128 protein-coding genes and 3 tRNA genes (2 of these 131 running past the window's edge) are annotated in these 110,980 nt (G+C 45.7%); 85 read left to right on the top strand and 46 right to left on the bottom strand.

From position 1 onward, the window contains the following. The 10 genes from THAL_RS03885 to THAL_RS08300 form a co-directional block, all read left to right on the top strand. Window positions 1–376, top strand: the final stretch of a protein-coding gene (locus THAL_RS03885; RefSeq protein WP_012991810.1) for a cation:proton antiporter. 815 nt of this gene lie to the left of the window's left edge; only the last 376 of its 1,191 coding nucleotides appear in the window; its start codon lies beyond the left edge, outside the window; its stop codon occupies window positions 374–376. Window positions 377–471: 95 nt separating this feature from the next. After that, the gene (gene tnpA, locus THAL_RS03880) at window positions 472–894 is read left to right on the top strand and encodes an IS200/IS605 family transposase (protein WP_012991809.1); all 423 of its coding nucleotides are present in this window, start codon (window positions 472–474) and stop codon (window positions 892–894) included. Beyond that, entirely contained in the window at window positions 879–2,258 is a 1,380-nt protein-coding gene (locus tag THAL_RS03875; RefSeq protein ID WP_012991808.1) for an RNA-guided endonuclease InsQ/TnpB family protein, read from the top strand. Before tnpA ends, THAL_RS03875 begins: the two co-directional genes overlap by 16 nt. A gap of 102 nt (window positions 2,259–2,360) precedes the next feature. Further along, window positions 2,361–2,780, top strand: a complete 420-nt coding sequence (locus THAL_RS03870; RefSeq protein WP_012991807.1) for a thioredoxin family protein — start codon at window positions 2,361–2,363, stop codon at window positions 2,778–2,780. Between the two features lie 12 nt (window positions 2,781–2,792). Next, window positions 2,793–3,236: a thiosulfate oxidation carrier protein SoxY gene (gene soxY, locus THAL_RS03865; protein ID WP_012991806.1), complete on the top strand. Its 444-nt coding sequence runs from the start codon at window positions 2,793–2,795 to the stop codon at window positions 3,234–3,236. Window positions 3,237–3,278: 42 nt separating this feature from the next. Beyond that, entirely contained in the window at window positions 3,279–3,605 is a 327-nt protein-coding gene (gene soxZ / locus THAL_RS03860; protein ID WP_012991805.1) for a thiosulfate oxidation carrier complex protein SoxZ, read from the top strand. A gap of 12 nt (window positions 3,606–3,617) precedes the next feature. After that, window positions 3,618–4,430 (top strand): sulfur oxidation c-type cytochrome SoxA, encoded by an 813-nt coding sequence (gene soxA, locus THAL_RS03855; protein ID WP_012991804.1) that lies wholly within the window; start codon window positions 3,618–3,620, stop codon window positions 4,428–4,430. A gap of 4 nt (window positions 4,431–4,434) precedes the next feature. After that, a complete protein-coding gene (soxX, locus tag THAL_RS03850) occupies window positions 4,435–5,082 on the top strand; it encodes a sulfur oxidation c-type cytochrome SoxX (RefSeq protein ID WP_012991803.1) in 648 nt (215 codons plus the stop codon). A 12-nt stretch (window positions 5,083–5,094) separates the two neighbouring features. After that, on the top strand, window positions 5,095–6,840 hold the full coding sequence (gene soxB / locus THAL_RS03845; RefSeq protein ID WP_012991802.1) for a thiosulfohydrolase SoxB: 1,746 nt from the start codon (window positions 5,095–5,097) through the stop codon (window positions 6,838–6,840). Next, entirely contained in the window at window positions 6,837–7,718 is an 882-nt protein-coding gene (locus THAL_RS08300; protein ID WP_012991801.1) for a DUF302 domain-containing protein, read from the top strand. The genes soxB and THAL_RS08300 overlap by 4 nt, the downstream gene beginning before the upstream one ends. Here the strand turns inward: THAL_RS08300 and mqnE are convergent. Then, complete coding sequence (gene mqnE / locus THAL_RS03835; protein WP_012991800.1) at window positions 7,711–8,820, bottom strand: aminofutalosine synthase MqnE; 1,110 nt, start codon at window positions 8,818–8,820, stop codon at window positions 7,711–7,713. The genes THAL_RS08300 and mqnE overlap by 8 nt on opposite strands. 78 nt (window positions 8,821–8,898) lie before the next feature. Between mqnE and rplN the strand changes: the two genes are divergently transcribed. The 25 genes from rplN (at window position 8,899) to THAL_RS03710 (ending at window position 22,255) form a co-directional block, all read left to right on the top strand. Next, entirely contained in the window at window positions 8,899–9,264 is a 366-nt protein-coding gene (rplN, locus tag THAL_RS03830; protein WP_012991799.1) for a 50S ribosomal protein L14, read from the top strand. Further along, window positions 9,264–9,629 (top strand): 50S ribosomal protein L24, encoded by a 366-nt coding sequence (gene rplX / locus THAL_RS03825; RefSeq protein WP_012991798.1) that lies wholly within the window; start codon window positions 9,264–9,266, stop codon window positions 9,627–9,629. Before rplN ends, rplX begins: the two co-directional genes overlap by 1 nt. Then, entirely contained in the window at window positions 9,626–10,189 is a 564-nt protein-coding gene (rplE, locus tag THAL_RS03820) for a 50S ribosomal protein L5 (protein ID WP_012991797.1), read from the top strand. The genes rplX and rplE overlap by 4 nt, the downstream gene beginning before the upstream one ends. A gap of 10 nt (window positions 10,190–10,199) precedes the next feature. Beyond that, window positions 10,200–10,388 (top strand): type Z 30S ribosomal protein S14, encoded by a 189-nt coding sequence (locus THAL_RS03815; RefSeq protein WP_012991796.1) that lies wholly within the window; start codon window positions 10,200–10,202, stop codon window positions 10,386–10,388. Between the two features lie 6 nt (window positions 10,389–10,394). Beyond that, complete coding sequence (gene rpsH, locus THAL_RS03810) at window positions 10,395–10,811, top strand: 30S ribosomal protein S8 (protein ID WP_174248488.1); 417 nt, start codon at window positions 10,395–10,397, stop codon at window positions 10,809–10,811. A 9-nt stretch (window positions 10,812–10,820) separates the two neighbouring features. Continuing rightward, window positions 10,821–11,366 carry a 50S ribosomal protein L6 gene (rplF, locus tag THAL_RS03805; RefSeq protein ID WP_012991794.1) on the top strand — a complete coding sequence of 182 codons (546 nt, stop codon included), beginning with the start codon at window positions 10,821–10,823 and terminating at the stop codon, window positions 11,364–11,366. 11 nt (window positions 11,367–11,377) lie between these two features. After that, window positions 11,378–11,749: a 50S ribosomal protein L18 gene (gene rplR, locus THAL_RS03800; protein ID WP_012991793.1), complete on the top strand. Its 372-nt coding sequence runs from the start codon at window positions 11,378–11,380 to the stop codon at window positions 11,747–11,749. Window positions 11,750–11,760: 11 nt separating this feature from the next. After that, window positions 11,761–12,351: a 30S ribosomal protein S5 gene (rpsE, locus tag THAL_RS03795; RefSeq protein ID WP_012991792.1), complete on the top strand. Its 591-nt coding sequence runs from the start codon at window positions 11,761–11,763 to the stop codon at window positions 12,349–12,351. After that, window positions 12,339–12,533, top strand: coding sequence for a 50S ribosomal protein L30 (gene rpmD / locus THAL_RS03790; protein ID WP_012991791.1), 195 nt, complete (start codon window positions 12,339–12,341; stop codon window positions 12,531–12,533). The genes rpsE and rpmD overlap by 13 nt, the downstream gene beginning before the upstream one ends. Beyond that, window positions 12,520–12,969, top strand: coding sequence for a 50S ribosomal protein L15 (gene rplO / locus THAL_RS03785; RefSeq protein WP_012991790.1), 450 nt, complete (start codon window positions 12,520–12,522; stop codon window positions 12,967–12,969). The genes rpmD and rplO overlap by 14 nt, the downstream gene beginning before the upstream one ends. Further along, entirely contained in the window at window positions 12,963–14,258 is a 1,296-nt protein-coding gene (gene secY, locus THAL_RS03780) for a preprotein translocase subunit SecY (protein ID WP_012991789.1), read from the top strand. The genes rplO and secY overlap by 7 nt, the downstream gene beginning before the upstream one ends. After that, window positions 14,255–14,896, top strand: coding sequence for an adenylate kinase (locus THAL_RS03775; RefSeq protein ID WP_012991788.1), 642 nt, complete (start codon window positions 14,255–14,257; stop codon window positions 14,894–14,896). Before secY ends, THAL_RS03775 begins: the two co-directional genes overlap by 4 nt. Continuing rightward, a complete protein-coding gene (map, locus tag THAL_RS03770; RefSeq protein ID WP_012991787.1) occupies window positions 14,886–15,722 on the top strand; it encodes a type I methionyl aminopeptidase in 837 nt (278 codons plus the stop codon). Before THAL_RS03775 ends, map begins: the two co-directional genes overlap by 11 nt. Beyond that, on the top strand, window positions 15,691–15,933 hold the full coding sequence (infA, locus tag THAL_RS03765; protein WP_012991786.1) for a translation initiation factor IF-1: 243 nt from the start codon (window positions 15,691–15,693) through the stop codon (window positions 15,931–15,933). Before map ends, infA begins: the two co-directional genes overlap by 32 nt. 37 nt (window positions 15,934–15,970) lie before the next feature. Continuing rightward, window positions 15,971–16,087 carry a 50S ribosomal protein L36 gene (gene rpmJ / locus THAL_RS03760; protein ID WP_012991785.1) on the top strand — a complete coding sequence of 39 codons (117 nt, stop codon included), beginning with the start codon at window positions 15,971–15,973 and terminating at the stop codon, window positions 16,085–16,087. A gap of 12 nt (window positions 16,088–16,099) precedes the next feature. Then, window positions 16,100–16,480: a 30S ribosomal protein S13 gene (rpsM, locus tag THAL_RS03755; protein WP_012991784.1), complete on the top strand. Its 381-nt coding sequence runs from the start codon at window positions 16,100–16,102 to the stop codon at window positions 16,478–16,480. 105 nt (window positions 16,481–16,585) lie between these two features. Beyond that, the gene (rpsK, locus tag THAL_RS03750) at window positions 16,586–16,957 is read left to right on the top strand and encodes a 30S ribosomal protein S11 (protein ID WP_012991783.1); all 372 of its coding nucleotides are present in this window, start codon (window positions 16,586–16,588) and stop codon (window positions 16,955–16,957) included. Window positions 16,958–16,960: 3 nt separating this feature from the next. After that, window positions 16,961–17,590: a 30S ribosomal protein S4 gene (rpsD, locus tag THAL_RS03745; protein WP_012991782.1), complete on the top strand. Its 630-nt coding sequence runs from the start codon at window positions 16,961–16,963 to the stop codon at window positions 17,588–17,590. Window positions 17,591–17,709: 119 nt separating this feature from the next. Beyond that, window positions 17,710–18,663 carry a DNA-directed RNA polymerase subunit alpha gene (locus THAL_RS03740; protein ID WP_012991781.1) on the top strand — a complete coding sequence of 318 codons (954 nt, stop codon included), beginning with the start codon at window positions 17,710–17,712 and terminating at the stop codon, window positions 18,661–18,663. Window positions 18,664–18,667: 4 nt separating this feature from the next. After that, on the top strand, window positions 18,668–19,027 hold the full coding sequence (gene rplQ, locus THAL_RS03735) for a 50S ribosomal protein L17 (protein WP_012991780.1): 360 nt from the start codon (window positions 18,668–18,670) through the stop codon (window positions 19,025–19,027). Beyond that, window positions 19,024–19,260: a YggT family protein gene (locus tag THAL_RS03730; RefSeq protein ID WP_012991779.1), complete on the top strand. Its 237-nt coding sequence runs from the start codon at window positions 19,024–19,026 to the stop codon at window positions 19,258–19,260. The genes rplQ and THAL_RS03730 overlap by 4 nt, the downstream gene beginning before the upstream one ends. Beyond that, window positions 19,257–20,033, top strand: a complete 777-nt coding sequence (locus THAL_RS03725) for a TlyA family RNA methyltransferase (protein WP_012991778.1) — start codon at window positions 19,257–19,259, stop codon at window positions 20,031–20,033. The genes THAL_RS03730 and THAL_RS03725 overlap by 4 nt, the downstream gene beginning before the upstream one ends. After that, entirely contained in the window at window positions 20,011–20,409 is a 399-nt protein-coding gene (locus THAL_RS03720; protein ID WP_012991777.1) for a hypothetical protein, read from the top strand. Before THAL_RS03725 ends, THAL_RS03720 begins: the two co-directional genes overlap by 23 nt. Next, window positions 20,385–20,633, top strand: a complete 249-nt coding sequence (locus THAL_RS03715) for a hypothetical protein (protein WP_012991776.1) — start codon at window positions 20,385–20,387, stop codon at window positions 20,631–20,633. The genes THAL_RS03720 and THAL_RS03715 overlap by 25 nt, the downstream gene beginning before the upstream one ends. Further along, entirely contained in the window at window positions 20,633–22,255 is a 1,623-nt protein-coding gene (locus tag THAL_RS03710) for an oxygen-binding di-iron domain-containing protein (RefSeq protein ID WP_012991775.1), read from the top strand. The genes THAL_RS03715 and THAL_RS03710 overlap by 1 nt, the downstream gene beginning before the upstream one ends. On the opposite strand, the gene lepB is transcribed toward THAL_RS03710, so the two are convergent. Genes lepB through THAL_RS03690 form a run of 4 tightly spaced genes read right to left on the bottom strand, consistent with a single transcriptional unit; the run spans window position 22,245 to window position 27,186 of the window. Further along, entirely contained in the window at window positions 22,245–22,925 is a 681-nt protein-coding gene (gene lepB / locus THAL_RS03705) for a signal peptidase I (RefSeq protein ID WP_012991774.1), read from the bottom strand. The two genes, THAL_RS03710 and lepB, sit on opposite strands and share 11 nt — an antisense overlap. Window positions 22,926–22,929: 4 nt before the next feature. Continuing rightward, complete coding sequence (gene rlmN, locus THAL_RS03700; protein WP_012991773.1) at window positions 22,930–23,973, bottom strand: dual-specificity RNA methyltransferase RlmN; 1,044 nt, start codon at window positions 23,971–23,973, stop codon at window positions 22,930–22,932. 10 nt (window positions 23,974–23,983) lie between these two features. Next, on the bottom strand, window positions 23,984–24,721 hold the full coding sequence (locus tag THAL_RS03695) for a nitrilase-related carbon-nitrogen hydrolase (RefSeq protein WP_012991772.1): 738 nt from the start codon (window positions 24,719–24,721) through the stop codon (window positions 23,984–23,986). After that, the gene (locus THAL_RS03690) at window positions 24,718–27,186 is read right to left on the bottom strand and encodes a diguanylate cyclase (protein ID WP_012991771.1); all 2,469 of its coding nucleotides are present in this window, start codon (window positions 27,184–27,186) and stop codon (window positions 24,718–24,720) included. The genes THAL_RS03695 and THAL_RS03690 overlap by 4 nt, the downstream gene beginning before the upstream one ends. Window positions 27,187–27,208: 22 nt before the next feature. Here THAL_RS03690 and selB point away from each other — a divergent pair, with 22 nt between their 5' ends. From selB to THAL_RS03655, 7 genes are all read left to right on the top strand, one after another. After that, on the top strand, window positions 27,209–28,936 hold the full coding sequence (gene selB / locus THAL_RS03685) for a selenocysteine-specific translation elongation factor (protein ID WP_012991770.1): 1,728 nt from the start codon (window positions 27,209–27,211) through the stop codon (window positions 28,934–28,936). Beyond that, on the top strand, window positions 28,933–30,279 hold the full coding sequence (gene selA / locus THAL_RS03680) for an L-seryl-tRNA(Sec) selenium transferase (RefSeq protein WP_012991769.1): 1,347 nt from the start codon (window positions 28,933–28,935) through the stop codon (window positions 30,277–30,279). The genes selB and selA overlap by 4 nt, the downstream gene beginning before the upstream one ends. Before the next feature lie 6 nt (window positions 30,280–30,285). Then, window positions 30,286–30,375, top strand: a tRNA-Ser gene (locus THAL_RS03675). 12 nt (window positions 30,376–30,387) lie between these two features. After that, window positions 30,388–30,963, top strand: a complete 576-nt coding sequence (locus THAL_RS03670; RefSeq protein WP_012991768.1) for a CDP-alcohol phosphatidyltransferase family protein — start codon at window positions 30,388–30,390, stop codon at window positions 30,961–30,963. Window positions 30,964–31,192: 229 nt separating this feature from the next. Continuing rightward, a complete protein-coding gene (locus tag THAL_RS03665) occupies window positions 31,193–32,245 on the top strand; it encodes an outer membrane beta-barrel protein (protein WP_041434083.1) in 1,053 nt (350 codons plus the stop codon). A gap of 11 nt (window positions 32,246–32,256) precedes the next feature. Beyond that, the gene (ureG, locus tag THAL_RS03660; RefSeq protein ID WP_012991766.1) at window positions 32,257–32,865 is read left to right on the top strand and encodes an urease accessory protein UreG; all 609 of its coding nucleotides are present in this window, start codon (window positions 32,257–32,259) and stop codon (window positions 32,863–32,865) included. 8 nt (window positions 32,866–32,873) lie between these two features. Beyond that, complete coding sequence (locus THAL_RS03655; protein WP_041434082.1) at window positions 32,874–33,668, top strand: urease accessory protein UreD; 795 nt, start codon at window positions 32,874–32,876, stop codon at window positions 33,666–33,668. Window positions 33,669–33,675: 7 nt separating this feature from the next. Here THAL_RS03655 and THAL_RS08190 read toward each other — a convergent pair whose 3' ends face one another. Genes THAL_RS08190 through THAL_RS03630 form a run of 5 tightly spaced genes read right to left on the bottom strand, consistent with a single transcriptional unit; the run spans window position 33,676 to window position 38,451 of the window. Further along, complete coding sequence (locus THAL_RS08190) at window positions 33,676–35,214, bottom strand: sigma-54-dependent Fis family transcriptional regulator (protein WP_012991764.1); 1,539 nt, start codon at window positions 35,212–35,214, stop codon at window positions 33,676–33,678. Between the two features lie 41 nt (window positions 35,215–35,255). Continuing rightward, window positions 35,256–35,924: an urease accessory protein UreF gene (locus THAL_RS03645; protein ID WP_012991763.1), complete on the bottom strand. Its 669-nt coding sequence runs from the start codon at window positions 35,922–35,924 to the stop codon at window positions 35,256–35,258. Then, window positions 35,917–36,381, bottom strand: coding sequence for an urease accessory protein UreE (locus tag THAL_RS03640; RefSeq protein WP_012991762.1), 465 nt, complete (start codon window positions 36,379–36,381; stop codon window positions 35,917–35,919). The genes THAL_RS03645 and THAL_RS03640 overlap by 8 nt, the downstream gene beginning before the upstream one ends. A gap of 10 nt (window positions 36,382–36,391) precedes the next feature. Further along, window positions 36,392–38,095, bottom strand: a complete 1,704-nt coding sequence (ureC, locus tag THAL_RS03635; protein WP_012991761.1) for an urease subunit alpha — start codon at window positions 38,093–38,095, stop codon at window positions 36,392–36,394. Next, entirely contained in the window at window positions 38,092–38,451 is a 360-nt protein-coding gene (locus THAL_RS03630; protein ID WP_012991760.1) for an urease subunit beta, read from the bottom strand. Before THAL_RS03630 ends, ureC begins: the two co-directional genes overlap by 4 nt. A 260-nt stretch (window positions 38,452–38,711) precedes the next feature. Here THAL_RS03630 and urtA point away from each other — a divergent pair, with 260 nt between their 5' ends. From urtA to THAL_RS03560, 15 genes are all read left to right on the top strand, one after another. Continuing rightward, window positions 38,712–39,926 carry an urea ABC transporter substrate-binding protein gene (gene urtA / locus THAL_RS03625; protein ID WP_012991759.1) on the top strand — a complete coding sequence of 405 codons (1,215 nt, stop codon included), beginning with the start codon at window positions 38,712–38,714 and terminating at the stop codon, window positions 39,924–39,926. Between the two features lie 16 nt (window positions 39,927–39,942). Beyond that, complete coding sequence (urtB, locus tag THAL_RS03620; RefSeq protein WP_012991758.1) at window positions 39,943–40,827, top strand: urea ABC transporter permease subunit UrtB; 885 nt, start codon at window positions 39,943–39,945, stop codon at window positions 40,825–40,827. A gap of 5 nt (window positions 40,828–40,832) precedes the next feature. After that, window positions 40,833–41,900, top strand: a complete 1,068-nt coding sequence (gene urtC / locus THAL_RS03615) for an urea ABC transporter permease subunit UrtC (protein ID WP_012991757.1) — start codon at window positions 40,833–40,835, stop codon at window positions 41,898–41,900. Further along, window positions 41,866–42,621 carry an ATP-binding cassette domain-containing protein gene (locus tag THAL_RS03610; RefSeq protein WP_041434081.1) on the top strand — a complete coding sequence of 252 codons (756 nt, stop codon included), beginning with the start codon at window positions 41,866–41,868 and terminating at the stop codon, window positions 42,619–42,621. The genes urtC and THAL_RS03610 overlap by 35 nt, the downstream gene beginning before the upstream one ends. Next, window positions 42,615–43,331, top strand: coding sequence for an ABC transporter ATP-binding protein (locus THAL_RS03605; protein ID WP_012991755.1), 717 nt, complete (start codon window positions 42,615–42,617; stop codon window positions 43,329–43,331). The genes THAL_RS03610 and THAL_RS03605 overlap by 7 nt, the downstream gene beginning before the upstream one ends. Before the next feature lie 11 nt (window positions 43,332–43,342). Next, window positions 43,343–43,648: an urease subunit gamma gene (gene ureA, locus THAL_RS03600; RefSeq protein WP_012991749.1), complete on the top strand. Its 306-nt coding sequence runs from the start codon at window positions 43,343–43,345 to the stop codon at window positions 43,646–43,648. Window positions 43,649–43,984: 336 nt separating this feature from the next. After that, complete coding sequence (locus THAL_RS03595) at window positions 43,985–45,079, top strand: agmatinase family protein (protein WP_012991754.1); 1,095 nt, start codon at window positions 43,985–43,987, stop codon at window positions 45,077–45,079. Window positions 45,080–45,110: 31 nt separating this feature from the next. Further along, the gene (locus THAL_RS03590) at window positions 45,111–46,085 is read left to right on the top strand and encodes an ABC transporter substrate-binding protein (RefSeq protein WP_012991753.1); all 975 of its coding nucleotides are present in this window, start codon (window positions 45,111–45,113) and stop codon (window positions 46,083–46,085) included. Further along, entirely contained in the window at window positions 46,069–46,833 is a 765-nt protein-coding gene (locus THAL_RS03585; RefSeq protein ID WP_012991752.1) for an ABC transporter permease, read from the top strand. Before THAL_RS03590 ends, THAL_RS03585 begins: the two co-directional genes overlap by 17 nt. Then, window positions 46,830–47,666, top strand: coding sequence for an ABC transporter ATP-binding protein (locus THAL_RS03580; RefSeq protein ID WP_012991751.1), 837 nt, complete (start codon window positions 46,830–46,832; stop codon window positions 47,664–47,666). The genes THAL_RS03585 and THAL_RS03580 overlap by 4 nt, the downstream gene beginning before the upstream one ends. A gap of 18 nt (window positions 47,667–47,684) precedes the next feature. Next, on the top strand, window positions 47,685–47,843 hold the full coding sequence (locus tag THAL_RS08295; protein ID WP_012991750.1) for a ribulose-phosphate 3-epimerase: 159 nt from the start codon (window positions 47,685–47,687) through the stop codon (window positions 47,841–47,843). A gap of 53 nt (window positions 47,844–47,896) precedes the next feature. Beyond that, the gene (gene ureA / locus THAL_RS03575) at window positions 47,897–48,202 is read left to right on the top strand and encodes an urease subunit gamma (RefSeq protein ID WP_012991749.1); all 306 of its coding nucleotides are present in this window, start codon (window positions 47,897–47,899) and stop codon (window positions 48,200–48,202) included. A gap of 31 nt (window positions 48,203–48,233) precedes the next feature. Continuing rightward, complete coding sequence (locus tag THAL_RS03570; RefSeq protein WP_012991748.1) at window positions 48,234–48,812, top strand: CDP-alcohol phosphatidyltransferase family protein; 579 nt, start codon at window positions 48,234–48,236, stop codon at window positions 48,810–48,812. A gap of 3 nt (window positions 48,813–48,815) precedes the next feature. Further along, window positions 48,816–49,253 (top strand): pyridoxamine 5'-phosphate oxidase family protein, encoded by a 438-nt coding sequence (locus tag THAL_RS03565; RefSeq protein ID WP_012991747.1) that lies wholly within the window; start codon window positions 48,816–48,818, stop codon window positions 49,251–49,253. Then, on the top strand, window positions 49,250–50,017 hold the full coding sequence (locus tag THAL_RS03560) for an ABC transporter ATP-binding protein (protein WP_012991746.1): 768 nt from the start codon (window positions 49,250–49,252) through the stop codon (window positions 50,015–50,017). The genes THAL_RS03565 and THAL_RS03560 overlap by 4 nt, the downstream gene beginning before the upstream one ends. Here the strand turns inward: THAL_RS03560 and THAL_RS03555 are convergent. The 15 genes from THAL_RS03555 to THAL_RS03485 all read right to left on the bottom strand — a co-directional run bounded on the left by THAL_RS03555 (window position 49,968) and on the right by THAL_RS03485 (window position 65,270). Next, the gene (locus tag THAL_RS03555; protein WP_012991745.1) at window positions 49,968–51,170 is read right to left on the bottom strand and encodes a class I SAM-dependent methyltransferase; all 1,203 of its coding nucleotides are present in this window, start codon (window positions 51,168–51,170) and stop codon (window positions 49,968–49,970) included. The genes THAL_RS03560 and THAL_RS03555 overlap by 50 nt on opposite strands. 23 nt (window positions 51,171–51,193) lie before the next feature. Then, on the bottom strand, window positions 51,194–53,089 hold the full coding sequence (locus tag THAL_RS03550; protein ID WP_012991744.1) for a transglutaminase TgpA family protein: 1,896 nt from the start codon (window positions 53,087–53,089) through the stop codon (window positions 51,194–51,196). Further along, entirely contained in the window at window positions 53,058–54,152 is a 1,095-nt protein-coding gene (locus THAL_RS03545) for an HD domain-containing protein (RefSeq protein WP_012991743.1), read from the bottom strand. Before THAL_RS03545 ends, THAL_RS03550 begins: the two co-directional genes overlap by 32 nt. Beyond that, a complete protein-coding gene (locus THAL_RS03540) occupies window positions 54,133–54,996 on the bottom strand; it encodes a hypothetical protein (RefSeq protein WP_012991742.1) in 864 nt (287 codons plus the stop codon). Before THAL_RS03540 ends, THAL_RS03545 begins: the two co-directional genes overlap by 20 nt. Before the next feature lie 25 nt (window positions 54,997–55,021). Next, a complete protein-coding gene (locus THAL_RS03535; protein WP_012991741.1) occupies window positions 55,022–58,354 on the bottom strand; it encodes a translocation/assembly module TamB domain-containing protein in 3,333 nt (1,110 codons plus the stop codon). Window position 58,355: 1 nt separating this feature from the next. Next, window positions 58,356–58,994 (bottom strand): hypothetical protein, encoded by a 639-nt coding sequence (locus THAL_RS03530; protein WP_012991740.1) that lies wholly within the window; start codon window positions 58,992–58,994, stop codon window positions 58,356–58,358. 20 nt (window positions 58,995–59,014) lie between these two features. Continuing rightward, window positions 59,015–59,087, bottom strand: a tRNA-Pro gene (locus tag THAL_RS03525). Continuing rightward, on the bottom strand, window positions 59,088–59,375 hold the full coding sequence (locus THAL_RS03520) for an HU family DNA-binding protein (protein ID WP_012991739.1): 288 nt from the start codon (window positions 59,373–59,375) through the stop codon (window positions 59,088–59,090). Window positions 59,376–59,377: 2 nt separating this feature from the next. Then, a complete protein-coding gene (locus THAL_RS03515) occupies window positions 59,378–60,949 on the bottom strand; it encodes a S1 RNA-binding domain-containing protein (protein WP_012991738.1) in 1,572 nt (523 codons plus the stop codon). Continuing rightward, window positions 60,942–61,493: a 4Fe-4S dicluster domain-containing protein gene (locus tag THAL_RS03510; RefSeq protein ID WP_012991737.1), complete on the bottom strand. Its 552-nt coding sequence runs from the start codon at window positions 61,491–61,493 to the stop codon at window positions 60,942–60,944. The genes THAL_RS03515 and THAL_RS03510 overlap by 8 nt, the downstream gene beginning before the upstream one ends. Window positions 61,494–61,502: 9 nt before the next feature. Further along, entirely contained in the window at window positions 61,503–62,303 is an 801-nt protein-coding gene (gene lpxC, locus THAL_RS03505) for a UDP-3-O-acyl-N-acetylglucosamine deacetylase (RefSeq protein ID WP_012991736.1), read from the bottom strand. A 22-nt stretch (window positions 62,304–62,325) separates the two neighbouring features. Further along, window positions 62,326–63,021, bottom strand: coding sequence for a uroporphyrinogen-III synthase (locus tag THAL_RS03500; RefSeq protein WP_012991735.1), 696 nt, complete (start codon window positions 63,019–63,021; stop codon window positions 62,326–62,328). 1 nt (window position 63,022) lies between these two features. After that, window positions 63,023–63,487, bottom strand: coding sequence for a hypothetical protein (locus THAL_RS03495; protein ID WP_012991734.1), 465 nt, complete (start codon window positions 63,485–63,487; stop codon window positions 63,023–63,025). Then, the gene (hslU, locus tag THAL_RS03490) at window positions 63,487–64,833 is read right to left on the bottom strand and encodes an ATP-dependent protease ATPase subunit HslU (RefSeq protein WP_012991733.1); all 1,347 of its coding nucleotides are present in this window, start codon (window positions 64,831–64,833) and stop codon (window positions 63,487–63,489) included. The genes THAL_RS03495 and hslU overlap by 1 nt, the downstream gene beginning before the upstream one ends. Continuing rightward, window positions 64,830–65,270, bottom strand: a complete 441-nt coding sequence (locus THAL_RS03485) for a hypothetical protein (RefSeq protein ID WP_012991732.1) — start codon at window positions 65,268–65,270, stop codon at window positions 64,830–64,832. Before THAL_RS03485 ends, hslU begins: the two co-directional genes overlap by 4 nt. Before the next feature lie 36 nt (window positions 65,271–65,306). On the opposite strand from THAL_RS03485, the gene smc reads away from it, so the two are divergent. Then, on the top strand, window positions 65,307–68,804 hold the full coding sequence (smc, locus tag THAL_RS03480; protein ID WP_012991731.1) for a chromosome segregation protein SMC: 3,498 nt from the start codon (window positions 65,307–65,309) through the stop codon (window positions 68,802–68,804). Here the strand turns inward: smc and THAL_RS03475 are convergent. Continuing rightward, entirely contained in the window at window positions 68,755–71,199 is a 2,445-nt protein-coding gene (locus THAL_RS03475) for an ATP-dependent Clp protease ATP-binding subunit (RefSeq protein ID WP_012991730.1), read from the bottom strand. The genes smc and THAL_RS03475 overlap by 50 nt on opposite strands. A gap of 179 nt (window positions 71,200–71,378) precedes the next feature. Between THAL_RS03475 and THAL_RS03470 the strand changes: the two genes are divergently transcribed. The 10 genes from THAL_RS03470 to infC all read left to right on the top strand — a co-directional run bounded on the left by THAL_RS03470 (window position 71,379) and on the right by infC (window position 81,887). Further along, entirely contained in the window at window positions 71,379–73,679 is a 2,301-nt protein-coding gene (locus THAL_RS03470; protein WP_012991729.1) for a ribonucleoside-diphosphate reductase subunit alpha, read from the top strand. Window positions 73,680–73,692: 13 nt separating this feature from the next. Next, entirely contained in the window at window positions 73,693–74,721 is a 1,029-nt protein-coding gene (locus THAL_RS03465) for a ribonucleotide-diphosphate reductase subunit beta (RefSeq protein ID WP_012991728.1), read from the top strand. A gap of 22 nt (window positions 74,722–74,743) precedes the next feature. Next, on the top strand, window positions 74,744–75,160 hold the full coding sequence (panD, locus tag THAL_RS03460) for an aspartate 1-decarboxylase (RefSeq protein WP_012991727.1): 417 nt from the start codon (window positions 74,744–74,746) through the stop codon (window positions 75,158–75,160). Beyond that, complete coding sequence (locus tag THAL_RS03455) at window positions 75,118–75,723, top strand: hypothetical protein (protein WP_012991726.1); 606 nt, start codon at window positions 75,118–75,120, stop codon at window positions 75,721–75,723. The genes panD and THAL_RS03455 overlap by 43 nt, the downstream gene beginning before the upstream one ends. Window positions 75,724–75,763: 40 nt before the next feature. After that, window positions 75,764–77,740, top strand: a complete 1,977-nt coding sequence (locus THAL_RS03450) for an aconitate hydratase (RefSeq protein ID WP_012991725.1) — start codon at window positions 75,764–75,766, stop codon at window positions 77,738–77,740. Continuing rightward, window positions 77,737–78,741 (top strand): malate dehydrogenase, encoded by a 1,005-nt coding sequence (gene mdh, locus THAL_RS03445; protein ID WP_012991724.1) that lies wholly within the window; start codon window positions 77,737–77,739, stop codon window positions 78,739–78,741. Before THAL_RS03450 ends, mdh begins: the two co-directional genes overlap by 4 nt. Further along, a complete protein-coding gene (locus tag THAL_RS03440; RefSeq protein ID WP_012991723.1) occupies window positions 78,722–79,567 on the top strand; it encodes a fumarate hydratase in 846 nt (281 codons plus the stop codon). Before mdh ends, THAL_RS03440 begins: the two co-directional genes overlap by 20 nt. 97 nt (window positions 79,568–79,664) lie before the next feature. Continuing rightward, window positions 79,665–80,870, top strand: a complete 1,206-nt coding sequence (locus THAL_RS08185; protein WP_012991722.1) for a GGDEF domain-containing protein — start codon at window positions 79,665–79,667, stop codon at window positions 80,868–80,870. Next, window positions 80,863–81,390 (top strand): hypothetical protein, encoded by a 528-nt coding sequence (locus tag THAL_RS03430; RefSeq protein WP_012991721.1) that lies wholly within the window; start codon window positions 80,863–80,865, stop codon window positions 81,388–81,390. Before THAL_RS08185 ends, THAL_RS03430 begins: the two co-directional genes overlap by 8 nt. Further along, window positions 81,372–81,887 (top strand): translation initiation factor IF-3, encoded by a 516-nt coding sequence (infC, locus tag THAL_RS03425; RefSeq protein ID WP_012991720.1) that lies wholly within the window; start codon window positions 81,372–81,374, stop codon window positions 81,885–81,887. The genes THAL_RS03430 and infC overlap by 19 nt, the downstream gene beginning before the upstream one ends. A gap of 1 nt (window position 81,888) precedes the next feature. Here the strand turns inward: infC and THAL_RS03420 are convergent. Continuing rightward, window positions 81,889–81,963 (bottom strand) — tRNA-Ala (locus THAL_RS03420). A 16-nt stretch (window positions 81,964–81,979) separates the two neighbouring features. Continuing rightward, window positions 81,980–82,375, bottom strand: a complete 396-nt coding sequence (speD, locus tag THAL_RS03415; RefSeq protein WP_012991719.1) for an adenosylmethionine decarboxylase — start codon at window positions 82,373–82,375, stop codon at window positions 81,980–81,982. 48 nt (window positions 82,376–82,423) lie between these two features. Between speD and THAL_RS03410 the strand changes: the two genes are divergently transcribed. Both THAL_RS03410 and coaD read left to right on the top strand, forming a co-directional pair. Beyond that, window positions 82,424–82,954, top strand: a complete 531-nt coding sequence (locus THAL_RS03410) for an RsmD family RNA methyltransferase (protein WP_245522247.1) — start codon at window positions 82,424–82,426, stop codon at window positions 82,952–82,954. Further along, window positions 82,923–83,402 carry a pantetheine-phosphate adenylyltransferase gene (gene coaD, locus THAL_RS03405; protein WP_012991717.1) on the top strand — a complete coding sequence of 160 codons (480 nt, stop codon included), beginning with the start codon at window positions 82,923–82,925 and terminating at the stop codon, window positions 83,400–83,402. The genes THAL_RS03410 and coaD overlap by 32 nt, the downstream gene beginning before the upstream one ends. Here the strand turns inward: coaD and gcvH are convergent. Further along, window positions 83,399–83,836, bottom strand: coding sequence for a glycine cleavage system protein H (gene gcvH / locus THAL_RS03400; protein WP_012991716.1), 438 nt, complete (start codon window positions 83,834–83,836; stop codon window positions 83,399–83,401). The genes coaD and gcvH overlap by 4 nt on opposite strands. Window positions 83,837–83,865: 29 nt before the next feature. Between gcvH and obgE the strand changes: the two genes are divergently transcribed. Continuing rightward, on the top strand, window positions 83,866–84,879 hold the full coding sequence (obgE, locus tag THAL_RS03395) for a GTPase ObgE (RefSeq protein ID WP_012991715.1): 1,014 nt from the start codon (window positions 83,866–83,868) through the stop codon (window positions 84,877–84,879). Between the two features lie 477 nt (window positions 84,880–85,356). Further along, window positions 85,357–86,289, top strand: a complete 933-nt coding sequence (argB, locus tag THAL_RS03390) for an acetylglutamate kinase (protein WP_012991714.1) — start codon at window positions 85,357–85,359, stop codon at window positions 86,287–86,289. Here the strand turns inward: argB and THAL_RS03385 are convergent. Then, window positions 86,246–87,490: a nicotinate phosphoribosyltransferase gene (locus tag THAL_RS03385; RefSeq protein WP_012991713.1), complete on the bottom strand. Its 1,245-nt coding sequence runs from the start codon at window positions 87,488–87,490 to the stop codon at window positions 86,246–86,248. The genes argB and THAL_RS03385 overlap by 44 nt on opposite strands. 18 nt (window positions 87,491–87,508) lie before the next feature. After that, a complete protein-coding gene (locus THAL_RS03380; RefSeq protein ID WP_012991712.1) occupies window positions 87,509–88,861 on the bottom strand; it encodes an RNA-guided endonuclease InsQ/TnpB family protein in 1,353 nt (450 codons plus the stop codon). Between the two features lie 173 nt (window positions 88,862–89,034). Between THAL_RS03380 and THAL_RS03375 the strand changes: the two genes are divergently transcribed. Beyond that, window positions 89,035–89,694: an endonuclease III domain-containing protein gene (locus THAL_RS03375; protein ID WP_012991711.1), complete on the top strand. Its 660-nt coding sequence runs from the start codon at window positions 89,035–89,037 to the stop codon at window positions 89,692–89,694. On the opposite strand, the gene THAL_RS03370 is transcribed toward THAL_RS03375, so the two are convergent. After that, window positions 89,669–90,394: an aminotransferase class IV gene (locus THAL_RS03370; RefSeq protein WP_012991710.1), complete on the bottom strand. Its 726-nt coding sequence runs from the start codon at window positions 90,392–90,394 to the stop codon at window positions 89,669–89,671. The genes THAL_RS03375 and THAL_RS03370 overlap by 26 nt on opposite strands. Before the next feature lie 21 nt (window positions 90,395–90,415). Between THAL_RS03370 and THAL_RS03365 the strand changes: the two genes are divergently transcribed. Together THAL_RS03365 and THAL_RS08515 are read left to right on the top strand one after the other, a co-directional pair. Next, complete coding sequence (locus THAL_RS03365; RefSeq protein WP_012991709.1) at window positions 90,416–91,273, top strand: class I tRNA ligase family protein; 858 nt, start codon at window positions 90,416–90,418, stop codon at window positions 91,271–91,273. 1 nt (window position 91,274) lies between these two features. After that, window positions 91,275–91,406 (top strand): hypothetical protein, encoded by a 132-nt coding sequence (locus THAL_RS08515; protein ID WP_012991708.1) that lies wholly within the window; start codon window positions 91,275–91,277, stop codon window positions 91,404–91,406. On the opposite strand, the gene THAL_RS03360 is transcribed toward THAL_RS08515, so the two are convergent. The 3 genes from THAL_RS03360 to THAL_RS03350 all read right to left on the bottom strand — a co-directional run bounded on the left by THAL_RS03360 (window position 91,396) and on the right by THAL_RS03350 (window position 94,710). Continuing rightward, window positions 91,396–91,893, bottom strand: a complete 498-nt coding sequence (locus tag THAL_RS03360) for a pentapeptide repeat-containing protein (RefSeq protein ID WP_169301983.1) — start codon at window positions 91,891–91,893, stop codon at window positions 91,396–91,398. The genes THAL_RS08515 and THAL_RS03360 overlap by 11 nt on opposite strands. A gap of 4 nt (window positions 91,894–91,897) precedes the next feature. Then, complete coding sequence (locus THAL_RS03355) at window positions 91,898–92,773, bottom strand: 2-oxoacid:ferredoxin oxidoreductase subunit beta (RefSeq protein ID WP_012991706.1); 876 nt, start codon at window positions 92,771–92,773, stop codon at window positions 91,898–91,900. Between the two features lie 116 nt (window positions 92,774–92,889). Continuing rightward, window positions 92,890–94,710, bottom strand: coding sequence for a 2-oxoacid:acceptor oxidoreductase subunit alpha (locus THAL_RS03350; RefSeq protein WP_012991705.1), 1,821 nt, complete (start codon window positions 94,708–94,710; stop codon window positions 92,890–92,892). A gap of 151 nt (window positions 94,711–94,861) precedes the next feature. Here THAL_RS03350 and THAL_RS03345 point away from each other — a divergent pair, with 151 nt between their 5' ends. From THAL_RS03345 to THAL_RS03305, 9 genes are all read left to right on the top strand, one after another. Beyond that, window positions 94,862–95,569: a carbon monoxide dehydrogenase beta subunit family protein gene (locus THAL_RS03345; RefSeq protein WP_425598187.1), complete on the top strand. Its 708-nt coding sequence runs from the start codon at window positions 94,862–94,864 to the stop codon at window positions 95,567–95,569. A 111-nt stretch (window positions 95,570–95,680) separates the two neighbouring features. Further along, window positions 95,681–96,850, top strand: coding sequence for a transketolase C-terminal domain-containing protein (locus tag THAL_RS03340; RefSeq protein WP_041434079.1), 1,170 nt, complete (start codon window positions 95,681–95,683; stop codon window positions 96,848–96,850). 21 nt (window positions 96,851–96,871) lie between these two features. Then, window positions 96,872–97,738: a thiamine pyrophosphate-dependent enzyme gene (locus tag THAL_RS03335; protein ID WP_012991702.1), complete on the top strand. Its 867-nt coding sequence runs from the start codon at window positions 96,872–96,874 to the stop codon at window positions 97,736–97,738. Next, a complete protein-coding gene (locus THAL_RS03330) occupies window positions 97,735–98,418 on the top strand; it encodes a 2-oxoacid:ferredoxin oxidoreductase subunit gamma family protein (RefSeq protein WP_012991701.1) in 684 nt (227 codons plus the stop codon). The genes THAL_RS03335 and THAL_RS03330 overlap by 4 nt, the downstream gene beginning before the upstream one ends. 117 nt (window positions 98,419–98,535) lie before the next feature. After that, entirely contained in the window at window positions 98,536–98,760 is a 225-nt protein-coding gene (locus THAL_RS03325) for a hypothetical protein (RefSeq protein ID WP_012991700.1), read from the top strand. Window positions 98,761–98,770: 10 nt separating this feature from the next. Further along, on the top strand, window positions 98,771–99,064 hold the full coding sequence (locus THAL_RS03320; protein WP_012991699.1) for a hypothetical protein: 294 nt from the start codon (window positions 98,771–98,773) through the stop codon (window positions 99,062–99,064). 7 nt (window positions 99,065–99,071) lie between these two features. Further along, entirely contained in the window at window positions 99,072–99,980 is a 909-nt protein-coding gene (locus THAL_RS03315; protein ID WP_012991698.1) for a CobW family GTP-binding protein, read from the top strand. Next, a complete protein-coding gene (locus tag THAL_RS03310) occupies window positions 99,977–100,948 on the top strand; it encodes a sodium-dependent bicarbonate transport family permease (protein ID WP_012991697.1) in 972 nt (323 codons plus the stop codon). Before THAL_RS03315 ends, THAL_RS03310 begins: the two co-directional genes overlap by 4 nt. 3 nt (window positions 100,949–100,951) lie before the next feature. Beyond that, complete coding sequence (locus THAL_RS03305; RefSeq protein WP_012991696.1) at window positions 100,952–101,251, top strand: DUF190 domain-containing protein; 300 nt, start codon at window positions 100,952–100,954, stop codon at window positions 101,249–101,251. Here the strand turns inward: THAL_RS03305 and fliM are convergent. The 10 genes from fliM to THAL_RS03255 all read right to left on the bottom strand — a co-directional run bounded on the left by fliM (window position 101,237) and on the right by THAL_RS03255 (window position 110,535). Next, entirely contained in the window at window positions 101,237–102,184 is a 948-nt protein-coding gene (fliM, locus tag THAL_RS03300) for a flagellar motor switch protein FliM (RefSeq protein ID WP_012991695.1), read from the bottom strand. The genes THAL_RS03305 and fliM overlap by 15 nt on opposite strands. Beyond that, on the bottom strand, window positions 102,184–103,674 hold the full coding sequence (gene fliF, locus THAL_RS03295; protein WP_012991694.1) for a flagellar basal-body MS-ring/collar protein FliF: 1,491 nt from the start codon (window positions 103,672–103,674) through the stop codon (window positions 102,184–102,186). The genes fliM and fliF overlap by 1 nt, the downstream gene beginning before the upstream one ends. A gap of 4 nt (window positions 103,675–103,678) precedes the next feature. Further along, window positions 103,679–103,957 (bottom strand): flagellar hook-basal body complex protein FliE, encoded by a 279-nt coding sequence (gene fliE, locus THAL_RS03290; protein WP_012991693.1) that lies wholly within the window; start codon window positions 103,955–103,957, stop codon window positions 103,679–103,681. Then, the gene (gene flgC, locus THAL_RS03285; protein WP_012991692.1) at window positions 103,948–104,361 is read right to left on the bottom strand and encodes a flagellar basal body rod protein FlgC; all 414 of its coding nucleotides are present in this window, start codon (window positions 104,359–104,361) and stop codon (window positions 103,948–103,950) included. The genes fliE and flgC overlap by 10 nt, the downstream gene beginning before the upstream one ends. Beyond that, window positions 104,358–104,729 carry a flagellar basal body rod protein FlgB gene (locus THAL_RS03280; RefSeq protein ID WP_012991691.1) on the bottom strand — a complete coding sequence of 124 codons (372 nt, stop codon included), beginning with the start codon at window positions 104,727–104,729 and terminating at the stop codon, window positions 104,358–104,360. The genes flgC and THAL_RS03280 overlap by 4 nt, the downstream gene beginning before the upstream one ends. Continuing rightward, window positions 104,726–106,408: a tetratricopeptide repeat protein gene (locus tag THAL_RS03275; RefSeq protein ID WP_041434077.1), complete on the bottom strand. Its 1,683-nt coding sequence runs from the start codon at window positions 106,406–106,408 to the stop codon at window positions 104,726–104,728. The genes THAL_RS03280 and THAL_RS03275 overlap by 4 nt, the downstream gene beginning before the upstream one ends. Window positions 106,409–106,481: 73 nt before the next feature. Beyond that, entirely contained in the window at window positions 106,482–107,609 is a 1,128-nt protein-coding gene (gene tgt, locus THAL_RS03270) for a tRNA guanosine(34) transglycosylase Tgt (RefSeq protein ID WP_012991689.1), read from the bottom strand. Window positions 107,610–107,615: 6 nt separating this feature from the next. After that, a complete protein-coding gene (fabG, locus tag THAL_RS03265) occupies window positions 107,616–108,353 on the bottom strand; it encodes a 3-oxoacyl-[acyl-carrier-protein] reductase (protein WP_012991688.1) in 738 nt (245 codons plus the stop codon). 17 nt (window positions 108,354–108,370) lie between these two features. Next, window positions 108,371–109,279, bottom strand: coding sequence for a GTPase Era (gene era / locus THAL_RS03260; protein ID WP_012991687.1), 909 nt, complete (start codon window positions 109,277–109,279; stop codon window positions 108,371–108,373). Next, window positions 109,276–110,535: an NADP-dependent isocitrate dehydrogenase gene (locus THAL_RS03255; protein ID WP_012991686.1), complete on the bottom strand. Its 1,260-nt coding sequence runs from the start codon at window positions 110,533–110,535 to the stop codon at window positions 109,276–109,278. The genes era and THAL_RS03255 overlap by 4 nt, the downstream gene beginning before the upstream one ends. Before the next feature lie 104 nt (window positions 110,536–110,639). Here THAL_RS03255 and THAL_RS03250 point away from each other — a divergent pair, with 104 nt between their 5' ends. Then, window positions 110,640–110,936 carry a hypothetical protein gene (locus tag THAL_RS03250; protein WP_012991685.1) on the top strand — a complete coding sequence of 99 codons (297 nt, stop codon included), beginning with the start codon at window positions 110,640–110,642 and terminating at the stop codon, window positions 110,934–110,936. On the opposite strand, the gene THAL_RS03245 is transcribed toward THAL_RS03250, so the two are convergent. After that, a protein-coding gene (locus THAL_RS03245) for a bifunctional riboflavin kinase/FAD synthetase (RefSeq protein ID WP_012991684.1) crosses the window boundary here: on the bottom strand, window positions 110,907–110,980 show its final stretch. It continues 871 nt past the right edge of the window; 74 of the gene's 945 nt are visible here — the last part of the coding sequence; the start codon falls outside the window, past its right edge; its stop codon occupies window positions 110,907–110,909. The two genes, THAL_RS03250 and THAL_RS03245, sit on opposite strands and share 30 nt — an antisense overlap.

Genomic DNA, 110,980 nt, shown 5'->3' with positions numbered 1-110,980 from the left:
TAAGATAGAAGAGTCCATAATTCCCCTTGTGTGGGTTTTCTCTCCCATCTTCTTTGTCTACGTGGGATTAGAGCTGAATCTGAAGGCTGTAGATATACTATCTGGCCAGTTTTGGAAGTATGCTGTTCCCATCGCGGTGGTGGCTCTCGTGAGTAAACTGGTGGCTGGTGCCTTATCTGGAAGGAATATGAGGGAGAGATTTCTCATAGGTTTGGCCATGCTTCCAAGAGGAGAGGTGGGTCTTATCTTTGCAGAACTAGGAAGAAGGGGAGGTATCTACGACGATCTTATGTACGCTGTCATCGTTTTTGTGGTGGCGCTGACAACCCTTATCTCTCCTTTAGCATTAAGATATATAGAAAAACTTGCGGGCTAAAACCCCGTATCTATGATGCGGGGATACAGCCAGCATGCCAAAGGCAGTTCTTGGTCTTGACACTTGCATATGGTTGACCATATAATTAATATTAAATGGTTGCGGAAAGCGAAAAGTTGGTTAAAGTAAAGTCAACACCACACGCAAAATATCAGATAGCCTACCACTTCGTTTGGATACCTAAATACAGAAAAGAAATCCTGAGAGGAGAAATCAAGGAGTTCTTAGAAAACCTTTTTAAGGGGATAGCTCAGGAATACCGCTTTGAGATTTTAGCCATGGAGATAATGCCTGACCATATACACCTTTTTGTTTCAGCTCCCCCTAAATACAGTCCATCCAACATAGCTAAAATTTTCAAGGGAGTTTCCGCTAAGAAGCTCTTTCAGAGATTCCCACAGCTACGTAAAGAGTACTGGAAAAACCATCTCTGGGCACCTTCCTACTATGTAGGCACCGTCGGACAGGTTTCAGCGGAAACTATCAGGAGGTATATTGAAGAATGTCAAAATCTCTAAGATGTATCACCATATCCTTAAACGACCTTCCCGAAGAGTACAGGATTGTCCTCGGGTATCTTACCTACCACTCGGGCAAGCTCTACAACCAGGCTCTCTACTTTCTAAAAAACAAACTCGCCAAGGTTAATATGTTTGACCTCTACAGCAAGCTAAACTCCTCAATCCACCTCAAAGCCCTCCAGTCAAGAACGGCCCAGATAGTCTTAGATGAGCTTGTAAGAGCCTACAAAAACTGGTTTGAGTTCCTCAAAAACCCTCAGAAGTTCAAAGGAAAAAAGATAAAAACTCCCAAATTCAGGCCCAAGAGAAAACCCCACAGAACCTTAACTTACGACAGGACAGGCTTTAAGGTGATAGGCACTAAAGTGAGGCTGAGTCTCTCTAAGGAGCTAAGAAGGTGGCTCAGAGAAAAGCACAACATACACGTCAAATACCTCTGGATAGAAACAGGGCTTGAACTGAGAGAGGAGCTCGTGAAGAATATTCAGATTGTTCCGAAAGGGACTGGATATGAGCTTCACATAATCTACGAGCATAAAATAGAAAACAGGGAGTATTCAGGAAACAAGGTAATGGTAATAGACCCAAACTCAGGAAACTTCATGGTGATAGCAATAGAAGGGATAAAGACTCCTTACATAATAGACGGAAAAGGACTGAAGAGCCTGCTCAGGAAGTATTTAAAGAAGATAGCAAAGCTTCAGAGCTTAAAAGACAATCTCAAGAACAAGGGACTTCCCTACCACAGGGTGGAAGAGAGGATAAGCAAGCTCTGGGTGAAGATAAAGAGGCTTTTAAGATACTACGCTCATACGGTATCAAATCTGATACTTGAGCTTGCAATCAAGCACGGAGTGAAAGAAATCTACATAGGAGATGCGGTGAAGAATAAGAACAAAGAAAGCAAACTGAACTCGGTGGCGGACCAGATATGGAGCCTGCTTCCACACGGTAAAGTGAAAAAGTATCTGGAGTATAAAGCTCTGGAATACGGTATAAGTGTGGATTACATAGATGAGAGCTACACTTCAGGGGTGGACTCCACGCTCTTTTGTGGAGTTAGCAAAGAAAACTACACCCCTGAAGGAAGGATAAAGAGAGGACTTTTCAGAACCTCTCTTGGACTTTTGAATGCTGATGTTAATGCTGTGAGGAACTATCTTAAGAAGCTCGGAAAGTTTGACCTTGAAACCGCTTTGGGAAGACCTGTGAGGCTGAGGGTATTTTACAAGCTAAAGGGAAGTAGCTCCGCTATACCGCTGTATTGTGGTATGGGCAGGAGTAGGGGCGGTGTGAACCCGCCCGTGGTGGTAAGGAACGCGTTAAGCGTTCAAACCTACCACGAAGCTCCGCATCTTTGATGTGGGGTAGTTCACGAATATAGCAAAACTTTAATAACTTATAGCGTTATAAAAAAGTCTTATACCTTCATTTGTTGATAAGGATTATCATTTATAGTCAGCATGAGACAAATAGTCCACTTAGTTATCTATCTACTGTTGATATCAGGTGTTGGGTTCCCTCGGTGGTGGTTTAGTAAGGCAGACGAAGGCTTGAGGCAGGCAAAGGAACAAGGAAAGCTGGTGGTCTTTTACTTTCACAGCCAGTACTGTGTGTACTGCAGGCAGGTAGAGGATTTTGTGTTACCTGACGAAGAAGTCACCAAAAAGCTGAAGAACTTCGTGGTGGTCTCCTTAGACATAAATTCGGAGGAAGGTAGGTTCTGGGCCAACCGTCTTGGTGTGTTTGGAACACCCACCTTTGTGGTGTATGATCCCTCGAAAGGCTCCAGAGTGGACCTGCTTTTCGGAAGCAGACCCAAGGAGGATTTTCTCAGGTTTTTCAACAAGGTATGTACAGCCTATCGCATAAAAAACTGTTAGGAGGTTTAAGCCATGGACAGGAGAAGGTTCCTTCTACTTGGTGCGGTCCTGACGGTAGGTATGCTGGTGGGTCCCACCCTGAAACCCAGTTTCGGGGCCTCCAAACTAGAAGAAGAGGTGAAAAAGAGGGTGGGTGTGGACCTGGCCACCATAAAGGAAAGTGGTGATGTAAAACTCACGGTGCCTACCATTGCAGAAAGTGGTGCCAACGTACCGGTCACTGTGGAAACGGATATACCTGCCGACAAGATACAGCATCTTTGGATATTTGTGGACAACAATCCGTTGCCTTGGATCCTGGACGTGAAGGTGACACCTCAAAATGGTAAGTTCTGGTTCTCCACCAGGATAAAGATGGGACAGACATCCAACGTGAGAGCCATCTTTAAACTGGCAGATGGTTCTTACGTTATGGCCACCAAAGAGGTTAAGGTGACCGCAGGCGGTTGCGGTTGACAGGATAAACATACCAATAAATCCCGTTTAGGAGGTTTTATCATGAGTGTAGGGACTGCCATACTGCGTGTGCCAAAAGAGGCCAAGAAAGGCGAAACAGTAAAGGTACAGATGGTCATCACTCACCCTATGACGGTGCCCAGAAGGGATCCTCAAACAGGTAAGGAGGAACCTGGTCATTATCTCACCAAAATGGTACTTTACTACAACGACAAAGAGGTGTCTGTGGTCAACATGGCGCAAGGTGTGGCCGCAAACCCCTACTTTGGTATCAGCCTTAGGGTGGATGAGTCAGGTGTGGTAAAGGTAGTGTATGAGGACAACATGGGAGGAAAGTGGGAAAAGACCGCCGAGATAAAGGTGGTCTGAGGAGGCAAAAACATGAGGGGTAAAGTACTGACGGGGTTGGTGGGGCTTATGCTGGCAGGTTCTATGATGGCATCGAGCCAGGACCTTTCTCCAGAGGAGGAAATCAAGCAGGTACAGGAGTTCAACAAGCTGATGGCGGAAGGTATAAATCCAGGAGAGATATGGGCGGAGATGGGAAAGGAAGCCTTCAAGAAGTACAATCTAGACAAATGTGACTTTGGTCTGGGACCGGGCAAGATAGAGGGTGCTTTGGCACAGCTCCCCAGATACTTTCCCGACGCAGGAAAGGTGATGGATCTAGAGACACGGATAGGTTGGTGTCTTCAGAAGTACGCCAACATGAAGCCAGAAGAGGTTAAAAAGTTCGTCATGCAGTGCTGGGGTAAGAGCCAGTGTATGGGAGAATACGACGCCATAGTCATGTACATATCCATGGCCTCCAACGGACAACCCATAAAGGTTAACCTCAAGGATCCACATGTCAAAAGAATGTACGAAATAGGCAAGAGGATCTTTTACGCCAGAGTGGGACCTTGGGACTTTAACTGTGCTACTTGTCATGCGGGAACTAAGGTGAGCACCATAAGGGCTACCGTCCTGTGGAGTATGGACAGGGGAGAGGTAGGTAAGGCTGTTTCCATATTTCCCAAATACCTTGTCAGATGGTACCAGCCTATGACCATGCATTACAGGTACGCTGAGTGCATGAGACAGATGAGGTGGCCTACCTTTGAGCCTCACTCAGACCTTGGGGTGGCTCTCTCCACATTCCTCTACGGTAGCGCCAACGGTACACCTATAAAGGTACCCGGAATAGGGAGGTGAAACCATGAAAAGGGCTGGTTTTATCCTAACGGTTCTTTTGGTGGGAATGGGCTTAGGGCAGGCACAGACTGACAAACTGGAACAGGAGGCTATGAAGATCCTTAAGGAAGGCTTGGACAAGAATCCCCAGTTTGCATGGAAACTTCAACAGGACGAATCCCAGAGGATATGCTCCCGTTATCCTTCAAGGGAGAAGATGCCTGCGAAGGAGATACAGAAGGTCATGGAGCTTAACGCCAAGGCTATCCAGTACCCTCAGTGGGGAATATACTGGGGTGATTGGAAAGAGGGTCAGAAGATAGTGGATTCACCAAGGGGAGGAAGGTACGCCACTTACGGTTTTTCTGACAAACCTACCGACAAAGGTGGCAACTGTTATGCTTGTCATCTTATAGAGAAAGGAAAACCTGGAGGCACTATGGGCCCATCTCTGACAGGTTACGGAAAACGTTACGGTATAACAAAGGAGAACATGAACACACCTGAGACTATAGAGAAGCAGAAGACGGTCTACAACATAGTCTACAACTCTTGGTCTGTTTTCCCCTGTTCTGCTATGCCACGGTTTGGATACCACGGTGTTCTTTCGCCTGAGGATGTTATGAATGTGGTGACCTTCCTTCTGCATCCTGATTCACCCGTCAACAAGTAAGGGGGTTAAGATATGCATCTCACGAGGCGTGATTTCCTTGAACTGGCTATAGTGACAGGAGCTTTTCTTACAGCAGATCCGGTAACCACTTTGGCCAAGATGACAGAAAAGGACCTTCTGTCTTTCAAATCTGTGGGAAATGTGACACTTCTCTTCACCACCGACCTGCACGCTCACCTGAAGCCTCTATACTTTGCAGAACCTGCCAACTTAGTACCACCTAAACCTCTGGAAGGTATACCCGGATACGTTACGGGAAAGGACTTTCTCAGGATGTACAGGATAGCCCCCAACAGTCTGGAGGCTTATTTCGGTAGCTGTGTTAACTTTGTGGAACTGGCCCACAAGTTCGGTAAGATGGGTGGAGCAGCTCACATAACCACCATCATCAAACAGGTTATAGCGGAGCGTGGAAGGGACAAAGTGTTGATTTTGGACGGAGGAGACACGTGGGTCACAACAGCCATTGGGCTCTTCACAGAAGGCAAGGCGGTGGTGGACTGGATGAACTACACAGGGTACGACCTCATGGTGGGCCACTGGGACTTTACCTTAGGTAAGGAAAAGTTTCTCCAGAGGGTTAAGGAGTTTAAAGGAGAGTTCATATCTCAGAACGTGGTGGATGCGGACTTTGGTGACCTCATCTTCAAACCCTACTCCATCAGAGAAGTGGGCGGTGTTAAGGTGGGTGTAATAGGGAACTCCTTCCCCTTCACGCCCATAGCCAATCCCAGGGAGTTTGTGGAAGGCTGGAGCTTCGGTGTTCGTGAGGAGCAACTTCAGAAGTTTGTAAACGAACTGAGAGAAAAACATAAGGTGGATCTGGTAGTACTTCTCTCCCACGACGGCCTACCTCTGGACATAGCCTTGGCCAAGAAGGTGAAAGGTATAGACATCATCATCTCCGGACATACTCACGACGTGACACCCCTACCTTACTTTGTGGGTAACACTATGATCGTCATTGCGGGTTCCCATGGGAAGTATGTAGGAAGACTGGATCTGGATGTGAAGGACGGAAAGATACGCCAGTACCGTTTCAAACTTTATCCAGTGGCCTCTAACCTCATACCTGCTGACAGAGGAGCAGAAGAACTGGTTAGGAAGGCTTACGCACCTTACGAAAAGAAACTTTCGGAAGTTATAGGAGTGGCCCACACACTCCTCTACAAGAGAGATACTTTCTTCAGCACATGGGACAGGCTGGTGGGTGAGGCTATCGCTGACCACTACCACGGTGTAGATATAGTTACATCACCCGGCTACAGGTGGGGTACCACCATACTACCTGGACAGAAAATCACGGTGGAGCATGTCTATGACTTTACAGCCATAACTTATCCCAACGTATATATACTAAAGAGGACGGGAGAACAGCTTCTGGCCCTCTGGGAAGACGTAGCGGACAACGTCTTCAATCCCGATCCTTTCTACCAACAAGGTGGAGACATGTCCAGACTCTATAACGTAGAGTATGAGATAGAAATAAACGCACCTCAGGGTAAACGCATCAAGCGTGTTTGGGTCAAAGGAAAAGAGTTGGATCCTAAGAGGGAGTATTTGGTGGCGGTCTACGGTGGTCCTACCCCACCACCTGAGATACGGGTGCCGGATGCAAAACCTGTACCTGTTTATCAAATACTCATAGATTACATACGTAAGAAGAGGGACATACACGTGGATCCAAGACCCAACGTGAGGGTACTGGATGCCAAGTACGTACCTCCTTATCAGTGCTATGGAGGAAAAAGGGCATGAGTTGGCTCCTTCTCCTGTTGGTGTGGATCGGTCTATCCTTCTCCTTGGATCCTGTGAAGGTAATGTACCTGGACCACAGGCTAAGAGAGAAGGATTTTGAGAAAGCTGTGAAGCTGGTAAAGAACCGTATGGAAGAAGAAGGTCTGAAGGTAGCGAGGGTCCTCAAAGTTTCCGATGCTATAAGATCTAGAGGTGTTAAGGACTTCCCCCATTACTACATCCTCTTCGGTTGCACATCACCACAGGTAAGTGATCTACTGGTAAAAGCTCCAGCCCTCAGCAACCTCCTACCTTGCAGTGTGGCCCTCTACCAAGGACAGAGTGGTGCTCTTCATGCCACCATCCTCAACCCATACCCCTTTCTGATAAAGTACGCAGATAGGCTCTCAAAGGAAGAAAGGGCGTGGGTTCTGTCCACCTACAGTAAGCTCAATGGACTCCTCAACTCCCTCAGTGTGAGACCTGTGAGGATGACAAAGATAAAGCCTCTCAAAGAGGATCTGGTGAAGGAGACAGTTGTGAACTTGGGATACGATGATGTGAAGATGTTGTTGAAATCTTCCTTAGACGGTGTGAACATGAATGTGCTGGACGTTATGGACATGAGGGAGAAAACCCCGAGATTCTCCATATTTCTCACATGTAATCTCAGCTACGGAGAGGTCATATTGAAAAGGGTACCCCAGTTTGGTACGCTGGCACCGTGCAGGGTGTACACCTACGAAAAGGATAACGGTAGCACCGTTATAGGTTACGTAAATATCCCCCTTCTTATCAAAATCTACAGGAAGCATCTCATGGAGGATCAGGCTAAGATCTTTGAAAAGGCAGATGAGGACATAGAAAAGGCTATAAGGGAAGTGGCCGGTTCTAACTGAATATCCTCACCACTCTGTAGAAGGTGTCCCTCTCCACGGGCACCTTCCCCGCCTCCTTTATGAGCCTCACCAGTTTATCACGAGAATGACCATAGGCAGATGTCGTTCCTGCCGAGTGTACTATCTTCTCCTCTTCTATAGTTCCGTCTATGTCGTCCGCACCCATGTTGAGGGCCACCTGAGCCACGCGTTCTCCTAACGTGACCCAGTAAGCTTTTATGTGGGGGAAGTTGTCGAGAAACAATCTGGAGACAGCGATAGTCATAAGATCATCCACAGAAGAGGTTCTACTACCACCCAACCGTGTTCCTTCGGGCCAGTAAGCCAGAGGGATGAAAACCTGGAACCCTCCTGTCTCATCCTGTAGCTCTCGGAGTTTCAGCATATGCTCTACCCTCTCCTCGTATGTCTCCACGTGACCGTAAAGCATGGTGGCGTTGGTGGGTATACCCAGTTTGTGAGCTACCCTGTGCACCTGAAGATACTCCTCGCCAGAAGCTTTGTAAGGAGCTATTATCCTTCTAACCCTCTCAGAGAAGATCTCTGCACCACCGCCGGGCAAAGCGTCCAACCCGGCATCTTTCAACATCCTAAGTATCTCTTCATAGCTCTTTTTAGAGATCTTGGCCATGTGGTGTATCTCCACAGCTGTCCAGGCCTTCACCACCATGTCAGGAAACCTTTTCTTTATCTCCTTCACAATGCCTACATAATGATCCAAAGTCCAGTGGGGTGGTATGCCACCCACTACGTGCACCTCTCTCCCACCCTGAAGGTATGTCTCTTCTACCTTCCTCAGGATTTCCTCAAGGGTCAGTTCATAAGCCCTGGGGTCAGACTTGGTCACACCAAAGGCGCAGAAACTACACTGATAGAGACACACGTTGGTGGGATTTATCTGGCGATTCACCACAAAATAAGCGTACTGGCCATTACGTTGACGGTTGACCCACTCGGCCAGCATACCCACGTAGGTCAGCTGACCGGATCGAAACAGATAAAGCCCGTCCTCAGCAGACAGCCTCTCTCCTTTGAGTACTTTCTCTCCTATCTGCCTCAGGCGAGTGTCCCTTTGACGTTCTATGACTCTGTAAACATCCATGACCATATATTTTAAACCTCACCCTTGATGAAGCAGAAGTTTTTGTGTATAATAGTAGGTCTTGTGAGGTGAGAGGCCATGATACCCAGACAGGCTTACTGCAACGTAGCTGATAACTCGGGAGCCAAGAAAGTTCAGGTCATAGGTATACCTTACGCACCTAGGAAGTATGCCACCTTAGGTGACGTGGTGACGGTTACCGTAAAGGAGGCCACACCCCACAGCCCTGCCAAGAAGGGTAACATATACAGGGCGGTGGTGGTGAGAACTAAAAAGGAAGTGAGGAGACCAGACGGTAGTTATATAAAGTTCGATGACAACGCTGTGGTTCTCCTCAACCAGTACGGTGAACCTCTAGGTACACGTATACTAGGTCCCATAGCCCGTGAGGTTAGAAACAGAGGTTTTACCAAACTGGCTTCTCTCGCTCCGGAGGTGGTGTGATGGCGTGGAAGTTGAGGAAGGGTGACACTGTAGTGGTTCTGAGAGGCAGAGAGAGGGGAAAGGTAGGTAAGATAATAAGGGTTCTTCGTGAGGAAGGGAGAGTGATTGTGGAGGGTGTGAACCTGGTCAAAAAGCACGTGAAGGCTATACCCAACGTGAGAGAGGGAGGTATCTTTGAAGTGGAAGCCCCCCTTCACATCAGCAACGTGATGCTGGTATGTCCTAAATGTAATAAACCTACACGAGTGGGTTTCAGAATAGTACAGGAAGGCGGTACCCTACGCAAGTATAGGTACTGCAAAAAGTGTAACGAGAACATAGATGTAGTAAGGGAAAAGGCTGTAAAGGAGAGGGTTGAAGCATGAGTGTAGAGACCAAGTACGTCCCCAGACTATACATCAAGTACAGGGAAGAGGTGGTTCCCAGGCTCATTCAGAGGTTTGGCTACAAGAACCCCATGGAAGTGCCTAAACTGGTCAAGATAGTGGTTAACATGGGTGTGGGTGAAGCTGTTAAGGACATAAAGTTTCTGGAAAGGGCTATGGAAGATCTCAGAGCCATAACAGGTCAGCAACCCGCCGTAAGAAGAGCCAGAAAGTCGGAAGCAGGATTCAAGCTGAGAAAAGGCATGCCCGTGGGTCTCAAGGTTACACTGAGAAAGGCGAGGATGTGGGACTTCTTAGATAAGTTGATATCGGTGGCTCTCCCGAGGGTTAAAGACTTTAAGGGACTCAATCCCAGATCCTTTGATGGAAGAGGTAACTACGCTTTTGGTATAAGCGAACAGATAGTGTTTCCGGAAATAGATTACGATAAGGTAGATGCCATAAGGGGTATGGACATCATCATCCATACCACCGCTAAGACGGACGAGGAGGCTCTTTGGCTCCTCTCTCTTTTAGGACTACCTATAAGATCTGTGTGAGGAGGATGATATGGCCAGAAAGGCTAAGGTAGCGAAGGATATCAAGCACTTCCCTAAGTACAAGGTGAGACAGAAAAACAGGTGTCCTCTCTGTGGAAGACCGAGGGGTTTTATAAGGTACTTCGGTATGTGTAGGTTGTGTTTTAGAGAGCTCGCCCTGAAGGGTGAGCTTCCCGGTGTCAGAAAGGCAAGCTGGTAAGGAGGTGTGAAAATGGATCCAGTGGCAGATATGTTCTCCGCCATAAAGAACGCCATACTGAGAAAGAAGGATTACGTGGATGTTCCCTCCTCCAAACTGAAGGAAGCTATACTGGATGTGCTTAAGAGAGAAGGTTACATAAGAGACTGGGAACGCTTGCAGGATCCACAACACACCAAAGGTACTCAGTACACTCTCCGTATATACCTCAAGTACGCAGATCCCAGAAAGCAAAAACCCGTGATACAGGAGATCAAGAAGATCTCCAAACCTGGCAGAAGGATATACGTACCTAAACATCGTATACCTTACGTGAGGAAAGGTCTCGGGATAGCCATACTCTCCACCGATGCCGGTGTTTTGACCGATCACGAAGCCCGCAAACTGGGCAAGGGTGGAGAGCTTATAGCTTACGTGTGGTGAGGTGCTACCATGTCCAGGATAGGAAAGAAACCCATAGAGATACCTCAGAACGTTAAGGTAAATTTAGAAGGTAACAAACTAACTGTGGAAGGCCCAAAGGGGAAACTCTCTTTAGACGTCCACCCTGATATAACGGTAAAGTTGGAGGATGGCCACATAAAACTGGAAAGACCTTCCGATGCACCCTTCCACAGGGCTATACACGGTACCATGGGTGCCCTTATCAGGAACATGATAAAGGGGGTCACAGAGGGATACACGGTGGTTCTGGAGGTGGTAGGTCTGGGTTACAGGGCTGCTGTGAAGGGCAACACGTTGGAGCTGAACTTAGGATACTCCCATCCGGTGCTGTATCAGATACCACCCGATGTAAAGATAGAGGTGAAGGAAAACAAGATATACGTGAGCGGTATAGACAAACAAAGGGTTGGGCAGGTGGCTGCTGAGATAAGGAGCTTCAGAAAACCTGATCCTTACAAAGGCAAAGGTATAAGGTACGAAGGTGAAGTACTCAAACTCAAACCGGGTAAAGCGGCTGGTAAAGGTAAGAAGTGAGGAGGTAAAGCATGGCTAAGTTGACGAGACATGAAAGGAGAGAAAGAAGACACAAGAGGATAAGGAAGAAGGTTTTTGGTACTCCGGAAAGGCCTCGCCTATGTGTTTACAGAAGTCTCAACGCCTTTTATGCACAGATAATAGACGATACTACCGGTCACGTGCTGGTGAGTGCATCCTCCATAGACGGAGAGTTTGTGGAGATGTTCGGTAAGAGAGGAGGGAAGTCTATAGAGGATGCCAAAAAGGTGGCAGAACTTCTGGTGAAGAGGGCCAAAGAGAAGGGTATAACAAAGGTGGTTTTTGACAGAGGAGGCTTCCTGTATCACGGTAAGATAAAGGCCTTTGCCGATAGGTGTAGAGAGTTGGGTCTTCAATTCTAAGGAGGTGTGAGATGGGTGGTGTGTCTATTGAGAAACTGATAGACGAGAAGAGGAAGGAACAGAACATAGCAGAGCTGGAAGATCAACTCCAGCTGGAGGAGAGGTTGATATACGCCAAGAGAACCACGAGGGTGACCAAGGGAGGAAAGCGCTTTTCCTTCAGTGCTCTTGTTATAGTAGGTGACAGGAGAGGCTTTGTGGGCTTCGGCCTAGGTAAAGCCAGAGAAGTTCCCATAGCCATAGCCAAAGCTATAGAGGATGGTAAAAAGCACATCATAAGGGTTCCTATAGTGGATGGTACTGTACCCCACGACGTGATAGGGCATTACGGTCCTACCATGGTTAAGGTGCTTCCCGCAAGGCGTGGAACAGGTATAGTAGCAGGTGGTGCTGCAAAGCCCATTTTTGAGCTGGCAGGATACACAGATGTTCTCACCAAGATCTTGGGAAGCACCAACCCCAACAACGTGGTGAGGGCCGTCTTTGACGCTCTTCTCAAGCTGAGGTCATTGGAGGAAGTAGCCGCTATAAGGGGTATAGATCCTGATGAGCTGAGAAAAAGATATCGTCTGTACGCGAGGGTAGCGCCATGGGCAGGTTGAAGATAACTCTCATAAGAGGTCTTGCCGGTAAACCCGAGAAGCACATAAAGGCTGTAAGAAGCTTAGGGTTAAAGAAGGTGGGGCAGTGGGTTGTTCTTCCCGACAACCCTATGGTGAGAGGTAACATAAAGGTGGCCCATTACATGCTTAAAGTGGAGGAGGTAAAAGATGAAACTGCATGAACTTTCTCCCCATCCAGGTGCTACCAAGGAGAGAAAGAGGGTAGGCAGAGGTATAGGTTCTGGTCACGGGAAAACCTGCGGAAGGGGTCACAAAGGTCAGAAAAGTAGATCCGGAGACAGGAAGATGCCATCTTGGTTCGAAGGTGGCCAAACACCTCTCCACAAGAGAATCCCTAAGAGGGGCTTCAACAGTCCCAACAGGGTAGAGTACGCTGTGGTGAACGTATCCACTCTTGACAGGTACTTTAAGGATGGTGACAAGGTTACACCTGACGTGCTCCGTGAGAGGGGCATAGTGAAGGGGAAAAAACCCGTGAAGATACTAGGTGAAGGAAGCATAACCAAGAAACTTACGGTGGTAGCCCACGCTTTCTCTAACTCCGCCAAAGAGAAAATCGAAGCCGCAGGTGGAACCTGCGAGGTAATAAAGTGCTAGATTACCTGAAACAGGCCCTCAGTCTGGAGGATTTTAGAAAGAGGCTTGTATACACTCTCTTTATGTTAGCCATTTACAGACTCGGCAGTCACATTCCTCTGCCGGGTGTAGATACCTCTGCTCTTGAGGAATTCTTTAAAAGCTTTCAGGGAACCATATTCTACCTCTACGACATATTCTCAGGTGGTAACTTGGCTCGCATGACCTTGTTCGCCTTGGGGGTTATGCCCTACATCTCCGCATCTATAATGATGCAGTTGTTGACGGTGTCTATACCGGAACTGCAACGCCTTGCTAAAGAAGAGGGTGATTACGGAAGGTATAAGATAAACCAATACACACGGTATCTTACCATACTGGTAGCTTTCGTACAGTCAATGGGTGTTGCCCTCTGGCTGCAGGGGCAAGCGTCTCCCAAAGGGACGCCTATAGTACCTGAGGGAGGACCTCTCTTTGTGGTCACCACTGTGGTTACCCTCGTGGCCTCCACCATGTTCTTAGTATGGGTGGGGGATAGGATAACGGAGAAGGGAATAGGAAACGGCATGTCTATCCTCATCTTCGCCGGTATAGTAGCTGGCTTTCCCAACGCCGTCATCAGAATGTATCAGATGCTGAGCTCGGGAGACATAACACCCTTTAAGGTACTGGGAGCCATCATCTTTGTCATAGGTGTTGTAGTTTTTACCGTCTTCATACAGGAGGCAGAGAGGAGGATACCTATACAGTATCCCCGTAGACAGGTGGGTAGACAGGAAGTGGTGGGAGGATCCACGTACTTACCCATAAAGATAAACCCTGCAGGTGTTATACCCATCATCTTTGCTCAATCTCTTCTCATAATCCCCTCTACGGTACTGGGTTTCATAAAACATCCCATAGCACAGGCCCTTCACGACGCTTTCAATCCTGCCAGCTTCCTGTATAACTTTCTGTATGTTCTCTTTATAATCTTCTTCACCTACTTCTACACCGCTGTTCTCATAAACCCGGCAGAGGTAGCTGACAACCTGCGCCGCGCCGGTGCCTTTGTACCAGGTATCAGACCGGGTCAAGACACCCAAAGGCTACTGGAAGGTATCATCAACAGACTGGCCTTTGTAGGATCTATCTTTTTGAGTGTGGTAGCTACAGTTCCTGTATTTGTAAGCATATGGCTGAAGGTACCCTTCTACTTTGGTGGAACAACAGCCCTGATAGTAGTAGGCGTAGCTCTGGACACCATCAACAAGATAGAGGCTAGTCTCCTTCAGAGGAAGTACACTCATTACAGGAGGCGTGTAAGATGATACTGGTGTTCCTTGGTCCCCCAGGTGCGGGTAAAGGTACACAGGCCAAAAGATTGGTGGAGGAGAGACGGTTCGTGCATCTCGCAACAGGTGATCTCCTTAGATCTGCTGTCAGAAACATGACACCTCTGGGCATGAAAGCTAAAGAGTACATGGACAGGGGTGATCTTGTACCCGACCAACTGGTTATCCAGATGATAGAGGAGGCCCTTCCCCAAGAAGGTGATGTTATACTGGACGGCTTTCCTAGAACCATACCACAAGCCCAGGCGCTGGAAAACATGCTCTCCTCTCATGGGAAAAAAGTAGATAAGGTCATATTCTTTGATGTGGAAGACAGTGTGCTGATAGAGAGGTTAACAGGAAGGCGAGTGTGTCCTAACTGTGGAGCGGTGTACCACATAAAGTACAACCCACCCAAAGAAGATGAGATATGTGACAGATGTGGTACCAAATTGATACAGAGGGAAGATGACAGAGAAGATACAGTACGCAGAAGGTTGGAGGTGTACAGAACCCAAACAGCTCCCCTCGTTGACTTCTACCAAAAGAGGAATAAACTTATTATCTTGGATGCATCAAAACCACAGGATGAGGTTTACGCCTCTATCTTAAAGGCTATAGAGGATGAAAGTTGAGCTGTACTCTTTCAAAGAAATAGAGAAGATAAAGCGTGCCTGTGATGTAGTGGTGGACGTTTTGGAAGAAGTTGCTTCTCACGTAAAGCCCGGTATATCTACGGAGGAACTGGACAGAATAGCTCTAGATACTGTAAGAAGGTTGGGGGCAAAACCTGCCTTCCTTCACTATAAGCCACCCTTCAGTAAAGTGGCCTATCCTGCATCCCTCTGTGTATCTGTGAACCAAGCGGTTGTACACGGTCTTCCCAAGAAGGAGATAGTGCTGAAGGAAGGTGACATAGTCAGTCTAGATTTTGGTGCTGTGCTGGATGGTTACGCCGGGGACTCAGCTATCACTGTCCCGGTAGGTCATATAGAAGAAGATAAAAGAAGGTTGCTGATGGCCACGTTAGAAGCTTTGGAGGAAGCTGTTAAAGCTTGCTGGCCGGGTAACTGGGTGTCAGACATAACCCAAGCTATCTACAGAACTGCCCAGAAATGGGGAGTATATCCGTGCAAAGGCTTAGGAGGGCACGGTATAGGAAGGCGTGTGCACGAGGCACCCTTTGTGCCTAATCATCCTGAGGATGCTCGTTACGAGAAAGATACAAAACTGAGACGTGGGATGGTGTTGGCCATAGAACCTATGCTAGCTCTCGGGACAGCTGACACCATCCACGACGGTGACGGTTGGACCGTCGTCACCGCCGATGGCAGTCCATCCGCCCACTTTGAGTATGTGGTGGCTATCACGGGAGAAGGTCCATTAGTTTTAACCCAATTTAAAAGATACAACCTAAAGGAGGTATTTGATGGGAAAGAAGAAAGACCAAGAACAGTTTAAGGAGAAGGGGATAGTCTTAGAGGGGACGGTAGAAGAGGCACTTCCTAACGCCATGTTCCGTGTGAGGCTAGACACGGGGCATCAGGTGCTGGCCCACGTGTCTGGTAAGATGAGAGTGAACTTCATAAGAATACTTCCCGGTGATAGGGTAAAGGTGGAACTCTCACCCTATGACCTTACGAGGGGAAGGATCATATACAGAGAGTCGTGAACCTGTGATATAATACTAATTTCTTAGGAGGAGTGGTATGAAGGTGAAACCTTCCGTGAAACCTATATGTGCTAAATGTAGGGTCATAAGGAGAAAGGGCAGAGTGATGGTGATCTGCGAGAATCCCAAGCATAAGCAGAGACAAGGAAACTGAGGAGGTAGTGTGATGGCCAGGATAGCGGGTGTAGATCTTCCGGATCATAAGAAGTTGGAGGTTGCCCTCACTTATCTCTACGGTATAGGTTGGTCCAGGGCAAGGGAGATATGCGAAAAAACAGGTATACCTTGTACCAAGAGACTGGGAGAACTAACACCCGATGAGCTTAACACCATACGTAAGTTCATAGAGCAAAACTACAAGGTGGAAGGTGATCTCAGAAGAGAGGTGCAGCTCAACATAAAGAGACTTATGGATATGGGATGTTACAGAGGCTTGAGACACGCCAGAGGGCTGCCTGTCAGAGGTCAACAGACGAGAACCAACGCCAGGACGAGGAAAGGTAAGAGAAAAACCGTCGGTGGTACTAAGAAGAAGGTGGTGAAGTGATGGGTGTCCAAATGGCGCCTGCCGGGTCTCTGGACACCCATAAAGGGCGCGTTACAAATAGCCCGGCACCGGGTCCTAGGGTGGGCTCGGATACACAAGGACGATATGGCTAAAAAGCAAAAGAGAACGGTAACACAAGGTATAGTACATATACTGAGCACCTTCAACAATACCATAGTGACTATAACGGACATGCAGGGTAACACCCTTGTATGGGAAAGCGGGGGAACCGTCGGCTTCAAGGGAACAAGGAAGAGCACTCCTTACGCGGCTCAGCTAGCAGCTCAGAAGGCCGCCAAAAGAGCTATGCAAGAGTACGGACTTCAGGAGGTGGAGGTTAGAGTAAAGGGAGCAGGAGCAGGTAGAGAATCGGCCCTGCGGGCCATATTCGCCTCCGGGTTAAAGGTAAAGGTTATAAGAGACGTTACCCCTATACCCCACAACGGGTGTAGACCACCTGCCAAAAGGAGGGTTTGACGTATGGGTAGGTACATAGGTCCCTGGTCCAGAATAGACAGAAGGTTCGGAGTGGTAGTGTCTGGAAGAAAAAGTGCAGCCCGTATACTGGCTAAAAGGAACTTTCCACCAGGTCAACACGGAAGAGTCAAAGGTAGGAGAAGGAAGCTAACAGAGTACGGCATACGTCTTATGGAAAAGCAGAAACTCAAGTTCCTCTACGGTGGTATAAGGGAGAAGCAGTTCAAGAAATACTTTGACATGGCATCCAAATCTAAGGGCAACACAGGACAGGTGTTGTTACAGCTCCTTGAAAGGAGATTGGACAACGTGGTGTACAGGCTGGGGATTGCTTGTACCAGGAGACAGGCCAGGCAGTTTGTGGCTCACGGTCATATACTGGTTAACGGGAAAAAAGTAAACATACCTTCCTACCTGGTGGAGCCGGGAGATGTGATAGAGGTGAAACCCTCCTCCAGAGACATACCTCAGATAATAGAGAACTTGGAGAATATGGATCCTCGCAGTGTTCCACCGTGGTTGGAGCTGGATAAGGAGAACTTCAGAGGAAAGGTGCTGGACTATCCTAAGGACATACAGCTGGAGATACCCATAAACCTCCAGTACGTTATAGAGTTCTACTCAAGAGTATGACGGAGGTTTTGGCTGGGGAAATAGCGCCTGCCGGGTATCTCCCCAGCCTAGAGGGCGCTATACAAATAGCCCGGCACCCAAGCTGTCACTTAACAGCTTGGGTAGATAGGTGAATCTTTATGCTGAGGGAGTTTGTGTATCCGTCGAAGGTTTACTGGGAAGAGAAGACTAAAACCTACGGAAGGTTCGTGGTAGAGCCTCTGGAGAGAGGGTTTGGTATCACGGTAGGTAACGCCTTAAGGAGAACGTTACTCTCATCTATAGAGGGAACGGCCATAACGGGGGTTAAGGTATACGGAGCCTATCACGAATTTTCCACCGTGGAGGGTGTTCTGGAAGACGTGCTGGAAATAATAGCCAACCTTAAGAGGGTTAGGTTCAGACTGAGAGAATCCCATGTGGAGATCCTTTACCTGAAGAAACGTGGTGAGGGTGAAGTTTATGCGAGGGACATAATTCTACCACCCTCCGTAGACCTCATAACTCCCGATGTCAAGATAGCCACCATAACTTCTCCCGATACGGAACTGCACATAGAGATAAGGGTGGAGAGAGGTTTTGGATATGTACCTACAGAGGAGATGGAATCCTTTGGGGAAGTGGGATGGATACTGGTGGACGCCGACTTTTCTCCCGTCAGACACGTCTCTTATAGGGTAGAAAAGACAAGGGTGGAGAGGCGGAGCGATTACGATAGGCTCATCATGGAGATAAGGACAGATGGCAGCAAAACTCCAGAAGAAGTAGTGAAAGAAGCTGTGCAGATATTACTGAGAAACTTCTCTTCTCTTGAGAACATAGCCCAAGAAATTCCCTTTGTGGCAGAGGAGCCGGTAGTGGTGGACGAACTTATGGAGAAGTTGTCTCTTCCTATAGAAGAGCTGGATATCTCCCAAAGGTCCCTTAACTCTCTCAAGAGAATAGGTATCAACACTTTAGGTGAATTGGTGAGACTTACGGAAGAAGATCTCAAGAGCACCAAGAACGTGGGTAGGAAGGCTATAAACGAGATAAAGGAGGCTCTTAAACAGATGGGACTTTACCTTGGTATGGATATAGAGAGCAGGAGGTGATAGTATGAGGCACAGAGTTAAGAAAAAACACTTTGATAGGAAGAAAGAACAAAGATTGGCTCTTTACAGATCACTGGCGAGGGCTCTGATACTGGAGGAGAGAATAGAAACCTCCCTTCAGAGAGCTAAGGCGGTAAGATCCTTTGTGGAGAAATTGGTGACTCTTGCCAAAAAGGGTGATCTGGCCTCACGGAGGAGAGCTCTGGCACTTCTTCCTGATAAACAGGCTGTTAGAAAACTCTTTGAGGAGATAGCACCCAGATATGAGGGAAGAAACGGAGGATACACACGTATTATCAAGCTTCCCCACAGAAGGATAGGAGACGGCTGTGAACTGGCTATTCTGGAATTGGTGGAGGCATGAGGGGTATCTTATCTCTTTTGCTGAACGCTCTGATTCTTATCACCCTCTTTCACGCGGTAGGATCCTGGATACCTACAGTAAGGGAGAGTAACATCTACAGAAAGGTGGACGGGATCCTCTCACCTCTTTTGAATCCCATAAGATCTGTGATTAAACCAGTAGGTGGCTTGGACTTTTCCCCCGCTGTGCTTATCTTGATTTTGTATCTTATAAAGCAGCTCCTCAAAGTTTGAGGCTGGATGTATACCTTGTAGAGAAAGGGTTAGCCCCCACCAGAGAGAAGGCCCAGGCCCTTATAATGGCGGGTATGGTGACGGTGGACGGAAGGGTTGTGGATAAACCTGGATTCCGTCTTAAGGGTACCGAAAAAGTGGAGCTCAAAGAAGGTCTCAGGTACGTATCTAGGGGAGGTTACAAACTGGAGTATGCTTTGGAAAGGTTTCAGCTGGATGTAAAGGGTATGGTAGCCCTTGATGTGGGTTCTTCTACAGGCGGTTTCACCCACTGCTTATTACAGAGAGGGGTAGAAAGAGTCTATGCCGTGGACGTGGGAAGAGGACAGATGGATTACCTTCTGAGACAGGACCCAAGGGTTATTCTTTACGAAGAGACAGATGCCAGAGAACTTACAGAGGAACATATTCCCGAAAAAGTGGATCTAATAACGGTGGATGTTTCCTTCATATCTGCCACAAAGGTTCTACCTCACGTGGTGAGGTTTCTCAAAGAGGATGGCTTTCTTCTCCTTTTGGTAAAACCTCAGTTTGAGCTTGATCCCTCCAGACTGAGGAAGGGTATTGTGAAGAAGGAGGAGGATAAGGTGGAGGCCATCCTGAAAGTGTCCCAGACCCTTAAGGATCTGGGTTTTTATCCGCTAGGTATCATCAAGGCGAAGCCCAAGGGAGCCAAAGGAAACGAAGAGTTCTTTCTTTTAGCCAAAAGAACAGAAGGTACATGGGATGGCTGGGAGGAAAAGGTAAAGCATGCTGTCAAGGAGATTGTTTGAAGGGACTACCGTGAGAGGCATACCAGGACTGTATCCTCTCACTATGGAGAACCTAATGCGTCTCGGGTTAGCCCTCTGCGCTCTGTTACGTATAGAGGAGCTAGAGCCGGTCTTGGTGTTAGAAGATCTGAACTTTCTCACTATGAGTGTGGCCGTAGGTTTCATGGGTGGTGGAGGGGACGTCAAGGTGGGTGAAGGGGAAGGTAGGCTGTTTCTACGACATAGGAAAGAGGGAGAAGAAGACATACTCATCTTTGAAGGTTTAAAGGAGGAGGACACAAGAAAACTGGAGATGATCCTCTTCGGTAGATATAATATTCCACGTAAAGAGGGTAAGGAGATAGGAAGGTTATGGATACGAGGGAGGATGCTCTGAAGCTGGCTCAGGAAACCATAAAGCTCCTTTTGGAGTGTGGAACCAACATTGACGAGCTGTATCGTAGATTCAGAGAGCTGAGGCTTCTTGAGGACACCTTATCTTTTCAGACAGCCCTTCTACATGTAGAACACGCCTTTTTCATGCTGGTGCAGTCCACCAACATCCTGAAGGAGCAGTTGAAACTTCTGGAAGTAGCTGCCAAAAAAGGAGAGATTCAGTAATGGCGGTAAAAGTACTACTTCTCGACAAGGAGAGAAGGATCTTTCAGGTGTTGGCGGATATGTTCAACGTCACCACCCACCAGCTGCTGATAGCCTTAGACGAGGGCAAGGCTAAGGAACTTATAGAGATAGCTCAGCCAGATATACTGCTGCTGAGAGACAAGGACCTTCCCTTCTGGTTAACATTGGTGAAGGAAGGCATACTTACATTGCCCATCTTCTTGGTAGAGAGTTACGACGATGCCGATAAGATAAAGGAACTGGGCTTTAGAGACATAAATGTTGTGGTTTTACCCTTTAACCCTCTGGAGTTTTTAAGCCAGATAGGTATACTGGGTAAATATACAATAGAGCCGCACCATTTATCTCTTTTTGGGCCTCTTAACCTCCTTCTGAAGTTCATCACCAAGAAACGTTCGGGGTGTATACTCCTGGAAGGTGCGGAAAGATGTACGGTGGAGGTAAAGGAAGGCGTGTTGAGAGGAACATCTTGCGGTGTTGAAACTTTAAAGAAACTCCTAAGAGAGGAAAATGTAGAGGTAAGGATAGAGTCTTACACAGGAACAGAGTTAAGCCACTACTTTAAAGGTAACAGGGATCTGATCCTTCTCTTGACGGAGGAGACACCAGAGGTAACCCCAGCGGTGGTAAAGTTACAGGTGGAGGAAGAAGATCTAGCCCAGCCGGTGGAGTTGGAGGAGAACCTTCTGTGGGTAGGTACTGTGGACACGTACGGTCTCCTTCATAGGAACGTGTATCTCAGAATTTACGAAGGGAATGGTGTGAGACTCCCCATCTTGATAGGTTCCTGTTCACCGCAGGAGTATCCTCATGTAAGATCAAAGGTGGAACAGGTGGTGGGTACCTTGGGTGCGTTGAAGGCTTTCGTGGTTTTGGGAGCTTCTATGGAAGAACTCTCCGGTGTTGTGAACTTTCTGCAAAGCAGCACAAGGCTCAGCATCATCACCAGCAGCCATTTGGCCAGGGTCCTTAACTCCATGGGAGTCCCCTATGCCCGTGTGAGAACTGTTGAGAGTTTCCATAAGGGCAAGCTTAGACTGGCTACGGGACACACTGTAACTTTCATTCCTGCGCCTTTCATGCCCCTTAAGGGAAGTTTAGCCCTTTACGAAGAGGACACAAAGATCCTTTTCTCACCAGCTTTCCTTTCCTCCTTAACACTGCCCAAAGAGTTCTCGCCTAAGGGTGATGCTAAATACGAAGACCTTTACCTCTTCTACAGTCTTTACATATGCAGTCACCACACCTTTGAAAACTTTATACAGAGACTGTACTCTCTCGATCCTGTAAAGGTCCTTCCTGCCTTTGGCAACCCCGTACAGAAAGATCCTATCCAGATGGCGGAGGACCTTCTGCACCACCGACTGCCTACCAACGTGTATCAGGAAGATGTGGTGGAGTTTCTTCAGAGTCTGACGGAGCTATTGAAGGAGAGGATGGCTCCTGAGGAGTATCAGGTTTTTGTAGATGAACTGTCTCAGTACCCTCTTAGTCCTGAAGGTTTACTGTACTCCCTTATAAAAGTGAGAGCAAATCCATCTCATCTAAAGTACGTTCTGGAGGAGATGCTGAAGCTGGGCATACTACCCTCTACCATATGAGGGGTTTGCCTATTCTGTCCCACCTTGGGTTTAAAAGCGCCAGAAGTATCTGGCGTATGCCGGTGAGGGCATTGACATCGGTGGAGTTAAGAGGTGGTACTTCACCGGAGAAATAAATGACAAAAACTTTACCTACTATGTTCTCTCTGGGAAGAAGACCCCAGTATCTGCTGTCCTCACTGTTATCTCTGTTGTCACCCATTACAAAGTAGAAACCGTCAGGTATAGTGATGGGGCCAAAGTCCATGCGGGGAAAAGGTGGATCTTCATAGAACTGCACTATGTGTGTCACTCCGTTGGGCAAGGTTTCTTCATACTTAAGGACTGGGGAACCCATATCGTTTCCCCTACCTACAAAACGCATGGGTACCGGCTTACCGTTTATGTACAGCTGAGTACCCCTTATCTCCACCGTGTCTCCCGGAACACCTACTATGCGTTTTACAAAATCTATGCTGGGATCTTTGGGCCAGTGAAAAACCACTATATCGCCCCTTCTTGGCTCTGAGAACCTGTAAACTAGCTTGTTGACCAGTATGAAATCTCCCACAAGGAGGGTGGGCTGCATAGATCCCGAAGGTATGTTGTAGGCTTGCGCCACGAAAGTCCTTATAAAGAGGACTACCAGAAGGATAATCACAAGTTCCTTTAACCAACCGGGTGGCTTCATAGATCTACCATTTTACCACAGAAGTTCTTCTGCTTCTCAGCTGTCCACACGCTCCAAAGACTTGGACACCTTTGCTGAATCTCACGAAGGTGGATATACCGTTATCCCACAGGATCTTCTGAAAACGATACACCCTCTCCAAGGGTGGTCTACGGTAGGGCAGCTCGGGATCTGGGTTATAAGGTATGAGGTTTACCTTAAACTTTTTGGGGTTTCCCTTAAGAAGTTGGGCGAGTTGCAGGGCATGCTCAGGTTCGTCGTTGACCTTCTCTATCAGGACATACTCCAGCATAATCCTTCTGTCGGGGGGGTATGGGTACTGGTAGAGTACCTCCATAAGCTCGTGGAGAGGGTTGGTCTTGGATATGGGCATTATCCTCTCTCTTAGCTCCTGAGAAGGTGCGTTTATAGAAACCGCCAAGTTCAGTTCTCTCATGACGGGATCTTGGGCCATTTTCTTGAGCTGACTTATTATACCGCTGGTGGACACACTAACCCTCCTCTTGGAGAGATCTAATCCCCACGGACTTATCATTACCTTTACCGCCTTACGTACGTTCTCATAGTTGGCTAAGGGCTCACCCATTCCCATGAAGACCACGTTCCTTATGCGCTGAGGAGAGTCCTTCTGTACTTGTATAAACTGGTCTATTATCTCTTCGGTCCTCAGGTTTCTCAAGAGACCATCCCTAGCTGTGGCACAGAAGCTACAACCTACCGCACACCCCACCTGAGAGGACACGCATAGGGTGAGATGATCCCTCTCTTTTATGAGCACTGTCTCCACGGTATGGCCGTCTTCCGTTTTGAAAAGGTACTTTACCGAATCTGGAGCTTCCACCTTATCTATCATCTGCAAGGTGTGAAAGGAGAAACGTTCTGCCAGAACCTGTCTGTCCCTCTTAGAGATGTTGGTCATGAGGCTAAAGTCTGTCACCCCCTTCTTATAAACCCAGTTGAGGATCTGATCGGCTCTGTAACGCTCCAGTCCCAGAGAGACTACCTCTTCTCTCAGTTCCTCCAAAGTGTATCCCAGTATAACCGTCATATAGAAAAATTTAAAGGAAAAGCGGCAGAGTTTTCCTCACTTTTTCCAGATGGGCCATGTCTAAGTTGGCCTTCAGCACCGTATCTCCAACTTCTGCAAAGGCCAAGATCTCACCCCACGGACCAAAGATGGCGGAAGAACCTGCATACTCCTCATCTCCCGATACTCCCCAAGCGTTGGCCAAAAGTAAATAGGACTGAAGTTCTATCGCCCTAGCTCTTGAGAGTATCCTCAAGTGGTCCTTTCTGGCAAGGCCCCACATGGAGGGCACACAGATTATCTGTGCTCCTTTCCTGCGCAGCTCCCATCCCAACTGAGGAAATCTCAGCTCAAAACAGATCAACACCCCCAGGATACCGTGCCTTGTCTCAAAAAGGGGATTACTGTCACCGGGTTGGAAGTAAGCGGGTTCTTTGTAAAGGGGAAAGAGTTTTGATTTTCTGCGTTTTCCCACCAGAACACCTTCCGATAGGACAAAGGCGGTGTTGTAAAGTTTACCGTCCTCTTCCTCCGGTAAAGTTCCTACAAAGGTTATAGACTTTCGCTTCGTCAGATCCAAAAGGGTGTGGAGAATTTCCCACGTTTCTCTGGCGTGCTCTCTCATTCCCTCATAATGAAAACCACATGCAAACATCTCCGGCACCACCACCAGATGATCTTCAAGATCCGCCAGAAGGGTTATAAGTTTCTGGAGGTTGTTAATGCTTTTCCCTTCATCTATCTGTAGCTGTATGACCGCAGCCTTCACCACACAACCCTATCCTTTCCCTGACTTTTGGCTATATAAAGGCGTTGATCTGCAACCCTTATCAGTGTTGTTACATCCTCTCCATCTTCGGGAAAAGAGGCAACACCGAAGCTGGCGGTGAGATACACACACCCACCAGTAAATCTGATGGAACTACTCCTCACCGCAAGCCTTATTCTTTCCGCCAACATTGCGGCACCTTCTTTGTCTGTTTCTGGTAGTACAAGGATGAACTCCTCTCCCCCGTACCTTCCCACCACATCGGAACCGCGCACCACCCTGTTTAGAACATGGGCAAAGGTCTGAAGACACTCGTCCCCCACGTGGTGTCCGTAAGTGTCGTTAATGGTCTTAAAGTTGTCCAGATCTGCCAGTATCACCGAGAGAGGTTTTGAGTATCTTTTTGCTCTTTCTAACTCTCTTTCCAGGAACTCCATGACGAAGCGTCTGTTGTATAAGTTGGTGAGGGGATCTCGTATGGACAGCTCTTTGGTTATCTCCAGAAGTCTGAGATTGGATACGTAAGGGGAGAAGGCGTTCACTATGTTTTCCACAAACCTCACCCTCTCCTCGGTGAAAAACCCTTCCTTTTTAGACAGCATGGAGACCAGAGCTATAACTCTCCCTGCCGAAACCACCGCCATACAGAGGTACGATCCGGCATCTGCTTTAAAGAGTGGGCAGGAGTAAGAGGTTCTGTCTCTGTAAAGAAAAGGTTGTGGGGAACTGAACACCTTACATCCGTAAGGTTCCGTTTCAAGACACGGTGTGTAATCTCCTTTTCCAAAAAGGGAAAAAGAAACTATCCTGTTGAGGGAAGGGTTCACCTTAAAACACGCCAGAAGCTCTACACCCACTGTGTGGGTGAGGGTGTGAGCCAGTATACTGTAAGCCTCCTCCTCTGATGAACATCTGCCCATGTGTAGCAAAAACTGGTGAATACTATCTAACTCCTCCATGCGCTTGTGCAATGCTCTCTCCAGTTTAATCCTCTCAGAGATGTCACGGGCCACGATGAGAATATGGGGAAGGGTGTTTAGATCCACACGGGTGGCTACTATCTCCACAGGAAGAAGTTCACCGTAAATGTCCCTGTAATGTCTTTTGCCCCTGATCACCTCCCCCTTCCTCAATATCCTGTCTATGTTATGCCTTATGTACTGAGGGTCCTCAGCCACGAGATCGTATATGGTCTTCTCCGACAACTGCTCGTCCTCGTAGCCCAGTTTTCGGACCACCGCCCTGTTCCAAAGCACAATTCTCCCAGTGTTGGCCTCATATATGATGATCATGTCCTCGGTGTTGTTTATGACACGTTTTAGAACCTCCAGTTCCTTCTGAAGGAGCATCTGTCGGCTGTGATCCTCGGACACATCTCTCAGAAGCATCTTTATTCTACCCCTCTCCTCCGAGGAATCTACACGCAGGTAGGAAGCGGAAAGTTCGTACACTCGCTGCCCTGATCGAAAAAGTACCCTTTCTACCCTCCCCTCCTTAAGGAGGCGCATGAGAATAAAACTCCAGTCCTCCTCAGGTATGAGGGTGGTTACAGGTTGGTCCAGGAGATTTCCAAAAGTTTCGCGGGCTCTTCTGTTGAGCCATATAACCAGTTGCTGATCCACCACATCCAGTACCTCCAGTACGCATTCAGGAAACATATCAAGAACATCCTTGGTGTGTCTTAGTTTTCTTTCCACCAGCACGGCATAATCCTTATCCAGGCTTTTTACTACATCTCTGTAACTGAGCACGCCGGCAGGTATCCCCTCCTTCAGCACTACCAAGTGGGTGGTGTTGGTGGTCTCCATGATCTTCAGAGCTTCATCCAGATAGGCTTCGTCATCTACTACATGCACCGGTAACAGAGGCAGATTTTTCAACGGACTGTCCAGGAGACCTTCCAGGGCAAAGGATAAACACTGCCTCTCCGTGATGATACCAAGAATTCTTCCACCTTCCAGCACTGGTAGGGCACCTATATCCTTCTCCTTCATAAGTTTGACAGCATCTCTCAGAGTAGCGGTGGCCTCTAAGAAGAGGAACTCTCTTCCTACTACCTCCCTCACCTTGATTCTTCTGCGAAGGAGATCCTCTTCCACGTACCTCAGTAACTCCTGCATGGTGACGCAACCGCGCCTACGTCCGCTACCGTCCACCACCACGAGTCTCCTTATGTTGTTCTCCAGCATCAAACTCAGAGCATACAGGACATCCCTATCTTCCCGTACCTGCATTATGTGAGTTGTGGCATACGTCAGAGCCTTCTCCTCCAAAGAGACGTTCTCCGCCACGAGCCGTACGATATCCCTCTCCGTTAGCAGGCCCACCACTCTACCGTTCTCCTCCAGTACTACAAAACCTCTCCCCTTCTCCCTCATGACCTCTGTAGCTTCCCGAAGTGTGCAGTCTGCCGAAATGACAGGATCCTCTCCCCCTATAACCTCTCTGAGAGGAACACTCAGCATGAACTTAAAATTTAACCTTAATATGAGATTTGTAAGTCTTGGAACAGCAGGTCACGTAGATCATGGGAAGACAACGTTGGTGAAGGCTCTGACAGGTATAGACACCGATCGCCTTCCGGAAGAGAAGAGAAGAGGTATGAGTATAGATTTTGGTTTCGCCTTTCTCGATTTTCCGGAGAGTAACCTGAGAGTGGAGCTCATAGACATACCTGGACACGAACGTTTTATAAAGAACGCCGTGGCAGGTCTTTCCTGTGTGAAGGGAGTCCTCCTGGTGGTAGATGCCTCAGAAGGTGTAATGCCTCAGACAGTTGATCACGTTAGACTTATGGCCTCCTTCGGTATCCAGCACTGTATCGTCGTTTTAACCAAAACAGACAAAGTGGATACTGAGATCTTAAGTTTAGCAAGGATAGAGGTGGAGGAGTTTTTGAAAAGAGAAGGTATACATCCTAAGTGTATACTGGAGGTGAGCGCTCTGCTAGGTACGGGTATAGATACCTTGAAACTGTCTATAAAGGAGTACGCTACAGAACTCTTATCTCTCTACGAGGAGGAGACCTTCTTCCGTCTCTGTGTGGACTCCGCTTTTCTGGTGAAAGGATACGGTACAGTGGTGAGAGGTAGCTGTGTTAGTGGTCGTATAAGGGAAGGTGACACGGTGGTGTTGGAACCTGCGGGAGTATCTTCTAGGATCAGAAGAATGCAAAACCACGGTGCTTGGGTAAAGGAGGGAAAGGCGGGCGAAAGGTTGGCGGTGAACCTACCAGAGGTAGATGTGAAACAGGTGAAGAGAGGGGATATGCTGGTGAAGAAGGGGGAGGCTATCAAGACGAGGAGACTCATAGCTCATGTGAGAGGAAAGTTGCCCGAAGGAGTAAAGACCCTCTTCCACTGGATGAGGGAGGTGAAGTTCAGGGGGCGACGTGTAGAGGAGAGCATCTATCTACTTGATCTTGAGGAACCAGTGGTAGCCTTCGTGGGAGACATGGGTCCGATCCTTGACTCCAGTGGTAAACTGTGTGGGAGTTACAGAGTCCTCCACCCCCTTCCTATAAGGAGGAGCAGCAACTTCATACGGCAGAACGTGGATCTTTTGACAAACCATCTTGCATCTTACATGCTGAAGGAAGCTGGAGTAAAGGGTGTGGAGCTAAAGAGGATCTCTTCCGCCTACGGTAGACATGTAAATCCCCAGAAACTGAGGGCCGTGAGGGTAGGTGATAAGCTGTACGACCCGTCAGTGGTGGAGAACTTGAAGAAGAGGCTCAGGGATATTTTGACAAAAGCGGAATATCCCCTTCACGTAGAGGAAGTAAGGTCCCTTCTGGGAATAGACCAAGTTTTGCTCCAGTTCTTGCTGGAAGATACGAAGGGTTACAGGAGGGTGGAAGGTTACATACTGGATGAGACAAGGTCCGATATTAATAAACTGGATGTTTTCAAAAGGCTCGTAGAGTACATGGGGGACAGTATAAAGGAAGAGAAGGACCTTCAAGAGTTTAGGGACATACTACCTGTGGCGGTAAGAAGAGGGGTTGTTCATAGTCTCGGGGCGTACCTTTACGTGACAGATCAGACTTTGCACAGGATGGTGGAAAAACTAAGGGGGTTGGGATCAAGCTTCAGTGTCCAGGATGCTAAGACAACCCTCGGTCTTACCAGGAAGTACCTTATACCTCTTTTGGAGTATCTGGACAGGCTAGGTGTAACCAGACGGGAAGGAGACAGGAGGTTTTTTGTAAGATGAGGGAACACCTTCTGAGATCACTGCCTCAGGTTTCACGACTTTTAGACCACTTCAGGGGAAAGTACAGGGAGGAATACATAAAGGAGGGGGCTAGAAGAGTCTTGGAGAGGTACAGGAAGGAGATAAAAGCCGGTTTGAGACATACTACCGAGAACCTTCTGGAAGATGTTGAGAAGGAGATACGAAAGTTGTCAGAAACACGGTTGAAGAGGGTGATAAACGCTACGGGGGTGGTGATAAACACTAACTTAGGTAGGGCACCCCTGCATGAAGACGTCGTACGCTTCGTTAGTATGATAGCTTCCCATTACTCTAACCTGGAGTTTGATCTGACTACAGGCTGCAGGGGATCAAGAGTGGAGTTGGTGGAGGAGTACTTGGTGTGTTTGACGGGAGCGGAGAGTGCTCATGTGGTCAACAACAATGCCTCAGCCGTTTTTCTGATCCTCAACACTCATGCCAAAAACAAAGAGGTGATAGTCTCAAGGGGCGAACTGGTGGAGATAGGCGGCTCCTTTCGCATACCTGATATTATGAAAGCGGCGGGAGCCATACTGGTGGAAGTAGGTACCACCAACAGAACAAGGTTAAAAGATTACATAGAAGCCATCACTCCCAACACAGCCTTCATCATGAAGGTACACAGAAGTAACTTCTACATGGAAGGCTTTGTGGAAGAGGTAAAGATAGAGGATCTTCTCCAACTGAGTTTACCCGTCTACTACGATGCGGGAAGCGGTGCCGTTGTAGACTTAAGAGATATGGGCCTCGACATCTACGAACCCTCCTTCCGTGATCTTATAAAGAAGGGAGTACATGTGGTGTCGGGTAGCGGTGACAAACTGTTGGGAGGTCCACAGGTGGGTATAATAGTGGGGCAACGTCACCTGATCGAACCTCTCAGAAGGAACCCCATCAGTAGGGTGGTACGTGTAGACAAACTCACCTTATCGGCGCTGGAGATGACCTTGAGGTTGTATATGGAGAAACGTCACCACGAGATACCAGTTATAAGAATGTTGACGGTTGAAGAAAAGGAACTCTACAGGAGAGCTAAACTTCTGGCCAGAAGGCTGAAAAGGATAAAGGATCTTGATGTTAGGATCATAAAGGATTTCTCTCAGTGTGGTGGCGGTGCGTTACCCCACCTTTACTTACCCACCTACTGTGTCGCCATAAAGCACAGGACCATGAGCGTGTCTCAATTGGAGAGAAAACTTATGGACGCCAGCACACCCGTCATAGTTCGTGTAAAGAGGGATACCCTTTTGCTGGACACAAGAACCCTCCTTCCTGAAGACCTTGAGGAACTTCCCAAGATAGTGGAGGAAGCTATAATTTAATAAGCAGGCGAGGTGCCGGAGTGGCCGAACGGGGCGGTCTCGAAAATCGCTGTGGGTCTTCACGGCCCACCGGGGGTTCGAATCCCTCCCTCGCCGTAAGGTAAAAAGATGAGTTATTTAGTAAGAGAGATAAAACCTCACTTTGAGAGAAGCATACAGCCAGTACTGACTGCGCTTACAAAAGCGCATGTAAGTCCCAATACAATAACTCTTTTAGGTTTAGTCCTTGTCATAGTAGGTTCTGTCTTTCTTTACATGCATATGCACCTTTGGAGTTTTGTGTTCCTCGCTTTAGGTGGTCTTGCGGATGCCATAGATGGTTCTCTCGCGAGAAAAAACGGAACTAGAAGTGAGTTCGGTGCCTTTTTAGATTCTCTTGTAGACAGATTTTCTGATGCTTCACCTTTCATAGCCATTAGCCTTTCATCAGAAGAGGATTACTTATCTTTTTTGTCCCTACTTGCTTTGGTGTTTTCTTTTGGAGTGAGTTATGCCAAAGCAAGAGCTGAGAGTCTTGGATACACTCTAAATGTCGGGACTTTTGAGAGGACAGAAAGATGGCTAACATTACTTGTAGGAATAGTTCTTAACATGGTAGAAGTATCTATCCTCGTTATACTTTTTGGTTCTTTTATAACAATGCTTCAGAGGGTATTTGCCTTCAAAAACCGTATTCCCCACTGATACCTTTTTTTAGATGCCTTCCTGCTAAGGTTTTCCGATAAACTTTGCTAATATTACAGCAGTCATACTTTATTGTTAACATTTTTGTTTAAAATATACAATCATTACATATAATCAAGCAGTGCATGATACCCTCTTATTTCTCTTATTTAAGATTCTTATTTAAGATTTAATAAATGTTAATCGATCTGGTATGAATATTGCTAAAACAGTCAGTGGAGGGTATGACATGAGAGGTATAAGATCTATTTCAGCTTTAAGTGCATCAATAGTATTGCTATCTTTGAAGCCTTCTTTTTCAGAAGAAAAGAGCTTTCCATTGCTTGCCAACACTGAATTAAGGATTAGCGGCGGTATATCAGCATTTTGGATGCAAACATTAGATAGAAAAGAGAATCCGTCTCTTTATAGTGTTACAGATATATCAGCAGCTAATTTGGAAATTTCTAAACCTTCATCAAGTACTTTACCTATAGGTTTTGCATTGAATGTAGGAAGAAGAGCAGTTCCAACTGTTGGGATAGAGTATGAACCCTTTGTTAGTGAAAGCAAGTTTGAGTTGCAAAGTGCATATATAACATTAGATATTGATAAGTTAAATATAATGGCAGGTAAAATACCTGCTATTTACGGATGGGAGTCTCCGTTTACATATCAAAATGCGAATATACAGAGAGGACTTGTTTGGTGGGCGGAATTTAATTCTTTCTTTAACGGGTTTAGACTTACTTATTCCCTTTTAGACACTCTAAAAGTTATAGGTGGTGTTAATGATTGGAATACAAAGGACGGTAAATATGCTTTAGAATTTGGAATCAGTTCAAGACCATTAAGTAATTTACTTGCAAACTTTACTTTAATATACAACAATAGAAATGACAAATATCCTATAAGGCTCTACTCCTTAGCTCTTAGCTACAGTAAGGGAAACACCACAATAACCCTGAATCCAGATATAATAACTGTACCTGATTCAAAAACAGGTACGAATGGTAATGGTACTGGTACTGGTTTCGGTGTAGCTCTGTTCATAAGCCAAAAAATTTCTGAAAATCTATCCACAGGGATTAGATTTGAATATGTTAAAGCAGATAAAAAATTTGATTACTATGGTATAGGAAAAGATAATAGTGCAGTTACATCTACTTTTACACTTAAATATAGCAAATCTGGATTCTTTATAAGAGGAGAAGCTTCATATGTGAAAACGGACAAACCTACATACGAAAGAAATAAAGATACTCAATTTAGATTACTTGCTGAGACTGGATTTGTATTTTAGGAGGGTGTAAAATGCAAAAACCAGTTAGAATAGGTGTAGGTGGTCCTGTAGGTTCTGGGAAAACAACTCTTATTGAAGTGCTGTGTAAATTTATGAAAGATAAATATTCAATAGCGGTAATTACAAACGATGTATATATAACAGAGGACGCTGAATACCTTATAAAACGTGGTGTTTTAGAAGAAGATAGAATAATAGGAGTGAGGACAGGCGGGTGTCCACATACTGCGATAAGGGAAGATCCTTCTATTAACTTAGAGGCAGTTGATAGACTAATTAGTAAGTTCAAGGACCTTGATATTATTTTTATAGAATCTGGAGGGGATAACCTAGCAGCCTCGTTCAGCCCTATACTTGTGGATAGCGTAATATATGTAATAGATGTTGCAGAAGGAGAGAAAATACCTAAAAAAGGTGGTCCAGGTATAACTCAAAGTGATATACTTATTATAAATAAGATTGATCTTGCTCCTTATGTAGGAGTAAATCTTGAAATTATGAGAAAATATACAGAAGAAAAGAGAAAAAACAAACCGTATTTTTTCGTTAGTCTAAAAGAAGAAGAAAGCATAATTCCAGTAATTACATGGATTGAGAAAGAAATATTATTTATAGATTGATTATAATTATGGTGAAGCATAAATTAATTATGGAATTCAAGGAAATATCTGGGAAAACAACTTTAACAAGAAATTTTCAAACAGGTTCTGCAAGGATATTGAAACCTTTTTATATAGGTAATTGTCTCATTACTCAGATCATCACGATTGGTGCAGGCATACATGCAGGTGATGAACTAGAGATAGAAGTAAATGTTGGAAAAGATTGTCATGTAATTTTATTAAATCAGAGCGCAACAAAAATCTTGAAATCTGAAAATGATGAAATATCCATGCAGTTCTATAACATTTACATAGATGACAATGCAATACTCGAGTACTATCCAGGTATAAATATACCTTTTGAAGGAAGCAGATTTCTTCAGAAAATTAATGTATATCTTTCTTCATCGGCAAATTTTGGTTTCTTTGAGATGTGGAGCATGGGCAGAATTGAACGTGGAGAATATTTGTCCTTTAACTGCATAAACAATAACTTAAAAATCTTTAAACAATCAATACCAATTTATATTGAAAACTTCTCTATAAGTCAACATACTGCTAAACATATAGGGATTATTGGTCGCTTTAAATATATGATTTCGGGAGTATGGACATTCTTAAATTTAGGAGAAAATATAGAAGAACATGAAGACTTTATATTAATTTATGGAACCAATCACAGAGGTTTAGCTTTTATTAAAGGATTGTCAAATAGCAATTTTATTCTTGCTAAAAGAGTTATTGATTTAATAGATTCATGGCGAAATGAAAAATACTTACAAAGTATACCATGGTACACGATGAGTAGTGCGTTTTTATGATTTCTTTTTATTCATTTTTCCGAATTTTTTTAGTAATATCCTCTATTATATTGTATTTTTTTATTCTATACTCAAGTTGTCTGCGCGAAATACCTAGTTTTAAAGCAGCTTTTGATACGTTAAAGTTTGTAGTCAGAAGTGCATCAATGATGGCTTCCATTTCTAACTTCTTTATATCCTTGAAAGTTAATCCATGGCCTTTGTGTGTTTCAATTACATAATCCGTGGTATTCTTGCTTTCAATATATTCAGTGATAACCCATTGTGGAAGGTGATTCAATTTAATAACTCCGTCTTCCGATAGAATTGCTGCATATTCAAGAACATTTTCCAGTTCTCTTATATTACCTGGCCAATGATGTTCTTCGATGAACTTGTAAACTTCGTTGTCTATAGACAGTGATTTGTTATACTTTTTAGTCAGTTTTTCTATTATCCTATCTACTATTTCTCTTTTTTCTTTACTTGTTCTATCTCTAAAAGGTAGCAGTTTTAATCTTATAGTATTTATCCTGTAATACAAATCTTGTCTAAACAACCCTTCTTTGACCAACTTATCTAAATTTTTATTAGTAGCAAAAATAAATCTTATATCTACATATATATCTTTCAGTCCACCGAGTTTGGAAAATTTTTTTTCTTGTAATAGTCTTAATAGCTTGGTCTGAAATTCAATAGGTATATCCCCTATTTCATCAAAAAAGACAGTACCTCCGTTGGCTATTTCCAACCTTCCTTTTTTTGATATGCTTGCACCTGTAAAAGCACCTTTTTCGTATCCAAAAAGCTCTGCTTCAAATAATTCTTTAAAAGGTTTATCTTTTCTATGACTTAGGTTGTGAATTCTATATGCAAGAGTGGATTTTCCAGTTCCTGTTTCTCCTTCGATCAATATATTTACATCCGTTTTTGCTATTTTCTCTAAAAAAGCATCATTATATTTGATAAAATCTTTAGTGTATACTTCTGCAGTAAATTTTGCTAAATTTTCCAGCTCTGTTCTATAAATATCTATTTCAGATGAATATTCCATATGTGTTTTATAAAGCTTTTCTATAAACATAAAAGAAGCGTCTAAAATCATTTTATCAATATACACTGGAATGCTTGTAAATTTTTTATAGGATACTAATATGGCTATCCATTTTCTGCTTGAATGAAATGTCTTAATGAATACCTTAACATTTTCCCTTAATTCTATTAATCCTTCCCGAGAAAGGAATTCACATATAGGGCTATAATACTCAAAGAATTGGACGCTTTTAAAAGCATCAATTCCTTTAAAAAATTTCTTATCTAACCTAATTTTATCCTGCTTTATCTCTCCATTCTTTATATAAAGAACTAACTCATAGAAACCTTGATTTTCATTAAAAAGGAGGAGGTTATCGTACCCAAAGTATTCAAATACAGTTGCTATAGACTCTATTAAGAAGGCGTCTGCAGAACGATTTTTAACATATATGTTAGCATTTATATGTTCAATTAAACTTATTGTATTATGGAAAAGATAATATATCTCGTTTAGCCCTTTCTTCTCCTTCATCCTCTATATATTATATAAAACTTTATATAACTTTTTCAACATCATCCTTCAAAAAGCCGAGTTTCTAAAAACCTTTGCCTAAAAGAGTGAATGTCCCAAAGGAAAGTATTTACAAAAATTTGATCCCAATCTTGATACAAGAGTATTCTATTTATTTCATCTTTCAGCTTTTTGTACGACGTCAACAGCGTCTTCCATGCTTCATAAGGTGACAATGGGATACATCTCATGAGTGAGCTAAGTAAATTTTTTATGTTACTATGAGCAAAAGAGAATAGTAATAGGTCCAACTTTATATTAAGTGTGGCTCCAACATAACCTAAAACCACAGAAAAGTGTGGGTCTTTAACTTCATTATAAGGAAATTCCACATTTAGTATTTCTTTACTAGCCTTTATGAGGTTCCTTCCTATCTTAACGGATGGCTCATACACAGAAGGTAAAATCTTAAATGCACTTACATAATCATTTACACACTTTAAGCATTCTATGCAGTCGCTATACTCGTAAGATAGCTTGCAAGAAAAAAGTTCAAGATGTAATGGCCCTTCCTTAATATACGCATCTACAAGTTTCTCGAGTGTTAATTTATCAGATTTATCGGAAACAAATGATTCAAGTCCCCATGAAAAAGCAAAAGCACCAACGGGAAATTGACTATCAAATAGTGCAAGAATGTAATTAAGTTGATCGTATACCCTACTATCCATGTGAATGCATATGCTCTGTATGTTCCGAAAGTTCCACAAAGGGGACTATCAATCTATTTGTCTTAAAACCGTATTTATTTAACCTATATTCAACAGTAGGATCAAATATCGTGGTAACTTTATTCTCCCAGATACCTATTGGAAGGTGCATATTACCTAATATGTGCCCTAACAATAAATAGGACAATGGGGCATCAACTTCTATAACTAAGCATTCCTCCTCCAGTGGTACCACTTTATATGCTGTTTTGCTGCTGGAATCTATATAGATATAACTAAATGGTCTTATATGTGTTCTATCTTTTAGAATTATAATTATCTCTAGTTCTTCCTCTATTTTTATCTTCTGTCTTACTTTTTGTCTTTCATAATACGAAAGCTTAATTTCCTTTATGTTGTATGCACTTAACTGTTCATTGGTTACATTTGGTATTTCATAAACAAACACTCTCCTCATTGAGTTCCTCCTAGAATAGGAAATATCGCTGAGTTAGGGGTAAGCTTTTGGCTGGCTTACTCGTTATAAGTTCACCATCGATGTAAACTTTGTAGGTTTCTGGATCTATCTTTATGTTAGGTAATGCATCATTTAATATCATGTCTTTTTTTGATATTACTCTTGTTTTTCTTACTGGAAGTAATGGTCTTTTTAGATCATCTATCCAACCTTTTTCTAAGGATACTTGAGAAACAAAGAATGCAGAAACCTTGTTAACTGCACTACCAAACGAAGCAAACATGGGTCTGTAAAGTACAGGTTGAGGTGTAGGAATTGAAGCATTTGGATCTCCCATTAATGACGCAACCACCATTCCACCCTTTATTACCAAGTCGGGTTTAACGCCAAAGAATTTTGGATCCCATATAACAAGGTCAGCAATTTTCCCTACCTCTACTGAACCAACGTACTCAGCTATACCAAAGGCTATCGCTGGATTAATTGTGTATTTACTGATATATCTCTTTACTCTGAAATTATCATTTCTATCCGAATCCTCCGGAAGTTTACCCCTTTCTTCCTTCATTTTATGGGCAGTTTGCCATGTTCTAATTATTACCTCTCCTACCCTCCCCATGGCCTGCGAATCACTGGACATCATAGAAATAGCCCCTATATCGTGAAGTACATCCTCCGCAGCCATTGTTTCTGGTCTTATTCTGGATTCCGCAAAAGCTACGTCCTCTGGTATATTTGGAGATAGGTGATGACACACCATTAACATATCAAAATGCTCATCAAATGTGTTTACGGTATACGGCATAGTAGGGTTAGTACTAGAAGGCAAAACATTTATATGAGAAACCACTTTCATTATATCGGGTGCATGTCCTCCGCCTGCACCTTCTGAATGATATGTATGAATGGTTCTTCCTTTAAAGGCCTTGATCGTATCTTCAACATAACCACACTCATTTAAAGTATCAGTATGTATCGCTATTTGTATATCGTATTCATCCGCCACCGTAAGAGCGCAATCTATAACCGCTGGAGTTGCCCCCCAATCTTCGTGAATTTTTAATCCCATTGCCCCAGCTTCTATTTGCTCTATAAGGGGGGAAGGTAAAGATGAATTTCCTTTCCCGAGAAGTCCAAAGTTCATTGGAAAAGCTTCTAAAGCCTTTAGCATATGTATTATGTTCCACGGTCCTGGTGTACATGTGGTTGCCTTGGTACCTTCTGTAGGTCCTGTGCCTCCACCAATCATTGTGGTTATACCACTATAAAGAGCTTCCCATATTTGTTGAGGACATATAAAATGTACATGGCAATCAATACCCCCTGCTGTTAGTATTTTCCCTCGTGCATCAATAACTTCCGTACATGGACCTATTTCCAAGCCAGGGGTCACACCATCTTGAATATTTGGATTTCCAGCTTTACCTATGGCAACTATCTTTCCATCTCTTATTCCTACATCAGCCTTTACTATGCCCCAATAATCTACGATTACAGCACCTACTATAACTAAATCAGGAGTACCATCCTTTCGCGAAAGTTGACATTGACCCATACCATCCCTTATAACTTTCCCTCCACCAAAACAAACTTCCTCACCGTACAAATTGAAATCTTCCTCAACTTCTATTATCAAATTTGTATCACCTAACCTTATTCTGTCACCTTTTGTTGGACCATAAAGTCTGGCATAAGATTGTTTAGATATCCTCATGACAAAAACCCCCTTTCTTTTGCTTTTTGCATAGCCTCTTCCCTCTTTTCTTCTAGAAACCCGCTAACTAATGCATTAAAACCGTAAACAATTCTTTTACCACCAAACTCTACGAGTTCTACTTCTTTGGCCATTCCAGGTTCAAACCTTACTGCAGTACCAGCAGGTATATTTAGCCTATAACCGTAAGCTTTCTCTCTGTCAAATTTTAAGTACTTATTAACTTCAAAAAAATGAGCATGGGATCCAACTTGTATAGGTCTGTCCCCAACATTCTTAACGAGTAACTTTATAGTTTTTCTATTAGCATTGAGGGTTATTTCTCCATCATCTACAAATATCTCTCCCGGTACCATATCTTACCTCCTTCATTGAGTATTTATGCAAATTTTATACCATATTTTGTTTGTAACCATTCACACCATTCCTTTTATTTCAACCGTTTAATTGTTTATCTTTGACAGGGCGTTTTGCTAAATTCTATAATGAGCTCGTAATTGTTAACAATTTTGTTGATTATGTTCATTATTGAATAATTAAAAATGAAAAGTGCAGGGCACGTTGTTTGCTAATTTGAATTACGGAAGGAGGTTAAAACCTTTAAGGAGGTGATGCCATGAAAAGCGGGTATGCAAACAGAAGAGATTTTATTAAGGCAAGTGCAGCTGTAATAACCCTGCATACTATAGCACCGGCCTTAGTTTGGCCTTCACCTAAAAAAATCAAAGTTGGAGTGTTGCACTCTCTTTCTGGCACGATGGCTATAAGTGAGGTTCATGTTAAAAATGCAACTTTATTAGCTATAGAAGAAATAAACAGAAAAGGTGGTGTATTGGGATACACTATTGAACCTATAATTGAAGATGGGGCATCCGACCCAGCAACATTTGCACAAAAGGCACAGAAGTTAATACTTATGGATAAGGTTGTGACTGTTTTTGGCGGATGGACATCGGCAAGCAGGAAAGCTATGCTTCCTGTTTTTGAAAGATATAAAAATCTATTGTGGTATCCTGTACAATTTGAAGGTAATGAATGTTCTCCTAACATTATCTATACAGGAGCACAACCGAATCAACAAATATTACCAGCACTTGAATGGGCTTTAAAGCAAGGTTACAAAAAGTTCTTTTTAGTAGGTTCGGATTATGTTTTTCCAAGAACAGCAAACCTGATATTAAAGAAGCATATTCAGAAAAATGGTGCTATAGTTAGTGGGGAAGAGTATGTACCCTTAGGAGGAACAGATTTTAGCGCAGTTGTTAATAAAATCATAAACACAAAACCAGACATAGTTTTTAATACTATAAACGGTGATTCAAATGTGGCTTTCTTCAAGCAAATGGCTGCAGCAGGTGTTGGTCCTAAAGTGCTTCCAGTAATTTCCTTTAGCATTGCTGAACAAGAAGCAAAAGCAATTGGAATACCTCTTTTAGAAGGAAGTTATGCTGCGTGGAATTACTTTATGAGTCTTAACAATAAAGCTAATTTGGAATTTATAAAGGCGTATCAAGGGAAATACGGTAAATCCTCCCTTATAACTGATCCGATGGCTCATGGATATATGAATGTCTATTTATGGAAAATGGCTGTAGAAAAGGCTGGAACTTTTGACCCTATGATGGTTAGAAAAGCTGCAACAGAACTTCCATGGGTGGATTCTCCATTTGGAAAAATAAAGATAGCAAAAAATCAAAGTTTATATCAAACAGCTTATATAGGAAAACTCGGTTCAGATGGGCAGTTCTCTATAGTTTGGTCTTCAGGAAAACCTATAGAACCTGAACCTTATGACAAACTTGTTTTTCCCGGAAAGAAATGTGTTTTATAACATCGTGGGGCTTACCATGGATACGGATTTCTTCTTAAACCAACTTTTCAACGGACTGAGTCTTGCGTCAATTTACTTTATGATAGCCATAGGTTTAAGTCTATCATTTGGATATATGAGAATAATTAATATGGCACACGGCGAATTCCTTATGTTAGGAGGTTATATTTCTTATATAGTACAGCAAAGTAATATTTTTCCAGAAGCAGTTTTTCCACTTTTTTCAATCTTCTTTTCTTTTATAGTACTATTTATATTTGGACTAGTTTTTTGGTACCTAATTTTAAAGAGAGTTCAAAATACTTTAGACACTATTCTTTTGACCTGGGGACTTAGTCTTATACTTCAACAACTAGTTAGAGATGCTTTTGGTCCAACAGGAGTAGGAGTAGTACCACCTAAGTGGCTATCTACCACACTCTATTTAGGTGGTGTTTATATACCAGTTGTTCGCATTTATATTATAGTGGTAATGCTCTTTGTTCTTCTGCTGCTTTATCTGCTATTTTTTAAAACCGATCTTGGTCTTAATCTCAGAGCTGTTGCTCAAGATCGTGAGACGGCCTCAGCCATGGGAATAAACGATGATTTAGTTAATCTACTTATTTTTGCATTAGGTTCGGGTATTGCCGGTGCTGGTGGTTCTGCTTTATCAATGGTTTCTTCTATTACACCTACTACAGGGATGAGTTATATAGTAGACGCTTTCTTAGTTGTAATTTTCGGCGGTGTAGGTAGTTTGGGTGGGACACTTCTTGGATCTATTATCATAGGCTTTATGTCTGCTATTTTTAGTGGATATATGGAAGTTAGTCTTGCCAAAGCTTTGGTGCTTATGTCTGTTATCTTATTTATTCAGTTTAGACCAACTGGGCTTATATCTGTTAAGATAAGGGGGTAAAGGATATGTGGATATTGAAGAAAAATAAAAATTATATTTATACACTTTTCCTATTTATGGTATTTTTAAGCATTACTCCAGCTCTTCCAGACTACTATATAGTCATTTTAGGTAAATATCTTTCTCTTGCGATAGTTGCTATAGGCATTTCTTGGATTTGGGGGCACATGAATATCTTGTCCTTAGGACAAGGACTTTTCTTCGGATTAGGTGCTTATGCAATGGCCATGCATCTTAAGCTTAAAGCAACACCTTCTGGTGACCTTCCAGACTTTATGTTATGGAGTGGTTTAACAACACTGCCATGGTGGTGGCAACCTTTTAGCAATATAGTATTTGTATTTATGACAATCTTCTTAATCCCAACACTGCTGGCTGTTGTTTTTTCCTATATTATGTTTAAAAGAGAAATAAGTGGTGTATATTTTGCCCTTATCAGTCAGGCAGCTGTAGCAATATTTGAGATACTTTTAATAAGTTTGCAACCTTATACTGGAGGATTTAATGGTCTTACTAACTTTGGCCCTTTTCTCATTTGGTATATAGGAGATAATGGTTTTCAGCGAGGGCTCCTCTTTATTACAGAGTTTATAGTGTTTTCCTTAATTTTACTATCATTTATAGTAGAAAATTCTAGGATTGGAAAGCTCATAAGGGCTATTAGAGATAATGAGAATAGATTAAAATTCTTTGGTTATAATACAGTTTACTTTAAGATCATTGTATTTGCAATATCTGGCACTTTGGCTGGCATAGGTGGTGCACTTTTTACCCTTTTCAATGGTTCCATTTCCCCATCTTTGGTAGGAGTTATGGCTTCTATAGAAATGATTTTATGGGTTGCTTTGGCTGGTAGAGAAAACTTTCTGGCAGTTGTTCTCTCAGTTATTGGCATTAATTTAATAAAAGACAAAATAAGCAGTTACTTTCCTAACTTTTGGCTATATTTTATAGGTATAGCTTACATTGTTATAATACTTGTCGGTAATAATATAAATGAACTTAAAAAACTGCTTACAAGATTTACAAAATTTATATATGGAGGCAAACATGAGAGCGCTTTTAGAAGTTAGAAATGTAACCGTTAAATATGGAAATTTTACTGCTCTAGATAGAGTTTCTCTAAGTATCAGCCAGGGGGAATTAAGGGTGCTTATAGGTCCTAATGGAGCGGGGAAAACTACGTTGCTTGATGCGATCTCCGGTACAGTCAAACCTAGCTACGGAGATATTTATTACAAAAATACAGTTATAAGTAAATTACCGATACATAAAATCGCAAGGATGGGGATTATAAGGAAATTTCAAACGCCAAATGTAATTGAAAGTTTATCAGTATGGGATAATCTCATATTAGCTTCGGTGAAAAAGAACGTTTCAGGAACGTTTGCACCGGTAGATCACAACAAGATAAAGGATATATTAGAGTTAGTTGGTCTTCATGAAAGAAGATATGACTTAGCAAAAGAACTTTCACATGGAGAAAAACAGTGGTTAGAGCTTGCTATGATACTTACAAACGATTGCGATTTAGTTCTTCTTGATGAACCTGCTATTGGTTTGACACTAAAGGATATATACAAATTGATTGATATAATAGGGTATTTTATTAAAAGAAATTCATCTATTATTATTGTGGACCATAATATGGATTTTTTAAGAATGATTTGTGAGAAATTTGAGGCAAGAGTAACTTTTATGCATCAAGGAAAAATACTAAGAACTGGTACTTTTGATGAAATCCGTTCGGATAATGAGGTTAAGAGAATTTATTTGGGGGTAGAGAGATGCTAGAATTAAAATCTTTATATTCCGGATATAAGTCTGCCATAATACTTAAAGATATTAATATTAGTATTAAAGATTCGGAAAGTATTTTGCTTATAGGAAGAAATGGTGCAGGTAAAACAACTTTATTAAGAACTATATTAGGGTTAAATAAAGTCATAGACGGTAGTATATACTTTTATGGTAAGAATATTAACAAGTTAAAGCCTTATGAGAGAGTAAGATTGGGGCTAGGTTATGTTCCTCAAGGTAGAAAGCTATTTCCATATCTTACTGTAAAAGAAAACCTTTTTACGGCAAAAAACGCTTTTACAGCTAAAAAGCATACTATTTTTCCAAATTTTTATGACTATTTTGATTACATCTTAAGCCTTTTCCCCAGTCTAATAGGATTGTTAAATAAAACAGCTGGATCTTTATCTGGAGGGGAACAACAGTTAGTATCCTTAGCAAGAGCATTACTAACAAATCCAAAGATCTTACTATTGGACGAACCATTTGAAGGAATTCAGCCATCTATAGTTCAACTTATATTAAAGGTATTGTACGAAATAAGGGAGAGGTTCAGAATTTCATTTGTAATTGTAGAACATAGGTTAGAACTTATATGGGAACTTATAGATAGAGTTTATGTAATCGATAATGGCAGTATTTTAAAAGAAGCTGCTAAAACTGACACAAACATTGGAGAGGTTTTAGAGTATATATATATTTAGGAGGTGCTAGCATGAATCTCACACCAAGGGAGGTTGAAAAACTCTTAATATATGTAGCTGCCGAGCTTGCTAAAAAAAGAAAAGAGAAAGGGTTAAAATTAAATTATGTTGAGGCATATGCCATTATAGCATGTGAAATTCTTGAGGGTATAAGAGAAGGAAAATCTGTTGCGGAGCTTATGGATTTAGGAACAAAAATTCTTAGAAAAGAGGATGTTATGGAGGGTGTTCCTGAAATGCTTGAAATTGTTCAAGTGGAAGGGACGTTCCCAGATGGTACAAAGTTAGTTACAATTCATAATCCTATTAGAGAATAAAGAGCTCTCTGAATAATTGCAACGAGCTATATATTCTTTCCCTAAATTCCTGCAAAATACTAAGATCATACCTAGAATTCCTTAGTACTCCTTTTGCATATTGCTGCACAAATAAAGGTAGATTCAATATACTTACTCTTTGTCCAAGTAATAATGTTAACAATTTTGTTAAAGATTGTAAATTTTGTTCTTTTGTATGCAATTATCGTATTATTAAGCTACACAGTTCAAAACAGAATTTCTAAGTTTTAGGAGCTCTACTCTATGTACTTTTATTTTAGGTATGAAGTTTGCATAACGATGTATAGGAACTAAACCCTTAAAGGAGGTGCTGCTATGCCTGGTAAAGGTAGGATGTTTTATGGAGAGCGTTTTGAAGATGTAAATGAGCCAATATTTACAGGAATACCTACTTTTCTAAAATTACCTTATGTGCCATCTATCGAAGAATTGGCTAAGCTAAAACCAGATATTGCAATAATCGGAGAACCTATGGATATGGCTACGACTATAAGACCGGGAGCTAGATATGGCCCTAGGGCTGTAAGAGCTGCATCTACAGTCCCCTCTCCACCATATTCTCACTTTAATATCGAAACAGGTGTAGATCCTTTTGATGAGTTTTTTGTAGTTGATCACGGAGATGCTCGTGTTGTTCCCGGAGATACCATGGCTACACTAAAAAACTTCGAGAGGAAAGTTTATGAAGTCTCGAGTCTAGGCATATGTCCATTCATAATTGGAGGCGATCACTCTGTAACATTCGCTAACATAAAAGGTTGGGCAGAGGCTAGGGGTTATAAAAAAATAGGGCTTATTCATTTTGATTGTCATGCAGATACAGCACATACTGGACTATGTGGATTTGAATACGATCACGGCGCACATATAAGAAGAATTTGGGATCTTGGAATACTAAATGGCGAAAATTATACACTTATAGGACCACGTGGTTTTTGGCCAGATAAAAAAACATATGAATGGATGAGAGACAACGGTATGCTCTGGTTCACATCTTTTGATGTATGGGAGATAGGTATAAAGAAAATAGCTGAAATAGCTGTAGAAAGGGCATTAGATGGAACTGATGCTGTATGGTTAACTTTCGATGTTGATGTCATGGACCCAAGTGTTTGTCCTGGAACGGGAGAACCAGAGCCTGGTGGTTTAACTCCAAGAGAAGCAATAGGGCTTATTAGACTGATTACTAAGCACTTTGATGTAGAAAGATTTGGTTTTGATATCCTTGAAGTTGCCCCGATGTATGATGTAAGCGATAACAGTTCATATAATGGTGGTATAACCTCCCTGTTCGCAAGTAGAATTATTCTTGAAGTAATGGGGGGACTTGCCATAAAACGTGCAGGATGGTCCGAAGGCAGACCTGTAAGACCTAAAACAGAAACTAGAAGTCAAAGCCAAAACATATGAGTTAAGTAAATAGATAAATAGGAGGTATACCATGCTAAAAGAAATCCTTACAACTATAATCATGGGACTAATTCTCACATCTTTAGGTTTTGCAGGACCTATTAAATTAGGTGTCAGTGATTGGCCAGGTTGGGTTGCATGGTACATTGCAAAAGAAAAAGGATTTTTTAAAAGCGAAGGGATAAATGTGGAGCTTGTGTGGTTCAGTACTTATAGCGACTCGATCAGTGCATTCGCATCTGGGCAGCTTGACGCTAACTCGCAAACTCTCAGCGATACTATCCCGTTAGCTTCTAAAGGAATGAAAATTAAGGTTATTTTGGTTAACGATAACTCCAACGGTAACGACGCTATAGTTGCAAAAAATTATATAAAAACAATTAATGATCTTAGAGGAAAGAAGGTTGCTGTAGAGGTAGGTGCAATAGATCACTTTTTCTTACTGTATGTGCTACAGAAATACGGTTTAACGGAAAAAGATGTTCAAATAATTAACATGACAACACAAGATGCCGCAGTAGCTTTACTTGAAGGCAAAGTTGACGCTGCTGCTGTTTGGGAACCGTGGATAAGTAGAATAGTTAAATCTAAACAAGCACACGTATTAATCTCTTCAAAAGATACACCTGGATTAATACCAGATATACTTGTTGTTCACGAAGAAAGTCTTAAGAAAAATTACAATGAGTATGTAAAACTTGCAAGAGTTTGGTTCAGAACGGTTGAGTTTATAAAAAATAATCCTTCGGAGGCTGCATCCATAATGGCAAAAGTTTTAAATATCAAGAAAGATGACGTATTGTATATGCTTAAAGGTATTAAATTCTTTGGTGTTCAAGAGAACGCTCTCGCACTTTATCCAGAGAATAAGAATAATCCACTTTCCCTATATAGAAGTGGCGATTTACTAAATAAATATCTACTTAAATTTGGTTTTACGAACAAGGAAGCTAATCTTTCAAATTTAATCTACGATAGGGTGGTAAGAGATGCTACAAAGAGATAATTATGTAATCCTGTTTCTACTGTTTATATACGTAGGACTTATATTTATGCTTTGGAGTATATCAAGTAAAATGATTGAAAGCCCTCTGTTCCCTTCTCTTATAGATATTTATAAGGCACTACTGAATGCATTTGAAGAAGGATTTCTATTCTCAGATCTTAAAACAAGCATAATAAGAATAACAATTGGTTGGCTCATAGCAATTTTGACTGGGACTATAATAGGCATTTTGGTAAGCTACTATAGGTGGTTTACTCCACTTGATTACATAAATGATTTCTTCCGTTATCTTCCAGTACCAGCGTTTTTACCTCTTACTTTGATGTGGTTTGGTATAGGGGAAACTTCTAAAATATTTCTCATATTTTTAGGAGTTTTTGTTCAAGTTATAGCGATGGTAGCTAACGAAATAAGGAACTTCCCTTATGAATACATAGAAGTCGGTAGATCTTTAGGTATGAATAGACATCAAATATTGTATCATATAATTTTAGAAGGTATAAAGCCTAATTTGTGGGATATATATAGGATAAATCTTGGATGGGCATGGACTTACCTTCTTGTTGGGGAAGTGGCAGCTGCAAATGAGGGACTTGGATATAGATTAATTAAGAGTCAGAGATTCCTACAAATGGATATGATATATGCTTATTTAATAGTCATAGGTCTGATAGGTTTACTAAGTGATTCTTTTTTCAGAGTAAGTAAGCCTCTTATTTTCAAACATCTTAGGAGGAATAGTAAATGAGTTTAGTAAAATTGGAAAATGTAAGTAAGCAATTTATGGGGATAACCGTATTAGAAAATGTAAGTATTGATATTATCGATAAAGAGTTTGTTGGGATAATAGGGCAGTCAGGGGCAGGAAAATCGACTTTGTTAAAAATAATAGCGGGGCTAGAGAAAGCAGATTCAGGCTGTGTCTACATTGGTGATAGGATTGTTAAAGAGCCTTCTCCAGAAGTAGCATACATGTTCCAAGATTACAGATTGTTCCCATGGCTTACTGTAAAGGAGAATATTATATTTCCTCTTAGAACACTAAACTTACCTAAGCATAGGATCGCATCACTTTACGAAAGAGTAACCTACTATATGGAGATTCTGGGTCTAGTAGAAAAGCTTAACGCTTACCCTCATGAACTTTCTGGTGGTTTGAAACAGAGAGTTGCATTATGTAGAGCTTTATGTACTTCGCCAAAGGTTTTACTTCTTGATGAACCATCAAGTGCTTTGGATATGTTCACAGCTATAAATAGCTGGCACCTACTTAGAAAACTTTTTGAGGAAGTAAGGGATACAATATTTATTATTGTTTCTCATAATTTAGATGAAATAGCATTTCTTTGTGATAGAGTTATAGTTCTTAGTAATAATCCTGGAAGAGTAATTGCAGATATCAATTTAAAAGATCTGAAATCCAAACTGTCATGCCAAGATATAGATGTTAATTTCATATTTTCTGAAGAGTTTTTAGAAATAAAAAGGACGATAGCATACTACCTATTTAAAAGCGGTTCGTCAAAGAGCTTTAAAGCTTTAAATGAATCTGATATAGATCACATGCACGAAACTAAATAACAGGACATAATACTAATTATGAAGTTTCTTGCGCTTTTTGTGCTTTCTGCGGACTCTTGGAATTTGGGTGAGCAGGTAGAAGCGGTAGTAAAGGGTGGCGCAGACCTTATCCATCTTGATGTAATGGATGGGCGTTTTGTTCCAGACATAACCTTTTGTCCGGTGCTTGCAGACTGATACAAACATTGGAGAGATTTTAGAGTATATATATATATTTAGGAGGTGCTAGCATGAATCTCACGCCAAGGGAGGTTGAAAAACTCTTAATATATGTAGCTGCCGAGCTTGCTAAAAAAAGAAAAGAGAAAGGGTTAAAATTAAATTATGTTGAGGCATATGCCATTATAGCATGTGAAATTCTTGAGGGTATAAGAGAAGGAAAATCTGTTGCAGAGCTTATGGATTTAGGAACAAAAATTCTTAGAAAAGAGGATGTTATGGAGGGTGTTCCTGAAATGCTTGAAATTGTTCAAGTGGAAGGGACATTCCCAGATGGTACAAAGTTAGTTACAATTCATAATCCTATTAGAGAATAAAGAGCTCTCTGAATAACGGTAAGGAGACGGAATGAGTTATCTAACAAGAGAACTCAAACCCTACATAGAGAAAGGTCTTGGGCCTTTGGTGGAAACACTGCATCGTCTAGGTGTAACACCCAACAGCATAACCCTAACAGGTTTCTTACTGGTGTGTGCAGGGTCCTACGTCCTTTACGCAGGGCAGAAACTTCCGGCGGTACTTCTCCTGACCTTAGGGGCCACGATGGACATGTTAGACGGGGTACTGGCCAGAAGGTCCGGTAGGAGGGACCCTTTCGGTGCCTTTTTGGACTCTTTTTTGGATAGACTCTCGGACGCTGCACCCATGGTGGCCATAGCCATGTCCTCTGAGAGTAAGCTCCTCCTCTTACTTTCTTTCACCACCATGATCACATCCTTTGGTGTCAGTTACGCCAGAGCAAGGGCTGAGGGACTAGGTTTTAACATCAACGTAGGGCTTTTTGAAAGGCCGGAGCGTTGGATACTGTTTTTGACGGGTCTGGTGTTGGATATGCTAACGTTGACCCTCATTATCCTTTCGGTGGGTTCCACGGTAACAATACTTCAGAGGGTTTATACTTTAAGGAAACTCACCGAAAGGAGGTAAGGAATGCTACCGAGGGACATGGTAGATCTTATGAGGGACATGGGAGTGTTCCCGTCCATTTTGGCCACCTGCGATAATGATGGTAACGTGCATCTTACCTTTCTCACCTGGGTTTATCCGGTAGATGAGAGGACACTGCGCATAGCCCTCAGCAGTAACGCCACCAGCAGCAAAAACTTACAGCAAACAGGTAAAGCTTGTATCATGCTGATAGCCCAAGATAAGGCTCTGTCTTGCTATGGAACTGCAAAGCTCGTTAAGGAGAAAATAGAAAGCGTTAAGTTTCCTGTGTCTGTCTTTGAACTGTCGGTGGAGAGGGTGGAGAATAACCTCTTCCCAGGCGGCACTATAACAGGCACCATACCCTTTGTTCACACAGGAGACCTCTTAAAGGCGTCCCAGTTGGACGCAGCCGTGCTGGAAGCCCTGAAAAACCTATGAACTTGGTTATAGAGGTACAGGATCTTCGGAAGGTTATCAACGGAAGGGAGATACTAAAGGGAGTGAGCTTTTATGTAAAAGAAGGAGAGATATTTACCATAATAGGTGGTAGCGGAAGTGGAAAAACATCCATAACGAGGTGTTTGGTAGGTCTCTGGAAACCCACGGCGGGCATAGTAAAGATATTCGGAGAGGATATAAACTCTCTAAATCCGCAACGGTTGGACCAACTGCGCAGGAAGATAGGGTATGTTTTCCAGGGTGCTGCTCTCTTTGACAGTCTGCGTGTATGGGAAAACGTGGTGTTCTTCTACTTAGAGCGCGGTAAGATGAAGGAAGAGGAGCTCAGAAGGATAGCCTTGGAAAAACTCAGATTGGTGGGTCTGGGGGAGGAGGTCATGGATCTCTTCCCCTCCGAACTGTCGGGTGGTATGCGAAAGAGGGTAGGAATAGCGAGGGCTATAGCCACAGAACCTAAGATCATCATATACGACGAGCCAACGTCGGGACTAGATCCTATCACCAGTAGACTGATAGACAGACTTATCTTGGATCTGAGGGAAAAAACCGGAGCAACAGCCGTTGTGGTTTCTCACGATCTTGTATCTGCCTTCAGTATATCGGACCGCCTCATGCTCCTAAAAGAAGGCGAGGTAGTGGCTACGGGTAGCAGGGAGGACTTCCTGCGATCCACAGATCCCTTCGTTGTGGAGTTTATACAGAGTGGGATGCTACGGGAGATTGCAGAAACACCCTCCTCATAACGGGGTAGGAGTTTATCACACCCTTGGAGAAGAGGAACTGAAAGAGGTGGTTGCTACCCACGTAGAAAGAAACAGCAGAGGCGGTCAGATAAAGATCCCACATCCTGAAAAACTCTTCTCCGTAAAGGGATATCACATGATCTTTGTTTTGATGAAACCTTTTTCTCCATTCCTTAAGGGTTCTATAGTAATGGATCCTCCAGTCGTCTATATCTATCAGGTTAAAGCCAAGACCCTCACACGCCCTGAGGATCTCCTCAATGGAGGGTATGTATCCTCCGGGAAATATGTACTTCCTTATCCATCTGCTCTGGGAAGATGGATGCACCTTACCTATGGTGTGCAGTAAAAACAGTCCACCTTCCTCCAGTATATCGCTCACCACCTGAAAGAACTTCCTGTGTCTGCCCTTTCCCACGTGTTCAAACATACCAACGGACACCACTTTGTTAAACTTCCTGCCTAATTTGGGAAGCTCTTCGTAATGCATCAGATACACCTCCACCCTACCCTCCAGACCTTCTTGTAGTATCTTCTCCTTTACGTACTGATACTGATTTTTGGAAAGGGTTATGCCTACCGCTCTTATAGGATAAAGGGTAGCCACCTCGGTTATTATGGAACCCCAGCCGCACCCTATGTCCAGAAGGGTGTCACCCTCCGTAAGCTGTAGTTTTTCGTATATGATCCTCCTCTTCTCCTGCTGGGCATGTTCCAATGTCATACCGGGGCTGGCAAAGAAAGCACATGAGTAAGTCATGGAACTATCCAACCACAAACTGTAAAACTCATTTCCAAGATCGTAGTGTTTTCTTACCTCCCTCTCCTCCCACCTGCGTATGAGACCCAGCATTCTCAGAAGAGCCCTCATCAGGTCAAACCCGAGGTTTTTCTCTTCCTTCTTTCTCTGTAGGTACAGGAAACACCCTCTCAGGAAACTCTCCAGATCACCCTCCACCGCTAAGTTACCCTTCATGTAATGCTCACCAAAACCCATCTCAGGATCCCTCAGTATGTCCCTCAGGACTCTATCGTCTTTTATCACTACTCTGCAACTACCTGCACCTACACGTGTCCCTCCGGGAAGTTCAACGGTGATACCACCGGGTACAAATTCGGAAAGACCTTCCACCATCTCTCGTAACGCTTGCATGCCACCCACCCCCACATAAAAATTTATCCCTTACTCTTCTTCCTCGTGCGAATGTTGAGGAGAGCCCTTTTTGCCTCCCTAAGTTCACTTTCGTAGATGCGATAGGGAGAATACTTGTACCTTTGATAGAGTCTAACCACATACTCCACATAGGGATACAACTCGGTATCCTTATACAGCCTTATGACTTCCTCCGGAAGGTAACCTTCTACGCCAAGGATTCGGCAGAGATCTCTGTAGAGTTTTTCGGGTGTAGGTGAGTGGTGGGTGTACAGTCTGAGGCCAAAGTAAAGGAGGAGAAGGAAAGCCATCAGCAAAGACGCTTTCGTAAGGAAAGCTTTCCAGCTTTCCCAGTTTGTACCCTTCCTCACAAAGTTTACCCAAAGCTCCCTCTGCTTCTCAGAGGAGAAACCAACCACGTTGTTGTACCAAAAGCTTACGATAGCATCCATGAATTTGTAGACTTCAGGAATATTGGGGGGTAGGGCCGGAGGTGTGGTGTCCACCCTAACCCAACGGCCATCTACGTAAGCTTCCACCCACACGTGTGCCATAGCGTTGGTGACTATGTAATAGTTCCCTATTTCGTTCCATACAGCACCCCTGAATCCCCCCACCACACGGGCCGGCACCCCCATCAATCTTAGCAGTAAGGCGGTGGCGCTGGCATAAAACTCACAGTTACCCTTCTTGGAGACAAAGAGGAAGTACTCAAGGGGATCCCCTTCATAACTCTCCAACTTGAGACTGTAGCTGAAGCCTTTAGAAAAGTAATCTACAACTCTTTTAACTTTTTCCATGTCGGTTTTCGTATCTTTGGCGAGTCTGCGGGCCAGTTCTTTTATACCGGGTGGGATGTCTTCGGGAACCTCCGTATAGGGTTGAGGTGGATCCTGAGGCCACATTACGGGAGAGTAAGAGATGGTGTACTTTATAGGCTTGGTGATGGGCGCCGATAGGCGCAGTACTGTACCTTTCTCTAACCTAACGGAGTAGGCAGTCCCTTCAATGCGTATCGGTCCCACAGGATAGTCTAAAACGGGCAGATAACTATCGTAGGTGGGTTCCAAAACTACCGTATAGGGGATGCCGGGAGCGTTTCTCAAAGGATACACAGGAGTGTAGGGGCTTCTCGTCCACGTCCCGTTTCTGTAGGTATCAAAGACCTGCACTCTCCAGTAAAGATCCTTCATACCTTTGGGAAGTCCGTAAGCTCTTAGTATCACCGAGTTATCCTGCTGTATGATACCTACCTTGTTGAGTTCCACACTGTTGGCAAGTCCCGTCCTAAGCCCCTCTCTTCTACCCCAGAGATCTAAAAGAGGCGTGGGACTCCTGGGTAAAAGAACAAAGAAAGGTACTGACAAAAGAAAAACCCCTATCCCGAAGAAGAGGGACACCTTAGCGTACTCTAAAAGATCCTCCTGTGTTAATTCTGCATCTCCCATCTCTCTGTAGAGATTTACCGCCACCAGAGAGGAGAGAGAAAGAAAGAGAAACAGCAGGAATATCAGCAGAAAGAGTGGACCTATGTTGTAGAGGGTGGAGAGGGCTACACCCAGTAGTCCCAGAAGAAGTATCTGGTACATATCCCTTGGCTTCTTTTCCTCAAGGGACTTTATGGCTATCAGGAGGAGAACTGTGTGAGAGAGGGGTTTGATGATATTTTCCCACCTTATCCCTGTGAGAAAATATAGGGAGAAAAGAACGCCTACCGTGTTAAGTACCCACCTTCGGATGGGATGGCGAGATCTTACCTCCATCAAAAGGCCGGTAAGGAAAAGGGTGGTAAACAAGAGCCATACAGGAAAATCTGCGGCACTAAGCAAAGACAGAACCGCTATACCGCAGGTAATGTAAACAAGGGCAAGGGAGAGAAACTTGGTCTTATAGTATCTTCTTAATAAACTCTTCCACATCGTTCTTTATGGAGGGATCTGCGTACACTCGCATTATTTTAATGTCCCTAAGATGGGACACAAGGTAGGACAGCTCCGTAAGAGACCTACACTTACCTTCGTCCTCTATCCACAGGTTATGATCCAGGGGCTTTTTGTGGGCTATATCAAACCTTAGCTTCTCCTCCGGGTAGCGTTCCAGAAGTCTCTTCTTCACCGCCTCAAAGTAATCTTCATCTTCGGTGGATACAACTTCCCTATAATGTTCCCTGTTAAAGAGTCTCCTCACGGAAGGTCTGTTAGGGTCCTTCAGTATGAGGGTCAGGAGATGAGCGTCTGTTAAGTTTTCTAGGTCCTCCTTATTTAAGTCCCCGGCCTTTATAAGTTCCTTCAACAGATCCAAAAGATGTATGTTGAGGATTCTAACTACTCGGTGAAAGTATACCTGAAGGTACATAAAGTACCTTCCTAAGAAAAAGCTCTCCACAGCCCTCAATGCGCTCTTTCTCACCGCCTTCTTACCTTCCAGTAAAACCAGATGATTAAGTATCCTGTCCCTATCAAAGAAGCCGTAAGATGTACCACAAAAGTAGGCATCTCTCATTAGATAGTCCATTCTGTCTGCTCCCAGCTCACCCCCTACTACACTGTCCTTTCCAAAGGCCATATGGCACACCAGTTTTATCTCCTCGTCAGAGAATCCTTCGCGACGCAGAATATGGTATATCTCTCCCTCCAGAATCTTTCTTCTGCCAACATCTTCATGGCTTCTGTCTCCCAGAAGCACCTCTGTGGTATGGGAGAAGGGCGGGTGGCCCACATCATGAAGAAGCCCTGCCAGTCTAACCAGCTGTAGCTCTCTTTCGTCCTTGAGACCAAAGCCCCTGTACATTCTGTCTGCCAGCTCCATAGTGCCTAAGGAATGCTCAAAGCGTGTGTGTTGTGCAGATGGAAACACCAGATAGGTTACACCCAGCTGCTTTATGTACCTAAGTCTCTGAAAAGTGGGTGTGTCTATAAGCTTAAGCTCATGACTAAAGGCCCTTATAGAACCGTAAAGAGGATCAGAAAACTCCTTGAACATAATCCTTCATGATGCTCACATAAGGTTTTGTGGCCCTGAGAGGTTCTCTTCTCCTCCAGTTTCTGTACCAGCGGGTTATCTTCTCCCACAGGTAGGATAGGAAACTCCTCTTATTTCTTTTCCACACGAACTCTATCTTTATCTTGCCAGGGTCCTGGTTTTTTTGGAGGCGTTTTATACCCTTCTGGATATCTTCCCTCAGCTTACGTATATTTACCTCGTAGTAAACATCTCCCAACTCTCTTGCCAGTTTGTAACTTTTTAGCAGATGACCGTGGATATCTTCCTTTTTCTTGGTGAGAGAGGCTCTGCACAGCTCTTCTATTAGGGAGAAGAAGGATGCCTCCTGAGGAACTCTCTCTTTCTGTAACTCTGCATAGAGGGCGGCTTCTTGATAGAGCTCCTCGTTAAAGGCAAAAACACATGCCTTTATAGTCTCTCCCAAGGACCTCCTACCGTCCAATCTGTTGACGATGTTCCAATATTTGAGTACTCTGTGACCAAAGGAAGATATATCCTGAGCGTAACTACCCTCAAGGGTCATAAGGTAAACACCGCTCTCTGACAGTTTGTATATATCTTTACCCTTGTACACGTTTCCGTAAAGATCCCATATCTTAAAGAGATTTAACTCTACAAGAACGTCCTTCCAAAAGCTTCTGGAGGTTCTAAAGTTCCTGTAGGCACAGGAAAGAAGTTCGTCCAACTCTACCGTACCACTACCCTCTCTCCTTGCTATCTGCACGTAGCACAAAAGGTAAAGGAGGAGTTCCTTTTTGGAAGGATCGTCCATAACCTCCAGAAAAAGACTGAGAAGTCTGTCCAGCTCCCTTATCTCCAGCATGACAAAAAAGTTAACTTCTATCTTTTTAAAAGTCAAACTTACCCTTCACACGAATTCTGACCTCTTTTGATCTATCCGAGTAAAACCTTCCTCCTATGGAACTCTGAGGAATGAGCTTCAGCTCTGCGCCTCCGAAAGTCTCCCGAGGGTTCTTGAGGGTGCTCTGCTGGTATTCCACCTCGGCCCTTTGGGACAGCTCCTTAGAAACACGTATTCTTACACCTACCTCTCCCGAAGAACCCACCTGAGGAGAGACGTTAACCCTTACCTCTGTACCCAAAAGTTTTCCCGGACTTTCAAGAAGTCTTCCCAGTTCAGGAAAGCTGGCTGCCAAAGCGGAGTTAAGAGATATAAGTCCCTCTCCCGATCCTCCACCTAACAGGAGATCCGCCAGCACCTGTTTGGGATCCTTCGGTGGTTCTGATCTTACTATCACCTTGGGAAATTCCGGATCTCCCTTCAGATCTATCACTGTGGTGTATTCTGGGCCGGATGAGGCTATACTGAGATCCATAATTCTCTCTTTGTCAGTTAAAGTGAAACTACCCCCTCTCACCACGAATCTTCTACCGTAGTATCTGAGTTCTCCTCCCGTCAGTTTAAGGTCTACACGGTAGGAAGGTTGACGCCATGTGCCACTTACACTGGATTTTAGCCGGGTGAGGATGTAACCTTCCGGTATCTGCACTCTGATGGGTTCGTATGAGGAAACTTTCAGGTCAAGGTGAAATTTGTCGGCCCATGTAGGAGGTGGCACCTTCCTTCCTTGGGGAGCTTTAGAGATGTAAAGGGAACCACCTATCTTTGCCTCCCCCTTTATGTACCAACTGGAGAGGTCCGTTTTCACCTCACCGTCTGCATCCACCAGCATGGAGGAAAAAACATTCTGTAATCTGTATACGACGGGTATTTTCTTGGCATACCACCTCACCGCAAAGTTTTTATCCTTTCCCGACAGTACCATCAGAAGCCGGGAAGACCCATTCTCCAGTTGCCAACGCCCCGTCACAGCTCTGTCTTTGTAAGTAACATCTAAAGGTCCTTGCAGATAGCTACCTAAAAATCGTGATCTTACCGTCAACGGGCCGTCCGACACGAGATGTACCTCAAGATCTCCTGCGTAGTTTAGCTGGAAACTTACCACTCCCTCTACATAGGCAGGTAGCTTACTTCTCACCAGATCCGAGATAGAACCTAGGTTCGCCCTGCCGTTAAGATAGGCACTGATACCTTTCTCTTTACTATAGAAAAGGCTCCCTTTACCAGAAAGGAGGCCCGTAAACTCCAACTGAGGGAACCGAAAAGTAAAGTTTGTAAGATCATAGCTTCCCTCCCTCTCAGGTACTGAGAGGACCATATGGGAGTTTATACTCACCTTCATTCCTTCCCAAAGAAGAGAACCTCCTTCCGCCAACTTTATGGATCCTATATCCAGCCAGAGAACGCCCTTACGAATTTTGAAACCTTCTACATAACCCTTCAAACCGTTGTTGCTTCTCTCCAAAGACAGAAGTAAAGGAAAACGGGCGCCCCAATAGGAGCCTTCACCTTTCAATCTCACGTGAGTGGTTCCCTTCCCAGATAACAGTTGGTAGTTCCCTTCCAAAGAGAAGCCACTTCTTTCTACCTTAACTTTGCCGGATGCGGTAAGAAGATCTTCCTGAGGTTTGTAAAACCCTCTTCCCTCTCCCAGTCCCCTTATGTTATACACAAAGTCCCAGATGTTTTTATGAAGTCTCGCTTCCACAGATCCATCACCAAAAGAACCACCAACATGTGCTTGTACCAATCCCTCCCAGTTACCAGAAAGGTTACCGATGCTTATATGACCGTCAAAGAAAGCCTCCTGTGTCCCAAAGTTAGCGTTTCCCGTAATCTTTCCCACCAGTGTACCTTTTCCGTTGATCCATTCCACCTTCATACTGCCCGTAAGGTTTCGGAACACACCGGAGGGGGTGTTAAGGGAAAACCCTTTAAGAAACACGTTACCTTTGAAACTTTTATCAGTTAATGAGCCTCCACCTTCCAAACTTAAACCCTCTGATTGAGCAAAGATGTTGTACGTGTTCCCATGAAGGTCAAGATGGAAGTTTACAGGAGGTAGGTTTACGGTATTGTAAGAAGGATCCGTTAGCTTACCGTCTCCCCAAAGGTAGAGGGTATCACCCACTTTTCTCCACGAACCTACCCATGTAAGATGAGAGCGGAATTCCCCCTCCTGAAGGAGGTAGTCCTTCAGCAGAACACTACCCTGAGCCTGGTTCCCGTAAAAATCTCCGCTGAGATCCACAGTGGGCTTTTGGGAGGTGAGTCGGAACTTTCCCAAACCCTTCTCTAAAGAGAGGTGAGCCTGGACACCCTCAAGAGACACCTTGTCCTTCATAAGGTATGGGCTGAAGGCGATGAGGTCCAAACCCCCTGTCTTCCTGTGCCATACTAGCTCCCCCGTCCATACACCTCCGTACACGGGCAGGTGCTGAAAGGACACCGCCATAACTCGGGTATGAAGATCATAGTTTACCAAAGCCTTTGAACTCTCCCAATAGAGATTTCCGTACAGTTTGTTCTCTTTGTGCCAGAGATAGAGGTACTCTCCTTTCCCGTATATGTTCCTGTAATAGATATCTTTGTAGAACACCATGGGGCAGTAAAGATCAATGTTAGCTCTCACATGGGTGTAGCTGAAGGAACCTGTGGCCCTCACCTTTACATCATCCACCGTAACGTGGGTACCGGTGTAACCTTTTACATAACCCTGTATGCTGAAACTACCATCCATACCGTTCCACACACCCCTTAACGCGAAGGTGTACCTGTCAGAGGTTACCGTTGCTTTCTCCACATACACTTTTCCTTCCTTGAGGTACGCCTCATCCACCAGTATACTCATAAGGTCCGTACTGTTCTGGTGGAGGATGTAAAGGTAGGACCAGTCTCCCGACCTTATCGTCCCATCCTTTAGGAAAACATCCTTCACCACCACGGTGTAACTCTCTTTATGGGGTACCGAGTTAACAGAAACGTACAGAGCACCTATGTAAACATCCTTTTGTTGCAAGCGTCTCAAAAGGGGACCGAAGTTATACTGAAAGGGTTTCGGAGGTTTGGGTTTTAACCCTACCACAATTATCCTGGCTTCTTTTACCTTCACCGAAGGAGGATTCAACAACAGACCTTTCACACCCACAAAGTAGACATCACCTTGCCAGCCGTCTACCTGAAACCAGAATTCACCAACGTAAAACCCTCCCCTTCCTAAACCCACGTCACTTAAGTGTAAACTAAGTTTCAAAAAGGGCTTAACAAAGAGAAAATAGGCAAACAGAGCGAGAAGAAGTATGTAACCTACGTACCTCAAATCACTCTATGCCATGCATCTTGAGGTTCTCCTTTATCTTGTGAAGAAGTTCCGCAGGGTTCTTTATGGGATACTCTAGCTCAGCCATAACCTCCTGAGCAGGTCTACCCTTTATATAAACACCTGTAAGTCTGTCTGCTATGTCCTGGGAGGACTGAATGGGGAAATCAACACCTTTGAGTCTCCTGAGGGTCATGTAGGCCCAGGGTATATCCAGAGCTACGGCTACTCTCTCACAGTACTCCATGAGCATCTTGGACTCTTCCTGCCCTTCCTTAACCATCTTGTAGGCCAACTTGGCTATACCACCTGCCGTGTGAACCTTGAGTTCCTTCTGCTCCTCCTGGAGAAGTTCCTCCAACCTCCTTATCTTCTCAAGAGCCAGAGCCGGATCCGCCCTGAGAATGTTACGGACTGTCTGTCTCGTGAGTCCTACCTGCTGAGCTATCTCCTCCTCTGTTTTAAAGTACTCTTCTCTTAGCACAACAGCGTAGGCAGCGCGTGCCAGAGAAGGAAGCCACGTCAGGGTTCTGTACTCCACCAACTTGGACAACCCCCCCAGAACGTCCAGGGACTTCATGAAGACACGGGTGACCAAAGTCTCCACATCTTGCTGTACTGGACCCAGCTGCACCACCATATCTGTCCTCCTTTTTTAAATCGGGGTGACGGGACTTGAACCCGTGACCTCTGGCCCCCCATGCCAGCGCGCTACCGCCTGCGCCACACCCCGTTATGTTTTTATTTTATTACTTTTTGTACCCATCTTCAACGCAGACAGAAGAAGTTTGCTGGGTTTGAACCTCACCGTTTTCCTAGAAGGATAAACCTTTCCCCTCAGCTTCCTTACCGCTGTTCTGTCCAGTCTGAAAGTTCCAAGCCCCTGAATTCTCACCACTCCCTCTTTCTCCAAAGCACAGATGATCTCTTCCAACATCAGGTTGAGGGCCTTCCCCACTAAAGTGGGAGAAAACCCAGGGTTGTTCTGCAGAAATTTTTCTACCACCCTCCTTCTGGTCATACTCAGAGCTTAAGCTTCTTTCTGAGGATATCTCCTAAGGTAAAACCGCTTTCCGAAGATTGAGTGATGATCTCCTCCACAGGTTGTTCTTCCTTCATGCTGAGGGTTATCCTGTTGCCGGGAACGAGCTCTATTATCCTCACCTCCACCTCTTGGCCTTCTTCCAACTTGGTATCCTTGGACATTTCAGATATAGGCAGCAGACCATCTATACCCTCAGGAAACTCCAAAAAGGCTCCGAAGGTGTGCAGTGACCTCACTCTCAGCTTTACACGATCACCCACCTTGTACCTTTGCGCCACTATGTCCCAAGGATTCTGGGTGAGCTGTTTTATACCCAGCTTTATGTATCTTCCTTCCGAACCCAGTACAGCAAACTCCCTTTCTTCACCTACTTTTAGCACCTCTTCTATCCTACCCGGTCTGGTCCACGAAAGATCGCTTCTGTGAATGATGCCACGCACCTTACCTAGATCCACTATAGCGCTGGCACCCTCTATCTTCTCCACCCTACCTACCACCTTGGAGCCGACGGGGTGTTCCTTGAGGAACTCCTCCCAAGGTTTGGGAAGGGCTCTCTTTATGCTTAAGATCAAACTGCGCTTTCCTACATCCAGATCCAAAACTATGGCGGAAATGCGGTCACCCTTGTTGGGTACAGTCCCGTCGTAGGAAATCTCACTCTTAGGGACAAAACCCTCCACACCTTCTGATAGCTCTACTACGAGACCTTTCTCGTTGACCTCCACCACTCTTCCTTCTACCTTGTCTCCTTTCTTGAGGGTATCCTTTATCTTAAGCCAGGGATTTTCCTTAAGTTCTCTTAGGCTCACGAATATGAACTGACCATCTTTGGGTATCCTTTTGACCTTTACTTTGAGCCTCTCACCTACCTCCGCATAGTTGTAAGGGTTTTTGTCTCTGCCCCAAGAGAGTTCTTCTTTGGGAAGGAAAGCCCTTAAGACGCCCTGTACCAGCAGGGTTATACCTTTTTCCGGATCTATCTTTATAACCCTTCCCCAGATAACGTCTCCTTCCTTGAGTCTTTTGAGGAGCCTTTCTTTTTTAGCCTCTTTCCGTACTTCAAGGTACTCCCTTTCCGAAAGGACCACCTTAAGATCCTTTCCTTCTTGCACCAGTTGTTTTATCTTGGCCACTACGCGAGAACCTACCTTGAGCCCTTTCCTGGCGTCCTCTTTTGGCAAGAAAGCTTTCAGACCACTTATGTTCACTACAAAACCTTCTTCCGTCTTCTCCTCCACCTTTCCCTCTACAAACTTACCCTTCTCAAAGGCGTTTTTGAGAAAGCTTATAAGTCTGTCCTTTACGTACCTCTGGTAGGACAGGATGGGAGAGCCGGCTTTGGTGAATCTTACGAAAACAGCCTTTATCTCATCACCCTCCTTTATAGTCTCAGGAAGCTCTTCACGGGGTACAATGCCCTCTACTTTAAAACCTATGTCCACATAAGCGTTTCTTTCGTCCAGTTTTACCACCCTTCCTTTAACTACGTCCCCCCTCCTCAGTTCTCTTACTTCTCCCAAGTCCTCAAGAAGCTTCTCAAACTCACCCATTACTTCCTCCAGAGGATTCTATTATAGCAAAAGAAAAAAGGTCACGGTAGATATCTTTGCCGTAACCTCTGATGATATGTCGCTCTCTGGGAGGTTCTTCTACCTGTACGAAGTAAAGACAGTTGGTGACGCATTTAGAAACACATGAAGGTAACAGACCTTTATCTACCCTTCTGTAACAGTAGTCGCATTTTTCCACCTTCATGGTGTCCGGATTAAAAGTTATTGCTCCATAAGGGCATGCTATTATGCAAGCTTTACAACCTATGCAACGGGTTTCTTCCAGATATACGATACCGTCCTGACGCTTCCTCATGGCGCTGGTAGGACAGGCCAGCACACAGGGAGCCACCTCGCAGTGAAAGCAGTTCATAGGTAAAAAGAGGCTGTCCGCTGTGTCGGTAAAACCCTCCAGCCTCAGAACTTTCATAGGTCTTATGTTAGTTTGATAAAGCCCCTTCTCCTGAAGACAAGCCACTTCACAGGAGAGGCATCCCACACATCTGTCGGCATCTATGATCATAACAGGTCTTTGGAAAGGCATAGGTATCAATTATAAGCATCTGGAAAGTTCCAGCAGTAGTTGGTGATTTAGGGTATGCCCACCCCTTACGGAGACCACCTTACCTATCAGCCTTCTCCCTATAAGGGCCACGTCACCTATAAGATCCAACAGTTTGTGGCGGAGGGGCTCGTCTTCGGACCTAAGACCCTCTCTGTTGTACACAAAACCCTTTCCTAGGAGGACGGCGTTCTTGAGGCTTCCGCCTCTGGCAAGCCCTTTTCTTCTGAGAAGGGGAAGGTGATGGTCGTAACAGAAGGTACGTGCAAAGACTATGTCTCTGATGTTCCCGTCAAACTCCACACTTCTCTCATCAAAGAATCCTTCCAAATAACCTACGTAGACCGCTCTGAAGTCTTCATCAGGTTGTACCCACACACTGGCACAGCAGTTGTCCACTCTGATGATCCGTTTGACATAAAGGACCTTTTTGTCGGCATTCAAATCCACTACCGCTGTTTTGAGATGTTTGTAGAAGTAAAAACCGCTACCGTCCATGGCTGGCACTTCCTGACCCTTCTGAACCTCCACAGTTACGTTATCTATACCCAAAAGATAGAGGACCGCCATAAGGTGCTCTACCGTCTTCACCTCTCTACTCCCATCACCTAGATCGGTGGAGTGATCGGTACTCACCACATGAGTGTAAAGGGCTGGTATGTATTTACCCTTCACCAAAAACCTCACCCCTGTGTTTTCTTTCTCAGGATGTAAAAGGATCTTGCAGTGCTCTCCCGTGTGAAGACCTACACCTTCAAAGACTATACTCTCCTTTATGGTCCTCTGCCTCATCCCTCCTAAGATTTTGCAAATTTTATACCAAATTCTTCAGAAGTTCTATGAGGGCTTCTGTAGAGGGTTTGGGGAGGACTAAGGCGGGCAGACCGGTCTCCTTCTGCCACTCTTCTTTTGTAGTTTTTCCAATACACACCACCTTTTTGTCTTTGAGAAGGTGTAGACTTTGGTCCTTTTGCAAATTTGCCAAAAGTCCCTGCACTGCGGAAGGACTGGCAAGATACACCACATGGTTTCTTTCCAGAGCTCTTGAGACCTTCCCCTTTTCGTAAAGGATTATCTCTGTTTTGTACACATCCAAAGGAAAGAGGAGGAGGTTCCCTCCCTTCAAACCTTCTATAAGTTCCTCCCGCCCTGATGCGGATCTAGGTAGTAATACCTTACCACTGTGACCTCTCAGAAGTTCCACAAGACCGCGCGCTGTGTTTTCCTGAGGCACCGCCCATACCTTCAGCCCCATACTCTCCAGTTTTCTCTTGGTTTTCTCTCCTACCGCCACCAGTTTCTCGCCACCTTTAGGTCTCCACTTTTTCAGAAGGTACTCCACAGCTCTCGGACTGGCAAACACCACAAACTGGAACTCCTCATCCGGAACTGTAAAGTCCAGAGGAACCGTGCGTATCAGAGGTAGAACCTCTACTGAAAAACCCTCCCTTTCCAAAAGCTTTCTGTCCTTCTGAGCCTCTTCGTGGGGGCGCGTGATGAGAACACGCATGTTAGGACATTAAGTTAGAGTAACGAGAAACTATGTAAAGGTTGTACTTAAGGAGGGCCGATAGGCCGCTCATCAAGTTCAACACTTCTCTTAAAAGCTCCTCGTCCATACTGAGAAGTGCTTCCTGAAGCAGATCTATTAGCTCTCTCGTTTTTTCGTAAAAGCCTTGCTCCATCAAAAGGGAAGAAAAAGATTCCACGGAGGGTATCAGGATCTCCATGCAGGACATGGTGTCTATGGCTAAACCCAGTACGTGTTTCTTTTCGGCTTCCGTATCAAGAAGATCAAGGGCGTTTATTAGCTCCACCAGGAGATCAACAGCCTCAGAGCTGTAACGGAGAATATCCAGTACTGCCGAGGGAGAAAAAGGGAACTTACCACCCGCGTAGAGTACTATGTTGACACTCTTGTACTGAAGATTCAGTATCTCCTCCAGCCTCTTAAGGAAAAACCAAAGTTGTTGCATCACAGTATGTACTTGGAGACTTCCACATCCCTAGCAAGCCCTTCCAGTTTTGCCTTTACGAAACGTTCATCTATTATGATCCTCTGTCCGGAGAGTTCTGGAGCGTTGAAGGAGATGTCTTCCAGAAGCTTTTCCATAAGGGTGTGAAGTCTCCGGGCTCCTATGTTCTCCATCCTGTTGTTGACCTCTTCTGCCAGCTGAGCTATAGCTTCTATGGCATCGTCGGTAAACTCCAGCTGTACTCCCTCCGTTTTCAGAAGTTCTATATACTGCTTGGTGAGGGCGTTTCTAGGTTCCACCAAGATCCTCTTAAAGTCCTCTTTGGTGAGAGGCTTTAGTTCTACACGGATGGGAAACCTACCCTGAAGTTCGGGGATAAGGTCCGAAGGCTTAGACATATGAAAGGCACCCGCCGCTATGAAGAGGATGTGATCCGTCCTGACGGGGCCGTACTTGGTTTTAACCACTGTACCTTCCACTATAGGAAGAAGGTCCCTCTGAACACCTTCTCTGGAAACTCCTGGACCGACTCCCGGTGTCTTTATGGCTATCTTGTCAATTTCGTCTATGAATATGATGCCAAAGTTCTCCGCTCTGTAGATGGCCTCTCGTGCTACTTCCTCTTGATCTATTAGTTTTTCCGCCTCCTCCTGCTCCAGAAGGTGTAATGCTTCCTTAACCTTAACTTTCCTTCTCTTCCTTCCACTGAGAACGCCACCCAGCATGTTCCTTATCTGTTCCTCCAACTCCTCAAGACCCGGAGGTCCAGCTATACCCACTATGGGTGGCATCTTTTCCTGCACGTCTATCTCCACGTACTTTTCGTCCAACTCACCACTTCTCAGTTTCTCTCTTATTGCCTCGCGCCTGCTGAGATCTTGGGGAGATCTATGACCGAAGCTAAGCTGTTGGGGTACCAGGTAGTCCAGGATTCTCTCTTCAGCAGCTCTGCGCGCTCTTTCTCTCACACTCTGTAGTTTCTCTTGCTTAACCATCTGGTAGGAAACTTCCACCAACTCCCTCACCATGGACTCTACGTCCCTTCCTACGTAACCTATCTCCGTGTATTTGGTAGCCTCCACCTTCACAAAAGGAGCCTTTATGAGTTGGGCCAGTCTACGGGCTATCTCGGTCTTACCTACCCCGGTAGGTCCTATCATCAGAAGGTTCTTGGGTGCCACTTCGTCCCTTATATGCTCGGGTAGCTTCTGCCTCCTCCACCTGTTTCTGAGAGCTATAGCTACCGCCTTTTTGGCTTCCTCCTGTCCCACCACGTACCTGCTTAGCTCCTCCACTATGCGCGCTGGTGTAAGTTCCTCAAGGAGATCCGTTATATCTTTGGTCATAGTTCCAGCTCTCCCGTTTCGTTAAGACTTCTCACCACTTCTTCCAAAAAGGCGTCCAGATCGGCGGGGAAAGGATCCAGCGAGAACTCTACAGGAAACACCCTCTTTATCACGTCTATGGGAGGCGCACCTACTCCCAAGGAGGGTTCTACTCGCTTCGGGTTCAGGCGTACAGCATCTGTATAGGCCATACGGTAAGCGGTCCTAAGAGCTGTCTCTATGTCCTCAAATCTTCCTATCTCATCTCCCATTTCGTATAAGATCACGTTGTAGGCACTTCTCTTAAAGGATTCCCAGTCGTAGATGTCCACAATGTACCTACGCCCGTCACGTTCCACAAGTCTCACCATACTTTCTGATCTTAGATTAAAAACAAGTACGTAGTAATCTATCAGCTGTCGGTCCGCATAAACGTCGGGAAAGAAAAAGTACTCCATATGGTTTTAAAATTATACCCTGTCAAAAGGTCTGCAATGAAGGAAACTAAAGGGTACATAGAGAAGATAGTAGTGGAAGGTTTTAAGTCCTACGGTATGAACAGATTGGAGATACCTCTGGGAGAGGGTTTTACCGCTATAGTGGGGCCAAACGGTTCGGGAAAGTCCAACATAGGAGACGCCATATCCTTTGCTTTAGGTATAGCCACAGCCAGGATGCTGAGGGCCAAAAACTTATCCTATCTCATCCACACAAAGGATGGACAGAGGGCACCTTACGCCTATGTGGAGGTACACTTTAACAATTTCGGAGCTTTTCCTACAGAGGACTCTCATGTGGTGATATCCCGTAAGGTTTATCCCGATGGGAGGAGCGTGTTCCGTATAAACGGTCAGTGGGTTAGAGAGAAGGACCTGAAGGAGTTTTTGGCTGCGGCAGGTATATACGAAAATGCCTACAACGTGGTTCTCCAGGGTGATGTGGTGCGTTTTGTGAAGATGACACCTGTGGAGCGTAGAAAACTGATAGAGGAGATCTCTGGAGTTGGTGAGTACGAGGAGAAAAAGCAGAAAGCATTGGCAGATCTGGGAGATGTGGAGTTGAGGATAAGGGAGTTAAGACTTCTCATGGATGAGCTAGAAGTACACATGGAGAAACTGAAGGAAGAGGTGAGGAAGTTGGAAGAGTACAGAGAGCTGGAGGAAAGAAGGAGGGAGCTTCAGATAAAGTTGCTGGTTAAGGAAGCCCAGCAGATAAAAACCCAACTGGAAACCATTGAATCTAAGGAGAAGGTCCTGAGAGAAGAGTTAGCCTCCTTAAGGCAGCAGGAGGAGGAAAAACAAGGAGAGTTAAACCTATTGGAGGAGAAACTAAAGGAGCTTAGGGAAAAGTTACTGCCTCACAGAGAGATGGTGGGAAGGCTAAGCCAGAAACTGGAAAGTATAAGTAACCGCCTTCAACAGATCGCCAGGACCAAGGAGGAACTTTTGGATCAGCGCACCACACTGGAACGTCAGCTGGAACACCTGAAACATGACGCCGACAGACTAAGAATAGAGAAGGAGGATCTGGCTCACCAACTCATCCAAAGGGAAGAGGAACTAACAGAGGACGAAGTTATGTTGGAAGAACTACAGAAGACCCTTCAGGAAAAGGAGAGCTTCCTAAAGGCATCCTTCGGTGAACTGGAAAGCGTGGAGGAACGCATAAAGAAACTGGAAGGGACACTGCGTCACAAGAAGGATCAGTTATCTCAGCTGGAGATAAAGATAAAAGACATTCAGCTAAGGATAGAGAGACTAGAAGAGGAACTGCAAAACACAGAAAGAGAGTTAGAATCCCTCAAAGAAGGCTCCAAAGACTCTGTTTTACAGAAGGAAAACTTCATCCAAATGCTCCAAAAAGAGGAACAGATGGTGATCCTCAAGAAGAGGGAACTGGCAGATCTGGAGGATCATCTCCGTAAAAGGAGAGAAGAGAGGGAGAATCTTCTGAAGGAGATAGCTGTCCTGGAGTCCAAAATAAGGGACTTGGAGCTGACGCACCTTCCCTTTGAGGACATAAGGGGTGTGTATGGGAGGGTTTCTGATCTTATAAGGGTTAAGGATAGTCTTTACATAAGAGCCATAGAGGTGGCAGGGGGATCAAGGTTGTCCTACGTCATTGTGGAAGATGAGGACGTGGCTCAGGAATGTATCAGAAGACTTAAGGAACTCAAGGGAGGTAGAATGAGTTTTATACCTCTCAAGAGGATAAGGGATGTACAACTTCCTCCCTATCCCCGTGTGCGGGGATACGTAGACTTTGCCATAAGACTGGTAGAGTACGATCCCCGTGTGGAGAAAGCGATAAAGTTCGTTTTTGGAGATACCCTCGTGGTAGAAGATTACGAAAGGGCAAAAGCCATAGGAATAGGTCTGTACCGTATGGTCACCTTAGAGGGTGAGCTTTTTGAGAAAAGCGGGATAATAACGGGTGGGTATACAGATTACGGAGGGTATCTAGGGGCAGAGTCCTACAGGAGGAAGCTGGAGGAACTTCTTAAGAGGAAGGAGAGGGATGACAGAGCTCTTGTGGAACTGGAGGAGAAGGTATCCACCTTGAGGAAAGAGGTTCTGGAGAAAGAAGGGGTTATCCACATACTTCGCAGGAAGATAGAAGAACTTCAGGAGAGGGATAAGGAGACCTTTGAGAAGATAAAACAGTTGGAGATAAAGCTGGCCAAAGGGAAGGAGTACATGCGTCATCTTGTGGAACAAGAAGAAAGGCTCCTGTTGGAAAAGAGGAGTTTGGAGGAAGAGATACCCACCCTTAGGGAGAAGCTGGACAACTTAGTGTTGAGGAGGTCCGATATTCTACAGCACTACAGGAGTTCGGGAATAGAGGAACTGCGCCAGCATTACGAGAGAGAGAGGAAAAGGATAGAGAGAAAGAGGGAGGAGATCTTCTCTTTGAAGTTGAAGCTACAGCAGCTGGAGGCAGAGATCCAAACTCTGGAAAAGGAGATAGGTCTAAGGGAAGTATCCTTAGAGGAGGTCTCTTCCCGATGGAACAGCTTAGAGGAAGAGGAGGTGGCTCTCATAACTGAAAGGGATAGATTAGAAGAACAACTGAGAGAGCTTAACTCTACCGCTTACGAGATGTATCGTAGGAAGGATGCGTTGGAAGATGAACTGAGACAGCTTACTTCGTTCCTCGGTATGTTGAGGATGGAGAGGGAGAAGAAGGAGGAGGAACTTCACCAAATGGATAAGGAGAAGGTACGTTGGGAAGAAAGGTACGAGGAGATAAAAGGTAGACTTAGAGAGTTGGGTTTTGAAGGCGAAGGTTTTGAAGTACAGGAGAGTTTCCAAAAACTGCGTGACCAACTTCAGAAACTACAGAGCAAACTGGAGGCTTTGGGAAGTATCAACATGAAGGCAGAAGAGGACTACAGGGAGTATAAGGAGAGGCATCAAGAGTACCAAGAGCGGTACAGTAAACTTAAGGAGGAGAAGGAATCCATAATACGCCTCATAGAGGAGTTAGATACCAAGAAGTTGAAAGCTTTTATGTCGGCCTACAACAGCATAAACAGAAACTTACGCCGGATATTCTCCCAGCTGTCGCCCGGTGGAACCGCTTACATGGTTCTGGAAAAGGAGGAGGATCCCCTGTCGGGAGGTATTCACCTGGTGGTGAAGCCTAGAGGAAAGGAGGTACAGTATCTTGAGGCCATATCGGGAGGAGAAAAAACTCTCGCCGCTCTTTCTCTCATCTTTGCCATACAGGAGTACAGACCGTCCATATTCTACTACTTTGATGAAGTGGATGCTCATTTAGACGAGGTCAACGCGCGCCGTGTAGGAGAGTTAATCAGAGAAAGATCCTCGTATGCCCAGTTTATAGTGGTGACCCTCAGGGAAGTTCTGGCCTCCTACGCCCACCGACTCATAGGTGTATCCAGCAGAGGGGGAACGTCTCGCGTGTTCCCCCTCAGGAACATTACTCAGATGGTTGGCTCACAAGAGCTTCCAGATTCTCCTTCTTCTTGATAGGCCTTATGTAAGGTTTGTCATCTTTTACCTTTATCTCCACCAGCTCCACATCTGCCAGGTTACCTTTTATGAGCTCCTCTGCAAGGAGATCCTCCACGTGGCGCTGAAGAGCTCTTTTTATGCTTCTCGCACCGTATTCAGGTTTGTACTCTTTCTCTATGAGCCAGTCTACAAAGCTCTTGTGGAGTTTGACCTTTACACCCCAGTCGGTAAGGCTCCTGTTGATCTCCGCCACCTGCAGGTCCAGAATCTTCACTATATCCTCCTTCTCCAGAGGCCTGTACACGATTATCTCATCCAACCTGTTGAGAAACTCGGGGCTGAAGGTTCTCTTTACCTGTTCCAAAACGTTCTTCTTCATCTGTTCAAAGTCTATCATGCCGAACTTTTGCTCGAAGCCCATCTTTCCACCCTGCACTATCAACCTGGCACCCAGGTTAGAAGTCATGATGATGATGGTGTTGGAAAAGTCTACTGTCCTTCCCATAGCATCGGTGAGTCTTCCATCATCGAAGATCTGTAGGAATATGTTAAACACATCTGGATGAGCCTTTTCTATCTCGTCAAAGAGAAGAACAGAGTAGGGTCTCCTACGTACCTTTTCGGTGAGCTGCCCACCTTCTTCGTAACCTACGTAACCGGGAGGTGCACCTACAAGGCGGGAGACGGTGTGTTTCTCCATATACTCTGACATGTCGAACCTGATGAGAGCGTCTTCTGTACCAAAGAGATACTCGGCCAGTGCCTTAGCCGTCTCCGTTTTACCTACACCTGTAGGACCTAAGAACAGAAACACACCTATAGGTCTGTGTCTGCCTTTGAGACCTACCCGTGATCTTCTTATAGCCCTAGCCACGGCTTTTATGGCTTCGTCCTGTCCTACCACCCTCTTCTTGAGCTCCTCCTCTATGTGTAGGAGTTTTTCCATGTCGCTCTCGTGTACCCTCTTGACGGGTATACCTGTCCAGCGTGCTACCACCTCCGCCACGTCCTCCTCCGTCACCTTAGGTCTGTTGTGGGCCATCTCTTGTTTCCACTTCATCTTAAGGTTCTCCAGCTTGGCCCTCAATCTCAGCTCCTCATCTCTGAGTCTCGCTGCCCTCTCGTAGTCCTGTTCACTGGCTGCCTCATCCTTCTCAGCCTCTATCTGCTTTATTCTTTCCTCCAACTCTTGTAGCTCAGGAGGTAACTGGTAAGCCCTCAGCTTCACAAGGGAGCCGGCTTCGTCCATGACGTCTATGGCCTTGTCGGGGAGATGTCTTTCGGTAATGTAGCGCTCCGAAAGAATCACCGCCTTCTCTATAGCCTGCGGTGTGTACTCTACGTTATGGAACTCCTCAAACTTGGGCTTGAGACCATAAAGGATCTGTATGGTGTCCTCTACCGTAGGTTCCTCTACAAGGACAGGTTGAAACCTTCTTTCCAAAGCACCGTCCTTCTCTATGTACTTCCTGTACTCATCCAAGGTGGTGGCACCTATAACCTGTATTTCTCCCCTTGCCAAAGCAGGTTTAAGCATGTTGGAGGCATCTATAGAACCTTCCGCAGAACCTGCACCCACCAACGTGTGAATCTCATCTATGAAAAGTATCACGTTGGGAGCTTTCTCCAACTCCTTCAGTATGTTCTTAAGGCGCTCCTCAAACTGACCTCTGTACTTGGTGCCTGCCACAAGAGCTGCCAGGTCCAGAGCCACTATCCTCTTGTTAAGGAGTGGTTCGGGAACTCTCCTCTCCGCTATCCTTTGAGCCAGACCTTCCACTATAGCTGTTTTACCTACGCCCGGATCACCCAAAAGAACCGGGTTGTTCTTTCTACGTCTCACCAGTATCTGTATGACCCTCTCTATCTCCCTGTCCCTTCCTATGACAGGATCCAGTTTACCCTCTCTCGCCATCTGGGTAAGATCCCTTGAGAACCTATCCAGGTTAGGTGTGGGAGCGTACTTAACGCTTTCCTGAGGAGGAAGCTCTCCCAGTATCTGTAGCACCTCTCTCCTCACCGAGTACTCATCCAAGCCAAATCCCCTCAGTATCCTTCCGCCAAGACCTGTCTTCTCTCTCACTACGCCTATCAGAAGGTGTTCGGGACCAACAAACTGATGATGGAGTATACGGGCCTCTTCCACCGCGAACTCAAGGACCCTTTTGGCATCGGGAGCAAAGAGAACCTCTCCGGAGTTACTTCCCCTCGTCACCTGACCCATTATGGCCTTTCTTACCCTATCGGGTGTGAGACCAAAACGGGAAAGGATGAGGGTAGGCAGATCTTCGTCCTTTATAAGGGCAAGCAGTATATGTTCACTACCTAGGTAAGTGTGCCCCAGTTCAAGGGCCTCTTCCCTTGCTTGCAGGATAACTTGTCGAGCCTTTTCAGTAAACTTCTCAAACATGGCCTTTACCTCTCCTATAGGATATAAAGATAGTGGAGCTGAACCCTTTGGCAACGTTCAGAAAAGTGACGTATTTTCTTTATGATACACAGGTGGCTTGCCGCATAGGGAAGGTGCCCTATCCTTCCTGACACCTTCTGATAAACTTATACCTTCCATCAGAGGTAAAGGAGGTAGCCATGAAGGTCATAAAGCGTTCGGGAAGAAGGGAGGAGTTGGATATATCCAAGATACGCATAGTGATAGATTTTGCTTGTGCCGGACTGGATGTGGATCCCCTTGAGCTGGAGATGGATGCCCAGATACAGTTTCGGGACAACATCACCACTCGTGAGATTCAACAGCTTCTTATAAGGACCGCGGCAGAGAAGGTGTCTCCGGAAACGCCCGACTGGACCTATGTGGCGGCAAGACTCCTACTGTACGATCTTTACAAAGATGTAGGGCATCTACGTGGTTACAAGGTGAAGGACAAGATAAACGGAAAGTACAGACCCTATAACCCTGAGTCTTTCTATCACCTTATAAAAACTTACACAGACAGAGGCATATACGGAGGCTATCTTCTGGAAAACTACACCAAGGAAGAGATAGATCAGCTGGCTCAATACATAAAGCCTGAGCGGGACCTTCTCTTTAACTACACGGGTATAAAAGTTCTGTCGGACAGATATCTGGTGAGGGACGAGGAAGGAAGGATCATAGAGCTTCCTCAGGAGATGTACATGCTCATAGCTATGACCTTAGGTATTGCGGAGAAAAAAGAGGAACGCCTTGAGTGGGTCAAAAAGTTCTACGATGTTCTCAGTCAGCACTACGTATCTCTGGCAACTCCCACCATGATGAACGCTCGGAGAACTCACACCCAGCTCTCCTCCTGCTTTGTTCTTACAGTAGACGATGATCTTTACGATATTTTTGACAACGTTCAGAAGGCTGCTCAGATATCTAAGTTTGCGGGAGGTTTAGGAATATACCTGGGTAAGATAAGGGCTACCGGAGCTCCCATAAGGAAGTTCAGAGGTGCCAGCAGCGGTGTGCTTCCTGTGGTGAAGATCATCAACGATGTGATGGTTTATGTGGATCAGTTGGGTATGAGAAAGGGGTCTGCCAGCATAACCTTGGACATCTGGCACAAGGATGTCCTGGATTTTCTGGAGGTAAAAACCAACGTGGGTGATGAGAGAAAGAAGGCCCACGACATACACCCTGCGGTAGCCATTCCCGATCTCTTTATGGAGAGAGTCAGAAGAAGGGAAAAATGGACGCTGATGGACCCCTACTACTGCAAGAAGGTCAAGGATGGGAAAAACCTGGAAGACTTTTACGGCAAGGAGTTTGAGGAGGTCTACCTTCGTTTAGAGAAGGAGCTTCCGCCCTATGCCAAAAGGGAGGTGGACGCCTGGGAGCTCTGGAAACGCCTCCTTACCGTTATCTTTGAGACAGGAGAACCTTACATTTTCTTCAGGGATACCGCCAACTACCTGAATCCCAACAAGCACTGTGGTATGGTTTACTCATCAAACCTGTGCATGGAGATTATACAGAACATGTCGGTGACCACTCACGAGGAGGACATCTTGGAGGAGGATGGCAGGATAACCCACAGGAAAAGGTCAGGGGACGTGGTGGTTTGCAACTTAGGTTCCATCAATCTGGGTCTGGTGTACACGGCGGAGGATCTGGCTAAGGTGATGCCTGTTCTGGTGAGGATGCTGGATAACGTCATCTCCATCAACTTTTACGCCATAAAGGAGGCAGAGTACACCAACAAGCGCTATAGAGCTATAGGCATAGGTGTGTCCAACTACCACTACTGTCTTGTGAAGAACGGTATTCAGTGGGAGTCTGAGGAACATATTAAGTTTGCTGATGCCCTCTTTGAGAGGATAGCTTACTACGCCATAAAGGCCAGCTGTGATCTTGCCAAGGAGAGAGGCAAATATCCTCTCTTTGATGGATCTGACTGGAGCAAGGGTATATTCTTCGGAAGAACACCCGAAGAAAATCAGCAGGAAAGTGTAAAGAACGGAAACCATCTGGACTGGATAGGACTAGCTAAAGAGGTGAAAGAGCATGGTCTCAGAAACGGTTATCTGCTGGCTGTTATGCCAACAGGCAGTACATCCCTCATCATAGGTGCCACAGCTTCTGTAGATCCCATATTTGCTAAGTTTTACAAAGAGGAGAACATGTCAGGCATACTACCCCAGGTCCCACCCGAGATAAAGAAGTACTTCTGGCATTACAAGTCTGCATACCACATAGATCAGGAATGGAGTATAAGAGCAGCGGCAGCTCGCCAGAAATGGATAGATCAATCCCAGTCTTTTAACCTCTACATAGATCCTGAAAAGATAGATGGTCCCACCCTCTCGCACCTTTACCAGCTAGCTCACCAGTTAGGACTGAAGACGGTCTACTACTGCAGAAGTAAGTCCATAACTGACATAGAAGAGTGTGAGAGCTGCAGTACTTAAAGGAGGTATCGCCATGGAGAAGCCCCTTATTTTTAATCCAGAGGGTGATAGAGAGGCCAGTAAGAGGAGGATTATCAAAGGTAATCCTACCAACATAATGGAGCTCAACAACGTAAAGTACCAATGGGCCTTTGACCTTTACAAAACTATGGGATTTACCAACTTCTGGATACCTGAAGAGATATCTATGATGGAAGATCGCAAGCAGTACGAAAGGGTGTTGTCTGCTCACGAAAAGAGAGCTTACGAGATGGTTCTGAGTTTTCTCATAGCTCTGGATTCCTATCAGGTGAACATGCTTAAAGAGTTTGCGAGGTTTTTGACCGCTCCTGAACTCACCATGGCCATAACCGCCCAGGAGTTTCAAGAAGCACTACACTCCTACTCCTACCAGTTTATCCTGGAGAGTGTGGTGGATCCTGTGAAGGCAGACGAGATATACAACTACTGGAGGGAGGACAAGGTGCTTATGGAAAGGAACCGTGTGATAGCGGACCTTTACAACGACTTTGTAAGAAAGCAGGACGAAGAAACATTCCTGAAGGCGGTTTTTGGTAACTACGTGCTGGAAAGTCTTTACTTTTACTCAGGCTTCGCCTTCTTCTACACCCTTGGAAGACAAGGCAAAATGCTCAGTACCGTGCAGCAAATCAAGTACATAAACAGGGACGAACTTACCCACGTATCCCTCTTCCGAAACATAATCCTCACCCTGAAGAAGGAGAATCCAGAGCTCTTCACACCGGAGATGGAAAAATGGGTGAAGGAGTTCTTCCGATACGCGGCCTCTGAAGAGATAAAGTGGGGGCAGTACGTTACCAGAAACCAGATACTGGGTATAAATGACCAGCTTATAGACAGGTACATTAAGTACCTTGCCAACCTCAGACTCACCCAGATAGGGTACGAACCTGTCTTCCCCGATGTTACCGAAAACCCCATGAAGTGGATAGACACATTCAGAACCATCAACGACACCAAAACAGACTTCTTCCAGGCCAAACCTCAAACTTATGCCAAAAGAAGCGAGTTAAAGTGGTGATCTTTCTTATATTTTTATAGCTATGTACAGGAGGATGCTGAAATCCAAGATACATAGAGCGAGAATAACAGGCTGTGAGCTTCACTACGAAGGCAGCATAGCCATAGACGAGAGTCTGCTCAGAGCCTCCAACATCCTTCCCTTTGAACAGGTGGACGTTTATAATGTCAACAACGGTGCCCGTTTCAGTACCTACGTTATACCTGCTCCTCCAGGCTCTGGAGAAGTTAGGCTAAACGGTGCAGCTGCGCGCCTAGGCATGCCGGGAGATATCGTCATCATAGCATCCTATTGTATGGTGGACGAGGTGTCCCTCCAGCTGGGTACCTTCAGACCGGTGATGGTTTACGTAAACGAAGATAACCGTATAACTAGCGTGAAGGAGATAACGGACCTGTGGGCTGGTTTAGACTTTTCGGAGAAAAGGGTGGCCTTCTGAAAGCCCTCGGTCTTTGGGACTGGTACGAGAAACTTTCTCCTCAGCAACAGAAGAAGGTAAAGTATTATTTCTCCCTAAAGACCATAAAGAACATTCGCTTTCCCCACAGAGCCAAGGATTTTGATAGAGGTGAGGTAAAAACCCTCTACACACCCAGAACCTTCTTGGGAAGCATAGCGCAGATGGCCCTTTTAGAAGGTGATTACCCAACTGCCGAGTGGCTATACTTGGAAGCTCTAAGGATAGAAGGTACACCTTACGAAGCTCACCTTATCCTTAACGACCTTGTACTACTGGCTCAAAAGCTCAAAGATTTCGAAAAAATGGAGAAGTACGCTCAGCTGGACGTGGATCTGTTTCAGGAGTATGCTGAAGAGCTGAAGGAGAAGAACGGTGGGAGGTTTCCTCAGATAAACAGCTTTGAGGTTCTCATATACCTAAAGGAGAGGAAGGGGGATATAGAAGGTGCCCTGTCCTTACTGGATAGGATGATCTCCCTTGGCATTCCCCACCCCTTTGCCGATGAGGTAAGACAGAGACTTTTGTCTCGCAAAAGACTATAATATAGATCATCTATTTTTAATCCCTGAGAAGGAGGATCCCATGGCTAAAGGTACTGTAGCTTACAAGATACTACAGCAGCATCTGGTCAGCGGCAGGTTAGTGCCAGGAGAGGAGATAGCCATAAAGATAGATCAGACTCTCACTCAGGACGCTACCGGTACCATGGCTTACCTTCAACTGGAAGCCATGGGAATAGACAGAGTCAAGACGGAACTTTCCGTAAGTTACATAGATCACAACATGTTGCAGACCGACTACAAGAACCCAGATGACCACAAGTATCTCATGACGGTGGCTAAAAGGTACGGTATATACCTCTCCAAACCCGGTAACGGCATATGCCACCAGGTACACCTGGAAAGGTTTGCAAAACCAGGAAAAACATTGTTGGGATCCGATTCCCATACTCCCACAGCGGGTGGTATAGGTATGCTGGCCATAGGGGCGGGAGGACTGGACGTAGCAGCCGCTATGGCGGGAGAACCCTTTTATATGAAGATGCCCAAGATAGTGGGTGTACATCTGAAGGGGAAGCTACCTCCGTGGGTAACTGCTAAGGATATCATCTTGGAACTTCTCAGAAGGCTAACCGTGAAGGGTGGTCTGGGTAAAATCTTCGAGTACTTCGGTGAAGGTATAAGGGAACTATCGGTGCCCGAGAGGGCCACCATCACCAATATGGGAGCAGAACTGGGAGCTACCACCTCCATCTTTCCCTCCGATGACATCACGAGAGCCTACCTGAGGGCACAGGGAAGAGAGGAGGACTGGATAGAACTACTGCCTGACCCTGATGCCCAGTACGACGAAGTGATAGAACTGGACCTTTCTTCCCTTGAGCCTCTCATAGCTTGTCCTCACTCTCCTGACAACGTGGTACCTGTAAGGGAGGTAGAGGGTATAAAGGTGGATCAGGTGGTCATAGGCTCCTGCACCAACTCCTCTTTTGTGGATCTTACACGTGCCGCCAAACTGTTGGAAGGTAGGAAGGTGCACCCTGATGTGGTGTTTGCTGTAGCGCCTGGTTCCAAGCAAGCCCTTGAGCTCATAACCCAAAACGGTGCCTTACTCTCTTTCCTGAAAGCGGGAGCCAGGATCCTGGAAACCGCCTGTGGACCTTGCATAGGCATGGGTTTTGCGCCACCTTCCGGTGGTGTTTCGGTGAGGAGCTTCAACAGGAACTTTGAGGGTAGATCTGGAACACCCGATGCCAAGGTATATCTGGCGTCTCCGGAAGTCTGTGTAGCCTGTGCTATAGCAGGAGAGATCATAGATCCCCGTAAGCTGGCACAGAAGGAGAAGATAACGTGGGTCAAGGTGGAGATGCCTGAGCGCTTCCCGTACGGTGATGAGGCCATTATAGAACCTCTTCCGGAAGAAGAGGCCAAGAAGGTGGAGATATACAGAGGTCCCAACATAAAACCCCTACCCCAGTTTGACCCCTTACCCGAAACCCTGGAGGCAGAAGTAAGCCTGATAGTGGGAGACAACATAACCACCGACCACATAATGCCCGCAGGAGCCAAGATACTGCCCTTAAGATCCAACATATACGCCATAAGTGAGTACGTGTATCACTATGTGGATCCTGAGTTTGTGGCAAGAGCCAAGAAGATAAGGGACGAAAAGAAGAAGTTCAGCGTGATAATAGGTGGTGAGAACTACGGACAGGGATCTTCGAGGGAACATGCTGCTCTCGCTCCAAGGTTTTTGGGTGTGAGGGTGGTTATAGCCAAGTCCTTTGCACGTATTCATCACGCCAATTTGGTAAACTTTGGAATACTTCCCCTGGAGTTTGTGGACAAAGAAGACTACAACAAGTTCTCTTTGGGAGACGAGATATACATCCCTGAGCTTTACGAGAGCCTCAATTCAGGAAAAGAACTGGTGGTGATAAACAAAACAACAGGCCACGAGATTCTCTGCAGATACAACCTTACACCTAAGCAGGTGTCGGTACTTATGGCAGGTGGTCTTCTTAACTGGATCAAGAACAAGCAGGGGGTTAAGGTATGAAGATGAGGAAGGTAGTCTCCGTTGTAGGAGCAGGCAACGTAGGAGAACACACCGCCAGCTTACTGGCCATCAGAGGTCTGGTGGATGTTCGTATGTTTGATTTACCTAAAAGGGATGGGGAGAGGCTTATAGAACCCGTGAAAGGTAAAGCCCTGGATATACAGCAGATGCTCTCGGCTCTCAACATAGACGGTAGAGTGGAAGGATACACAGTAAGCCCAGAAGGAGATGGCTACGAAGCCTTAGAGGGGAGTGATATAGTAATCATAACAGCCGGCTTTCCCAGAAGGCCGGGGATGTCCCGTGAGGACCTGTTAGATAAAAACATAGGGGTTCTCCAGGTAATAACCAGCAAGATAAAGCAGTATGCGAAGGATGCCATTGTCATAGTAGTGACAAACCCTGTGGATCTTATGACATACGCCGCTTACAGAATGCTGGGGTTCCCAAAGGAGAGGGTTATAGGAATGGCAGGTGTGCTGGACTCTGCTCGTTTCAAGACCTTCATATCAAGAGAGATAAAGGTGTCGCCCCAAGACATTCACGCTTATGTGATAGGTGGGCACGGTGATGAGATGGTACCTCTCATATCTATATCCAACGTAGGTGGTATACCCTTAAAGGACATGTTGAGCAAGGAAAAACTCAACGAGCTTATAAAACGCACCCAGTTCGGGGGAGGTGAGATAGTGGATCTTATGGGTACATCTGCGTACCATGCGCCCGCTGCCTCCATAGTGGAGATGGTGGAAGCCATAGTGACCGATAACAAGAGAATACTTCCGTGTTCCGTATACCTGGAAGGTGAGACAGGTGAGTATTACGGTGTGGAAGGTTTCTGCGTGGGTGTCCCGGTAAAACTTGGCAACTGCGGTGTGGAGGATATAATTAAGATTCCTATGCTACCGGAAGAAAGAGAGATGTGGCAGAGATCTGTTGAGTCGGTCAGAAGAAACGTGAAAACGGTGGAGGAATTACTCAATGCGAGAAGTGCGGTATGAAGATATAGTGGAGGCGGTGAAGGATATAGCGTTAAAAGCCAACTACTGTCTTCCGGAAGATGTGGAGCTGGCCTTTTCGGTAGCTCTTGAGAAAGAAGAATCGGAGCTGGGTAAGGAGGTTCTCAGACAGATCCTTCTGAACGCCAGGACAGCTCGAGAGGAACTTATGCCTTACTGTCAGGATACTGGTGTAGCGGTGGTTTTTGTGGACATAGGTCAGGATGTCCACGTAGTGGGTGGAAGCTTGGAGGATGCCATAAACGAAGGGGTGAGGAGAGCGTACACGGAGGGCTACCTCAGGGCTTCCATGGTGTACGACCCCGTTTTCTCCAGAAAGAACACGGGAGACAACACGCCTGCCATAATACACTACAGGGTGGTACCGGGAGATAAGATTAAACTGACCTTTGCTCCAAAAGGTGCAGGGTCAGAAAACACGTCACGCCTTGCTATGCTGAAGCCTGCGGATGGCTGGGAGGGTGTGAAGAGGTTTGTTTTAGAAACCGTTAAACTGGCAGGTCCCAACGCGTGTCCTCCCTTCACTGTGGGTGTGGGTATAGGTGGTAACTTTGAGTTCTGCGCCCTCCTGGCCAAGAGAGCCCTGCTGAGGCCGGTAGGTGAGAGAAGTCAGGATCCTGTGGCTCGCCGTATAGAAGAAGAGCTAATAGAGGAGATCAACATGCTGGGTTGGGGCCCAATGGGTTTCGGTGGGACCACCACCGCCATAGATGTCAAGGTGGAACTCTACCCCTGTCATATAGCTTCCCTTCCTGTGGCCGTCAACATACAGTGCCACGCGTCACGTCACGCCTCTGTAGAGCTGTGAAGTACCTACTCCTACTGGCTATGATAGGTGCTATCTCCCTCCTGTTTCTGTCAGGATTTGTCTTCAGGCTTCTCAGGTATAATAAGAGGATCAGGTGATGAGGAAACTGAGACAGAAGCACGAAGAGTATGCGGTGGAGAGCATACTGGCAGAACTGAGGGAGAACTTATGGCTGAAGGAACTGGATGAAGGGAAGAGGGAGAAGATCCTCAAGCTGGTGGAACGTCTCCTCACCCTTCTCTTCACCAAAGAAAACGTTCACAGAAGGGCTTTCAATACCTTAGGGAGGAAATTCTTACTGCTGGCGGTTCCCGACACCTTTCTCACGGATCTGTATACCTGGCTACGTGATCTACATGTGGTGGAAGATACGTCCCGCTTGGACACCGCCTTTTCTGAGATGCTAAAACCTTACGTGAAGGTTCTCGTAATGGATGAGGATCTGGGAAAAACTGAGGGTATACAAATTCTGAGCCTCCTGGCTCAACTGAAGGAGATACATGTTAAGCACTTTAAGGACACCGTTCTGGCACTCATGGAGGGTAGAGTACCTAACGTAGAGATAAAAGCAGAGCCCTGTCCCTTTGAGAGGCTTCTCACAGAAAAGATTCCTTCGTATCTTCTCAACAGCGACCCCTTTAGGAGGATCCTTCTTGTACACCGTATGTACCACACGGCGCTGGAGCGCACCGTTTCTTCAAAACTCCGGCAGCCGGATCAACTCTACAACAGTATAAAGGAGATGGATAACTACTCCAAGACTCTTCTCCATCTCATCCAGGAGGAGATGCTGGCAGTCTTATCGGGTTTTGTCATAAAGGATCCTCTCACAGGGCTTTATAGCAGGCAGTATCTAGAGGATTACCTCAACAAAGAGATGAGCAGAGTAAAGAGACACAAACTGGTGATAAGCTTACTCTTCATAGATTTAGACGATTTTAAATGGGTGAACGATACTTACGGGCACATGGTGGGTGATGTGGTCTTAAAGTCCTTTGCCTCCCTTTTGAAGGAAAATCTACGCAGTGGTGATATACCTGTGAGGTATGGTGGGGATGAGTTTGTGGTGATCCTTCCTCACACATCCGCAGAAGGGGCTATGGTGGTGGCGGAGAGGATAAGAAGAGCTGTGGAGAATCATGTTTTTGAGGCTCACAACGTGTCCATTAAACTGACGGTGAGTATAGGTGTTACGCCACTGAAGGAGGAGGATGACGTAACCTCCTTCCTGGAGAGGGCAGACAGGGCCATGTACTGTGCCAAAAGGGAAGGAAAAAACAGGGTTGTACTGCTGAATGATTGAGGTGCTTCTTCTCTCTCTCTACACCGGATCCCTCTTTATGCTGGTGAGCGTTGTAGCACCCGTGTTACTCAGAGAGAAAGAGTACAAGGATCTAGCAGGTAGATTTTACGGTAGGATACTGGCCAGATTTTACATGGTGGCTCTGTCTTTGTTGATGCTGAAGATTGTTCTGGGTGGTTTAAAGCTCATGGACATTGTCCTTCTTTCACTGCTCTTACTGAGTTATTCTCTCTCCTTGTATATGAAGAAAGAGAAGAGGAAGTTAGGTAACATAGACCTTATATCTGTCCATCATCCCATGAGGGTACGTTTCAGAAGACTCTCTTATCTGTCTCTTTCCCTCTTCTTGCTGCAGTTTTTTGTGGCTATGTACCATCTTTTTCACACAGTAAATGAACACAAGGCTGGGGAAATAGCGCCTGCCGGGTACATCCTCAGCCTAAAGGGCGCTATACAAATAGCCCGGCACCGGACAGAGTACGTCCGGTCAGAAAGGTGTGCATGCAAAACTACAGGATAAACAGACAGATAAGGGCAAAGGAGGTTAGGCTTATCGATGAGACGGGAAAGCAGATAGGCATAGTACCGTTGCAAGAGGCTCTGAAGATAGCGGAAGAGAGGGGGTTGGATCTGGTGGAAGTGGCTCCAAATGCTAACCCTCCCGTATGCAAACTGCTGGACTACGGTAAGTTTCTTTACGAACTTAGAAAGAAAGAGAAAGAGGCTCGTAAGAAACAGAAAGAACACTCTATGGAAGTGAAGGATATTATGATGAACCCGCGCATAGATGAACATGACCTTAAGGTGAAGCTAAAACACATGAGGGAGTTCCTCGAGGACGGAGATAAGGTGAGGGTGAGGATAAGGTTCAGGGGTAGGGAAAATTTACACCCCGAACTGGGAGATCGTCTGGTACAGAGAATACTGGAAGAACTCTCCGACGTGAGTCAGCTGGAATCTCCTCCCAAGAAGGAGGGAAACTTTCTGTCCTTCGCTTTACTTCCCAAGAAAAAGTAAATGGTGGAGCGGAGGGGATTCGAACCCCCGACCTCCTACACGCCAAGCAGGCGCTCTCCCACTGAGCTACCGCCCCTACCTTATATTAACTATTATACCCTAAGAAGAACCTGTGGCAACTGGTAACCCTCGGACTCTTCCACTATTCCTCGCTCATGAACCTGTTTATCCACCCTGCTGGGTTCAAGATGGGAAATGATGTAGTCCATAGCTTTGTAGGCCTTGGCCGGATCTCCACACGTGTACACGTCTACCGTGGCAAGACCGTGTTCTGGCCACGTGTGAATGGAGATGTGGGACTCCGCCAATAGAACCACACCTGTGGCACCGTGAGGTTGAAACTGATAGTAGTGAGAGGAGATCTTGGTAAGGCCGGCCACCTTCACCGCCGTTTCCAGCAGGTGTCTTATGTCTTCCACCCTGTCTATGAGTTCAGGGTTTACACCGTGCAGGTCCGCTATGATATGCAGTCCGAGGGCTTTTGCCATTTCTTCTCCTCCTTGTCAAGATTTTTGAGAAGTTTAAAAAGCCACCACATGTCAAACCTCCTTTCAAACAGAAGATACATTATAATACACTTTATGAAAAAATCAACAGGTAAAAGCCGCCTCAGACCCACTTCCTCCCTCGTAAAACAGGCTGTCTTTAACATACTGGGGGATATAAGGGAGAAGCTTTTCTTGGATTTGTTTGCAGGTACAGGTCAGATAGGTATGACGGCTTTGGAGAGGGGTGCAAGGGTTATTTTTGTGGAAAAAAATCAGAAACTTGCCGAAATTATAAAGGGAAAGGTTGGGAAAAATGTCTACAAAATGGATGCACTACAGTTCCTAATCGGTATGAATGAGGAGGCTGATATAATATTTGCAGATCCACCTTATGACTACAAAAATTACGAAAAACTCATAGAATTATCCATAAAAAAGCTGAAACCTGGGGGCATCTTTATATTGGAGCACAGAAAAGACAAAAACTTCGGTGCCCATGAGGTAAGAAGGTACGGGGATACCGTACTCTCCATATGGAGGAAGGAACATGACGAAGGTGGTTTATCCGGGAACTTTTGACCCTCCCCATCTGGGACACTTGGATATAGTAAGAAGAAGCTGCGCAGTGTTCGACGAGGTGATAGTGGCGGTGGCCAAAAGCCCTCGCAAGAACCTCCTCTTTTCGGTAGAGGAGCGAGTGGATATGTTCGCCAAGATGGTGGAAGATCTTCCCAACGTAAAGGTAAGGTGGTTTGAGGGTCTTCTGGTAGACTTCATGAGAAGGGAGAACATAAGGCTCATCGTGCGAGGCGTCAGACTTTTTACAGACTTTGAGTACGAACTTCAGATAGCCCTAAACAACTTCAAACTGGCCGGTGTAGAGACGGTATTCATGATGCCATCTCAAGAGTACATCCATATAAGTTCCACCATCGTGAGGGACATAGCTTCTTACTGCGGTTGTGTGTCAGGCCTAGTACATCCTTATGTGGAGGTGAAACTTCGTGAAAAGTTCAACTGTCCCTAACCTTTACACTCCACACCTTCCCTGTCTATGTACTCCTTCATGGCCCTTACCGCTTCCTGTCCTGTGAGGAGATCCTTAAGATCCCTTTCCAAATTGACCGGTTTTATTCTGGCGATCCAGCCCTCTCCGTATGGGTCATCGTTTATGAGATCCGGCTGATCGAAGAGTTTCTCGTTCCGTTCCACCACCTCACCCTCTATGACGGCGGGTATAGGACCTGTCCATTTACCACTTTCCAGAGAAGCTATAGGTTTTCCTTTCGGAACATGTTTACCGGGAGGCTTTATACGTACGTTCACCATCCTACCGGCTCGTGTCTGTCCCACGTCGGTGGCACCAACCCTTACGGTGCCATCTTCCTCCAGCTTATACCAAACCTGGTTTTCTATGTCATAGTAAAGGTCTTCCGGTATCTTACACCCTCTGTATTCCATAGCACTGATGTATTTTAATATGTAGCACCATGTTTGTGGATCGGGTGAAGATATGGGTAAAGGGCGGAAGAGGTGGAGATGGAGCGGTAGCCTTCCTCAGAGAAAAGTACAGACCCTTTGGAGGACCTGCCGGAGGTGATGGAGGGAACGGGGGGAGCGTGATTTTAGTGGGCACATCCAGAAAGCATACTCTCTTGGACTTTAAGTACAAGAAACATTTCAAAGCTAAAGATGGAGAACACGGTAAAGGGAAGAACCAACATGGAAAAGACGGAGAGGATCTGGTGCTAGAAGTTCCCCTTGGGACTGTAGTGAAGGATGCATTAACTGGTGAGGTGATCTGTGACATAGTGGAGGAGGGTCAGAGATGTGTGGTGGCAAAGGGAGGAAGAGGTGGTAGAGGTAACGCAAGGTTCGCTACACCCACCCATCAGGCACCCAGGTACGCAGAGAAAGGACAGGAGGGAGAAGAGCGCTGGATAATACTGGAGCTGAAACTTATAGCGGATGTAGGTCTCGTAGGGCTTCCCAACGCAGGAAAATCCACCCTAATCTCTAAACTTACGAGAGCAAGACCAAAGATAGCTGACTATCCCTTTACCACTCTGAGTCCTGTGCTAGGTGTTTTAGAGATAGACGAAGAGAGAAGACTTGTACTGGCCGACATACCTGGACTCATAGAAGGTGCCTCTCAAGGAAGAGGACTGGGACACGAGTTTTTACGCCACATAGAAAGAACGAGGATCCTCCTTCACCTTGTGGATATATCGGACGGTGCCAGTATGGATCCTGTGGAGGCTTTCAGGATAGTAAACAAAGAGCTAGGCGAGTACAGTGAGGAACTTCTCAAGAAACCACAGATAGTGGTGGGGACAAAACTGGACGCTCTCAGCGACAGGACAAAACTGGATACTTTGAAAAGAACCTTTGAAGACATGGGATATCCCTTTCTGGCTGTGTCTGCCGTTACCGGTGAGGGCCTTGATCAACTGGTGGATACCTTGTGGAGTGTGTATGTAGGAACTGTCAAACATGTTGCATAAATTCTCAGCTGGATTATAATAAAGTATAGCCCCGGGCTTAGCCAAATGTAAAAAGTATCAAGGATTTATAGCGTTTTTAGGTCCGGGGCTGCTATCTATCCAAAAAAGTTTAATTTTTCATAGTGGACAATGCATACACAAGGTCATGTAGGAGAATTTATTTTACATTATCTGCAAACACTAAAAAACAGGTTTAGATATCTACAGCAAAGCGTTGAAAGACAAAGGTTTCAGTAAGGTCATGCAGGAGAATTTATTTTACATTAAAGGAGAGTAAGAAGGGGGATCAAGCTTTTATACTATAGCTTATGAGAAACAAAATGCGACTTCAAAGAGCAAACGGGGGTCGGAAGCAATGCTGTAAAGTTTCTTATAGCGCATTCTTTTTTCAACTTTCGTTTTTGGGGTCAGGGATAACAATCTCGTATATCAGGGAAAGAAGATCCTAGAAGGGACTTTTCTGCTAAAATACACTTTGTGGAGGAACTAATATACCGTGCCAAGATACTTCAGTCCGCTTTACCTTACATAAGGGAGTTTTACGGAAAAGTATTCGTCATCAAGTACGGTGGTTCAGCTATGGTGGAGGAGGGTTTGAGGGACAGTTTTGCCAGGGATGTAGTGCTCCTGAGTTACGTAGGTATAAAGGTGGTGGTTGTTCATGGTGGAGGTCCTCAGATCAGCAAAACCTTGGAAAAGATGGGTATAAAGCCTCACTTCGTAGGGGGTATGAGAAAGACGGATCAAGAAACCATGCACGTGGTGGAGATGGTCCTGTCTGGAGACATCAACAAGGACATAGTGGCTCTCATCAACACCCACAGTGGTAAAAAAGTTTATGCGGTGGGTCTTTCCGGTAGGGACGGACAGCTCATAAAAGCCAGAAAACTGGATAAAGTGAGGTACTTCAGGGAGTTGGGTCTTGAGCCACCGGAGGAAGACCTAGGTTTTGTAGGGGAGGTGGAAGAGGTGAATGTAGAGCTCCTTAGGACTTTGCTGGAGAAAGGTTACATACCTGTGATAGCTCCGGTGGGGGTAGGGGATGAAGGGGAAGCCTACAACATAAACGCCGATTTAGTAGCCTGTGAAGTGGCAGCTGCCTTAAAAGCCGAAAAGATAATCTTTATGACAGATACAGAGGGGATAAAGGACGCAGAGGGTCGCGTGATTCCAACACTAACGCCGGACGAAGCATACCGCCTGATAAAAGAGGGTGTCATAAAGGGTGGCATGCTTCCTAAGGTAAAGAGTGCTCTAAGATCGTTGGCTATGGGTGTGAGGAAGGTCCACATCATAGACGGGAGGGTACCTCACGCCATCCTTCTGGAAGTTTTCACCGACGAAGGCATAGGGACAGAAGTGGTTTCTACTCTATCTCCACAGGATACTGAGCCTTCTGTAAGGATCTGAGGGCAGGTGGAAGCTGGGAAAGTTGTTCCATAAGTCTCTCACGAGCTTCCTTTAGGGAAGGTACAGGAAGTCTTACCTTCTGTACAAGACCCTCTTCTGTGTACCTTATCACCCTGTCCTTTACGAAGAACCCACCTTCCTTCTCCCGCACTATCTGTCTTTTGTAGGGAAAGGTGGCCTTCCCGGGACTCAGCTTAAACTTGGGTTTTCCTTCGTACTCTACCAGCTTATAGGCTATATCTAGATAAGGCGCATCGGCAGACACCACCATTTTGGTACCCACCCCCAAAATGTCTATGGGTACATTTTGGGAAACCCATCGCTCTATATCTTCCTCATCTACACCGCCACTTACCACTATCTTCACGTGAGAAAAACCTTCCCTGTCCAACAGATCTCTCACCTCCCAACACAGCTGGGCTATGTCTCCACTGTCTATCCTCACACCCACTACTTTTATCCCCTCTTTCATAAGCTTTATCGCCTTTTTGGCACCTTCTAATGTGTCGTAGGTGTCTATAAGTAAAACTGTCCTATCGGGGAAACTTTCTGCAAAGGCTCTAAAAGCCTCTTCCTCATCCTCAAAAACCATAACGAAAGAATGAGCCATGGTACCCAACACCGGAATGCCGTACAGCATACCTGCCTGGAGGTTGGAAGTTCCCATAAAACCTGCCAAATAAGAGGCTCTAGCTGCCAAAAGTCCCGCTAGAGGCGAGTGGGATCTACGAAGACCAAAGTCTATGAGAACCTTCCCACCTGCTACAAGATAACTCCTTACCGCTTTAGAGGCCACCAGTGTCTCAAAGTGAATGACGTTCATGACGAGAGTCTCCAGTATCTGAGCATCGGGAAGAGACCCTTCCACCTGCAGTACTGGTTCGTTGTGGAAGAAGATGGTCCCTTCCGGCAAGGCGTAAAACTGGCACCTGAAGGGATCGTACTCCCTAAGGTAATCAAGAAACCAGTCTTTGAAGATACCCAAAGATCTAAGATATCGTAGCTCAGTGTCTCCAAATCGGAACTTTTCCAAAAGACCCATGAGGGTTTCAAGTCCTGCAGAAACGAGAAAGTTCCTCCTTTCGGGAAGTTTCCTCACAAAGAGGCTAAAAACGGCCCTACCTGTTTTACCATGTTCCAGATAGCTTTGTGCCATGGTAAGTTCGTAAAGATCCGTTGCCAGCCCGACGTGATGGATCATGGCGTGAACTACCCCACATCAAAGATGCGGAGCTTCGTGGTAGGTTTGAACGCTTAACGCGTTCCTTACTACCACAGGCGGGTTCACTCCGCCCCTACTCCTGCCTATACCACCGTACAGTGGTATAGCGGAGCTACTTCCCTTTAGCTTGTAAAATACCCTCAGCCTCACAGGTCTTCCCAGAGCGGTTTCAAGGTCAAACTTTCCGAGCTTCTTGAGATAGTTCCTCACAGCGTTGACATCAGCATTCAAGAGTCCGAGAGAGGTTCTGAAAAGCCCTCTCTTTATCCTTCCTTCAGGGGTGTAGTTTTCTTTGCCAACTCCACAAAAGAGCGTAGAGTCCACCCCTGAAGTGTAGCTCTCATCTATGTAATCCACACTTATACCGTATTCCGGAGCTTTATACTCCAGATACTCCTTCACCTTCCCGTGTGGAAGCAGGCTCCATATCTGGTCCACCACGGAGTTCAGTTTACTCTCTTTGTTCTTATTCTTTGCTGCATTACCTATATAGATTTCTTTCACTCCAAACTTGATTGCAAGTTCAAGTATCAGATTTGATACCGCATGAGCGTAGTGTCTTAAAAGCCTCTTTATCTTCAACCAAAGCTTGCTTATCCTCTCCTCCACCCTGTGGTAGGGAAGTCCCTTGTTCTTGAGATTGTCCCTCAGGCTTTGAAGTTTTGCTATTTTCTTCAAATACTTTCTCAGAAGACTCTTGAGACCTCTTCCATCTATTATGTAAGGAGTCCTTACCCCTTCTACTCCTATTACCATAAAATTCCCAGAATTTGGATCTATCACCATTACCTTGTTTCCAGAATATTTATTTTCATTTTTTGCTTCAGGTTCATAAATTATGTGAAGCTCAAACCCTGTCCCTTTAGGGACTATCTGGATATTCTTCACCAGCTCCTCTCTCAGTTCAAGCCCTGTTTCTATCCAGAGGTATTTGACGTGTATGTCGTGCTTTTCTCTGAGCCACCTTCTCAGCTCCATAGAGAGACTCAGCCTTATCTTAGTACCTATAACCTTAAAGCCTGTCCTGTCGTAAGTTAAGGTTCTGTGTGGTTTTCTCTTTGGTCTGAATTTGGGAGGCTTTATCTGAAACTCAAACCAGTTTTTGTAGGCTCTCACAAGCTCATCTAAGACTATCTGAGCTGTTCTTGACTGGAGGGCTTTGAGGTGGATTGAGGAGTTTAGCTTATTGTAGAGGTCAAACATATTAACCTTGGCAAGTTTGTTTTTTAGAAAATAGAGAGCCTGGTTGTAGAGCTTGCCCGAGTGGTAGGTAAGATACCCGAGGACAATCCTGTACTCTTTGGGAAGGTCGTTTAAGGATATGGTGATACATCTTAGAGATTTTGACATTCTTCAATATCCCTCCTGATACTTTCCGCAACCATTTAAGATTAATTATATGGTCAACCATATGCAAGTGTCAAAACCAAGAACTGCCTTCGGCAGGCTGGCTGTATCCCTGCATCACATATACGAGGTTTTAGCCCGCAAGTTTTTCTATAAAATTATAGGGATCCCGGAGGATGGAGAAGGAACATGTTCCCCAAGTGATCAGCATACTGAGGGAAGAGTTTAAAAAATGGAACGCTCCTGTGGTGAGTCTCATAGCCCAAAAGACGGGTGACCCTTTCAGAGTGCTGGTGTGTGCCCTACTCTCCACACGTACCAAGGATGAGGTGACTGCCCAAGTATGCAGCAAGCTCTTCTCTCGCATCCGTTCCATCGACGACTTAATAAACATACCCGAAGAAGAACTGGCTTCCCTAATATACCCTGTAGGTTTTTACAGAAACAAGGCCAAGTTTCTCAAAAGGCTTGCAGAAGAACTCAAGAAGGAGTTTGCAGGAAAGGTACCAGACAGAATAGAGGATCTCCTAAAACTGAAGGGCGTAGGGAGAAAAGTGGCCAACTTGGTTCTGGCGGACGGTTTTAACAAACCCGCCATATGTGTAGACACCCATGTACATCGCATCACCAACCGCTGGTCCTTAGTAAAAACCAAAACACCCTATCAGACAGAGAAAGCCCTTATGGAGGTGCTTCCCATTGAGTACTGGCAAGAGTTTAACAGACTTCTCGTGGCCTTTGGTCAGACCATATGTAGGCCTGTTAAACCTCTATGTCACAAGTGCCCCATAAGGGATTACTGTGACTTCTTTAAAAAGACCTCAGGTAGCGCCTGACGGTATAGGCAAAATCTTCATCCATCCGGAGCTTTACACCCTCCACCTCGTCTACCGGCAAACAGTCTACAACAGCGTTGATGATAAACACACCGTCCATGCTCTCAAGATCTTCAGGTTTTATGTATTCTTCCTCTACATCCAAAAAACTACTAAGAGCCTGGAGGGTGGTGCTGGGTAGCCTACCACAATCCCAAGAAGGTACCAACACTCTGCTGCCCTTCAGAGCTATCAGGCAAGAGGAGGATGTTTCACATATATGACCTCTCTCGTTCAGCACCACACCGTCATAGAAACCCCGTCCGTTGGCTTCTCGCTTTACCAGCACGTTAAAAAAATAACTGGTAGTTTTATGTCTGCAAAGGGGATCGGAAGAATGTCTTCTGTAAGAAGAAATACAGAGCTTAACAGAGGGAGGGATGCTTGGAATAGGTCTCACGTGTATCTCTGTACGAAAAGCCTCTGCCTTACCGTTGTAGTGGCCTTCTCCCAAAGCCACGAGAGTGTAACGCACCACCGACGGCCCATAACCGGCACTTCTCACACCTTGCACAAACTCTTCCCACGGTGGACATGGTATTCCCAAAGCGTCTGCAGAAGCTTTCATACGTCCGTAGTGGAGTGACAGTCTTCTTTCAGAAGTAGGAAGACGTAAGGTTTCAAACAAGCCTTCGCCGAACAGCAAGGTTCTGTTGTACACACCAGAATTATAATTTACCTTATGACAATAGGAGAGTTCCTCAGGAAAAACCTCATATCCTTAGGAGATAACTGTAGGGTGCTTCTGGAAAAGTTGGAACTCTACGACGAAAGGATTATAAAGGAGCTGGAAAGTACGATTGGGGAACCTGCTAAGATGTCCAAGTCCAAAGGCAACACGGTAGACCCCGAGGACATGGTTCAGAAGTACGGTGCAGATACTGTTAGACTCTACGTTCTCTTTGCCGGTCCCGTTGAGAAAGATTTTGAGTGGACAGAAGAAGGTATAGCGGGTGCCTACAGGTTCATAAGGAGGCTGTGGAACACTTTTCACCAGTACCTGCCCCACATCAAGGACATAGATAAGAACCTCATCGGTGACATAAGGGGAGAGGCCAAAAAACTACGCCAGAAGACTCACCAAACCCTTCAGAAGTACATAAAGGATATGGAGTCCCTCTCTTTCAACACCGCCATAGCTGGAATAATGGAGCTTCTCAATCACCTTCAGGACTTTAAACCGGAAACGCCAGAGGATCTGGCCGTTGTGCGTGAGGCCTTCGAGATGCTTCTCTTCATGCTCTATCCCATAACGCCCCACGTGGCAGAAGAACTTTGGCACAGACTTGGATACACCACCTTGATGATACAGCATCCCTTCCCGGAGCCCGATAAAACAGCCCTTCAGGAAGGGGAGGTAAGCTTAGCGGTACAGATAAACGGCAAAGTAAGAGCCACGGTAGTGGTACCTAAGGATGCCGACGAGGAGATGGTTCGTAAGATAGTACTGAGTGATGAGAAGGTAAGGGGCTACCTTGACGGAAGAGAGGTGAAACGTTTCGTGTATGTAAAGAACAAACTGGTAAACCTGGTGGTGTAATATGGATGCTGTCCTGGCCCTGATAGTTTTTTACGCTAAGTTGCTTTTCCTGGGGATAGTAATAGGTTTACCTATCCTGGTTTTGATAATCTTAATTTCCGACTGGATCTACAAAAAGCTGTTTACCAAGTAGTTGGACACCACGGTTTCTTTCCATAGAACAGAACCTCCTCATCCTCTATGTGGAAGAATTCACAGTATGAAAACTTGGTACGGCGCATATCCGCACCCCTTAAGTTAACGGTGTGTAGAATGCATCTTTCAAACCGCGAATCCCTCAGGACAGCAGCTGTGAGATCACATCCCTTAAGCTGAGCTCTCAAGAAACGCACCTCCAGCAGGGATGCCTTGCACCCGCTACAGTTTTCCATTAGCACATCTTCGACCTTTGCTTGACCTAAGAAGGCTGTATCCAACAGACAGTCTTTCTGCATCATGGCACCTGTAAACTCGCAACCTAACATGAGACAGTTCTCAAAGGAAGCCTCAGGGATGTATGCATCCCTGAAGCATACTTTTACGAAAGTACAGTTCTTAAAAGTGCTACCCGTGAGAGTCACTCCCTCCAAGGAGACACCCCAGTATACGGTGCTCTCAAACTGTCTGAAGGAAAGATCCATACCACTAAACCCTCTTGGGTTTGCAGGCATCTATGATTTCCTGAAGGTCCTCTAAACCTCCGTATCGAGCCTTTACCTTTGCCATACGTTCTTCGTAAGTTTCCATCTGAACTCTGTAGAATATCCCTATGGGAACAGGTGCCTCCGGATCATAATAATGGTCCAGATCATGAAAAGCCACACGGAGGGCAGCTTCGTAACTGGACGGATCGTGACCCAACTGGTTGATATCTTTCACTTTACCCTTGTAGTACTGAAATGTGTCCACTCTGTTAAAGGTGGGACAGGGAGAGATTATGTTAACGAAGGAGAATCCCCTGTGTTTTATGGCCTCCTTAATAACATACGTCATGTGTTGTAAGTTACCGGCATAAGTCTGTGCTACAAAAGTGGCACCAAAGGCCAACATGGTGGCGATAGGGTTGAGAGGTCTGTCTATGGATCCATAGGGTGTGAGGGACCCGTAAAGCCATTCCCTTGATGTGGGAGATACCTGGTTCTTAGTAAGGCCGTAGACCTGGTTATCCATACACAGTACGGTGATATCCACATTCCTTCTGGCAGCATGGGGATTATGACCGGCACCTATGGAAAAGAGATCACCATCCCCCGTTTCCACTATAACGGTAAGATCCGGTCTTGCCAGTTTCACACCTATAGCCACCGGTATGGCCCTGCCGTGGAGGGTGTGTATGGAGTAGTTTTTGAGGAAGAGGGGAAGCCTCGAAGAACAACCTATGCCGGAGACAGACACTACCCGGTGAGGTTCTAAGCCCAGCTCAGCAAAAGCACGAGTTATGGCAGCGAGAACACCAAAGTCTCCACATCCGGCACACCACGTAGGTTCAACATCACTCCTATAGTCGGCTGGTTTCAACATATTGGAACCTGGTTACCCAAGCTGTGCAAACTCACACAGCCCAGGTGCGGGGGTATTTGTATCCCGCCTCTTCAAGGTGGCCATGGCCCCCGCAGGCGGTATTTGGCCACCCAGTTTCATATCAGTCCGTAAGATTTCTCCCCATAAAGGTGGGAAGGTGTTAGCCTACCTTCAGTTAAGGTTGGGTTTTCCAGAAGGTAGACTACCAGATCTTCTATCTCTTTGGGGATAAAGGGCTCGCCCCTGTAAACGCAGTAGCTTATGGGTCTTACGTGGGAAAAGGCTCTCAGCAGAGTGGCCAACTGACCGCTCCAGTTACTTTCAGGAACCACAACTCTTTCGCACCTTTCGGCAAACCTCTCCACCACATCACCCCTTAAGGGATAGAGAAGTTTGATGTAAAGAGCGTTCACCTTCACACCTCTGTTTCTGAGCCTTCTTACGGCTTCTTTGGTTACTGAGGCTGTAAGACCCCACGTTATCAAGCCCAACTCCGCCTTATCAAAGGGTCCGTCTATCTCGTAAAATCTCTCCGCATCTTCTCTAAGGAGTTTCTCAAGCTTCTTAAAACGCTTTTCCATCTGCCACGTTCTCACATCGGGTCTGTTTCTGGGATCTGAGTTTTCCTGCCTTTCTAGTCCCGTTACGGCATGTATAGCATCAGGATCACCTGGTGTACCCATGGGTGTTATTCCGTCAGAAGTAAACAGAGCGTATCGCAGAAAACGACCTGCCCTTCTAAATCTTCCCTCCGGATCTTCACTGGCCTTATAGACCCATCTATCTACAATCTTTATGTCCTTAAGACGAGGAGAAGGGAAGGACTCCGTTCTCAGAGACATGGATGCATCTGTTAACAGAATGACGGGTATTTGGTATTTTTCGGCAAGATTGAAGGCCTCTATGGTCATGTAGAAGCTGTCTTCTACAGAGATAGGTGCTAGGACAGCTCGTGGGAACTCACCGTGCCCTCCAAAAACAGCATGGTATAGATCTCCCTGCTCGTGTTTTGTGGGCATACCTGTAGCAGGCCCTACCCTCTGGACATCCACTATAACAACGGGAAGTTCCGTCATGCCGGAGTAGGAGAGAAATTCCGTCATAAGTGAGAGGCCTGGACCGGAGGTAGCGGTCATCGCCTTCACACCGGCAAAAGACGCTCCTAGGGCCATACCCAAAGAGGCTATCTCGTCCTCAGCCTGATACAGCCAGCCACCTGTACGTATAAGGTCCTCCACTATGTAATTACCCACTGTTGTAGCTGGTGTTATGGGATACGCCGCGTAAAACTTACAGCCTGCCACCACGGCACCCTTCGCTATAGCCTGATTCCCTTCCATAATAACTACGTCCATAGGTTCCTTCGCAGGTGGAAAACGGTAGGGGTCTCTCTTCGTAAGTTCCCTCTTTGCAAAGTCAAGTCCCAGCTCCAGAGCTCTGAGGTTCATGTCCACCACTTGACTTCCTTTTCTCCCAAACTTGGCCTTTATGGATTCCTTTATAGGTTCCACGGGTACATCTAGCAGGCCACACAAAACACCCAAGGCTATAACGTTCTTAGTTATATAAGCCTTCATAACGTCCCTTGCGAGATACGAGAGAGGAACGGGATACATGATCACGCCATCGTGGTCCTCTGGTTCAAAGTCGGAACTGTCGTACACCATTACGGTACCACCTACAAGATGCTTTTTGTTGAATTCATAGGCTTCGCCGTTGAAACAGCAAAGCACGTCAAAGCTGTCACCTGTTGAGAAAAGTCTCTCGTCCGATACACGGACCACTGACTGAGCGTACCCACCCTTTATCTCCGCCGGGAAGCTCTTGAAGTTAACCACCCAATATCCCGCCCTGGCACAGGCTTCCGTAAGGAAGTCTCCGGCTGATATGACACCTTCTCCACCTTCTCCACCTATCTTAACGGTCAGATCCCACATACCTTCACCTCCGTGCCATTGTAAATATAAACATACGCTTACATAGCTTAAATCATTAAGATTTTAATCATATAGTTCCCGCTTGACAAGGTATTACCCCATGCTAATATTTGAAAAACCACCAAAAGCCTGGAGGTGCAGTATGCAGAAGATGAAGGTGGTTCCTGGGCCGGCCGGTTATATACCTACGCCTCCAGCCTTTGAAGGCGTAGAGCTTCCACCACCTGGCAAGGCTCTTCTTTATGGAGAAATAGTGGACGAAGAGGTGGCCATGCGTGAGGCCGCCAAGGCCCTCCTCACCAGAAGGAATCCCACCATATTTCCGGGTCCTCTTGTTCTGTGGGGGTGGAACGCCAGTGCTATGGAGAAGGCAAAAGCCGTGCTAGAGCTGGCTATGGAAATACCCAACTGCAGGATAATTCCTATGCCGGACTACAGACCTAAGTATCCCAAAATAGATCCGGAAGCGGAGATAAATCCCAACCACCCCAACCTCACGATCCTTCACAACAAAATAGAGGTAGCTATATTTGTGGGTGTGCACTGTCACTATGCTAACCTATCTCTCAGAATGATAAGAGCTGGTACCAACTGCTTCACCATAGCTCTGTGCGCCGAGATGGGACACGAGGACGCTATGGTGTCCCTGAGAGATGTTCATGCAGAGGAGATAAGGAGATTCAAGAATGTGGTAGTGCAGGTGAGGAAGGAGATGGGCATAGAGTGGGAGCCCAAACTTCCACCAGAAAACCCATCTCTACCGCCGGAAAACTACGAGACACTCTCCGTTCTAGATTACGGAGAGTACGCCTATCTCCTCATACCCAGAAGAGGAGAGCAAGTTACGGAGACAGAATGATGAGTTTAAGGGTGTCCAAATGGCGCCTGCCGGGTCTCTGGACACCCTCAAAGGGCGCGTTAAAAATAGCCCGGCCCCAGACACGAGATGTCTGGGTTAGGAAGGGGAGACATGCCTGAACAGAGAGTAGTAGATGCCGATTACCTTCTCTTAGAGGCACCTAGAGAGCGTAAGTTTATAACAGGTGCCCAGGCTATGGCCGAGGCTGTGAAACGTGCCAACGTGGACATAGCGATAGCCTATCCCATAACACCTCAGTCTGAAGTGATGCACCTGGTGGGGGATTTGTGGGCACAGGGTTATCTCAGAGATTACTACAGAGCAGAAGAAGAGTACGGCGCTATGTCCGCTATAGCGGGTGCTGTGAGAGGTGGAGCGAGAGCCTTTACCGCTACCTCAGGACCAGGTCTTCTGAGAGGTCTGGAGGCTATAGCTTCGTGGCCCGGTCACAGACTCCCCGCGGTTTTGGGTGTCCTCACAAGGGTGGTGAACGCACCCCTCTCCATACAGCCTGACAATGTGGAGATAGCCTACCTCCTTCACTGCGGTATGGTGGTGTTACATGCAGAAAACCAGCAGGATGTTTTTGACTTTACCCTCGCAGCTTTCGTAATAGCAGAGAAGGTAGACGTGTACATACCTGTGGCGGTCTGTACGGAAGGCTTCTTTGTTACCCACGCCAAAGGTTACGTTAACATGACACCTGAGGACATGAAACTCCCTCCCAGAGATCCTTACAAAGCCCCCGTTCCTCCTACCGACTGTGAGATACCACCTGCACGTATACAGAGAGACGCTCCCGTTCAAAAGTCCAACTTCATGAGTTACCTTATACACGCTGTATGGCAACAGGAGGTTTGGTCCTCCAACATAAGGGCCATGAAGTACATTTATAAATATCTGGGAGGCCCCATTGAGGTGGTTAATCCTGATGCGGAGGTCTTTGTAGTGGCCTCTGGCTGTGCTGCAGCCCAAGGAAGGGAAGCGGTTAGGTATGCTCAGATGGAAGGTCTCAACGTAGGCCTCGTAAAGGTAAAGTCTATAAGACCCTTCCCTGAGAGAGAGATAAGGGAAGTTCTCAGGAAGGCAAAGGCGGTGATAGTGCCGGAGCACAACATAGTGGGATGGTTGGCTAAGGAAGTTAAAGCGGTCCTTCCCAACAACGACATAGTGATAGGTGGACCGAGGGTCTACGGTGGTATGACTCTCCCCGTAGAGCTTATTATGGAAAAGATTTACGATGCTTTTGGCATCAAGAAGGAAAGAAAAGTGGTGGTATAAAAACTTTAAGGAGGTGTTAACATGGGTCTGGAGTATGTGAGGATTTCTCCAGGTTTTGAAAGATACATGCCAAAGGATTACGTGGACCTGGTCAAGTATGGCCAGTTCGGCAGACAGGTAGATGTGCAGCAACTGGGACAGTTTAAGGAGTTGGTGGAAGAACACCCTATGTGTGCAGGGTGCTTTATGGCCTACTTCATAAGGGTGTTCTACGCTGCCCTTCCCAATCCCGAGGACACCATAGTGATAGGTACAGCGGGTTGTGCGAGACTTGCTCTGTCACAGGCTGCCGTTCCCTTCATCTATGGTAACTACGGTGACACTAACGCTGTGGCCTCTGGTCTCAAGAGAGCTCTAACGATAAGGTTCCCCGACAAAGTGAAAGACGTGGTGGTTATAGCAGGTGACGGAGGTCTCATTGATATAGGTTTCGGTATGACCATGCACTCTTGGTTCAGAAGAGAGAAGTTCACCACCATCATGGTGGATAACGAGGTTTACGGCAACACCGGTGGACAAGAGAGCGGTATGTCACCCAAGGGTGTTCAGCTTAAAATGGCTCCAAAAGGAAAGCAGTTCGACAAAATAAACGCTGTGGAGCTGGCTAAAGTAGCGGGATGCGTGTACGTGGCAAAGCTGGCACCCACTAACCCCAAGAGAATAGCTAAGGTTATAAGAAGGGCCATACTGGCAGCCAGACACTTTGGTCCTACCTTCATACACGCTTACACATCCTGTAACATAGAGTACTCTATACCCACAGAGAAGGTGTTGGAAGATGCCAGAAAGAGGGAAAAGCAAGATTTTGCCTTCTACGAGTGGATGACAGATGAAGTAAGAGAGTTCTTCGAGAACCTGGAGAAGGAGCAACAGGAGGTGAAGGCATGAAAAGGTATAACATAAGGATAGCTGGTGTCGGTGGGCAGGGGGTTGTCACCTCCGCCCACATACTTGGTAACGCTATGACTGCGGCCGGTAAGTACGCCACTTTGGTACCTTTCTTCGGTTCCGAGAAGCGTATGGCACCCGTTGAGGCCTACGTGAGGGTTTCAGACGAGCCCATCTACGAAGTAGGAGAGGTGGTTTACCCCAACGTGATAATGATCTATCACCCTCAAGTTATAACTCACGGTAAGTCTTACACTATGCCTTTTTACTCGGGACTCAAGGAAAACGGTATGGTTATCATTAACACCGATGCCGATATAATTCCCCCCGAAGATTGGCAGGTTCTTAAGGAACTCAACACGCGAGTTTACATGTTCCCCGCCACAAAGCTGGCCCTGGAGGTAGCGGGTACAGAGCTAGCCACCAACATGGCTATGATAGGTCTGTTCTTTGGTATCACCAGATTGGTGAACTTTGAACACATTGAGCAAGCTGTGAGGGAGAGATTCTTAGGTAACACCTTCGTGGCTTCGGGTGGGACAACGGCCTTGGACAGTGCTATAGAAAAGAAGTTCAAGAAGAAGATGGAGCTGCTGGAGAAGAACATGCAGGTTATAAGGGAAGCCTTCCGTATAGCAGAGGAAAGGGGATGGGTTGAGGAAGAAGCTCTCACCGGCTGATCATATAAAATTCTTAATATGGGTGTCCAAATGGCGCCTGCCGGGTCTCTGGACACCCATTAAAGGGCGCGTTACAAATAGCCCGGCACCCGAAGATGGGTAATCCGAGTAACGGGAATGTACTATGTGGCTGATGTAAAGGAAAGTGATTGTGCCAAATACAACTGCAAGCAGTGTGTTCTGTTCTGTCCTGAACCCAACACCCTAATGTACCATGAGTCTAAGCACGTGGCGTGGGTCAACTACGCCAGGTGCAAAGGTTGTGCCATATGCGTTTACGTTTGCTCAGATCTTCTCAAGAGAAACTGTATCCAGATGGTTATGGTAACAGCTTCTGACTGAGGGAATAGCCATGGACATAAGCAAGCTGGAGCTTTTGGCACAGGAAGTGAGAAAGAATATGGCCAATCCGGACATAGATATAGAGGTCTGCTTTCCCACGGAGCAGGAGGCAGGATGTGGAACTGTCTCAGTTCCGTATCTGAAGGTGAAGTATGTGGTAGAAGGGCACAGTATTCACGAAAAACGGATAGACATAGATCCGGAATACATGGACAAGGATGTTAAGGACCTTGCCAACTTCATAACCTTTCAGATAGAACAGTTTATGGAGGAGATCGACTCAGTAGAGTACGGCGGAGAGTAATACCGCCATGTTACCTGCCTTTGTGGTAACAGGATTTTTAGGTAGCGGTAAGACTACTCTCCTCGTACGGGCTGCCAGAGAGCATTTTGGTGGAAAACGGGTGGCGGTTCTGGTAAACGAGATAGGTGAAGTAGGTGTAGATGGGAAGGTGCTTCAGAATGTGTATTCCTCGGTGGTAGAACTGGCAGAAGGTTGCATATGTTGTTCCTTACATGCAGAGTTTGAGAAAGGCATTAAGGAGATAAGGGAGAAGTATGATCCTGAGGTTTTGTTGGTGGAAACATCGGGAGCCGCAGAGCCCTTCCCCGTTATGCTGAGTCTACAAAGTTTGGGATGTAGTATAGAAGGTGTCATATGTGTGGTGGACGCTAAGAATTTTGAGAAATACAAGAATGAAAGTACTGCCAGATACCAGATAGGAGGGTCCAACATAGTGGTCATCAACAAGGTGGATCTGGTAGATGCTCAAAGGTGTGATGAGTTGGAAAAGGAAATAAAGAAAATCTGGGAGGAGTACTCCATAAGGAATGTATTTACCGGTGAGAGAATATTTAGTTATCTTAGGGTATACAGAACATCCTTCGGACAGTTACCCGCTGAGGTGTTTGAGGGTATATTTGTCTTGGATGATCTGAGTAAGTACACACAACCGTCACCCGCTCACCAACACCAGCACCGCGTAGCGGAACAGGTTATCCAGTTTCCTCAGCCCTTGGAGTATGATAAGCTGGTTGATCTTCTCAAAAACCTTCCCGCTGACGTGATAAGGGTGAAGGGTATAGTGCGCATAGCCAATATGAAAAATCCTGTCATCGTTAACTACGCCTTCGGTCTTTGGGACATAGGAGAGGAGATACCCTCCTACAGAGGTTCCAGCTTCTTGGTATTTATCAAAAGAGGGGGTGTACAGGCATGAGCTGGGAGCTTGTCCTTAACAACATACTCCAACCTCCCATACTTTTCTTCTTTCTAGGATTTCTGGCAACTCTTCTGAAGTCTGACCTTGACATACCGCACCCTCTTCCTAAACTCTTTTCCCTCTACCTCCTCATATCCATAGGCTTACAGGGAGGGTACAAGATAGCTCACAGTGGTTTAAATCAGTATGTGCTGATCACACTCCTTATAGCTATGCTCATGGCTGTACTGGTTCCTTTGTACAGCTTCTTTTTACTACGATGGAAGTTGGACGTTTACAACGCCGCCGGTATAGCCGCCACTTACGGTTCTATCAGTGCGGTCACCTTCGTGACAGCCACCACCTTTCTTCAGTCCTTGGGTGTTCACCACGGAGGTCATATGGTGGCTGCCATGACTCTCATGGAATCTCCCGCTATAATACTGGGCCTCATACTGGCAAACCTCTTCGGTAAGAGATCTGATGGGGTACACATAGAGTGGAAGGATCTTCTGAGGGAAGCCTTCTTTAACGGGTCTGTTCTTATCCTGTTGGGATCTTTGATAGTGGGTTATATTACAGGAGAGAAGGGTTGGGAAGCTATGAAACCTTTATACGGTGATCTCTTTAAAGGCTTTCTCGCCTTTTTCTTGTTGGACATGGGTCTGGTAGCTTCAAGAAGAGTGGGAGAGTTAAAGAAAGTAGGACCCTTCCTCCTCATTTTTGCTATCTTTGTTCCCATCGTTAACGCCCACGTGGCCCTCATGTTGGCCAAGTTGGTAGGCACAGAAATGGGGGATGCTTTTCTGTTGGCGGTTCTGTCGGCCAGTGCTTCCTACATAGCTGTTCCGGCAGCGTTGCGAATAGCTTTACCTGAGGCCAACCCAGGATTATACATCACCATGTCCCTCTCTGTAACCTTTCCCTTCAACATATCTATCGGTATTCCCTTATACTATTACGTGGCCAACTTGCTCTGGGGGTGAAGGATGGAGAGGTTGACAGCCACCAAGGTGGAGATCATAATAGGCAAGTACCAGTTGGAGAAGGTCATCGAAGTCCTTCATCAACTCAAAGTCCCCGGTTACAGCGTGATGGAGCATGTTATGGGAATGGGAGAGAGGGGTATTATGAGAGGGGACGAACCCTCCGGAGCAATGGAAAACGTGTACGTGGTAGTTGTGTGCGATGATAACCTCGCAGAAAGACTTATTAAGGAGGTATCTCCTGTGCTGAAAAGATACGGTGGCTTATGTGTTCTCTCTCAAGTTACCTTAGTAAAACCTTAGAATCTTTATGGCTTTCCTTTTCCCTACCTGTCCTAGAAAGGCTAAAGCCTTGGGCACGCCACTTACCCTAACCTCCACAGGTTCTCTGAGACCTTTCTGTAGTATCATAGTATCACCCACCTTCATATTGAGAAGATCCCCCAGCTGTATTTTCTGTCTACCCAGTATCACCTCTAGGTTTAAAGGTATCTCTTCTAAAGCCTGCAAGAGCTTGTTGGAAACCTCCGGCGATCTAAGTTCCGTGATTCCTTTAAGGACCTCCTTGTAGGGATCCAAAGATTCTTCAGGTATTGCCAGATACATATAACCTTCGCTCCCCTCCAGAGATACAAGAAGCTTGAGTACTATAAACTTCTCTTTGGGGCGTGCTATCGTCAGAAGAGAAGGATTAGTTTCCAATCCTTGTGGGATGACTTTCACCTCCATAACGGTGTTCCAGACTTCCTCCAACTCTCTGTAACATATTTCTAAAATTTTCTGCACTATTCTCAACTCTATCTTGGTGAATTCTTTCCCCTCTATTTTGTAGGGTTTAGGTGGTCCACCAAACAAGCTACTGACGGTCATATATATTATCCTGGGATCAAGGACCAACATACTTACACCCCTTAGGGGGTGTACGTTAAAAAAGCCTATTGCTGAGGGGAAGGGTAGTTGGGAAACAAACTCTGAGAACCTGACAACACTTACACCTTCTTTGAGTACTGCTGGTATGCTCACCATAACCGATGAGAGGGATCTTTTGAGGGAAGAAACCCAACGTTCCAATATGAGTTCAAGTCCAGCTATTCTACTAGCCGAGATGTGTTCCAGTGTACTAATATCAAGGGGCTTCACCTCTTTGTGAGTTACGGTAGTTTTAGTCTCCTCCTCCTTACCCAGCGCCTGCAGAAGGAGGTTCACCTCTTCCTGTGACAGAAACTCCTCAGCCATCAGCCCTTACTCCTGAGCCAACTTTTTATAATTTTGGCCACCTTCTGTGGTTCTTGCTTCGCCAGTTCTGCCACAGCCTCCAGGCTGGCTACTTCCTTAGCCTTTACCCTAATTTCCTCCGTCACCATCGTCTCTGGTACTGGCGGTACAGCCGTTGGGGGAGTAGGTAAGGGTACCTGTTTCCTGCGTCGCATGAACACCAGAAGGGAGAAGACGAGCAAGGAGGCTATAAGGACCCCACCTACGATATACGGCCAGTATACCCTTTCTTTAGCCTTCTCCTCTCCCAGAGTAGGTCTATGGAAGGGGACAGCTACCACACTGATGGTATCACCTCGCCGTTGGTCGATGCCTGCGGCCGTTTGGACAAGCTCCCTTATACTATCCAGGTTAACATTCTTCAGCTGGCTGTTTACCACAACACCCACGCTCAGTCGCCGTACCTTTACTAAAGGTTCCTCCGTATAGATCTGTTTCTTACTGACCTCATAGTTGGTTATAGTCTCCGTCCTCTCAGAGAGAGTCTGGCCTCCAGCACCCACACCGGTGGCAGGAGGTATGTTGGAAGCTGTGCCAGGTACACCTCCTAAGGTGCCCCCTAAAACCCTCTCCTTCTTCTTCTGCTGACTTACTACGGCGGTCATATCGGGATCGTATATCTCTTCTTTACTTTCCCTTCTTGTAAGATCTATATCGGCAGAGACTCTCACCTTCACGTTACCTACACCCAACGCCTCTTCCAAGATTTTCTGAAGCTTCTTCTCTACCTGTTCTTCATACTCTCGCTTTATCCTCAGCTCTCTCTCAGTTAAGTCCATCTCCTCTCCTAACAGGGAGGTGAGATCTCTTCCTCTATCGTCTATCACCACCACGTTCTTAGGATCAAGTCGCGGTACACTTAAGGCCACAAGGTTCCTTATAGCCTTTACCTGCTCCGGAGAAAGCTCATAGCCCGGTTTCAACCTAACAAGGACACTCGCCGTAGGTTGTTCTTCCTCTCTCACAAAGATAGATCTCTGAGGCATACCGATATTCACCTTTGCTTCTTCGACGCCCTGTATCCTCATGATGGTTTTAGCCAGTTCACCCTCCACAGCCCTTTTGAAATTCACCTGATTTTGAAAATCGGATACAGCAAAGTTACTCTTGTCAAATATCTCATAACCCACCACACCCTTACTGGGTATTCCCTTTGCCGCAAGTTTGAGTCTTATGTCCCTCACCTTATCCTCAGGAACCAACACACTCCTCCCATCACCGCCCAGTTTGTAGGGGACACCTTCCTTCTCAAGCTCCGAAAGCACAGCTGACATATCCTCCTGAGAGAGACCCGAGTATAGAGGCACGTAACGGGCAGAGGAAGCCAACAGCACCATCAACAGAAGGGAGATGAGTCCAGCTGCCACCGCACCTGACAGGATAAGTTTCTGTTTCGTGGATAGTTGTTCTATCTTTGTCTTTAGCTCCCTTAAAAGGGTTCTGTAATCCATATTACTACACCTGCATCCTGTTGAGTTCCTGAAAAGCCTCCACAAGTTTATTGCGGATCTGTACGAGTAGTGATAACGCTAAGCTCGCCTTTTCCATCTCAATAACGAGGCGGTGTAGGGGGACATCCTCACCCTTCAAAAAGGCCTCCCTAACATTGTTGGCTTCCTGTCTCTGCTGGTTCACCCAAAGAACAATGCGCTTAAGCTCCTCAAAGAAGTCAGAGGTACGTCTCAGTTCTTTCCCATACTGTAACGTACCTTCACCGAGACCTCTTATCTCCATAGCTCTAACGTCCTCTGTACTATCTCCTTTGTAGCGTTAAAGGCTGTCAAGTTGGCCTCATAGCTTCTCAATGCGGACAGCATGTCCACCATCTCTGCCGTAACATCCACGTTGGGGAGTCTCACAAAACCATCCCTATCAGCCCTAGGATTGGTAGGATCAAAGAGGAGCCTGAAGGGAGCGTCGGACCTTCTTATCTCTACTACACGCACTGGGACAAGCCCTTTACTGAGGTTTCCTGGAGTTTCAACAGCCTCAAAAACAGGTTCCAACCTCCTGTAGGGCTCCCCTTCCCTCGTGTAAGATTCATAGTTGGCCAGATTGGAGGCTATCACGTTGATCCTCACCCTCTGAGCATACATTCCAGACGCAGACACCTCAAAGACCTTAAAGACCTCCATCATTTGGCATCCCTCAGCACGTTTCCTATGCCATCCAAACTTCTCTTAGCAAGATACATGTAAGTTTCGTAGGCCAGCTTGTTCTGAATCAACTTAGATATCTCTTCTTCTAAACTCACACCGTTTAGATCGTTGCCCACGAGACTTCTCTTCACCTCTACCACCCTGTATACCACCCCATTCTCTGGATCTATGTGGCGTGGCCTCGTTGTCTTGAGGGGTATTTCAGAGTTTCTTAAGGAAAGAAGTTCCTTAGGCATGTACCTAGGTGTGTCTGCATTGGCTATGTTACTCACAATGACCTTGTGTCGTAACCATCTTTCATCCAAAAGGGGTATGATCCTGTTTACAGTATCAAATAGCCCCATCATTCACCGTAAAGGGTAAGTATGGCTTTTGCAACAGGGTCCTGACCTTCCTTGGCCTGCTCTAAGACCCAGCGCAGTGTTTTTTCATCTCCTTGCATACTACTTATCTTAGCAACACGGTAAAGACACAACCAGTACACACCATTCTTAGGAGCTACCTCCGTGTACTCCATGCACATCTCCTTTGATCTCCCATAGTTTCTCTCCTTATAATATAAATCTGCCAGGGTGAGCAGTACAGTGGGTACGTAACCCGATAGCCTGATGGATCCTCTTATGTCCTTCAGCGGAAGGTCTTCCAAAATCTGCCTTCTCTTGGTCATTAATCCTAAAAGTATCTTGGCCTCTAACAGATCCTCTCCCTTAAGTCTGTAAAGCACTTTTTCTAGCACCTTGAGGCCTTCTTCCTTATCCTGCAGTAACATTATCTGAGCCCTCAGAAAGTCCTTGATAGGTTCGTCGACGGAGTCCACAAGTTCAAAATAAGCACCGTCTCCGTGGAAAACGGCCCCCCTAACCAAACCCTCCGTACCCCATAGGAAGGTGTAGTTCTTCGCGTTGGCGCTGTAAAGCTCCTTCATAAGTCTGTATTCTTCATCGCGGTAGGGGTTAAGATAGTATGACCTGAGTTTTGCGTACATGGGTCCTACCTTCACCACAAGATCACCCACCCATAGGATGTCGTCTTTTAAAGGGACACTCTTCTCCCTCATGATGTAAGGCTCTAGTAAGGTACCCCTGCGCAGGGAAAGGTAATACAAACCTAGGACTGCGGGTATGGAGTAAACCTTCTCTTTGTCCAACCACGCTATGCGCGAAAGATACTTATCGTACCAAGCCAGTTCCCTTTTGTAAGCCTTCAGAAAATCTTCATACAACCATAGCTGGGATATTATGAGTCTGAGAGCAGTACTCTGTAACACACCTCTCTTCACAAGTCTACCCAGTGCAGCTCGTGCCTCCACAAAGTTGTTATTCTGAAGATGTATGAGAGCCAGATAGTAGTCGGTTTGTTCCCCGTAAAAGCTGTCTTTGTCCACCCTCTTTAGCATCTCAAAGTAAGATAGGGAACTGCGCCAGTCACCGGCCATGTAATGTGCCACTGCGTACCTGTAAAGGAAATGGGGATCCTCTTCCAGTTCTCTGTTTACAGACTTTGCCTCCTTCATGAGGATGAGAGCCTCCCGGAAGTTCTTGGTGTTAAAAAAGTAAAGGCCCTCCGTAAGGAAAAGAAGGTATTCCTGATCGCCTAAAGTGGAAGGATCCACAGTACCGATGAGGGTTATATCAAACACTCCGCCACAGAGAGCTTCCGCATAGAGGGTCTTCAAGAGATGTACACTCCAGCCTGTTTTACCGTAAAGGTCACTGAACACTATCCGCGCGGCGCTGCAGTTTCCCATGAAAAGATACGTATCCCCCACTATCTCCTGATACAGCAAGAGGTAGTTGGGTTTTTTGTAATGGTGTGGATACATATGCAAGTAAGCCAACGTAGACATCAAGCCCTGTCTGTCTCCCTTCCCTTTATAGAGATGAGCGTAAGCGTAACCCAGGTACAGGTAAGCAAGTTCCCCATAGTGTCCCTCTCTGCCCATACTGTAAGCGTGAGAGAAATCTATAATGGCATCTGCATAGTTACCGTTCTTCATCTGAAGATATCCTCTATAGAAGTAAGTCATAGCTAATCTCTCATTTTCCAAGGTTGATCCTACTGACATATATAGACCCAACAACGCTGTCATCAGCAAGGTTTTAGATAACACCCATCTCCAGTTTCTCAAGCCATTGTCTTTTGTACTCACCGAAACGCCCCTCCTCTATGGCTCTCCTGGCACCCTCCATCAGTTTGTGATAGAAATAAAGATTGTGTATGGTGTTGAGGATATAGGCTGATATCTCCTCTGACTGGAAGAGGTGCCTCAGATAAGCTCTGCTGAAGTTTTTACAGGTATAACAGTCACATTGGGGGTCCGGAGGAGAGAAGTCTTTCTTGAAGCGCTCGTTTCTTATGTTGAGGCGCCCGTAAGAGGTAAAGAGTGTACCCGTTCTGGCAAAACGCGTGGGAGCCACACAGTCAAACATATCTACACCTCTGTCAATGGCTTCCAGGAGGTCTTCCGGAAGACCTACACCCATAAGGTACCTGGGTTTCTCCCAAGGTAGATACTCACAGACCAGTTCCGTAATGTCGTACATCATGTTTTTGGGTTCTCCCACCGACAACCCTCCTATGGCATACCCATCCAGCTCTCTCTCTACGGTACGCAGCGCTGACTCCCTCCTTAGGTCCTCAAAGAAAGCACCCTGTACTATTCCGAAAAGAGCTTGATCCTGTCTTTCCTTGGCGGATATGCTTCTATCAAGCCACCTTATGGTCCTTTCGAGGGCCTCTTTGGCGTAAGCGTATGTGGTGGGGTACTCAACACACTCATCAAGAGGCATCATTATGTCAGATCCAAAAGCTTCCTGAATTTTTATCACCAGTTCGGGTGTGAAGAAGTGAAGATCCCCGGCCAGATGATCTCTAAACTCCACACCCTCTTCTCTCACCTTTACCCTTGCTCTTCCGTCCTTTCTACCCCGTGAGAGGGAAAACACCTGAAAACCTCCACTGTCGGTTAGGATAGGTTTCCTCCAGCTTATGAAGTTATGCAGCCCACCTGCCTTTTTTATAACTTCTACGCCCGGTCTCAGATAAAGATGGTATGTGTTACCCAGAATGATCTGGGTGCCTATCTCCTCCAGCAGTCTGTGAATCATAGCCTTCACAGTTCCCTGTGTACCTACCGGCATAAAAACAGGTGTGTGTATCTCTCCGTGGGGAGTAAAGAGAATGCCTCTCCTGGCTCTCCCACACGAGGCTATAATGCGGAAAAGCATCTTACCTCAGTACATACCGCCGTTAACGTGAATGATCTCACCCGTTATGTAACTGGCAAGATCGGAAGAGAGAAACACCACTATCCCTGCCACGTCCTCGGGGGTGCCAAAGCGCCCTAAAGGTATGTTTTTGAGATAACTCTGTTTTATATCTTCCGAAAGAACAGAGGTCATATCGGTTTCTATAAAGCCTGGAGCCACGGCGTTGACGGTGATGTTTCTGCTAGCCAGCTCTTTGGCAAGGCTTTTTGTGAACCCTACGAGTGCCGATTTGGTAGCTGAGTAGTTGACCTGTCCTATGTTGCCTGTAAAACCCACGACGGAAGATATGTTGATGATCCTTCCCCAACGGTTCTTCACCATACCCTTAACTGCGAGAGATGTTACTATGAAGGTACCCCTGAGGTTTACCTGAAACACTTCATCCCAGTCCTCCAAGGTCATCCGCAGGAACAGTTTGTCCCTCGTTACACCGGCGTTGTTAACGAGGATGTCCACACCTCCTAACCTCTCCTCCACCTCAGCGTAGGCCCTCTTTATAGACTCGGGATCCTCCAGTCTCAGCTCTATCCCAATGGCTTCACCAGGTAGCCTTTCGGCCACTTCCTGCGCTCTACTTCTTTCTCTTCCCGTCACCACTACAGTGGCACCTGCCTGAGCGAGAGCCTGAGCTATGGCTCTTCCTATACCTCTCGTTGCTCCCGTCACCAGAGCCCTTTTGCCCTGTAGATCTATGCATAACATGGGAGATATTATACGGTTTAATCCACTCTGTATCCAAAACTTTTGACCAGTTCAGGCCTCTTTCTCCAGTCAGGCTTTACCCTCACGTAAAGCTCCAGGTATACTTTCCTTCCCGTTATTAGTTCCAGCTCCTCCCGAGCCATTTTACCTATACTCTTTAACCTTTGCCCCCCCTTACCTATTATGATGGGTTTGTAGTTCTCCCTGTCCACAATGATCTCACCTTTTATCACCAGGACGTTAGGATCGTGTTTACCGTCGCTCACTTCGTAGACAACCACCGCCACGCCCTGAGGTATCTCCTGGTGGACCTTCATAAGAACCTTCTCCCTTATGATCTCCGCTGCCAGAAGTTTAAAGGGAAGGTCCGTTACCATCTCCTCAGGGAACAGAGGCTCACCTTCGGGAAGGTATTTCACTATAGTTTTGAGGAGTTCGTCCAGGTTGTATCCCTTTAAGGCGCTTATGGGTATCACCTCACGAAACTCTGGGTGCTGATCCGTTATCTCTTTAACGAAAGGAAGAAGCTCATCCACCGGTCCTACTTTATCCACCTTGTTGATGACGAGAAAAACAGGCTTATCCTTGGCATACTGTTTTATGTAGGTGTTAAAGACCATCTCATCATCTTGTCTCCAACCGTCCTCTGCGTCTATCATGAAAAGAATAACATCTGCGTCCTGAAGGGAGGTTGCCGCCTGACTCACCATAGCTTCTCCCAACGCATCACGGGGTCGGTATATACCGGGTGTGTCAAGGAAAACAATCTGGGCTTCGTTAGGTATGTTCTTCACACCCAGAACCCTTATACGGGTGGTACCAGGTTTTGGTGACACTATGGACACCTTGGTACCTATCAGATTGTTAAGGAGAGTAGACTTACCTACGTTGGGTTTACCCACTATGGCTACGTATCCTACCTTCATATCCTCTCCGCTATAGCTTGGGCAAACTCCATGGTGGAAAGGGCTTTGGCCTCTACACCCATCTTTTCAAAACCCTTCGCTATGTCAGGAGTTCCCAGACGGTCCTCTATAGCCTTCTTGACGGCATCGTATATGAGCTGGGCGGCCTCTTTCCAACCCAGGTATTCCAACATCATAGCTCCCGACAGGGTTAAAGATAGGGGGTTGGCTATGTTCTTACCGGCTATATCGTAGGCTGTACCGTGAGTGCTCTCAAAAAGGGCGTACCCGTCACCTATGTTACCGCTAGGGACAAATCCGGGACCACCTACCAGCGCTGCTGCCAGATCCGATATGTAATCTCCATTAAGGTTCTGAGTTATTATGACATGGTAGGCTTCTGGTTTTAGAACCAACTGCATGAGCATCTGGTCCGTTATAACACGTGTAAGAAGGACCTGTCCGTCTTTTGGTTCTCCTTCGGTGATAACTCTCCCCTCAAACTCTGGCTCCTTTGCCACTTCAAAGGCCCAGTTCATGAAGGCGCCTTCGGTGGCCTTCATGATGTTACCCTTACCAACGACGGCCACCACTTTTAACCCTTTCTCAAGGGCGTATCTCAGAGCCTTTCTGACATGTCTCTTGGTTTTATACTCACTCATAGGTTTCACTGTGATACCACAGTCCTCGGGTAGAGCGTAGGGAGAAACTCCCATCTCCTCTAAGAAAAACTTCCTGACCTTCTGGGTGTCCTGAGAACCCGGCATGTACTCTATACCCATGTAAACGTCATCGGAGTTTTCCCTAAACACTGTGACGTTCACCCTGTGAGGTTCGGGTATCGGTGCAGGTTGTCCCAACCAGTAGACGGGTCTTATGGCCGAGTAGAAATCCATAGACTGGCGCAGTATGGCGTTGAGGGACTTACCACCCTTACCCACAGGTGTGCCTAAAGGTCCCTTTATGCTGACAACGGCCTCCTTGAGAACTTCCAGTGTTTCTTCTGGCATACGTTTACCGGTGAGAGCCTCTGCCTTATCACCTGCCAGCAGTTCCACCCAGTATATGAGTCTGCTTCCTCCGTAAGCCTTCTCAACAGCTCTGTTGACCACGAGTATCATGGCAGGTGCTATCTCGGGGCCTATGCCGTCACCTTCTATGAAGGGTATTATGGGATTGTGGGGCACCTCTATCCTCTTGTCGGGCAGGAGCTTTATAAAGCTCCCCTCCTGAGGTAGAACAGCTTTGCCTTCCCATCTGTAGACTCTCTCCAGCATGAGATAAGATTATAATGGATATAATACCCGCTGGCTGAGAAACCGAGTCTTCTTGACAGGACACATCCCCTTAACTTATACTAGTGGTAGCGAGAATATCAGCGATGAGGTTGGAAGATATAGTGGCCAGAAGTGTAAGGATAGAAGTGGTTGGTGAGATAAGGCGTTGCGGGAAGGGTGAGGACTCTAAATTTTACTGCCTTCCTGTTAAGATACACTTCGACAATGGCAGTGTGGTAGATTACCAGCTGAGGGCTCACGGAGAACCCAAAACTCTCATAGACTTCCTGGAAAACAAGAAAGGGCTGAAGGATAAAATGGAGAAGGGGTTCGCTCTCCTAAAGAACGGCGAGGTTATATACGCAGCTTACCTACTTGCTCAAGATAGCAAGAGCGGTTGATATATCTTTCTGTATCTGTTCTCTGAGCTCCTCCACTCTCTGAA

It is taken from the genome of Thermocrinis albus DSM 14484 (assembly GCF_000025605.1).
GTDB classification, from domain to species: Bacteria; Aquificota; Aquificia; order Aquificales; family Aquificaceae; genus Thermocrinis; species Thermocrinis albus.
Note: the sequence above shows the minus strand (reverse complement) of the source record. Positions and strands in the feature narration are given on the sequence as shown.

Coding starts and splice junctions, on each gene's coding strand:
- tnpA (WP_012991809.1), top strand. CDS start 472: ATGGTTGCGGAAAGCGAAAAGTTGGTTAAAGTAAAGTCAACACCACAC.
- THAL_RS03875 (WP_012991808.1), top strand. CDS start 879: ATGTCAAAATCTCTAAGATGTATCACCATATCCTTAAACGACCTTCCC.
- THAL_RS03870 (WP_012991807.1), top strand. CDS start 2,361: ATGAGACAAATAGTCCACTTAGTTATCTATCTACTGTTGATATCAGGT.
- soxY (WP_012991806.1), top strand. CDS start 2,793: ATGGACAGGAGAAGGTTCCTTCTACTTGGTGCGGTCCTGACGGTAGGT.
- soxZ (WP_012991805.1), top strand. CDS start 3,279: ATGAGTGTAGGGACTGCCATACTGCGTGTGCCAAAAGAGGCCAAGAAA.
- soxA (WP_012991804.1), top strand. CDS start 3,618: ATGAGGGGTAAAGTACTGACGGGGTTGGTGGGGCTTATGCTGGCAGGT.
- soxX (WP_012991803.1), top strand. CDS start 4,435: ATGAAAAGGGCTGGTTTTATCCTAACGGTTCTTTTGGTGGGAATGGGC.
- soxB (WP_012991802.1), top strand. CDS start 5,095: ATGCATCTCACGAGGCGTGATTTCCTTGAACTGGCTATAGTGACAGGA.
- THAL_RS08300 (WP_012991801.1), top strand. CDS start 6,837: ATGAGTTGGCTCCTTCTCCTGTTGGTGTGGATCGGTCTATCCTTCTCC.
- mqnE (WP_012991800.1), bottom strand. CDS start 8,820: ATGGATGTTTACAGAGTCATAGAACGTCAAAGGGACACTCGCCTGAGG.
- rplN (WP_012991799.1), top strand. CDS start 8,899: ATGATACCCAGACAGGCTTACTGCAACGTAGCTGATAACTCGGGAGCC.
- rplX (WP_012991798.1), top strand. CDS start 9,264: ATGGCGTGGAAGTTGAGGAAGGGTGACACTGTAGTGGTTCTGAGAGGC.
- rplE (WP_012991797.1), top strand. CDS start 9,626: ATGAGTGTAGAGACCAAGTACGTCCCCAGACTATACATCAAGTACAGG.
- THAL_RS03815 (WP_012991796.1), top strand. CDS start 10,200: ATGGCCAGAAAGGCTAAGGTAGCGAAGGATATCAAGCACTTCCCTAAG.
- rplF (WP_012991794.1), top strand. CDS start 10,821: ATGTCCAGGATAGGAAAGAAACCCATAGAGATACCTCAGAACGTTAAG.
- rplR (WP_012991793.1), top strand. CDS start 11,378: ATGGCTAAGTTGACGAGACATGAAAGGAGAGAAAGAAGACACAAGAGG.
- rpsE (WP_012991792.1), top strand. CDS start 11,761: ATGGGTGGTGTGTCTATTGAGAAACTGATAGACGAGAAGAGGAAGGAA.
- rpmD (WP_012991791.1), top strand. CDS start 12,339: ATGGGCAGGTTGAAGATAACTCTCATAAGAGGTCTTGCCGGTAAACCC.
- rplO (WP_012991790.1), top strand. CDS start 12,520: ATGAAACTGCATGAACTTTCTCCCCATCCAGGTGCTACCAAGGAGAGA.
- THAL_RS03775 (WP_012991788.1), top strand. CDS start 14,255: ATGATACTGGTGTTCCTTGGTCCCCCAGGTGCGGGTAAAGGTACACAG.
- map (WP_012991787.1), top strand. CDS start 14,886: ATGAAAGTTGAGCTGTACTCTTTCAAAGAAATAGAGAAGATAAAGCGT.
- infA (WP_012991786.1), top strand. CDS start 15,691: ATGGGAAAGAAGAAAGACCAAGAACAGTTTAAGGAGAAGGGGATAGTC.
- rpmJ (WP_012991785.1), top strand. CDS start 15,971: ATGAAGGTGAAACCTTCCGTGAAACCTATATGTGCTAAATGTAGGGTC.
- rpsM (WP_012991784.1), top strand. CDS start 16,100: ATGGCCAGGATAGCGGGTGTAGATCTTCCGGATCATAAGAAGTTGGAG.
- rpsK (WP_012991783.1), top strand. CDS start 16,586: ATGGCTAAAAAGCAAAAGAGAACGGTAACACAAGGTATAGTACATATA.
- rpsD (WP_012991782.1), top strand. CDS start 16,961: ATGGGTAGGTACATAGGTCCCTGGTCCAGAATAGACAGAAGGTTCGGA.
- THAL_RS03740 (WP_012991781.1), top strand. CDS start 17,710: ATGCTGAGGGAGTTTGTGTATCCGTCGAAGGTTTACTGGGAAGAGAAG.
- rplQ (WP_012991780.1), top strand. CDS start 18,668: ATGAGGCACAGAGTTAAGAAAAAACACTTTGATAGGAAGAAAGAACAA.
- THAL_RS03730 (WP_012991779.1), top strand. CDS start 19,024: ATGAGGGGTATCTTATCTCTTTTGCTGAACGCTCTGATTCTTATCACC.
- THAL_RS03720 (WP_012991777.1), top strand. CDS start 20,011: ATGCTGTCAAGGAGATTGTTTGAAGGGACTACCGTGAGAGGCATACCA.
- THAL_RS03715 (WP_012991776.1), top strand. CDS start 20,385: ATGGATACGAGGGAGGATGCTCTGAAGCTGGCTCAGGAAACCATAAAG.
- THAL_RS03710 (WP_012991775.1), top strand. CDS start 20,633: ATGGCGGTAAAAGTACTACTTCTCGACAAGGAGAGAAGGATCTTTCAG.
- lepB (WP_012991774.1), bottom strand. CDS start 22,925: ATGAAGCCACCCGGTTGGTTAAAGGAACTTGTGATTATCCTTCTGGTA.
- rlmN (WP_012991773.1), bottom strand. CDS start 23,973: ATGACGGTTATACTGGGATACACTTTGGAGGAACTGAGAGAAGAGGTA.
- THAL_RS03690 (WP_012991771.1), bottom strand. CDS start 27,186: ATGCTGAGTGTTCCTCTCAGAGAGGTTATAGGGGGAGAGGATCCTGTC.
- selB (WP_012991770.1), top strand. CDS start 27,209: ATGAGATTTGTAAGTCTTGGAACAGCAGGTCACGTAGATCATGGGAAG.
- selA (WP_012991769.1), top strand. CDS start 28,933: ATGAGGGAACACCTTCTGAGATCACTGCCTCAGGTTTCACGACTTTTA.
- THAL_RS03670 (WP_012991768.1), top strand. CDS start 30,388: ATGAGTTATTTAGTAAGAGAGATAAAACCTCACTTTGAGAGAAGCATA.
- THAL_RS03665 (WP_041434083.1), top strand. CDS start 31,193: ATGAGAGGTATAAGATCTATTTCAGCTTTAAGTGCATCAATAGTATTG.
- ureG (WP_012991766.1), top strand. CDS start 32,257: ATGCAAAAACCAGTTAGAATAGGTGTAGGTGGTCCTGTAGGTTCTGGG.
- THAL_RS03655 (WP_041434082.1), top strand. CDS start 32,874: ATGGTGAAGCATAAATTAATTATGGAATTCAAGGAAATATCTGGGAAA.
- THAL_RS08190 (WP_012991764.1), bottom strand. CDS start 35,214: ATGAAGGAGAAGAAAGGGCTAAACGAGATATATTATCTTTTCCATAAT.
- THAL_RS03645 (WP_012991763.1), bottom strand. CDS start 35,924: ATGGATAGTAGGGTATACGATCAACTTAATTACATTCTTGCACTATTT.
- THAL_RS03640 (WP_012991762.1), bottom strand. CDS start 36,381: ATGAGGAGAGTGTTTGTTTATGAAATACCAAATGTAACCAATGAACAG.
- ureC (WP_012991761.1), bottom strand. CDS start 38,095: ATGAGGATATCTAAACAATCTTATGCCAGACTTTATGGTCCAACAAAA.
- THAL_RS03630 (WP_012991760.1), bottom strand. CDS start 38,451: ATGGTACCGGGAGAGATATTTGTAGATGATGGAGAAATAACCCTCAAT.
- urtA (WP_012991759.1), top strand. CDS start 38,712: ATGAAAAGCGGGTATGCAAACAGAAGAGATTTTATTAAGGCAAGTGCA.
- urtB (WP_012991758.1), top strand. CDS start 39,943: ATGGATACGGATTTCTTCTTAAACCAACTTTTCAACGGACTGAGTCTT.
- urtC (WP_012991757.1), top strand. CDS start 40,833: ATGTGGATATTGAAGAAAAATAAAAATTATATTTATACACTTTTCCTA.
- THAL_RS03610 (WP_041434081.1), top strand. CDS start 41,866: ATGGAGGCAAACATGAGAGCGCTTTTAGAAGTTAGAAATGTAACCGTT.
- THAL_RS03605 (WP_012991755.1), top strand. CDS start 42,615: ATGCTAGAATTAAAATCTTTATATTCCGGATATAAGTCTGCCATAATA.
- ureA (WP_012991749.1), top strand. CDS start 43,343: ATGAATCTCACACCAAGGGAGGTTGAAAAACTCTTAATATATGTAGCT.
- THAL_RS03595 (WP_012991754.1), top strand. CDS start 43,985: ATGCCTGGTAAAGGTAGGATGTTTTATGGAGAGCGTTTTGAAGATGTA.
- THAL_RS03590 (WP_012991753.1), top strand. CDS start 45,111: ATGCTAAAAGAAATCCTTACAACTATAATCATGGGACTAATTCTCACA.
- THAL_RS03585 (WP_012991752.1), top strand. CDS start 46,069: ATGCTACAAAGAGATAATTATGTAATCCTGTTTCTACTGTTTATATAC.
- THAL_RS03580 (WP_012991751.1), top strand. CDS start 46,830: ATGAGTTTAGTAAAATTGGAAAATGTAAGTAAGCAATTTATGGGGATA.
- THAL_RS08295 (WP_012991750.1), top strand. CDS start 47,685: ATGAAGTTTCTTGCGCTTTTTGTGCTTTCTGCGGACTCTTGGAATTTG.
- ureA (WP_012991749.1), top strand. CDS start 47,897: ATGAATCTCACGCCAAGGGAGGTTGAAAAACTCTTAATATATGTAGCT.
- THAL_RS03570 (WP_012991748.1), top strand. CDS start 48,234: ATGAGTTATCTAACAAGAGAACTCAAACCCTACATAGAGAAAGGTCTT.
- THAL_RS03565 (WP_012991747.1), top strand. CDS start 48,816: ATGCTACCGAGGGACATGGTAGATCTTATGAGGGACATGGGAGTGTTC.
- THAL_RS03560 (WP_012991746.1), top strand. CDS start 49,250: ATGAACTTGGTTATAGAGGTACAGGATCTTCGGAAGGTTATCAACGGA.
- THAL_RS03555 (WP_012991745.1), bottom strand. CDS start 51,170: ATGCAAGCGTTACGAGAGATGGTGGAAGGTCTTTCCGAATTTGTACCC.
- THAL_RS03550 (WP_012991744.1), bottom strand. CDS start 53,089: ATGTGGAAGAGTTTATTAAGAAGATACTATAAGACCAAGTTTCTCTCC.
- THAL_RS03545 (WP_012991743.1), bottom strand. CDS start 54,152: ATGTTCAAGGAGTTTTCTGATCCTCTTTACGGTTCTATAAGGGCCTTT.
- THAL_RS03540 (WP_012991742.1), bottom strand. CDS start 54,996: ATGCTGGAGATAAGGGAGCTGGACAGACTTCTCAGTCTTTTTCTGGAG.
- THAL_RS03530 (WP_012991740.1), bottom strand. CDS start 58,994: ATGGTGGTGCAGCTGGGTCCAGTACAGCAAGATGTGGAGACTTTGGTC.
- THAL_RS03520 (WP_012991739.1), bottom strand. CDS start 59,375: ATGACCAGAAGGAGGGTGGTAGAAAAATTTCTGCAGAACAACCCTGGG.
- THAL_RS03515 (WP_012991738.1), bottom strand. CDS start 60,949: ATGGGTGAGTTTGAGAAGCTTCTTGAGGACTTGGGAGAAGTAAGAGAA.
- THAL_RS03510 (WP_012991737.1), bottom strand. CDS start 61,493: ATGCCTTTCCAAAGACCTGTTATGATCATAGATGCCGACAGATGTGTG.
- lpxC (WP_012991736.1), bottom strand. CDS start 62,303: ATGAGGCAGAGGACCATAAAGGAGAGTATAGTCTTTGAAGGTGTAGGT.
- THAL_RS03500 (WP_012991735.1), bottom strand. CDS start 63,021: ATGCGTGTTCTCATCACGCGCCCCCACGAAGAGGCTCAGAAGGACAGA.
- THAL_RS03495 (WP_012991734.1), bottom strand. CDS start 63,487: ATGCAACAACTTTGGTTTTTCCTTAAGAGGCTGGAGGAGATACTGAAT.
- hslU (WP_012991733.1), bottom strand. CDS start 64,833: ATGACCAAAGATATAACGGATCTCCTTGAGGAACTTACACCAGCGCGC.
- THAL_RS03485 (WP_012991732.1), bottom strand. CDS start 65,270: ATGGAGTACTTTTTCTTTCCCGACGTTTATGCGGACCGACAGCTGATA.
- smc (WP_012991731.1), top strand. CDS start 65,307: ATGAAGGAAACTAAAGGGTACATAGAGAAGATAGTAGTGGAAGGTTTT.
- THAL_RS03475 (WP_012991730.1), bottom strand. CDS start 71,199: ATGTTTGAGAAGTTTACTGAAAAGGCTCGACAAGTTATCCTGCAAGCA.
- THAL_RS03470 (WP_012991729.1), top strand. CDS start 71,379: ATGAAGGTCATAAAGCGTTCGGGAAGAAGGGAGGAGTTGGATATATCC.
- THAL_RS03465 (WP_012991728.1), top strand. CDS start 73,693: ATGGAGAAGCCCCTTATTTTTAATCCAGAGGGTGATAGAGAGGCCAGT.
- panD (WP_012991727.1), top strand. CDS start 74,744: ATGTACAGGAGGATGCTGAAATCCAAGATACATAGAGCGAGAATAACA.
- THAL_RS03450 (WP_012991725.1), top strand. CDS start 75,764: ATGGCTAAAGGTACTGTAGCTTACAAGATACTACAGCAGCATCTGGTC.
- mdh (WP_012991724.1), top strand. CDS start 77,737: ATGAAGATGAGGAAGGTAGTCTCCGTTGTAGGAGCAGGCAACGTAGGA.
- THAL_RS03440 (WP_012991723.1), top strand. CDS start 78,722: ATGCGAGAAGTGCGGTATGAAGATATAGTGGAGGCGGTGAAGGATATA.
- THAL_RS08185 (WP_012991722.1), top strand. CDS start 79,665: ATGAGGAAACTGAGACAGAAGCACGAAGAGTATGCGGTGGAGAGCATA.
- THAL_RS03430 (WP_012991721.1), top strand. CDS start 80,863: ATGATTGAGGTGCTTCTTCTCTCTCTCTACACCGGATCCCTCTTTATG.
- infC (WP_012991720.1), top strand. CDS start 81,372: ATGCAAAACTACAGGATAAACAGACAGATAAGGGCAAAGGAGGTTAGG.
- speD (WP_012991719.1), bottom strand. CDS start 82,375: ATGGCAAAAGCCCTCGGACTGCATATCATAGCGGACCTGCACGGTGTA.
- THAL_RS03410 (WP_245522247.1), top strand. CDS start 82,424: ATGTCAAACCTCCTTTCAAACAGAAGATACATTATAATACACTTTATG.
- coaD (WP_012991717.1), top strand. CDS start 82,923: ATGACGAAGGTGGTTTATCCGGGAACTTTTGACCCTCCCCATCTGGGA.
- gcvH (WP_012991716.1), bottom strand. CDS start 83,836: ATGGAATACAGAGGGTGTAAGATACCGGAAGACCTTTACTATGACATA.
- obgE (WP_012991715.1), top strand. CDS start 83,866: ATGTTTGTGGATCGGGTGAAGATATGGGTAAAGGGCGGAAGAGGTGGA.
- THAL_RS03385 (WP_012991713.1), bottom strand. CDS start 87,490: ATGATCCATCACGTCGGGCTGGCAACGGATCTTTACGAACTTACCATG.
- THAL_RS03380 (WP_012991712.1), bottom strand. CDS start 88,861: ATGTCAAAATCTCTAAGATGTATCACCATATCCTTAAACGACCTTCCC.
- THAL_RS03375 (WP_012991711.1), top strand. CDS start 89,035: ATGGAGAAGGAACATGTTCCCCAAGTGATCAGCATACTGAGGGAAGAG.
- THAL_RS03365 (WP_012991709.1), top strand. CDS start 90,416: ATGACAATAGGAGAGTTCCTCAGGAAAAACCTCATATCCTTAGGAGAT.
- THAL_RS08515 (WP_012991708.1), top strand. CDS start 91,275: ATGGATGCTGTCCTGGCCCTGATAGTTTTTTACGCTAAGTTGCTTTTC.
- THAL_RS03360 (WP_169301983.1), bottom strand. CDS start 91,893: ATGGATCTTTCCTTCAGACAGTTTGAGAGCACCGTATACTGGGGTGTC.
- THAL_RS03355 (WP_012991706.1), bottom strand. CDS start 92,773: ATGTTGAAACCAGCCGACTATAGGAGTGATGTTGAACCTACGTGGTGT.
- THAL_RS03350 (WP_012991705.1), bottom strand. CDS start 94,710: ATGTGGGATCTGACCGTTAAGATAGGTGGAGAAGGTGGAGAAGGTGTC.
- THAL_RS03345 (WP_425598187.1), top strand. CDS start 94,862: ATGAAGGTGGTTCCTGGGCCGGCCGGTTATATACCTACGCCTCCAGCC.
- THAL_RS03340 (WP_041434079.1), top strand. CDS start 95,681: ATGCCTGAACAGAGAGTAGTAGATGCCGATTACCTTCTCTTAGAGGCA.
- THAL_RS03335 (WP_012991702.1), top strand. CDS start 96,872: ATGGGTCTGGAGTATGTGAGGATTTCTCCAGGTTTTGAAAGATACATG.
- THAL_RS03330 (WP_012991701.1), top strand. CDS start 97,735: ATGAAAAGGTATAACATAAGGATAGCTGGTGTCGGTGGGCAGGGGGTT.
- THAL_RS03325 (WP_012991700.1), top strand. CDS start 98,536: ATGTACTATGTGGCTGATGTAAAGGAAAGTGATTGTGCCAAATACAAC.
- THAL_RS03320 (WP_012991699.1), top strand. CDS start 98,771: ATGGACATAAGCAAGCTGGAGCTTTTGGCACAGGAAGTGAGAAAGAAT.
- THAL_RS03315 (WP_012991698.1), top strand. CDS start 99,072: ATGTTACCTGCCTTTGTGGTAACAGGATTTTTAGGTAGCGGTAAGACT.
- THAL_RS03310 (WP_012991697.1), top strand. CDS start 99,977: ATGAGCTGGGAGCTTGTCCTTAACAACATACTCCAACCTCCCATACTT.
- THAL_RS03305 (WP_012991696.1), top strand. CDS start 100,952: ATGGAGAGGTTGACAGCCACCAAGGTGGAGATCATAATAGGCAAGTAC.
- fliM (WP_012991695.1), bottom strand. CDS start 102,184: ATGGCTGAGGAGTTTCTGTCACAGGAAGAGGTGAACCTCCTTCTGCAG.
- fliF (WP_012991694.1), bottom strand. CDS start 103,674: ATGGATTACAGAACCCTTTTAAGGGAGCTAAAGACAAAGATAGAACAA.
- fliE (WP_012991693.1), bottom strand. CDS start 103,957: ATGGAGATAAGAGGTCTCGGTGAAGGTACGTTACAGTATGGGAAAGAA.
- flgC (WP_012991692.1), bottom strand. CDS start 104,361: ATGATGGAGGTCTTTAAGGTCTTTGAGGTGTCTGCGTCTGGAATGTAT.
- THAL_RS03280 (WP_012991691.1), bottom strand. CDS start 104,729: ATGATGGGGCTATTTGATACTGTAAACAGGATCATACCCCTTTTGGAT.
- THAL_RS03275 (WP_041434077.1), bottom strand. CDS start 106,408: ATGACTTACTTCTATAGAGGATATCTTCAGATGAAGAACGGTAACTAT.
- tgt (WP_012991689.1), bottom strand. CDS start 107,609: ATGCTTTTCCGCATTATAGCCTCGTGTGGGAGAGCCAGGAGAGGCATT.
- fabG (WP_012991688.1), bottom strand. CDS start 108,353: ATGTTATGCATAGATCTACAGGGCAAAAGGGCTCTGGTGACGGGAGCA.
- era (WP_012991687.1), bottom strand. CDS start 109,279: ATGAAGGTAGGATACGTAGCCATAGTGGGTAAACCCAACGTAGGTAAG.
- THAL_RS03255 (WP_012991686.1), bottom strand. CDS start 110,535: ATGCTGGAGAGAGTCTACAGATGGGAAGGCAAAGCTGTTCTACCTCAG.
- THAL_RS03250 (WP_012991685.1), top strand. CDS start 110,640: ATGAGGTTGGAAGATATAGTGGCCAGAAGTGTAAGGATAGAAGTGGTT.